The organism is Moraxella sp. 179-F 1C4 NHS (genome assembly GCF_045370505.1).
In the GTDB taxonomy this organism is placed as follows: Bacteria; Pseudomonadota; Gammaproteobacteria; order Pseudomonadales; family Moraxellaceae; genus Faucicola; species Faucicola tetraodonis.
On the sequence record NZ_JBIQEC010000001.1, the window covers coordinates 1 to 115,343 of the forward strand.

The 115,343-nt window shown below is 44.5% G+C and carries 107 protein-coding genes (1 of these 107 running past the window's edge); 46 read left to right on the forward strand and 61 right to left on the reverse strand.

Annotated elements, in window-relative coordinates; genetic code table 11:
• A partial coding sequence (locus ACH0AB_RS00005; protein ID WP_472797688.1) for an EF-Tu C-terminal domain-related protein occupies positions 1-114 on the forward strand: 114 nt, incomplete at its 5' end.
• A gap of 163 nt (positions 115-277) precedes the next feature.
• On the opposite strand, the gene ACH0AB_RS00010 is transcribed toward ACH0AB_RS00005, so the two are convergent.
• Positions 278-946: a c-type cytochrome gene (locus ACH0AB_RS00010; RefSeq protein ID WP_159771410.1), complete on the reverse strand. Its 669-nt coding sequence runs from the start codon at positions 944-946 to the stop codon at positions 278-280.
• Positions 947-1,441: 495 nt separating this feature from the next.
• Between ACH0AB_RS00010 and yihA the strand changes: the two genes are divergently transcribed.
• Positions 1,442-2,140: a ribosome biogenesis GTP-binding protein YihA/YsxC gene (gene yihA / locus ACH0AB_RS00015; protein ID WP_101964738.1), complete on the forward strand. Its 699-nt coding sequence runs from the start codon at positions 1,442-1,444 to the stop codon at positions 2,138-2,140.
• Positions 2,141-2,143: 3 nt separating this feature from the next.
• On the opposite strand, the gene ACH0AB_RS00020 is transcribed toward yihA, so the two are convergent.
• Positions 2,144-3,778, reverse strand: coding sequence for a M48 family metalloprotease (locus ACH0AB_RS00020; RefSeq protein WP_406876704.1), 1,635 nt, complete (start codon positions 3,776-3,778; stop codon positions 2,144-2,146).
• Between the two features lie 288 nt (positions 3,779-4,066).
• Here ACH0AB_RS00020 and ACH0AB_RS00025 point away from each other — a divergent pair, with 288 nt between their 5' ends.
• From ACH0AB_RS00025 to thiS, 4 genes are all read left to right on the forward strand, one after another.
• Positions 4,067-4,429, forward strand: a complete 363-nt coding sequence (locus ACH0AB_RS00025; RefSeq protein ID WP_248108630.1) for a sulfurtransferase TusA family protein — start codon at positions 4,067-4,069, stop codon at positions 4,427-4,429.
• Positions 4,430-4,503: 74 nt separating this feature from the next.
• Positions 4,504-5,685 (forward strand): RNA polymerase sigma factor RpoH, encoded by a 1,182-nt coding sequence (gene rpoH, locus ACH0AB_RS00030; protein ID WP_406876705.1) that lies wholly within the window; start codon positions 4,504-4,506, stop codon positions 5,683-5,685.
• Positions 5,686-5,690: 5 nt separating this feature from the next.
• Positions 5,691-6,059, forward strand: a complete 369-nt coding sequence (locus tag ACH0AB_RS00035; RefSeq protein WP_406876706.1) for a DUF423 domain-containing protein — start codon at positions 5,691-5,693, stop codon at positions 6,057-6,059.
• Positions 6,060-6,106: 47 nt separating this feature from the next.
• Positions 6,107-6,307, forward strand: coding sequence for a sulfur carrier protein ThiS (gene thiS / locus ACH0AB_RS00040; RefSeq protein WP_060995472.1), 201 nt, complete (start codon positions 6,107-6,109; stop codon positions 6,305-6,307).
• A 56-nt stretch (positions 6,308-6,363) separates the two neighbouring features.
• On the opposite strand, the gene ACH0AB_RS00045 is transcribed toward thiS, so the two are convergent.
• Both ACH0AB_RS00045 and ACH0AB_RS00050 read right to left on the reverse strand, forming a co-directional pair.
• Positions 6,364-7,602 carry a cation:proton antiporter gene (locus tag ACH0AB_RS00045; protein ID WP_406876709.1) on the reverse strand — a complete coding sequence of 413 codons (1,239 nt, stop codon included), beginning with the start codon at positions 7,600-7,602 and terminating at the stop codon, positions 6,364-6,366.
• A gap of 317 nt (positions 7,603-7,919) precedes the next feature.
• Positions 7,920-9,689: an RNA polymerase factor sigma-54 gene (locus ACH0AB_RS00050; protein ID WP_406876710.1), complete on the reverse strand. Its 1,770-nt coding sequence runs from the start codon at positions 9,687-9,689 to the stop codon at positions 7,920-7,922.
• A 207-nt stretch (positions 9,690-9,896) separates the two neighbouring features.
• Between ACH0AB_RS00050 and ACH0AB_RS00055 the strand changes: the two genes are divergently transcribed.
• Entirely contained in the window at positions 9,897-10,922 is a 1,026-nt protein-coding gene (locus tag ACH0AB_RS00055; RefSeq protein ID WP_257619658.1) for a nitrilase-related carbon-nitrogen hydrolase, read from the forward strand.
• 17 nt (positions 10,923-10,939) lie between these two features.
• Positions 10,940-11,398: a cyclic nucleotide-binding domain-containing protein gene (locus tag ACH0AB_RS00060; protein WP_219299023.1), complete on the forward strand. Its 459-nt coding sequence runs from the start codon at positions 10,940-10,942 to the stop codon at positions 11,396-11,398.
• Between the two features lie 77 nt (positions 11,399-11,475).
• Here ACH0AB_RS00060 and ACH0AB_RS00065 read toward each other — a convergent pair whose 3' ends face one another.
• The 4 genes from ACH0AB_RS00065 to lptM all read right to left on the reverse strand — a co-directional run bounded on the left by ACH0AB_RS00065 (position 11,476) and on the right by lptM (position 15,275).
• Positions 11,476-12,513, reverse strand: a complete 1,038-nt coding sequence (locus ACH0AB_RS00065) for a tyrosine recombinase XerC (RefSeq protein WP_406876711.1) — start codon at positions 12,511-12,513, stop codon at positions 11,476-11,478.
• Between the two features lie 24 nt (positions 12,514-12,537).
• The gene (gene dapF / locus ACH0AB_RS00070; protein WP_007115198.1) at positions 12,538-13,470 is read right to left on the reverse strand and encodes a diaminopimelate epimerase; all 933 of its coding nucleotides are present in this window, start codon (positions 13,468-13,470) and stop codon (positions 12,538-12,540) included.
• A 205-nt stretch (positions 13,471-13,675) separates the two neighbouring features.
• Positions 13,676-14,983 carry a diaminopimelate decarboxylase gene (gene lysA, locus ACH0AB_RS00075; RefSeq protein ID WP_406876712.1) on the reverse strand — a complete coding sequence of 436 codons (1,308 nt, stop codon included), beginning with the start codon at positions 14,981-14,983 and terminating at the stop codon, positions 13,676-13,678.
• Complete coding sequence (gene lptM, locus ACH0AB_RS00080; RefSeq protein ID WP_406876713.1) at positions 14,973-15,275, reverse strand: LPS translocon maturation chaperone LptM; 303 nt, start codon at positions 15,273-15,275, stop codon at positions 14,973-14,975. Before lptM ends, lysA begins: the two co-directional genes overlap by 11 nt.
• Positions 15,276-15,624: 349 nt before the next feature.
• Here lptM and ACH0AB_RS00085 point away from each other — a divergent pair, with 349 nt between their 5' ends.
• The 6 genes from ACH0AB_RS00085 to ACH0AB_RS00110 all read left to right on the forward strand — a co-directional run bounded on the left by ACH0AB_RS00085 (position 15,625) and on the right by ACH0AB_RS00110 (position 22,709).
• On the forward strand, positions 15,625-16,800 hold the full coding sequence (locus ACH0AB_RS00085) for an acetate/propionate family kinase (RefSeq protein WP_248146187.1): 1,176 nt from the start codon (positions 15,625-15,627) through the stop codon (positions 16,798-16,800).
• Between the two features lie 64 nt (positions 16,801-16,864).
• Positions 16,865-19,024: a phosphate acetyltransferase gene (gene pta / locus ACH0AB_RS00090; RefSeq protein ID WP_406876714.1), complete on the forward strand. Its 2,160-nt coding sequence runs from the start codon at positions 16,865-16,867 to the stop codon at positions 19,022-19,024.
• 292 nt (positions 19,025-19,316) lie between these two features.
• Positions 19,317-20,069, forward strand: a complete 753-nt coding sequence (nadD, locus tag ACH0AB_RS00095) for a nicotinate (nicotinamide) nucleotide adenylyltransferase (protein WP_406876716.1) — start codon at positions 19,317-19,319, stop codon at positions 20,067-20,069.
• A gap of 144 nt (positions 20,070-20,213) precedes the next feature.
• A complete protein-coding gene (gene rsfS, locus ACH0AB_RS00100; protein ID WP_076773985.1) occupies positions 20,214-20,615 on the forward strand; it encodes a ribosome silencing factor in 402 nt (133 codons plus the stop codon).
• 360 nt (positions 20,616-20,975) lie between these two features.
• Positions 20,976-21,317 (forward strand): hypothetical protein, encoded by a 342-nt coding sequence (locus ACH0AB_RS00105; protein ID WP_406876717.1) that lies wholly within the window; start codon positions 20,976-20,978, stop codon positions 21,315-21,317.
• 3 nt (positions 21,318-21,320) lie between these two features.
• Positions 21,321-22,709, forward strand: a complete 1,389-nt coding sequence (locus ACH0AB_RS00110; RefSeq protein ID WP_406876719.1) for a hypothetical protein — start codon at positions 21,321-21,323, stop codon at positions 22,707-22,709.
• A gap of 71 nt (positions 22,710-22,780) precedes the next feature.
• Here ACH0AB_RS00110 and ACH0AB_RS00115 read toward each other — a convergent pair whose 3' ends face one another.
• The 16 genes from ACH0AB_RS00115 to ACH0AB_RS00190 form a co-directional block, all read right to left on the reverse strand.
• Positions 22,781-24,580 carry an FTR1 family iron permease gene (locus ACH0AB_RS00115; protein ID WP_406876720.1) on the reverse strand — a complete coding sequence of 600 codons (1,800 nt, stop codon included), beginning with the start codon at positions 24,578-24,580 and terminating at the stop codon, positions 22,781-22,783.
• Positions 24,581-24,659: 79 nt separating this feature from the next.
• On the reverse strand, positions 24,660-26,000 hold the full coding sequence (efeB, locus tag ACH0AB_RS00120) for an iron uptake transporter deferrochelatase/peroxidase subunit (protein WP_406876721.1): 1,341 nt from the start codon (positions 25,998-26,000) through the stop codon (positions 24,660-24,662).
• Positions 26,001-26,079: 79 nt separating this feature from the next.
• Complete coding sequence (gene efeO / locus ACH0AB_RS00125) at positions 26,080-26,982, reverse strand: iron uptake system protein EfeO (protein WP_406876722.1); 903 nt, start codon at positions 26,980-26,982, stop codon at positions 26,080-26,082.
• A gap of 205 nt (positions 26,983-27,187) precedes the next feature.
• Positions 27,188-27,943: a phosphate ABC transporter ATP-binding protein PstB gene (pstB, locus tag ACH0AB_RS00130; RefSeq protein WP_060995484.1), complete on the reverse strand. Its 756-nt coding sequence runs from the start codon at positions 27,941-27,943 to the stop codon at positions 27,188-27,190.
• A 61-nt stretch (positions 27,944-28,004) separates the two neighbouring features.
• Positions 28,005-28,874, reverse strand: a complete 870-nt coding sequence (gene pstA / locus ACH0AB_RS00135) for a phosphate ABC transporter permease PstA (RefSeq protein WP_095355920.1) — start codon at positions 28,872-28,874, stop codon at positions 28,005-28,007.
• Positions 28,875-28,891: 17 nt separating this feature from the next.
• Positions 28,892-29,842, reverse strand: a complete 951-nt coding sequence (pstC, locus tag ACH0AB_RS00140) for a phosphate ABC transporter permease subunit PstC (protein WP_036593090.1) — start codon at positions 29,840-29,842, stop codon at positions 28,892-28,894.
• A gap of 140 nt (positions 29,843-29,982) precedes the next feature.
• A complete protein-coding gene (pstS, locus tag ACH0AB_RS00145) occupies positions 29,983-31,143 on the reverse strand; it encodes a phosphate ABC transporter substrate-binding protein PstS (RefSeq protein ID WP_406876723.1) in 1,161 nt (386 codons plus the stop codon).
• Between the two features lie 377 nt (positions 31,144-31,520).
• Positions 31,521-31,880 (reverse strand): fluoride efflux transporter CrcB, encoded by a 360-nt coding sequence (crcB, locus tag ACH0AB_RS00150; RefSeq protein ID WP_406876724.1) that lies wholly within the window; start codon positions 31,878-31,880, stop codon positions 31,521-31,523.
• Positions 31,881-31,900: 20 nt separating this feature from the next.
• Entirely contained in the window at positions 31,901-32,962 is a 1,062-nt protein-coding gene (gene tsaD / locus ACH0AB_RS00155; protein ID WP_406876725.1) for a tRNA (adenosine(37)-N6)-threonylcarbamoyltransferase complex transferase subunit TsaD, read from the reverse strand.
• 50 nt (positions 32,963-33,012) lie between these two features.
• Positions 33,013-33,585 carry a hypothetical protein gene (locus tag ACH0AB_RS00160; protein WP_406876726.1) on the reverse strand — a complete coding sequence of 191 codons (573 nt, stop codon included), beginning with the start codon at positions 33,583-33,585 and terminating at the stop codon, positions 33,013-33,015.
• 57 nt (positions 33,586-33,642) lie between these two features.
• Positions 33,643-34,368: an ABC transporter permease gene (locus ACH0AB_RS00165; protein ID WP_096489243.1), complete on the reverse strand. Its 726-nt coding sequence runs from the start codon at positions 34,366-34,368 to the stop codon at positions 33,643-33,645.
• A gap of 11 nt (positions 34,369-34,379) precedes the next feature.
• Positions 34,380-35,099, reverse strand: coding sequence for an ABC transporter permease (locus ACH0AB_RS00170; RefSeq protein ID WP_007117180.1), 720 nt, complete (start codon positions 35,097-35,099; stop codon positions 34,380-34,382).
• A 229-nt stretch (positions 35,100-35,328) separates the two neighbouring features.
• On the reverse strand, positions 35,329-36,249 hold the full coding sequence (locus tag ACH0AB_RS00175) for a transporter substrate-binding domain-containing protein (protein WP_007117181.1): 921 nt from the start codon (positions 36,247-36,249) through the stop codon (positions 35,329-35,331).
• Positions 36,250-36,339: 90 nt separating this feature from the next.
• A complete protein-coding gene (locus ACH0AB_RS00180; protein ID WP_138018610.1) occupies positions 36,340-37,146 on the reverse strand; it encodes an ABC transporter substrate-binding protein in 807 nt (268 codons plus the stop codon).
• A 76-nt stretch (positions 37,147-37,222) separates the two neighbouring features.
• A complete protein-coding gene (locus ACH0AB_RS00185; RefSeq protein WP_095355911.1) occupies positions 37,223-38,029 on the reverse strand; it encodes a transporter substrate-binding domain-containing protein in 807 nt (268 codons plus the stop codon).
• A gap of 255 nt (positions 38,030-38,284) precedes the next feature.
• Positions 38,285-39,079 carry an ABC transporter ATP-binding protein gene (locus ACH0AB_RS00190; protein ID WP_406876727.1) on the reverse strand — a complete coding sequence of 265 codons (795 nt, stop codon included), beginning with the start codon at positions 39,077-39,079 and terminating at the stop codon, positions 38,285-38,287.
• Between the two features lie 231 nt (positions 39,080-39,310).
• On the opposite strand from ACH0AB_RS00190, the gene ACH0AB_RS00195 reads away from it, so the two are divergent.
• Both ACH0AB_RS00195 and ACH0AB_RS00200 read left to right on the forward strand, forming a co-directional pair.
• Positions 39,311-40,606 carry a glutamate-5-semialdehyde dehydrogenase gene (locus ACH0AB_RS00195; RefSeq protein ID WP_406876728.1) on the forward strand — a complete coding sequence of 432 codons (1,296 nt, stop codon included), beginning with the start codon at positions 39,311-39,313 and terminating at the stop codon, positions 40,604-40,606.
• The gene (locus tag ACH0AB_RS00200) at positions 40,603-41,304 is read left to right on the forward strand and encodes a glutathione S-transferase family protein (RefSeq protein ID WP_406876730.1); all 702 of its coding nucleotides are present in this window, start codon (positions 40,603-40,605) and stop codon (positions 41,302-41,304) included. The genes ACH0AB_RS00195 and ACH0AB_RS00200 overlap by 4 nt, the downstream gene beginning before the upstream one ends.
• Positions 41,305-41,334: 30 nt before the next feature.
• Here the strand turns inward: ACH0AB_RS00200 and ACH0AB_RS00205 are convergent, their stop codons facing one another.
• Both ACH0AB_RS00205 and ACH0AB_RS00210 read right to left on the reverse strand, forming a co-directional pair.
• Positions 41,335-41,847 carry an META domain-containing protein gene (locus ACH0AB_RS00205; protein WP_406876731.1) on the reverse strand — a complete coding sequence of 171 codons (513 nt, stop codon included), beginning with the start codon at positions 41,845-41,847 and terminating at the stop codon, positions 41,335-41,337.
• A gap of 94 nt (positions 41,848-41,941) precedes the next feature.
• The gene (locus ACH0AB_RS00210; RefSeq protein ID WP_406876732.1) at positions 41,942-42,568 is read right to left on the reverse strand and encodes a GNAT family N-acetyltransferase; all 627 of its coding nucleotides are present in this window, start codon (positions 42,566-42,568) and stop codon (positions 41,942-41,944) included.
• A 307-nt stretch (positions 42,569-42,875) separates the two neighbouring features.
• Between ACH0AB_RS00210 and truD the strand changes: the two genes are divergently transcribed.
• Positions 42,876-43,964: a tRNA pseudouridine(13) synthase TruD gene (gene truD / locus ACH0AB_RS00215; RefSeq protein WP_406876733.1), complete on the forward strand. Its 1,089-nt coding sequence runs from the start codon at positions 42,876-42,878 to the stop codon at positions 43,962-43,964.
• Here truD and ACH0AB_RS00220 read toward each other — a convergent pair.
• From ACH0AB_RS00220 to ACH0AB_RS00230, 3 genes are all read right to left on the reverse strand, one after another.
• Positions 43,959-45,308: a GGDEF domain-containing protein gene (locus ACH0AB_RS00220; RefSeq protein ID WP_406876734.1), complete on the reverse strand. Its 1,350-nt coding sequence runs from the start codon at positions 45,306-45,308 to the stop codon at positions 43,959-43,961. The two genes, truD and ACH0AB_RS00220, sit on opposite strands and share 6 nt — an antisense overlap.
• A gap of 353 nt (positions 45,309-45,661) precedes the next feature.
• Positions 45,662-46,186, reverse strand: coding sequence for a C40 family peptidase (locus tag ACH0AB_RS00225; RefSeq protein ID WP_406876735.1), 525 nt, complete (start codon positions 46,184-46,186; stop codon positions 45,662-45,664).
• Between the two features lie 425 nt (positions 46,187-46,611).
• A complete protein-coding gene (locus ACH0AB_RS00230; protein ID WP_353551061.1) occupies positions 46,612-47,337 on the reverse strand; it encodes a YggS family pyridoxal phosphate-dependent enzyme in 726 nt (241 codons plus the stop codon).
• A 253-nt stretch (positions 47,338-47,590) separates the two neighbouring features.
• Between ACH0AB_RS00230 and ACH0AB_RS00235 the strand changes: the two genes are divergently transcribed.
• Both ACH0AB_RS00235 and ACH0AB_RS00240 read left to right on the forward strand, forming a co-directional pair.
• Positions 47,591-48,640, forward strand: a complete 1,050-nt coding sequence (locus ACH0AB_RS00235; protein WP_406876736.1) for a type IV pilus twitching motility protein PilT — start codon at positions 47,591-47,593, stop codon at positions 48,638-48,640.
• Positions 48,641-48,689: 49 nt separating this feature from the next.
• Positions 48,690-49,841, forward strand: a complete 1,152-nt coding sequence (locus ACH0AB_RS00240) for a PilT/PilU family type 4a pilus ATPase (protein WP_406876738.1) — start codon at positions 48,690-48,692, stop codon at positions 49,839-49,841.
• Positions 49,842-49,911: 70 nt separating this feature from the next.
• Here ACH0AB_RS00240 and ACH0AB_RS00245 read toward each other — a convergent pair whose 3' ends face one another.
• A complete protein-coding gene (locus tag ACH0AB_RS00245) occupies positions 49,912-50,436 on the reverse strand; it encodes a GNAT family N-acetyltransferase (protein ID WP_406876739.1) in 525 nt (174 codons plus the stop codon).
• Positions 50,437-50,561: 125 nt separating this feature from the next.
• Between ACH0AB_RS00245 and ribF the strand changes: the two genes are divergently transcribed.
• The 4 genes from ribF (at position 50,562) to fkpB (ending at position 56,423) form a co-directional block, all read left to right on the forward strand.
• Positions 50,562-51,575, forward strand: coding sequence for a riboflavin biosynthesis protein RibF (gene ribF, locus ACH0AB_RS00250; RefSeq protein WP_406876740.1), 1,014 nt, complete (start codon positions 50,562-50,564; stop codon positions 51,573-51,575).
• A gap of 459 nt (positions 51,576-52,034) precedes the next feature.
• A complete protein-coding gene (ileS, locus tag ACH0AB_RS00255) occupies positions 52,035-55,364 on the forward strand; it encodes an isoleucine--tRNA ligase, N-acetyltransferase domain-containing (RefSeq protein ID WP_406876824.1) in 3,330 nt (1,109 codons plus the stop codon).
• Positions 55,357-55,905 carry a signal peptidase II gene (lspA, locus tag ACH0AB_RS00260; RefSeq protein WP_406876741.1) on the forward strand — a complete coding sequence of 183 codons (549 nt, stop codon included), beginning with the start codon at positions 55,357-55,359 and terminating at the stop codon, positions 55,903-55,905. Before ileS ends, lspA begins: the two co-directional genes overlap by 8 nt.
• Positions 55,906-55,928: 23 nt before the next feature.
• Entirely contained in the window at positions 55,929-56,423 is a 495-nt protein-coding gene (gene fkpB / locus ACH0AB_RS00265) for an FKBP-type peptidyl-prolyl cis-trans isomerase (RefSeq protein WP_095355898.1), read from the forward strand.
• An 83-nt stretch (positions 56,424-56,506) separates the two neighbouring features.
• Here fkpB and ACH0AB_RS00270 read toward each other — a convergent pair whose 3' ends face one another.
• The 7 genes from ACH0AB_RS00270 to ACH0AB_RS00300 all read right to left on the reverse strand — a co-directional run bounded on the left by ACH0AB_RS00270 (position 56,507) and on the right by ACH0AB_RS00300 (position 62,392).
• Positions 56,507-57,184, reverse strand: coding sequence for a hypothetical protein (locus tag ACH0AB_RS00270; protein WP_406876742.1), 678 nt, complete (start codon positions 57,182-57,184; stop codon positions 56,507-56,509).
• Between the two features lie 95 nt (positions 57,185-57,279).
• Complete coding sequence (locus ACH0AB_RS00275) at positions 57,280-57,912, reverse strand: hypothetical protein (protein ID WP_076776320.1); 633 nt, start codon at positions 57,910-57,912, stop codon at positions 57,280-57,282.
• A 206-nt stretch (positions 57,913-58,118) separates the two neighbouring features.
• Positions 58,119-58,865 (reverse strand): phosphate/phosphite/phosphonate ABC transporter substrate-binding protein, encoded by a 747-nt coding sequence (locus ACH0AB_RS00280; protein ID WP_406876743.1) that lies wholly within the window; start codon positions 58,863-58,865, stop codon positions 58,119-58,121.
• Positions 58,865-59,359, reverse strand: coding sequence for a PAS domain-containing protein (locus tag ACH0AB_RS00285; RefSeq protein ID WP_036601822.1), 495 nt, complete (start codon positions 59,357-59,359; stop codon positions 58,865-58,867). The genes ACH0AB_RS00280 and ACH0AB_RS00285 overlap by 1 nt, the downstream gene beginning before the upstream one ends.
• Positions 59,360-59,447: 88 nt before the next feature.
• On the reverse strand, positions 59,448-59,810 hold the full coding sequence (locus tag ACH0AB_RS00290; RefSeq protein WP_007117205.1) for a roadblock/LC7 domain-containing protein: 363 nt from the start codon (positions 59,808-59,810) through the stop codon (positions 59,448-59,450).
• Between the two features lie 474 nt (positions 59,811-60,284).
• The gene (locus ACH0AB_RS00295) at positions 60,285-61,163 is read right to left on the reverse strand and encodes a lysophospholipid acyltransferase family protein (RefSeq protein WP_406876744.1); all 879 of its coding nucleotides are present in this window, start codon (positions 61,161-61,163) and stop codon (positions 60,285-60,287) included.
• A 230-nt stretch (positions 61,164-61,393) separates the two neighbouring features.
• Positions 61,394-62,392: a GNAT family N-acetyltransferase gene (locus ACH0AB_RS00300; RefSeq protein ID WP_312523337.1), complete on the reverse strand. Its 999-nt coding sequence runs from the start codon at positions 62,390-62,392 to the stop codon at positions 61,394-61,396.
• Between the two features lie 407 nt (positions 62,393-62,799).
• Here ACH0AB_RS00300 and hflX point away from each other — a divergent pair, with 407 nt between their 5' ends.
• The 3 genes from hflX to htpX all read left to right on the forward strand — a co-directional run bounded on the left by hflX (position 62,800) and on the right by htpX (position 66,756).
• On the forward strand, positions 62,800-64,170 hold the full coding sequence (gene hflX, locus ACH0AB_RS00305; RefSeq protein ID WP_406876745.1) for a ribosome rescue GTPase HflX: 1,371 nt from the start codon (positions 62,800-62,802) through the stop codon (positions 64,168-64,170).
• Between the two features lie 753 nt (positions 64,171-64,923).
• Complete coding sequence (locus tag ACH0AB_RS00310) at positions 64,924-65,688, forward strand: lytic transglycosylase domain-containing protein (RefSeq protein WP_406876746.1); 765 nt, start codon at positions 64,924-64,926, stop codon at positions 65,686-65,688.
• 177 nt (positions 65,689-65,865) lie between these two features.
• Positions 65,866-66,756 (forward strand): protease HtpX, encoded by an 891-nt coding sequence (htpX, locus tag ACH0AB_RS00315; protein WP_406876747.1) that lies wholly within the window; start codon positions 65,866-65,868, stop codon positions 66,754-66,756.
• A 153-nt stretch (positions 66,757-66,909) separates the two neighbouring features.
• On the opposite strand, the gene ACH0AB_RS00320 is transcribed toward htpX, so the two are convergent.
• The 4 genes from ACH0AB_RS00320 to ACH0AB_RS00335 all read right to left on the reverse strand — a co-directional run bounded on the left by ACH0AB_RS00320 (position 66,910) and on the right by ACH0AB_RS00335 (position 71,687).
• A complete protein-coding gene (locus ACH0AB_RS00320; RefSeq protein WP_188874780.1) occupies positions 66,910-67,173 on the reverse strand; it encodes a DUF2789 family protein in 264 nt (87 codons plus the stop codon).
• A 233-nt stretch (positions 67,174-67,406) separates the two neighbouring features.
• On the reverse strand, positions 67,407-68,393 hold the full coding sequence (locus ACH0AB_RS00325) for a malate dehydrogenase (RefSeq protein WP_007116966.1): 987 nt from the start codon (positions 68,391-68,393) through the stop codon (positions 67,407-67,409).
• Positions 68,394-68,620: 227 nt separating this feature from the next.
• Complete coding sequence (locus ACH0AB_RS00330; RefSeq protein ID WP_406876748.1) at positions 68,621-69,397, reverse strand: T2 family ribonuclease; 777 nt, start codon at positions 69,395-69,397, stop codon at positions 68,621-68,623.
• Between the two features lie 304 nt (positions 69,398-69,701).
• Positions 69,702-71,687, reverse strand: coding sequence for a lytic transglycosylase domain-containing protein (locus ACH0AB_RS00335; protein ID WP_406876749.1), 1,986 nt, complete (start codon positions 71,685-71,687; stop codon positions 69,702-69,704).
• Positions 71,688-71,954: 267 nt separating this feature from the next.
• Between ACH0AB_RS00335 and ACH0AB_RS00340 the strand changes: the two genes are divergently transcribed.
• The 3 genes from ACH0AB_RS00340 (at position 71,955) to ACH0AB_RS00350 (ending at position 74,575) form a co-directional block, all read left to right on the forward strand.
• Positions 71,955-72,716, forward strand: coding sequence for a class I SAM-dependent methyltransferase (locus ACH0AB_RS00340; RefSeq protein WP_406876750.1), 762 nt, complete (start codon positions 71,955-71,957; stop codon positions 72,714-72,716).
• Between the two features lie 73 nt (positions 72,717-72,789).
• Complete coding sequence (gene miaB / locus ACH0AB_RS00345) at positions 72,790-74,256, forward strand: tRNA (N6-isopentenyl adenosine(37)-C2)-methylthiotransferase MiaB (RefSeq protein WP_406876751.1); 1,467 nt, start codon at positions 72,790-72,792, stop codon at positions 74,254-74,256.
• Between the two features lie 4 nt (positions 74,257-74,260).
• A complete protein-coding gene (locus tag ACH0AB_RS00350; RefSeq protein WP_219333418.1) occupies positions 74,261-74,575 on the forward strand; it encodes a hypothetical protein in 315 nt (104 codons plus the stop codon).
• A gap of 10 nt (positions 74,576-74,585) precedes the next feature.
• On the opposite strand, the gene ACH0AB_RS00355 is transcribed toward ACH0AB_RS00350, so the two are convergent.
• From ACH0AB_RS00355 to gspE, 3 genes are read right to left on the reverse strand one after another with little or no spacing between them, the layout of a single operon-like run.
• Positions 74,586-74,786, reverse strand: a complete 201-nt coding sequence (locus tag ACH0AB_RS00355; RefSeq protein ID WP_100270391.1) for a hypothetical protein — start codon at positions 74,784-74,786, stop codon at positions 74,586-74,588.
• Positions 74,776-75,042, reverse strand: coding sequence for a BrnT family toxin (locus ACH0AB_RS00360; RefSeq protein WP_406876752.1), 267 nt, complete (start codon positions 75,040-75,042; stop codon positions 74,776-74,778). The genes ACH0AB_RS00355 and ACH0AB_RS00360 overlap by 11 nt, the downstream gene beginning before the upstream one ends.
• Before the next feature lie 45 nt (positions 75,043-75,087).
• The gene (gene gspE / locus ACH0AB_RS00365) at positions 75,088-76,593 is read right to left on the reverse strand and encodes a type II secretion system ATPase GspE (protein WP_239743025.1); all 1,506 of its coding nucleotides are present in this window, start codon (positions 76,591-76,593) and stop codon (positions 75,088-75,090) included.
• Positions 76,594-76,766: 173 nt separating this feature from the next.
• Between gspE and ACH0AB_RS00370 the strand changes: the two genes are divergently transcribed.
• Both ACH0AB_RS00370 and ACH0AB_RS00375 read left to right on the forward strand, forming a co-directional pair.
• Positions 76,767-77,618 carry a thiazole synthase gene (locus ACH0AB_RS00370; RefSeq protein ID WP_406876753.1) on the forward strand — a complete coding sequence of 284 codons (852 nt, stop codon included), beginning with the start codon at positions 76,767-76,769 and terminating at the stop codon, positions 77,616-77,618.
• A 28-nt stretch (positions 77,619-77,646) separates the two neighbouring features.
• Positions 77,647-79,005: a WS/DGAT/MGAT family O-acyltransferase gene (locus tag ACH0AB_RS00375; RefSeq protein ID WP_406876754.1), complete on the forward strand. Its 1,359-nt coding sequence runs from the start codon at positions 77,647-77,649 to the stop codon at positions 79,003-79,005.
• Between the two features lie 72 nt (positions 79,006-79,077).
• Here ACH0AB_RS00375 and ACH0AB_RS00380 read toward each other — a convergent pair whose 3' ends face one another.
• The 4 genes from ACH0AB_RS00380 to ACH0AB_RS00395 form a co-directional block, all read right to left on the reverse strand.
• The gene (locus ACH0AB_RS00380; RefSeq protein ID WP_148664909.1) at positions 79,078-79,806 is read right to left on the reverse strand and encodes an amino acid ABC transporter ATP-binding protein; all 729 of its coding nucleotides are present in this window, start codon (positions 79,804-79,806) and stop codon (positions 79,078-79,080) included.
• Positions 79,807-79,922: 116 nt separating this feature from the next.
• Positions 79,923-80,594, reverse strand: a complete 672-nt coding sequence (locus tag ACH0AB_RS00385) for an ABC transporter permease subunit (protein ID WP_095355885.1) — start codon at positions 80,592-80,594, stop codon at positions 79,923-79,925.
• A complete protein-coding gene (locus ACH0AB_RS00390) occupies positions 80,591-81,337 on the reverse strand; it encodes an amino acid ABC transporter permease (RefSeq protein WP_040404072.1) in 747 nt (248 codons plus the stop codon). The genes ACH0AB_RS00385 and ACH0AB_RS00390 overlap by 4 nt, the downstream gene beginning before the upstream one ends.
• A gap of 136 nt (positions 81,338-81,473) precedes the next feature.
• Positions 81,474-82,505: a glutamate/aspartate ABC transporter substrate-binding protein gene (locus ACH0AB_RS00395; protein WP_406876826.1), complete on the reverse strand. Its 1,032-nt coding sequence runs from the start codon at positions 82,503-82,505 to the stop codon at positions 81,474-81,476.
• A gap of 416 nt (positions 82,506-82,921) precedes the next feature.
• Between ACH0AB_RS00395 and hslO the strand changes: the two genes are divergently transcribed.
• Both hslO and ACH0AB_RS00405 read left to right on the forward strand, forming a co-directional pair.
• Complete coding sequence (gene hslO, locus ACH0AB_RS00400; RefSeq protein ID WP_406876755.1) at positions 82,922-83,857, forward strand: Hsp33 family molecular chaperone HslO; 936 nt, start codon at positions 82,922-82,924, stop codon at positions 83,855-83,857.
• Between the two features lie 233 nt (positions 83,858-84,090).
• Complete coding sequence (locus ACH0AB_RS00405) at positions 84,091-84,312, forward strand: dodecin family protein (protein WP_062331757.1); 222 nt, start codon at positions 84,091-84,093, stop codon at positions 84,310-84,312.
• Positions 84,313-84,369: 57 nt separating this feature from the next.
• Here the strand turns inward: ACH0AB_RS00405 and topA are convergent, their stop codons facing one another.
• Genes topA through ACH0AB_RS00420 form a run of 3 tightly spaced genes read right to left on the reverse strand, consistent with a single transcriptional unit; the run spans position 84,370 to position 88,438 of the window.
• Positions 84,370-87,126 (reverse strand): type I DNA topoisomerase, encoded by a 2,757-nt coding sequence (gene topA, locus ACH0AB_RS00410; protein ID WP_406876756.1) that lies wholly within the window; start codon positions 87,124-87,126, stop codon positions 84,370-84,372.
• A gap of 47 nt (positions 87,127-87,173) precedes the next feature.
• The gene (locus ACH0AB_RS00415; protein ID WP_095355881.1) at positions 87,174-87,674 is read right to left on the reverse strand and encodes a hypothetical protein; all 501 of its coding nucleotides are present in this window, start codon (positions 87,672-87,674) and stop codon (positions 87,174-87,176) included.
• An 8-nt stretch (positions 87,675-87,682) separates the two neighbouring features.
• A complete protein-coding gene (locus tag ACH0AB_RS00420) occupies positions 87,683-88,438 on the reverse strand; it encodes a ParA family protein (protein WP_406876757.1) in 756 nt (251 codons plus the stop codon).
• Positions 88,439-88,678: 240 nt separating this feature from the next.
• On the opposite strand from ACH0AB_RS00420, the gene ACH0AB_RS00425 reads away from it, so the two are divergent.
• Entirely contained in the window at positions 88,679-89,329 is a 651-nt protein-coding gene (locus tag ACH0AB_RS00425; RefSeq protein ID WP_406876758.1) for a DUF2799 domain-containing protein, read from the forward strand.
• Between the two features lie 257 nt (positions 89,330-89,586).
• On the opposite strand, the gene ttcA is transcribed toward ACH0AB_RS00425, so the two are convergent.
• Complete coding sequence (gene ttcA / locus ACH0AB_RS00430; protein ID WP_406876760.1) at positions 89,587-90,801, reverse strand: tRNA 2-thiocytidine(32) synthetase TtcA; 1,215 nt, start codon at positions 90,799-90,801, stop codon at positions 89,587-89,589.
• Between the two features lie 253 nt (positions 90,802-91,054).
• Entirely contained in the window at positions 91,055-92,281 is a 1,227-nt protein-coding gene (locus ACH0AB_RS00435; RefSeq protein ID WP_406876761.1) for an AI-2E family transporter, read from the reverse strand.
• A 315-nt stretch (positions 92,282-92,596) separates the two neighbouring features.
• Here ACH0AB_RS00435 and purM point away from each other — a divergent pair, with 315 nt between their 5' ends.
• Together purM and purN are read left to right on the forward strand one after the other, a co-directional pair.
• Positions 92,597-93,643, forward strand: coding sequence for a phosphoribosylformylglycinamidine cyclo-ligase (purM, locus tag ACH0AB_RS00440; RefSeq protein ID WP_406876762.1), 1,047 nt, complete (start codon positions 92,597-92,599; stop codon positions 93,641-93,643).
• 170 nt (positions 93,644-93,813) lie between these two features.
• Positions 93,814-94,506, forward strand: coding sequence for a phosphoribosylglycinamide formyltransferase (gene purN, locus ACH0AB_RS00445; protein ID WP_099808424.1), 693 nt, complete (start codon positions 93,814-93,816; stop codon positions 94,504-94,506).
• A gap of 69 nt (positions 94,507-94,575) precedes the next feature.
• Here the strand turns inward: purN and ubiA are convergent, their stop codons facing one another.
• The 3 genes from ubiA to ACH0AB_RS00460 all read right to left on the reverse strand — a co-directional run bounded on the left by ubiA (position 94,576) and on the right by ACH0AB_RS00460 (position 97,248).
• On the reverse strand, positions 94,576-95,487 hold the full coding sequence (gene ubiA, locus ACH0AB_RS00450; RefSeq protein WP_406876763.1) for a 4-hydroxybenzoate octaprenyltransferase: 912 nt from the start codon (positions 95,485-95,487) through the stop codon (positions 94,576-94,578).
• 110 nt (positions 95,488-95,597) lie between these two features.
• Complete coding sequence (locus tag ACH0AB_RS00455) at positions 95,598-96,416, reverse strand: methyltransferase domain-containing protein (RefSeq protein WP_406876764.1); 819 nt, start codon at positions 96,414-96,416, stop codon at positions 95,598-95,600.
• A gap of 16 nt (positions 96,417-96,432) precedes the next feature.
• Complete coding sequence (locus tag ACH0AB_RS00460; RefSeq protein ID WP_309593456.1) at positions 96,433-97,248, reverse strand: oxygen-binding di-iron domain-containing protein; 816 nt, start codon at positions 97,246-97,248, stop codon at positions 96,433-96,435.
• 335 nt (positions 97,249-97,583) lie between these two features.
• On the opposite strand from ACH0AB_RS00460, the gene tsaB reads away from it, so the two are divergent.
• From tsaB to ACH0AB_RS00475, 3 genes are all read left to right on the forward strand, one after another.
• The gene (gene tsaB, locus ACH0AB_RS00465) at positions 97,584-98,255 is read left to right on the forward strand and encodes a tRNA (adenosine(37)-N6)-threonylcarbamoyltransferase complex dimerization subunit type 1 TsaB (RefSeq protein WP_406876765.1); all 672 of its coding nucleotides are present in this window, start codon (positions 97,584-97,586) and stop codon (positions 98,253-98,255) included.
• A 113-nt stretch (positions 98,256-98,368) separates the two neighbouring features.
• Positions 98,369-99,205 (forward strand): undecaprenyl-diphosphate phosphatase, encoded by an 837-nt coding sequence (locus tag ACH0AB_RS00470; RefSeq protein WP_219333433.1) that lies wholly within the window; start codon positions 98,369-98,371, stop codon positions 99,203-99,205.
• A 6-nt stretch (positions 99,206-99,211) separates the two neighbouring features.
• Entirely contained in the window at positions 99,212-100,012 is an 801-nt protein-coding gene (locus ACH0AB_RS00475) for a class I SAM-dependent methyltransferase (protein WP_406876766.1), read from the forward strand.
• A gap of 70 nt (positions 100,013-100,082) precedes the next feature.
• On the opposite strand, the gene ACH0AB_RS00480 is transcribed toward ACH0AB_RS00475, so the two are convergent.
• Positions 100,083-100,511: a hypothetical protein gene (locus tag ACH0AB_RS00480; protein ID WP_406876768.1), complete on the reverse strand. Its 429-nt coding sequence runs from the start codon at positions 100,509-100,511 to the stop codon at positions 100,083-100,085.
• Positions 100,512-100,626: 115 nt separating this feature from the next.
• Entirely contained in the window at positions 100,627-103,437 is a 2,811-nt protein-coding gene (gene secA, locus ACH0AB_RS00485; protein WP_406876770.1) for a preprotein translocase subunit SecA, read from the reverse strand.
• A 278-nt stretch (positions 103,438-103,715) separates the two neighbouring features.
• On the opposite strand from secA, the gene ACH0AB_RS00490 reads away from it, so the two are divergent.
• From ACH0AB_RS00490 to fdxA, 3 genes are all read left to right on the forward strand, one after another.
• The gene (locus ACH0AB_RS00490) at positions 103,716-104,726 is read left to right on the forward strand and encodes an adenosine deaminase (RefSeq protein WP_406876771.1); all 1,011 of its coding nucleotides are present in this window, start codon (positions 103,716-103,718) and stop codon (positions 104,724-104,726) included.
• A 163-nt stretch (positions 104,727-104,889) separates the two neighbouring features.
• Positions 104,890-107,793 (forward strand): DNA mismatch repair protein MutS, encoded by a 2,904-nt coding sequence (gene mutS, locus ACH0AB_RS00495; protein WP_406876773.1) that lies wholly within the window; start codon positions 104,890-104,892, stop codon positions 107,791-107,793.
• A 72-nt stretch (positions 107,794-107,865) separates the two neighbouring features.
• Positions 107,866-108,189, forward strand: coding sequence for a ferredoxin FdxA (gene fdxA, locus ACH0AB_RS00500; protein ID WP_007115596.1), 324 nt, complete (start codon positions 107,866-107,868; stop codon positions 108,187-108,189).
• A 235-nt stretch (positions 108,190-108,424) separates the two neighbouring features.
• Here fdxA and ACH0AB_RS00505 read toward each other — a convergent pair whose 3' ends face one another.
• Together ACH0AB_RS00505 and ACH0AB_RS00510 are read right to left on the reverse strand one after the other, a co-directional pair.
• Entirely contained in the window at positions 108,425-109,258 is an 834-nt protein-coding gene (locus ACH0AB_RS00505) for an inositol monophosphatase family protein (RefSeq protein WP_007115595.1), read from the reverse strand.
• Positions 109,259-109,293: 35 nt separating this feature from the next.
• Positions 109,294-111,435: a 1-deoxy-D-xylulose-5-phosphate synthase gene (locus ACH0AB_RS00510; RefSeq protein ID WP_406876774.1), complete on the reverse strand. Its 2,142-nt coding sequence runs from the start codon at positions 111,433-111,435 to the stop codon at positions 109,294-109,296.
• 521 nt (positions 111,436-111,956) lie between these two features.
• On the opposite strand from ACH0AB_RS00510, the gene ribA reads away from it, so the two are divergent.
• The gene (gene ribA, locus ACH0AB_RS00515) at positions 111,957-112,598 is read left to right on the forward strand and encodes a GTP cyclohydrolase II (RefSeq protein WP_312385079.1); all 642 of its coding nucleotides are present in this window, start codon (positions 111,957-111,959) and stop codon (positions 112,596-112,598) included.
• Positions 112,599-112,639: 41 nt separating this feature from the next.
• Here the strand turns inward: ribA and ACH0AB_RS00520 are convergent, their stop codons facing one another.
• Entirely contained in the window at positions 112,640-113,452 is an 813-nt protein-coding gene (locus ACH0AB_RS00520) for a sulfite exporter TauE/SafE family protein (RefSeq protein WP_248107168.1), read from the reverse strand.
• 109 nt (positions 113,453-113,561) lie between these two features.
• On the opposite strand from ACH0AB_RS00520, the gene ACH0AB_RS00525 reads away from it, so the two are divergent.
• The 3 genes in view from ACH0AB_RS00525 to ACH0AB_RS00535 are tightly spaced (at most 53 nt apart) and all read left to right on the forward strand, a layout consistent with a single transcriptional unit that may run on beyond the window.
• A complete protein-coding gene (locus ACH0AB_RS00525) occupies positions 113,562-114,491 on the forward strand; it encodes a biotin--[acetyl-CoA-carboxylase] ligase (protein WP_406876775.1) in 930 nt (309 codons plus the stop codon).
• A gap of 26 nt (positions 114,492-114,517) precedes the next feature.
• Positions 114,518-115,258, forward strand: coding sequence for a pantothenate kinase (locus ACH0AB_RS00530; RefSeq protein WP_406876776.1), 741 nt, complete (start codon positions 114,518-114,520; stop codon positions 115,256-115,258).
• A gap of 53 nt (positions 115,259-115,311) precedes the next feature.
• A protein-coding gene (locus tag ACH0AB_RS00535) for a hypothetical protein (protein WP_406876777.1) crosses the window boundary here: on the forward strand, positions 115,312-115,343 show its start. Its footprint extends 442 nt past the window's final position; 32 of the gene's 474 nt are visible here — the first part of the coding sequence; the start codon lies at positions 115,312-115,314; the stop codon falls past the right edge of the window.

The following is a 115,343-nucleotide window of genomic DNA, read 5'->3' on the forward strand; positions in this document are numbered from 1 at the left end:
GAAATGAACGTAGAGCTAATCCACCCAATCGCAATGGACCAAGGCTTACGCTTTGCAATCCGTGAAGGTGGCCGTACGGTAGGTGCGGGTGTTGTTGCTAAAGTTAACGACTAATCGTTAGCGAGCATACAAAAGAGTCACTTCGGTGGCTCTTTTTTTATGCGTAAGCTTTTGTTAACCAGTTAATTTACCAATAAAATTCATTAGGGGTTTAGGTCATTTTAGACAATAAAAAAAGCCAAGCGCTAAGCTTGGCTAAATTATACCTCAACAGATGCTAGTGTAGACCGCTGATATAGTCAGACAATACTTTGATATCGTTATCCGATAATTTTGAGGCTACGATTTGCATCATGCCTTTATCGCCTTTCTTAGCTGCATCATTCACACGCACTTGTGATGGGTCGGTCACCTCGTCTTCACGACCTGCCGCACGGAATAGTTTTAATTGGGTCGCGATATAGGCTGAATGCTGACCCCCAATACGTGGAAAAGCGGCTAAATCGTTACCATTGGCTTTACCACCATGACAGCCTGCACAAGGAATCACACCGCGCGTGCTATTACCACCATAATACAATTTTTGTGCCACGGGAGCGTAAGCAGGATTGGCATAACCTACCCCCCAACGTGGTTGGCTTGCATAATAACCTGCCACATTCGCCAGGTCTTGGTCATTTAATTTTGCCACTTGCGCTGACATAATAGGATTGACACGCGCGCCTGATTTGAATTCGGTTAGCTGTTTATAGAGATACTTAACATTTTGTCCGCCAAGGTTAGGCTGTGCAGGAACAGTACTAACGCCATTGACGCCATGACAAGCACCACAAACTGATTCAGCAATAACCTTACCTTTGGCAATGTCATATTTTGGTACGGTAACAGCTGCAGAACCGCTTACGCTGGCAATTAAAAGGCTTGCGGCAGTGAGTATTTTTTTCATCGGTAACAATTCCTACTAAAGCGTGTTGGTTATGACTCACAATGAGCTAGCGACAAAGGCATTACTTACAATATCAAAGCAACACCCAGTTATCATCATACATATTTATTGCTTTAACACGGGTGAATGTATCTACTAAGTTACAATATTATAGCAAGACAACCATGCGCTTGTCTGCAAAATTTGTAGGCTACCCCACTAATAATGAACACTAATCATGTGGCTAATACGACATTTAAGTTAGCTAAATGATTTTAAAACACCGAGGGTTTTGTCGATTACAGGGATGGCGATGATTAAAACCATAATCGAATAATTGATATGGCTGATTATTATGCCACAACTCGATAATCATGTAAAAGTCATTTGCAAGTTGGCAAGCGGGTTTCACCGCAAAAAATATCTCACAAATCAGCACTAGCAAGTGCGCAAAATTTTGGGTTATGGGTATTTGCTGATACAATAGCGCTTTAACATTAAGATTATGTGCCGATAATGGATTCTACTAACACCCTTGCGCCAACTGCGATTACTGACGATAGTGATGCGGCAAAACGCTGGTTGCATCAAACCCAATTTATGCTGTCTGCCCCTACCTTTAAACTGTGTCCTGCCGATACGGGTCGCGAAGTGGCCTTTGCTGGCCGCTCAAATGCAGGCAAGTCCTCTTGCATTAATGCATTGACCCAGCAGCGTCAGTTAGCCCGTTCCTCCAAAACCCCAGGTCGTACCCAAATGATTAACTTTTTTAATATGGGCAATTTGGATCAGCGGTTGGTGGATTTGCCAGGTTATGGCTATGCCGCCGTGCCCGAGGCGATGAAAAAAGAATGGCAGTCAGAGCTTGAAAAATACCTAATTTCGCGTAAAAGTCTCGCCGGTTTAGTGCTGCTCACAGACATTCGCCATCCATTAAAATTCTTTGATGAGCAAATGCTACACTGGGCAAAAGACGGTGAGCTTGAGGTTCATGTGCTATTAACCAAAGCCGATAAGCTCAAATACGGCGCTGCCAAAAACACGCTACAGCAAACCCGCAATCAGCTTAATAAATTAAAACTGCCGTTTAGTATTCAATTATTTTCTGCCCAAGATAGAATTGGGCTTGAAGAGCTGTCATTAAAACTTGGCAATTGGCTGGCGCTACCCGAGCAGGATGAGCCAACGGATAATGAACCTACGTTAGCCGTCTAATGGTTAAGAGGGTTTAAACCGATTGGCGTCTTGTACTTGGTTGATTTGCTGGTTCAGCAGTGCCAGCAAAGATTGGTTACTAGGTAGCTGCTTTGCTAATGATTTGGCTTGAGTGAGTGATGTCACCGCGTCTTTTAGCTCATTGCGCCATAACTCGCCATACGCGCGATAGCGTAATGTATTGATGCGATGAATCAGTTGTTCATTGCCGCTACCATGTTTTGCCAGTAGTTGGCTGGCTTGCTGCAATCGACCCCAAACCATGACGTCACGGGGATTTTGCTTGGATAAGGGTTGAAGCAGCGCTAATACTTTTTGACCACTTTCTGCAGTAGGTCGATATTTTAAATAAATGTCACTCAGATAACGTGGCACATCTGTGCGCTCAGGATACACAGCGGCGAGTTGTTGCAATTTAGCGATTGCCACATCGGCATTGCCTTGCTGCGCCGCTAACTGACTAAATGTGACGACTGCTAGCGGATTGGCGAGTGTTTTGATGTCCTTGTCAAAATCCTGCATTAAGCTTTGTGCCGCTTTGGGTTGTCCGTTATCGATATAATAATTAATCAGCGCAAGCTTGGCAGCTTTACTGGTTTTTGCCCCTTGTTCTAAATCGGCTTTGTTGACTAGATAGCCATAGTAGCGAGCACGCCACTGGATTTGTTCAAACAGTTGCGCGCGCTGCTGTTGGATAGATTGATAACGGTTTGACGCCATATTAGCCTGGCTATCACGCTTGTAAGTGGCGACTCGCGCCCTTGCTTCACTGATTCTATCTGCGGTGAGCGGATGGCTTAAAATAAAACTGGGAATCAAGGTGTTGCTTTTGACAGGGTTTTGTTGATCTAAGGTGGCAAAGAAACTGGGCATGGCATTGACATCATAGCCCGCTTGGTTCATGATTTGCATGCCAATACGATCGGCTTCTCGCTCTTGACCGCGGCTATAGGAAGCAGCAGCGTTGGCTGACATCGCCTGAGAGCCTAACATGACAGCGGCAGCGGCATCACCATCGCCGATTTTGGATGCTGCCACGCCCGCCAAAAGACCGCCTGCCTGCATCAGTAGCTGTTTGGTCTTTTCATCATTGCGATGTTGATAATGACGCTGGCTGACATGGGCAATCTCATGCGCGACGACGCTCACTATTTCATCCAGACTTTTGGCTTTATCCAACAAACCGACATTGATGCCGATAAGTCCAGAGGGTACTGCAAAGGCATTGATTTGCTTGTCATTGATAATCACCAGCCCCATGGGTGCGTTGAGACCTGCCACCGCATTGATTTGCCACACAATTTGTTCAAGCGATTGCTGCAACCAAGGGTCTTTTATCAGCGCTGCATTGCCGTTGATTTGTCGAAGCGCCCACTCACCGACTTGGCGATTTTGCTCGGTATCGATGAGCGCTTGCCCATTGTCCATAGCGGCTAATTGGCCATTGACTTGGGTAGGCTCAGCCCTTGCCATCATCACTGGATTAAAAGCAGGCGCACTTTGATAGGAAAAGTTATCGACAGCAAGCACGCCCGTTGATAGGGTACTTAATACAGCCACTACAGGCGTTTTTCTAAATAAATAGCTAGCAAATAAATATCTAGCAAATAAATAGCTAGCAAGTGGATTGATGGGCATGCGCGACCTTTGACAGCGAATTAGCTTAGAATGAGGTTTAAAAAAATGGTGTTTAAAAAAAGGTAAATGCTACATAATACTGCTCAATATACAAATTTCAGCAGCTTTAAAAAGCCAAATTTTGTAATGATATCTTGCTACAATCTATTGGCTACTAAGTACAGGGTAAAGGTTAGATTTTCAAAAATATAATGCTAACTTTGATTTATCTCAATCATCTACACTTGTAATTTAGCCTATAATAACCATCTAACACACTTGCAATTTTCGACTAGCGATTTTATTACCATGACCGATTCTTCTCAGATTATGCTAAATCCTGCCTTACTCTCAGATGACGCCTTTTGCCAAGATTGGGGGTTATTTCGCTCAGGCGAACATAACAATCTCAGCATCAATGCTCAAATTGGGCACTATGTGGATGGCAAAGGACTCGCCTGCCCGATGCCGCTGCTTAAACTTAAAATGGCACTAAAAAAGACCGCATTGGGTCATGCAGTATATGTGACTGCAACCGATCCTAACAGCAAGCGTGACATCGCAGCTTTTTGTCAGCATGCTGGGTATACCCTGGTGCAGCAGACATCAATCACAGCGTCTGAAAATACAACAGACACAATCTTTCACTCGATCATAACCAAAAATTGCTAAACGCCTCTTACAAAAAAGCTGGCTTTAAGGCATACTAAATAACAGAAACTAAAAGACAATTGACAGGCTATTTCATGGCTACAAAGACCAAAACAACGACAATAAAAAAGACTGCCAACGCAAAAAAATCGACCAAGCTTGACGCTAAGCTGGGTGACGACCCACACGCTGCCTTTAATGACATCGACGATGACGAACTCGATGAATTTGACGAGACAGACTTTGATAGCTTAGGTGACGACGATATTGACGTTGCACAGCTCCCTAATAGTTATGATGACTATGAGGAGTTGGTGGACGAGGCTGATGACGACTATGATGATGAGTTTGCTAAAAAACCACGAAAAACTGCGTCGCGAACCCGTCAAAAGAGAGCCATGACCAATGCCCTTGTGCCTACCATGCCCACTGCGTTATCTGCCCCTGGGGTAAATCTAGGCGCGTATATCAACGCGGTTCATCAAATTCCTATTTTGACAGCAGAGCAAGAAGAGGAGCTAGCACATCGTTATACCGATGAAGGGGATGTGGAAGCAGCCCGGCTGCTGGTTATGTCACATCTGCGATTTGTGATTCACATTGCGCGCAGTTACTCTGGCTATGGCTTGCCACAAGGCGATTTGATTCAAGAAGGCAATGTCGGCTTGATGAAAGCGGTGAAACGTTTTGACCCAAATAAAGGCGTACGTTTGGTGTCTTTTGCCGTGCATTGGATCAAAGCTGAAATCCATGAATTTGTGATTCGTAACTGGCGTATCGTCAAAGTGGCGACCACCAAAGCGCACCGCAAGCTGTTTTTTAACTTGCGCTCACTGAAAAAAACCAACAACCAGTTAACGCTCGAAGAAGCCGAAGCGATTGCCAAAGACTTAAATGTTACCGTCAAACAAGTGCTAGAGATGGAAAGCCGTCTGACTTCGTATGATGCATCGTTTGAAGCACAAAGTGATGATGAAGACGAAGGCCGCTATGCACCGCAGTATTTTTTGGAAGATGCGGCTGACCCAGCCGATATGGTAGAAGATGCTGATTGGGAAGAAAATAACAATTCAGCCTTGATGGAGGCGATGGAAGACTTAGACGATCGTTCGCGGGATATCGTACAGCAGCGCTGGCTCAATGAGCAAAAAGCGACCTTGCACGAGTTGGCGGCAGAGTACAATATATCAGCGGAACGGGTTCGCCAAATTGAAAAAAATGCCATGGATAAAATCAAAGAAGCCATGTTAGCCAATACCCATTTGCAGTTGGATTAACTGTCATGAATTGGCTAAGTATTGGCGCGATAAATATGGCAGTGGCGGTCGCCTGTGGGGCGTTCGCGGCACATGGGCTTAAACCGCGTTTATCAGCCGAGCAGATGGCTTGGTGGCAGACGGGTACGCAGTACTTTTTTTATCACGCGCTTGGGTTGTTGATTGTTGGTATGTTATTGCGTATAAACCTCGCATCGCCTACTATCGCGTGGGTGATGCAACTGGGTATTGTGCTTTTTACAGGTTCACTATATTTGATGGCTTTGGGTATGCCGCGCTGGTTAGGCGCCATTACCCCGATTGGCGGCACGCTGTTTATTATTGCATGGGTTTGGCTTGCGATCAGTGTTGCTAAGCACACTTCATCAGTTTAACCCTATTTAACCATCACAGAAAGCGTAACAAAACAGGAAGCGAAATAATGCCACAAGTGACTTTAAATGGTGACGTCAAACAAACGTTACATCAAAATCTTTTACAACTATTGGATGAAATGGGGCAAACCCAAGGTCGTTTTGCTGTTGAAATCAACGGTGAATTGATTCCAAAAAGCCAATTGGCAAATGTCACCTTGCAAGATGGTATGAACATTGAAGTGGTGCAAGCGGTGGGTGGTGGCTAATCATATCAGCGTAAAAAAAGCGGGTAACTTACCCGCTTTTTTATTTTTGCATTACGCTAATTTTTGGTCATGGCTAATAAACGATTGGCGGTTAGCCCATGTAAAAACACCGACATTGCAATCGTTACCACACAAATCACCCAAATTTTTAGCGCTTCATCACTGGTAAATACGCCTTTATTCATCGCATAGGCGATATAATACAATGTACCAATCCCGCGAATGCCCAGTCCTGCCGTTACCCAGCGTTCATTGCGACTCATCCCCAGTTTACCTAGACTAAAATAACCCACGATGGGACGTATCAAAAATATAAACGCCAAACATACCACATACACTTGCCAGCTAAGGGTAACATCACTCGCTAATGCTTGACCCACTAGCAGTCCCAAAAATACCATCACAAGCGACATCAACAAACCTTCAATTTGCTCAGCAAAATCATGCAAGCCTTGATGATATTCATGTTCACATTCCGAGCGCCGAAGGGTTAACGCGGCGACAAATACGGCAATAAAACCATAACCATGCACGAACTCAGTGATGCTATAAGACACTAACATCAAGGCTAATACCATATAACTTTGCTCGACTTTATCGGGATATGCCTTAGTAAATAGCCAGTTTGCCAAAAACTTACCGACACAGTAACCCGCCGCCACCCCTGCAATGATTCGCCATAACACATCATAGCCCAACCAATGCAGCCAATCCTCTGCACCAAAACCCTGATTGAGTGAGGCAGCCGTAGCAATGGCTATCGCTAAATACACGAACGGAAATGCCAGTCCATCATTGAGACCCGCCTCAGAGGTGAGGGTAAATCGGGTCACATCTTCCTGTCGTTCGGAGTTGGGTGGACCGACTTGGATGCTTGCCGCTAATACAGGGTCGGTTGGCGCTAGCACCGCACCGAGCAAAATAGCCGCCGCCATACTGAGTCCAAAAATGTAATGCCCCATCAATGCCATCGCGGCGATACCCACTGGCATCACAATCACCAACAGCCTTAAGGTCGGTTGCCAAGTTTTCCAATTGAGCGGAGTATCGAGCTTGATACCACAACCAACCAATGAAATCAGCACCACCACTTCTGTAACTTTCTCGATAGGAACGCCATAATTAAGCGGATTAATTCTAGGCAGCCCCATAAAAAAATACCCTAGCAGTGCGCCAAAGGTAATTTGTAGCATAGGCAAGGATATCGAAAGCTTGCGTGGTAGCACAGGAAAGAATGCCCCGATTAAAAACGCCAACCCTAAAAAAAGTAAAATCAAATTATAGTGTTCAAGCATACCGGTGTACCAAGATAAGTTGCCAAAAAAGTCTCGCAACTTGGTTTATATCATTTTGGTTTATATCACTTCAAATAACTGGGATTAATAATAGTTGCTATTGAGCAATTATTGCTAAGCCACGTTACTGCGTAAAAGGTTTATCCCCTATAAATCCATTATGCAAAAAGGTGGGCATGCCATCAACCATTGGTTTTTAGCAAAATATCAAGAGATTTGTTAACAGTTCGAGAGTTGAGTTATATTTGACGACTTAGTTAAATTTGAGAATTCAGCTAGAAAAGATTTTGACTGACTATCTAAGCCCAACATTGCGGTCAAAACCGCACTTTACGCTGCGTAGAAGAACCGATGTTCATACCTTCTCGGTATTTGGTCACGGTACGACGGGCAATATCAATACCTTTATCTTGCAGGTGCTTCATAATACTACTATCAGATAGCGGTTTTTTGGGGTCTTCTGCCTCAATCATTTGCTTGATCATCGCGCTGATAGCGGTTGAAGAAACGCCTTCACCCTCATCACTACTGACTTGACTTGAAAAGAAATATTTTAAGCTAAATAGCCCTTTGGGGGTAACGATGGTTTTGCTGGTAGTGATGCGAGAAACGGTTGACTCATGTAGGCCCACTTCATCTGCCACATCTTTGAGTACCATCGGCTGCATGGCCATGACGCCTTGCTCAAAAAAAGCCTGCTGACGTTTGACGATACAGGTTGCAACTTTTAGTAGATTTTGATTACGCTCTTCGATACTACGGATAAACAGCCGCGCATCATACAGCTGCTCTTTTAGATAGACGCCTTGCTCGCTGTTGTCATTGCGACTGACAAGTTTGGCATACACTTGGTTAATACGCAGTTTTGGCAAAGTCTCTGGGTTTAGGCTGACTTCCCAATGCTGTCCACGCTGCACCACAATGACATCAGGAATGTCGTAGCTTTCAATGCCTTTATCTAGCTGGCGCTGTGATTTCTCATAAGACAGTGCAGGATTGGGGTTTAATGTGCGCAATAAGGCAAGCGCAGGCTGAATCTCAGAGACGTCGAGATTGGATGATTTAAGCAGTGCATTGATGTTATTGTTGGCAAAAAACTCTGAATGCATCAAAATTTGCTTGGCTGCTTGCCAAGCGGGGGTATCACTCGGTAATTTATTGAGCTGAATCAGCAAGCATTCTGCCAAATTTCTCGCGCCAACGCCCAGTGGCTCGCAGTTTTGTATTTGCTTAACCACAAGCTCAATGTCTTCTAGCGCCAAGTCCACGTTTTCAACTTGATAAAATGACAACATGGTATCAAAACTTTGAAATAGCTCATCATTTGATAACGTGATAAAACCGCGCTCGTCCATGCTATCAATCAGATACTCCGCCATCAGCATATCGATGGTGGAAAGCCGTCTTAAATTCAGCTGCCAACGGACATAATCTTGAATATTTCCTTGCGTGGCAAGCTTATAATCATCCTGACTGTCTTCACTATCAATGCCCGTGGTTGCCGAAGATTCATAGCTATAAATATCATCCCACTGTGCATCCACCGGCATATCGATTTGCTGGCTGCTAAGATGCTCGCTACTATCAATGCCGTCTAAGCCAAATTCCTCATCATAGCGATAATCGCTGTCTGCATAACTGTCACTATAACTATCACTTGCATACTCATGCACTGCCGAGGGTTCACTGTGCTCGGGATAATCTTGGCTAGCAGAAGCAGCATAAAAATCATCCGACGCTAGATAATCTTCCAACACCTCAGTTTCATGACGGGTATAGTCCTCCAAATCAACTTCAGACAACTCAACACCTTCTACTTGATAGTCATCATCGTCATCGTCATAGTCATAGTCATAGTCGTCATTTGTATCGTGTTCTGGATAGTTTTCGCCATCGGGTAGGTTATCGGCGTCGTCATAAGACGTCTCCCACTCTTCTTCACGCTCAAGCAGGGGGTTGCTATCGAGTTTAAGCTGCACTTCTTGTTCAAGCTCAAGACTCGATAATTGCAGCAAGCGAATTGCCTGCTGCATTTGCGGGGTGAGTGTCATCCCCGTCGTTAGCTTTGCCCCAATACCAATTTTCATAACGCGTTTTTTTAAGCCTTACTCTAATGAGGTTAGTTTAGATGGTGTGTCCATGCTCTGCTAGGTTGCTAGTTTAGTATTGTTTCAACAAGATATGCTAGTATTTTTTGACATTCAGCCGTATATTAATTATCTGCACTTAGCTTAACTATGCTTAGCTGCAGCATCCACAAATTTTCCTAAATTTTTTGCTTACGAAATCACACCATGACAAAACTGAAAAAATTTGCGATTGTTGAACTCAATAGCCAGACCGATATCTTAGCAAATCTTCAATCTATTGAATTAGGTATTAAAATTGCCAGTGAACGCGGCACCCGCATGGTGATTCTACCAGAAAACGCTTTTTGTTTTGGCAAACAGGGTTTTGCCAGTCAATATTTTGATGCCTTAAAAGCTTGGTCGGCACAGGCTGCCCGCCACTATGGTGTGTATCTACTGGCAGGTACCTTGCCCTGCCCGTATCGACCTGACGGTACGCCTGTCGCTGACGGCAAACTTCGGCAAAGCTCACTATTATTTGACCCTGCTGGCGACTGCTTAGCGCGCTATGACAAAATTCATTTGTTCAAAGCCACCGTCAATGATAGCACAGGCAACTATGATGAAGGTAGAACCTTCGAAGCCGGTAATGAGCTCATTGTGGCGGATACCGAGTTTGGCAAAGTCGGCATGATGGTATGTTTTGATATTCGTTTCCCCACCCTTGCGGTCAAACTACGCGAACTAGGCGCAGATATATTGACAGCGCCTTCGGCGTTTACTTACCAAACAGGTAAAGCACATTGGCATGCCCTACTCACCGCAAGGGCGCTCGATAGTCAATGCATGGTCATTGGCGCAGGTCAGACGGGTGACCATGTCGTCAATCCCTCAGCGCCTAGCAATGTTCGCAGCACTTGGGGGCATAGCGAATTTATCAGCAGTGATGGCGAGAACGTTTTCACACAAAAAATCAATGCAGCAAACAAAACAGCAAACCATGCAGCAAATCTAGATTTTGACATCACTAACAATTTAGCGCATTTACCTTTATCTGCCAAAGCAGCAAGCTGGCTGCCTAAGCCAGATGGTCGCCCAGAGCTTGACCAAACTGCTGATAAGACAACCTTTTACCAAAAAGCCCCGAGCGTGATTTTTGCCGACTTTGATGCGGATGCGCAGCAAATAACTCGGCAGAATATTGCGTTGCTCGAATGTCAAAAATTGACTATCATAGCAAATAATATCTAACGACCTTTAAGCGAAAAATGGATAATCCACTTTTTGAATATTTAAAGAATAGCCCAATTTTTAGTCGTCTTGATCCTTATATGTTTCAAGTGGTCGAAAACTCATTGCATTTTAGACAGTTGAGTCCGCAAGAAGTATTATTTACGGAAGGCGAGCATGGCGATTTTATGGCGTTTTTGCTGATTGGTGAGTTATCAGTTATTAAATACAGCCCTTCAGGGGCAGAAATTAAAGTCGGGGAGATTCGGGCGGGCGAAAGTACCGGTGAAATGGCGCTGTTAGATTTGCTATCTCGCTCCGCCACCATTAAAGCCGCTAGCCTTTGTGCGCTTGTCACCTTGTCACGAGCCGACTTTGAGCGAATTTTATCAGATTATCCTCGTATTGGTGTTGAGATGCTGCGTGGATTAGCGATTATCTTGAGTCTTAATCTTCGCCGTACTTCTGAGCATTTGACGCACGCGGTTAATGTTTAATATGGCTAAGACTGATGTGGCTAGGCTTAAGCTTAATATTTTTTTCATGTTTAATATTACTTGCTTAACCTCCCCCATTATCGTCGTGAGCGGGGATGCGCTTTGTCATACACTTGCGATAAATGCCCAAAATCCAAATGGGTATAAATCTGTGTAGTACTGATATCACTGTGTCCTAGCAGTTCTTGAACGCCACGTAAATCACCACTATCACTTAAAATATGTGAGGCAAAACAGTGTCTCAGCAAATGCGGGTATAAGTCTTGTGCGATGCCTGCCCGCTTGGCTTGTAGCTTGATACGTAGCTGCACGGTGCGCGTTGAGATACGCGTCCCATAACGCTCACTGACAAATACCGCAGGGTCTTGCTCTTCCACCCATAGCGAGCGATGCGGCAAATAGTTGATGAGTGCCTGCCATGCTTTTTCGCCAATCGGTACGATGCGCGTTTTTCCACCTTTACCCAGTACTCGCAACAGCCGCTGTGATTTGTCGATATCAGACATATTAAGTCCTACTAGCTCGCCGACCCGTAAACCACTGCCATACAGCAATTCTAGCATGGCTTTATCGCGAATCCATAGCCGCGCTTCATGGCTATCTTCTGGCGCAGCTTGGTCTAATAACTGGGATAATACGTCTATATCAAGTAACGTGGGCAAGGGTCTCGGGGCGCGTTTAAGACGTATGGTTGTGGTGGGATTTAGTGTCATCAGCTGCTGAGCAATCAACCATTTATAAAGTTGACGCAACACGGTTAGTTCATATTGACTACTGGATTTGGATATTTTATCAACATCAAATCGTTGAATTAGGAAGTCTGATAATTGCTGACGGGTGATGTGACAAAGCTCGGTATGTTGCTCATAGCAATACGCCAAAAAAGGCTGTAGCGCTTGGCAGTAACTTTTGATGGTCGCTGCGCTATAACGCTTACTGCTTAGCTCAGCAAGCCAGCGATCTACTAAAGCTTGGTCATCGGTGTTGAGCATAGCTTCTGCCGCATGCGGCGTTAAGTGGGTGGGCAAATCATCGTTTGCTGATTTGCCTACACGGCTGCGCTGATTTTTCCCTTGACTATTTTTGCCTTGACTTAGGCTACGGCTAGTTGGCATAGTGTCGGTTAACGAGGTTGGGTGCTATTCATGGTAAGGATGTCCCTCGTCTGAGCGATGTTCCTCACTTGATTGTGCTGGCGCAAATTTCAGCCCCGCACCTGCCATCAAACCCTCAGGACTAAACACCCCTTCGTACACAAAGGTCGCAGGACCGGTCATATACACAGGATAGCCTTCTTGCCAACGAATCGCCAAACTGCCACCATACAACTGGGCTCGAATATCCACGCCTTCATCTAGCCAGCCTTCACGCACCCCAGTCGCAACGGCAGCGCACGCGCCCGTACCACAAGCTTGCGTTTCGCCCACGCCACGCTCATAGACGCGTAGCCTGATATGGCGATTATTCATTACCTGCATAAACCCCACATTGACACGCTCAGGAAATGCAGGGTGGCTCTCAATGGCTTTACCGAGTTTTTCCACCTCGGCGGTCAACACATCATCCACTTTGATGACGGCATGGGGATTGCCCATATTCGCCACATAGAGTGTCACAGGCGTACCATCCACATTGAGCCGATATGAGTTTTGAACTTTAGTAATGGTTTTGGGGGTAAAAGGAATCTCATCAGGCTCAAATTTTGGTTTACCCATATCCACTTTTACCCAGCCATAATCATCGGTGCTAAGGGTGATAATACCGCTGGCGGTTTCTACTCGAATACGTTGTTTAAATGACAATTTACGCGCCTGCACAAAGCGGGCAAAACATCTAGCGCCATTGCCGCATTGCTGCACTTCACTGCCATCTTTGTTAAAAATACGATAGCGAAAATCGACATCAGGGCGGCTTGGCGGCTCAACAATCAGCAACTGGTCAAAGCCAATGCCTAAGTGTCTATCCCCTAACAACGCTACCAACTCTTTGGTCAAGTGAAGCCGCTGTGTGACCAGGTCAATGACCATAAAGTCATTCCCCAGTCCATGCATTTTGGTAAATTCAATTAACATTGTTATTCCTTAAAATTATTTTGATTTATGCACGCTATCTTATCATGATAGCTGATTTTTTATAAGGTAATTGGGGAACAAAAAAACCTTAGCAAGTCAAGCAAATTTGGGCTCGGTTGCTAAGGTTTTGGTTTCAGTTGCTAAGGTTTTGGGCTCAGAGGGATGAATAAGGCTTAGCATTACCAGCAAACCTTACAGGATAGATTTAATCTACCAATTTTTCGTTTTGCCAAAGGCTCTCAACCGTTTCACGCTCGCGAATGACATGGGCGTGACCATCTTTGACTAAAACTTCACAAGCACGGGGGCGGCTATTGTAATTGCTCGACATGACAAACCCATACGCCCCTGCGCCTGTGATGGCTAGAATATCATTGTCAGCCAACGCTAACACACGGTTTTTTGCCAAAAAATCGCCCGTCTCACAAATCGCCCCAACCATATCCCATACTTTGGCTTCAACCGGTGAGTTCAACTGTGTGGGGATGACCGCCATCTCTGACTGATAAAGTGCCGGACGAATCAAATCATTCATCGCCGCATCGACAATGGCAAAATTTTTGTGTTCGGTAGGTTTTAAAATATCTACGCGGGTCAATAATACGCCTGCATTGGCAACGATGCTACGACCTGGCTCTAAATAGAGGGTTAAGCCTAAAGTTTTCAGTTTTGGTAAGAGTAACTGCGCAAACTGTTGAATACTTGCAACGTCTTCGTCAATATACTGCACACCCAAGCCACCGCCCAAATCAATATGCTCAAGCGCAATACCTTGCTTGGCAAGTGCGTGAATCATCTCAATGACTTTATCCAATGCATCCATAAAGGGCTGAACTTGGGTCAACTGCGAGCCAATATGGCAATCAATACCGACGACTTTTAGATGCGGTAAGTCATGGGCAATTTGGTAGATACGGGGCGCATCTTCATGGGTGATGCCGAATTTATTTTCTTTGAGCCCTGTGGAGATATACGGATGGGTTTGCGCGTCGACATTGGGGTTGACGCGTAGCGAAATTGGCGCTTGCTGCTGTAGTTTGCCTGCCACTGCATTGATACGGTACAGCTCAGCTTCTGATTCGACATTAAAGCAAGCAATCCCTACTTCAAGGGCACTGCGGATATCTTCGGCGGTTTTGCCAAGCCCTGAAAATACGATTTTTTTGGGGTCACCGCCCGCAGCCAAAACCCGCGCAAGCTCGCCCCCTGTGACGATATCAAACCCTGACCCTGCTTTGGCAAGTTGGTTTAATACAGCAAGGTTACTATTGGCTTTTACCGCATAACAAATCTGATGCTCAATTTCAGCAAAACTATTATCATAAGCTTTATAAGCTGCCAAAATCGCCTGCTGACTATACACATAGGTCGGTGTGCCGAATGTCTTTGCGATATCTGCAAGACTGACGCCATCCATCATCAAGGTATTGCCATCATAACTCAGACAGTTGCTTGATTTGACGTGTTCGGTCGGATTGATCGCTAAGCCTGCGGCTGCATCATTAGTAATCATTTTTACCTCCAACCGATCGCACCGATGGCGTAGTCGCTGAGTGAGGCGCTGAATGCGATGTTGGGGTTACATTATTGTCAATCATGATGTTGGGGTCTTGGGTATTGACATCGACTTTGGTATCAGAGGCATTGGCAGTGGTGCTGGTAGGTTTGGCGGCAGCATCGACTACTTGTTGGCTATTGTTGCTGGGTAGGTACAATGCGCCTTTTTGCCCACATCCTGTCAGCACATGGGTTGCCAACATCACCATCAGCACGGCGATTGTTGGGGATAGTTTTGAAATTTGCATGAATGCCCTTAATTTTAAGAATAAAAGTAAGTATAAAAATAAAATTTGCGATGGGGTTATTGTAGCTGTTTTTGCGTTTTATAAGCAATTATCTCACCTTATTTCTCACCTTATTAAAGATGAGCGTTAAATCGATGATTTTTGTTAATTTTCATTTTGTTGACACCCTCATTGTTGTGGTATGCTTTTTCGCTATAGGGGTGACAACAAAAATTTGGCAAAAAATTACCACAATACAATTTTTTTAATCTACAATAAATTACTGAAGGCAAGGATAGCTTAAAATTTAATCCAGTTAGGAAGGCGCTTGATGCAAGGAATGCACAAGATCTTGTCTAAAGGAACAGCCATGCAAAATCCGATATTAGTACTTAATTGTGGGTCTTCGTCAATCAAATACGCGTTATTAAGCAATGACAGCAGCGAGCGCGTTGCCGGTCTTGCGGAAAACTTGGGCTTAGATACGGCACGTATCAAACACACCGACCTCAATGGAGAAAAAGTCGAAATCTCTTTGGCAGGCGCCAATCACCAATGGGCGCTGCAAAAAATATTAGGTTTATTAGCCGCTTACAAACCGGTTGCCGTGGGTCACCGTGTGGTGCATGGGGGACGCGAGTTTTCTCATGCTGAAAAAGTCAATGACCATGTCTTGGCGGAAGTCAAACGGCTAAAAGTATTGGCACCTCTACACAACCCCGCCCATGCCTTAGGTATTGAAGCGGTGGAAAGAATCTACCCAGATTTGCCGCAAGTGGTCGTGTTTGATACCGCCTTTCACCAAACCATGCCCGCCAAAGCCTACCGGTATGCCATTCCAAAAGATTTGTACAATGAGCATTATATCCGTCGCTATGGCTTTCATGGTAGCTCGCACGCCTATGTCAGCCACCGCGCTGACAGCCTAGTCCCTCACAACCAAGCCAATGGTTGGATTACCGTGCATTTGGGCAATGGTTGCTCGTTAACCGCCGTGTATGATGGCAAAAGCTTGGACACCAGCATGGGTCTGACCCCGCTGGAAGGCGTGGTCATGGGTACGCGCAGTGGTGATGTTGACCCAAGTTTGCATATTCATTTACACCGTATTTTGGGCTATAGCCTTGACCAAATTGATACGATTTTGAATAAACAAAGCGGGTTGCTGGGCATTTCAGGTATCTCAAGTGATATGCGCACGGTGGAGCAAGCCGCCAACGAAGGCAACGAAGATGCCAAACTCGCCATCGAAATTTTCTGTTATAAAGCCGCTCGTTATATCGCCTCACTCAGCTGTGCGTTACCGACCTTCACTGGCTTGGTATTTACCGGCGGTATCGGTGAAAACAGCGCCTCAATTCGCCAAAAAATCTTACAAAACTTGCCGCATTTTGGCATCAAAGCGAACCTTGACAAAAATGCCGAACTCTCTCGCGGCGTAGAAGGCAGTTTCCACCAAGCCGACAGCCAACTGCAATTGTGGGTGATTCCGACCGATGAAGAATACCAAATCGCCAAAGAAACCAAAGAAGTCTTGGGTTTATAGACCCTCTCACTCTGATGACCCATCAGGGTTTTTAGTTTGAATAAAACAACAAATAGGAACTATCATGCAAACGATTTTATTTGTGCCTACCAGTAGCGGCATTGGCTTGACCTCAGCTTGTTTGGGTTTTATCCGTGCGCTCGATTATATCGGGCTAAAAGCAGGATTTTTAAAACCTTTTAGCCAAAATATCACTGCCAATCATGAGAGTGATGACAGCTCAAATGTGCTTGTAAAACATGCCTTTAACTTAAACCCGCCACCCTCCATTGACCGTAGCCGCTTAGAGCGCATGATTGGGGATGGTCAGTTAGATGACTTGATGGAAGAAGTGGTTGCCATGCACCAAACATTGGCTGACCAATATGACGTTATCGTCTGTGAAGGTCTGGCTGCTGACAATGATTCAAGTTATGCAGAATTGGTGAATTTAGCCATCGTCAACGCGCTAGATGCCAAAGTCATCTTGGTCAGTAGTGGCGATATTGCAAATCCTGATAGTTTGGCAGATAAGCTAGATATTTTTGCCCGTGATTTTGGCGGCATGGCAAGCGAGCGCACGTTAGGCACGATTTTGATGCGCGTCAAAAACGTGGACAACCACTATGATGAAGCACCCGTCGCCCCGGGTAAAGCCAAAGTTGATTTGGCAGCTGAGCAGTTACAGGCGATTAAATCCCACTCCCCTTATTTTGACTCCGATAAATTTCGCTTGATTGGCGTGGTGCCTTTTAGCAATGCCTTAAGTGTCCCCCGTACCTGGGACGTGGCTCGTGAGCTTGACGCCAAATGGCTCAATGAAGGTGACGCCAAAAACCGCCGTGTGCTCAAGACTTTACTGGTTGCGCGTACCGTTGCCAATATTGGAGATTCTTTTACCCGTGGCAACTTACTGGTGACCGCAGGCGACCGTGATGATTTGATTTTGGCGACTGCGCTTAGCACCATGAATGGTGTGCCGCTAGCAGGTCTTATTCTGACAGGCGGCATCATGCCAAACCAAAAAATTATCAATCTGTGTCGCCCCGCGCTAAAAACGGGGATTCCTGTGATGCTGGTTGACACTGACAGCTTTGATACTGTCATCAAACTTAACCACATCAGCCATGAAATCCCCGCAGATGATACCACTCGCGCCAGTGAAGTCGCCGATTTTGTCGCCGCGCATTTGGATTTGGACTGGATCAAAGCCACTTTTAGTCAAGGTAACAACAACCGCAAACTCTCCCCTGCGGCTTTTCGCTATACCTTGGTCAAAAAAGCCCAAGCTGCCAAAAAAACCATCGTACTGCCTGAAGGCACTGAGCCCCGTACCGTTGAAGCGGCGGTCATCTGTCAAAATCGTGGTATTGCCCATTGTATCTTACTTGCCAAACGCAGTGAGGTCGAAGAGGTTGCCAAGAACTTGGGGCTCACCCTACCTGAAGGCCTGCAGATTCTTGACCCAGAGAATTTGATTGACAAGTACGTCAAACCTATGGTTGAGCGCCGTAAAGGCAAGCTCGATGAACTGCAAGCCCATGAACAACTCAAAGACACCGTCGTGCTGGGTACCATGATGCTGTACTTGGGTGAGGTCGATGGTCTGGTATCTGGCGCCGTGCATACCACCGCCAATACTGTGCGCCCGGCGTTTCAGTTAATTAAAACAGCACCTCAGTACTCGCTGGTATCGTCGATTTTCTTTATGCTATTGCCTGAGCAAGTGGTGGTGTATGGGGACTGTGCCATCAACCCAGACCCTACCGCGGAGCAGCTGGCTGAAATCGCCCTACAATCCGCCCAATCTGCCAAAGCGTTTGGTATCGAACCCAAAGTTGCCATGATTAGTTACTCGACGGGTTCATCAGGTGAAGGCGCAGACGTGGATAAAGTGCGTCAAGCCACCGAAATCGCCAAAGCCAAAGCGGCTGAGATGGGCATGGCTGGTTTACTTATTGACGGTCCGTTACAATATGACGCAGCCAGTGTCGCAAGCGTGGCAAAATCCAAAGCGCCAAATTCTCCAGTGGCAGGTCAAGCCAATGTATTTATCTTCCCAGATTTGAACACAGGTAATACTACCTATAAAGCGGTGCAGCGCTCTGCCAACGTGGTGAGCATCGGTCCTATATTGCAAGGCTTAAATAAGCCTGTGAATGACTTGTCGCGTGGCGCCTTGGTTGAAGATATTGTCTATACCATTGCGGTCACAGCCGTGCAAGCCGCTAGCAGTGAGTTTTAAGCGTTCATGTTTAAAAAAAGGTGAGTGTGACACTCGCCTTTTTGTTGTCTATCGCCATTGCCTGTCACACAGGATATCGGCTTAAATAGCAATGTAAGGCTACTGTTCCACCACTAGGCTAGTGCGCCACAATCTGTTATGCCCAAAAATTGCTTTATGGTAAAATTCTGCACAAAGTGATTTTTGTGCGCAATGTACCAACCGATGAACCGGCAAACCAACCGTAAGATGTGTCAGTGATGATGAAGGATTTTAGTTTTCTTTACCCCAACTTTAAATTAGGCATTTGATTATGACAATGCCTCGCTGTATTCGTGTCTGGTTGGGTGGCTCATTTGATCCGATACATTTGGCGCATTTACAGATGATTGCGCATGTGTACCATGAGCTCATGCGCGCCTTCCCCAACGTTGATATCATCGCCAAATTATTGCCTACCGCAGGTTCGCCCTTAAAAACCAAGCCAACTTCCAACCAGCAGCGCCTTGAAATGCTTGCGCTTGCGATTGACGATGTGCCTTTTTTGTCGATTGATGAAACTGAGCTGCAGTGTCAGCCGCCTGTGTATAGCTTTCATACCTTGAGTGAATTTAAACAGTGTTACCCCAATGACCTACTAATTTTTGTCCTCGGACAAGACAGTGTTGAACAACTTGATAAATGGTATCGCGGCTTTGATCTACTTTCGCTGACCAATCTATGGGTGCTACCCCGTCCTGCCTTGGGCAGCCTTAGCCACAATTTAAGCCACACTTTACACCAAAACTTAAACCAAAATGCTTTGGCCAATACGGATAAACCCCCTAATATAAATATTGATAATCGGCTAGTGCCTTTTATCATTCATTCGCCAAAAGACTTGATAAATCAAACCACTAACCATATTTATATTGATAAGTTTGTCGTGCCTGATATCGCCAGTAGTGATATCAGAGCTTGGCTATACAGCGTAGAAGCTCGGCAACGACAGCAAGCGCGGCTAAGTTTACCGAGGAAAGTTTATCGGTATATTGTTGAGCATCAGTTATATGCCCCAGACGTTTAGCCTGATATTGATTTACATTTTTTGATAACCTGTGCGTTAGATTTTTGTTAAAATAGCGCACTTTTTTTAGGATTGTCATGATCCTATTTTAAGCTACCCTTATAACCCAATCATTATGACCCAATCCATGGAACCCACGCATTTATGACCGATACCCAATTTGCTAGTTTAGTCAATCAACACCCTGCCCACCAACAGTTAACCACCTGCCTTGACATCGTTCAAGATGCCTTGGATGATTTAAAAGCCAAAAACATTACCGTACTCGATGTTGCTGATATGACTGAAGTCATGGAGCGTATCGTGATTGCCGAAGGGACATCTACCCGCCACCTTAAAGCGGTTGCCGACCATGTCGCGATGAAAGCGAAGCAAGCAGGATTTAATCCGATTGGTGTGGAAGGTCAAGGCACCAGTGATTGGACCTTGATTGATTTGGGCGCTGTGGTGGTGCATGTGATGATGCCACAAGCCCGCACGTTTTATGACCTAGAAGGCTTATGGCAAGGTCAATCGCAGCGCGAGCGTATCGAGAAAACCGCTTAATTTCTAATTCAAATTTAGCCAAAATTAAGCTCAAAGGTTCTAGCATGGTTCAATGTTAGAACCTTTTTTGCTTAAACTAAGTAGAAATATCTATACAGATTTTTTATCTAATTTTTTAAGCCATTTTTTCCTAATGATTCAAACTCCTTGTTTGTACGCCCCGAATTTTAATAAAATTTTGTCCTAGAATTACGCCTTATCTTAAGTTATTGCATTTAAATTCAGCAGTGTAAAATTCGCTAAAATCAAATTAATTTATCAACCATAGTTCTATTTTATCTACAATAATCGATTAATATTCTGTATAATGGGATTTAAACCAATCATTTAGAGACAATTATCGTGTATTGGAATGTTTAAATGGCACATATCTTTGATTTATCACATTACGACATTTATCGACTGCAATCCATTGATCCCATTTTTAGCGATGACTGGCGTCAAAATCTCTGTGATATTTTTCCTAAACTTGATAAGGAAAGTCAAAATAGCGTTTTTCGACAACTATTGGTACCCCGCGGTATCATGTATGATAAAACCAGCAAGAAATTTTTAGCCCAGCGTCCAATCTCATTATCTGATACCTTAGCCCTCACGTCCTCTAGCAATGATAAAGTCATGATGATGGCGAATCATATGCTCAAATTCCTAAAAGCAACGACCCAAGGTGTTAGCATCTTAGAGCTTGCAGATAAAATATAAGCGATGCTCGATCATTTTGACAGCATTGAACTATATGATGCCAAAAATGAGCATCACCTTGCCAAAAAAATTCGCCAAGCATTTTTGTATGATTTATCGCATTGGATTGACAATATTGAAATATCGCTGGCGCCAGGGCTACGCAACTTGACTCCCGATATGATTCGCGCTTATTTTAAATCAGTATTTTTAAAGCATCAGATTCAAGGCTGGGAGTTTCGAAGCTGGGATGGTCAAGATATGCAAGAATTATCTTCTGAGCGCTTCCCTGTTTTTTTACAGCAAGAGGCGGTAGTGCGGCGTTATGTGGTGGTTGAAACGCCAAAGTATTGGTTCCTGATCGGCCCAACACGCTTAGCCAATCAAAATCCTTTTTCATTCCGCCGTTTTTTATTCGAAGACAGTGATGTTTCGGGTCAGTATATCTACTTAACCCATTTCGTCGTCGAGCGTGAGGAGGTTAATCTGCCTGCCAATAAAGCTAATATACTGATGCAATTGTCGCGTATGTATACACTCGAGCGAAGCGTCAATGAAGCAGTAAAAATCTTTATCAATAGTTCTAAAGATTTGTTAATTCGCTATATTTATCCATTAATTCGTAAACCGTTAGCTACCGATGGACGTCCGATTGAAGCTATTATTGAAGAGCGGATGCAAAACTTTGAAAAACAATTTTCTATATTAATTTTAAATAAACTACCGCGTATTTTTGATATAGCGCTCAAAGACATCAATGACCTTGAGTTTTTTTACTATCACTTAGATTGGTTAATTGCCAACGTGACCAACTGCTTACGGGATTTTTGTCTACAGCCGCTTGCTAGCTTTTCATTGGTTGCAAAACGTACCACATTAAGATTGGTATCGATGCGTATGCTCACCCATCGGATCCGAAATTATCTCAATGATGTGACCATTGAGGCCGAGCAAAAACAAAAATTGTTTATGGCACCGATGCAGTATCTGGATAAACAGCTTACAGAAGTAGAAGAAGAACAATCGACCATTGATATTTTGACAGAGGAAGTACTGTACTATCAAAAACAAGTTGAAACGTCGGGCTTTTTACGTAGGCTGATTACACCAAAAGCGCCCAAATATAGCTTGGAAGAACTCACCCAATATCGTCATCAACTCAATGAAAACTTCTTTATGTCAATTATTCGTTTGGCTAAGGATCAAAAACAGCTGATTGTTTATCCAGAGTTCGAGTGTAATATTATCATTGACGAAAATTTCCGCCACTATGCCTTTATTGATGGTGAGCTTGGACTAACACGTTTACCTAAGCTACTTTGTCTGCCAGAAAAACGTGACAGCTTTGATTTTCAAACGGTACGTCAACAAATCAATGCCGATGTGTTCCGCACAAATCAAGAATGGGGCTAATCATCCACATATCTATCCTCTTATCGATTGGTAAAACAACAAAAGCTAGCAAATTTGCTAGCTTTTGTTGTTTAGGCTAACGTAGCCGTTTGCTGACGTTGATGGTTTTTCATCCAAAGATTGATACCGATAAGGATAACAATATAGCCGATTTGTGCCAAAAATGTCTGTAGCGTTGGGTAAAATCCCAACGATTCAATCGCTGGCAAGCCGCTCATGGCGGTCATCGGTAGATACCCTGTCAATTGCAGCGCGTGCAAACTAACGCCTAAAATCTTAAAGCCCAGTAGGTAAATCACCCAAGTTAAGACTTTAAACAACTGTGGAATCGGTAATTTAACCGAGGTTTTTAGCATCACCCAAGCCACTGCTGCCAGTGCTACAAGCGCCAAACCAATCCCGGTTAAAAAATTACTCATGCTGATATTGGGTAATATACCGACATAAAACAATATGGTCTCTGCGCCTTCTCGAAATACGGATAAAAAGCTCAATCCAAATAACGACACAAAGCTACCTGCCGTCATGGCTTGTCCCATATGGCGCTTGATATAAGCGTTCCATGATTGGACGGATGATTTGCTATGCAGCCACGCCCCGATGCCGATCATCATAATGACCGCAACGATGCCGATGACGCCTTCAAACATCTCACGATTGGCGGCAGAAGTCACCGCAGGGAATAATAGCTGTAATGCCATCGCGCCTGCGATACTGGCAAGTAAGCCAAAAGCGACACCAGCATACACCCATTTTTTGGCTTTGACTTGTTTGGCAGCGGTTAAAGCCGATAATAGCGAGATGACAATCAATAAGGCTTCCAACCCTTCTCGAAGCAATATCAGCATCGAGTCAACCGCGGTGTATTGGGCTGTTGGATTGATTGCCGCCAATTCATTGATAATCGATTGCAATGTTTGCTGCTGTTTAAGGTCTTGCCCCTTCGCCATGGCTAGCGGAATTTGACTTTCCACTCGATTATATAAACTGGGGTTACGCGTGCTGACATCGCCTTCCACCATTGGCCAAATACTAATAAACTCGCCTAACTTGGCTTGACCAGTCGCTTCATCGTTTGTTTTAAACGCCTGTAAACCATCGCGCAGTAACTGGATACTATCCGCCAAGGTGACAGTTTGTGTGGTTTGTACAGCAGCTACGTCACCCTTGTTATAACTGTCAATGGCATCTTTTAGGGCGGCAGATTGGGTTTTGATTTGCGCCATATTGATGGGTTGGGTTTCAATTGCCACTCGCATCAGCGCCATGGATGTTTCGATTTTGCCGTAGTGCCCCATACTGGTATTGCGTACGACCCGCTCATTACCTAGCCAAACTGCATTAAACTGGTTGTAAGCCGCCCGTAACGCTTCGACATCTGTCGCTGCTGCCCGTTGTATGACTTGATTAAGATTGTCATACGCCGGTACCATTTTTTTGGCAAACTCTTTTCGCTTCGCGGTGTAATCTACAGGATTTTGTTCTTTTTCAAAGGCATATAACGCATTTGACACGGCTGATAAATTGGCTTCTGTGGGATTGCTGATTGCTTGTTCAATCGCTTGGCTTGTCTGTTGCCCAAGCGTGGAATTTTTTGCCGCTGCATCTATGGCATCAAAGGCTGTTTGAATTTGCGCAAGGGTATCCTTGGCTTTTGGGATATCATTGGCTTTAATTGCCGCCATCGCGTCTGATAGGTTGATAAAAATAGGGCTTAAATTCAGCTTTTTGCTGGCTGATTGACTGGCTTGTTGCGTCGCTATCTGGGCGCTTGCAGGCGTTGGTTGCTGCGCTTGTAAGCCTTGAGTGGTGATGAGCAGCGAACTTGCTAGGCCAAAACTTAGCAAGGTTTTTTGGGTGATGTTTATCATGAGTAACTTTTTAACCGTCTATTTTTAAGCTTGTGTTTTGAATCGTCTATTTTTAACTGATGCAGGTTGCATTTTAACTTTAAGCTTCAAATAATGCTTGTCCAATGTAGCCACCTTGCGGGATACCACCGAAGCAAGCAAATAGCCCACTGCCAATGTGGGTGGCGTATTCATTCATTTTATCAAGACGACCTAGGGCATTTTGGATGATGATAAATTGCTCGGGCGATTTTTGGAATGAAATAAACAGCAGCCCTGAATCAAACTGCCCCGTGGCTGGGTTAATGCCGCTACTGTAAGAATACGAACGGCGTAGCATCTCCACGCCTGTGCGTTTTGCCAGTCCCATGTGGGAAATTTCAGGTATCACTGCTTTACCCTGCGCGTCTTTGGCATGCACATCAAAGGTGTCAAATTCGCCTTTTTGTCCAATCGCCGCGCCGCTATCACGATGTCGACCAAAGGTATCTTCTTGACCTTTAAGCGAGGTGCGATCCCAAGTTTCAAGATGCATCTGAATGACGCGGGTGACCAAATAAGTGCCGCCTTTCATCCAATCAGGCGCGTCCGCCCATAAGTTTTTGTCCGCAGCTTTGATGGTGCTTTGGTTGGCAGTGCCGTCTTTAAAACCGAATAAATTACGGGGAGTATGGTTGCCGGTATCAAACCCAACAAAACCTGACTGACTCCAACGCATGGTAATATTAGAACGCGCTTGGCGAACCAGTTGCCGTACCGCGTGGAACGCCACTTGGGCATCTTCGGCGCAGGCTTGAATACAGATATCACCCCCCGTCAAATTTTCTCGTAATTGATCGCGCGGGAACTTGGGCAAGTCTTGGAATTCTTTGGGCTGCTTATGGGTAAGTCCCATTTTTTTTAGAAAACTTGGGCTAATCCCAAAGGTCAACGTCAATCCGTACGCGCCCATACTGTCTGCTTCGCCTGTGTCGGTTGGGGGCACAAACGGGTTTTTTTCGTACGCTTTGATGTTTTTACCTTGCGTCAAATTGGCTGCATACGTTGTCCAGTCTTTGAACATCTGTTTGACATCGTCGAGCTTGTCGGTATGTAAATCCATCACCAAAAAATAAATATTACGCTGTGACGGCGTGGTAATGCCTGCTTGGTGTTCGCCATAAAAATCATATTTGACATCCGCAAAACTATTTTTGGTAGTATTGGCATCACTACCGGCATGTTTAGGATTTTCGTTTTTATCGCTATCTTTGGACTGATTACTATCCAAAGCTTGCAAGTTAGGTAAGTTTTCACTTGGTTTTTGCTGACAGGCTGATACAGCTAAACCTGCGCCTGCGACACTGAGCGCACCAAATTGGCGTAAAAAACTGCGACGATTGGACGTTTTTAATCCCACCCCTGTTTCTTGCGCTTGCTTATCTAATTTACTATGTTTCATACTGCCCCTAACACCGTACTGACCTTTTTATGCCACCCTAAAACTGTAAAGTGAAGCAATTTTTTGCTTCACCTTTGACTTATTGCAATACAATGCCCATCTGCGCTAAGGGTTCACCGAGTTTATTCACCGCTTCGGCTAGCGCTTTGGTATCTGCAGGCGTTAACTCTTTATAGGATTTATAGTCTTGTTGCCCGACTTGGTGTTTGGCAAGTAGTTGGTTGACTGCGCCAAATTTTTGCTCAAGCTCCGTGACTAACGCTGGGTTTTTGGCTTGGATTTTTGGTTTTAAAATGGCAAATATTTTCTCGGCGCCTTCAATATTGGCTTTAAAATCATACAAGTCTGTATGCGAAAAAATTTCTTCTTCTCCGGTGATTTTGCTCGTTGACACTTCATTGAGCAAATCTACTGAACCTTGCACCATCAAGTCGCCTGTCACCTCTGCCGTCGGAATTTTGGCATGCAATTCTTTGACATCTGCAATCAGTTGCTTGCCCAGTTGTTCGGTGCCTTTGGTGGTGTTTTGTGTCCACAAGATTTTTTCAATCGCATGGAACCCTGTCCATACTTCATTGGGCTCAAGATCGGCTTCACGGTTATCGATACGCGGGTCAAGGTCGCCAAAACTTTCAGCAATCGGCTCTGAGCGCTCAAAATACATGCGCGCTTTTGGATATAATGCCTTCGCCTCTTCTAATTTACCCGCTTCAAGCAGTGCAACAAATTTTTGGGTATCGACAAGCAAGCTATCAATTTGGGTTTGTACCCAAGCTTTGTATTCCGCCGTTTCTTTACTCATATCCACTGAGCTCTGCGCTGACGCTGTGACTGCAGAAGCATTGCTCGTTGCAGGCGCTGTTGCGGCACTACTTGCAGCAGGTGCTACGTCGGTTTTTTGCTCGGTTTTTTGGCAAGCCGTCAAGATTAATGCAGATATCGTCAGGGGTAATATTGATAAAGTAAAAGTACGGCTCAACATAAAACATCCTTAAAAGTAAACACGAATAAATAATAAAAAAAATAATGACAATTTGCGAATTATAGTGTAAATGAGAATCGTTATCAATATTTATTTTACTTTGATTGTGCTTAGAAGTTTAGGCAAAAAAATACCCCGCAGCAGCAAAGTAGCGAGGTATTGTGATTGACTAAATGACGCGCAGATCGCCTAATAACAAAATAACCTAGCCGAATTTACCCGTGATGTATTCTTCAGTTTCTTTACGGTCTGGGTTTGTGAACATTTTATCAGTATCCCCCATTTCCATCATTTCGCCCAAGTACATAAACGCGGTATAGTCAGACACCCGTGCCGCTTGCTGCATGTTGTGAGTGACGATGGCGATGGTGTAATCATTTTTTAAATCTGAAATCAAATCTTCAATTGAGCCTGTTGAGATAGGGTCAAGTGCCGAGGTGGGTTCGTCTAGTAGCAATACTTCAGGACGGGTTGCCACACCGCGGGCGATACACAGACGCTGCTGCTGACCACCCGACAATGACAGACCCGATGCTTTAAGTTTATCTTTGACTTCAGTCCACAGTGCCGATTTTTTGAGCGCCCATTCAACGCGCTCGTCTAGTTCAGCGCGGCTTAAGCTTTCGTACAGACGCACACCGAATGCCACGTTGTCATAAATTGACATCGGAAATGGCGTTGGTTTTTGGAACACCATACCCACGCGAGCGCGCAGCAAGTTGACGTCCACGGATTTATCCAAGATGTTTTGTCCATCTAGGTTGATTTCGCCCGTGGCACTCATGCCTGGGTATAGGTCATACATACGGTTGAAAGTACGCAGTAACGTTGATTTACCACAGCCTGAAGGTCCGATAAACGCGGTAACTTTTTTGTCAGCGATATCGATGTTGATATTTTTAAGGGCTAAAAATTTACCGTAATAAAACTCTAGATTACGAATTTGCATTTTTGCGGTCATGATGAATACCTTAATAAAATTTGTTTAATACTAGCAAATAGCTCTAATCTTCTATTGATCATCAATGTGATGATTGCTCTTTACCACTGAGCGCACGTGCCAAAATATTCAACGTTAATACTGCCAGAGTGATAAGTAACGCACCTGCCCAAGCCAATTGGTTTGAAATAGGGTATGGCTGGCTGGCGTATTGATAAATCACGTTTGGTAAGTTGGCAATGGGTTGACCCATATCGGTACTAAAGAATTGGTTATTGAGCGCGGTAAATAGTAACGGCGCGGTCTCACCCGAGATACGCGCAAATGCCAGTAAGATACCTGTTAATACCCCAGTTTTGGCAGCACGTAAAGTAACCGATGTTACCAGTTTCCATTTTGGCGTCCCTAACGCATAAGCCGCTTCACGCAATGTATTGGGGATTAGACGCAGCATATTTTCAGTGGTACGTACCACCACAGGAATAACCAATAGCGCTAAAGCCATTGCACCTGCCCAACCTGAGAAGTTACGGCCTTGTACCATCAACGCAAAAATAAATAGACCAATCACAATGGAGGGTGCGGATAGCAAAATGTCGTTCATAAAACGGGTGACTTTACCAAGCCAGCTGTTTTCGGCAAATTCAGCAAGATAAATACCTGCCATCACACCAATCGGTGTGCCGACTACAAGCCCTAATCCTGTCACCATGATTGAGCCGATAATCGCATTGCGAAGACCGCCAATTTCGTTTGGCGATGGGGTGTCTTGAGTAAAAATGGGCATGGTCAATAACGCATGCGAGCCTGATAAAAACAATTTGAATAAAATTAAACCTAAGAAGGTCAAGCCAAATACAATGGACAAACCGGCAAATATCAGTCCTAAAGCATTGCTTAGACGGCGGCGTTTGTAAATGGCGTTATTACGATTCATGTTGATAGTAGTCATAGTATTTCCCAGCGTCCTTATTTCGTACCCGCATTTTTATCCATACGACTGAGCATCAATTTTGAAATCACCAGTACAATAAAGGTAATGATAAATAGTAAGAAACCTAAATGTAATAGCGATGATTGGTGCAAGCCTTCAGACTCTGCAAATTCATTTGCCAATGCCGAAGTGATTGACACCCCTGACTGGAACAAACTTGGACTGACGTTATAAGCGTTACCAATAACAAAGGTGACTGCCATCGTTTCACCCAATGCGCGACCCAATCCCAAAATGATACCGCCCATCACACCGGCTTTGGTATAAGGCAACACCACGTATCGCATCACTTCCCAAGTGGTTGAACCCAAACCATAGGCAGATTCTTTAAGCATTTTTGGCGTAATGGAGAAAACATCACGCATGACCGATGCAATAAACGGGATAATCATGACTGCCAAAATCAAACTTGCGGTGAACAGACCAATACCCATCGGTGCACCTTGGAATAAACGACCCACATAAGGCACATCACCCAAATGGTCAATCAGCCAAGGCTGGATATGTTCTGAAAACCAAGGCGCAAATACGAAAAATCCCCACATACCATAGATAATTGAAGGGATACCTGCTAACAACTCAATGGCAATACCCAAAGGACGTTTTAAAAAATTGGGGCAAAGCTCTGTCAAAAACATGGCAATACCAAAACTTACAGGAACCGCAATCAAAATGGCAATGACAGAAGTCACCAACGTACCATAAATTGGTGCCAGTGCGCCGTATACATCCATCCCTGTATCCCAGTCTTTACTGGTATAAAAGTTAATGCCAAACGCTTTCATACTTGGCAATGCGCCAAGAAATAATGAGATTAAGATACCACCTAACAACAAAAGCACGATAAACGCAAAAAGACGAGTCGCGTTGACAAACAACCAGTCTAATTGTTTTTGCTTTGCGAGTTTTGCGTGTAAATCCGACATAAGAACCCAGCCATCAAAAAATAGTTTTAGTTTACTAATTCTAGAAATTTGAAAAAAAAACGTAGAGCATTAACTAGTTTATTGCTCTACGTATCGTTTGACATGCCTAACCCTGTTAACTGTTAACCATCATCATGAGATTATTTTGCCGCTGACGCAGTTGCCGTGGCAGCATCTGAGCTAAATAGTGGCTTACCATCAGCCCCTACAACTTTTTTCCACTCTTCGCGGAAGATAGCTTTGCTTTCTGCTGAGAATGGTACAAAGTCCAATGATTTTGCTAGTTCATCACCGCTTGAATACGCCCAGTCAAAGAATTTAAGGGTATTTTTGACGTTTTCTGGGTTGGTTGGTTTAGTATGGACTAAGATGAAGGTTGCCGCAGAGATTGGCCAGGCATTTGGGTCTGCTTGGTTAGTCAATACGATGTTAAAGCCTGGTGTACCTTTCCAATCTGCATTACCTGCAGCGGCAAAGCTTTCAGCCGATGGTTGTACAAAGTTGCCCGCCGCGTTTTTAAGCTGTGTATGCGACATTTTGTTTTGTTTTGCGTAAGCGTACTCAACATAACCGATTGAGTTTTTGGCACGAGCGACGTTACTTGCCACGCCTTCGTTACCTTTACCACCTGCACCTGTCGCAGCGGTTGGCCATTTAATGGATTTATCTACACCTGGACCTGCTTTCCATTCTGGTGATACAGCGGCTAAGTAGCTTGCAAAGTTAAAGGTTGTACCTGAACCGTCAGAACGGAAAATCGTGGTGATTGGCGCATCTGGTAGGGTCACACCTGCATTTAATGCGGTAATCGCTGGGTCATTCCATTTAGTGATTTTACCCAAGTAGATATTGGCAAGGGTGGCACCGTCTAGTTTTAATTGACCGGGTGCAACACCATCGATGTTAACAACCGGTACAACACCACCGATAACGGTTGGGAACTGGATTAAACCGCTTTTATCCAACTCTTCTTTGCTTAAAGGCGCATCCGACGCACCAAAGTCAACGGTATTGGCTTGGATTTGTTTGATACCACCTGATGAACCGATTGATTGGTAATTTACTTGACCGCCAGTGGCGTTTTTGAACTCACCTGCCCATTTAGCATAGATAGGTTGTGGGAAAGATGCGCCTGCACCTGTGATGGTAAATACGGCGTTTTTGTTGCTACCTGTAGCGCCTGTAGTCGCAGTGCTTGACGTTGCTGAGGCACCCGCTGCTTGATTGTCTGCTTGTTTGTTACCACAAGCGGTTAATGCTAAGGTCGATGCTACGACAATACTTAATAATGAATAACGCATGGATAGCTCCTAAAAACCTTTTCTGAGTTTACAATGAAACTGCCTTTATGAAAAAATGTCACCAACGGTACGATTTAACTTTTTTGGTTATTTTCACTAGGATAGCTCAAAGCTGATATAGCTCAATGCTGACCGATTTAACTGTCATGATAGTAACCATAATTCGGTTTGTATAAAAATTGTGTATATGATTACAAAGAAATGTGACAGTATCATGACAATTTGATGACTGACCGATTGCGCACGTTATAAGTAGATTAGATAAGTGCATTTAACTCACTTATCAATTCGCAAAGCCTTTAAAAGCTTTGCGACTTTTAGCGGTGCATGGGAAAGAAGCGATTAACCATTTAACAGCTTCCTAACTTAACAGCTTCTTAACTTAGTAGCTTAAGACTATAAAAACCAATGGCAGTCGCAACCAAGGTTAAAAGCACATGGATGCCAATCAAGGCGACACCTTGCCATACCTTGCCGGTATTCAACAAAGTAAACACTTCGGCACTAAAGGTACTAAACGTTGTCAGTCCCCCCAAAAACCCGGTGGTGATAAACAGTCGTAAATTTGGGTGCATCTTTTGGGTGAGTATCAAGGCAAATCCCATCAACAGCCCGCCTAGTACATTGGCAAATAGTGTGCCATAGGGCAACCAAGGATGTCCGCTATTGATTCTCGATAACCACCAGCGCAGCATTGCCCCCAATGCCGCCCCCAGTCCTATCCACAGCCATGGCATCTTCAAGTCCTTGTAGATGATTATGGGTTAGCTGGATTGACAGCAGGCAGCGTTGTCATATCCCAACGCGGCAAGCAGCTAACCGCTAGCTCATCCTGTTGACCGGCATTCAAGCGCTGCCAACCAGCGAAAGCAATCATGGCGCCATTGTCAGTACACAAGGCAGGCGGTGCATAATGCACAGTGGCATTGATTTTGGCTAATGCCTCAGCTAGCGATTCTCGTAGTTGTTGATTGGCACTCACCCCACCTGCTATCACCAAACGTTTCATGCCCGTTTGCTGCAAGGCTTTGACGCATTTTTTCACCAACGTATCGACCATCGCATATTGAAAACTCGCTGCAATATCGGCGCGCGTCTGGGCATGCTCAGGATTATGGCTATCGGTTGGATGGTCTTTAATCAAATTATGCACGGCGGTTTTCATACCACTAAAAGAAAAATCCAATCCTTTGCCCAACATCGGGCGCGGTAATTCATAGGCTAATGGATTGCCTGTTTGTGCCAAGCGTGCGATATTAGGTCCACCAGGATAAGGTAACTCTAGCATTTTAGCGGCTTTATCAAAGCATTCGCCCGCGGCATCATCAATCGACTCACCCAATATTTCATATTGCCCGATGCCTTTGACGGCTACCAACATGGTATGTCCACCCGACACGAGCAACGCGACAAACGGAAAATCGGGCGGATTGGCGCCCAATAGCGGCGCAAGTAAGTGTCCTTCCATGTGATGTACGCCAATCGCAGGAATATCAAGCGCCATCGCCAAACTGCGCCCAAATAATGCCCCAGTCATCAACGCGCCCACCAGTCCAGGACCTTTGGTAAAGGCAATTGCATCGATATCGGTTTTTTTGAGTTGGCAGTCATCCAGGAGTTGCTGCAACAAGGGCACTAATTTACGGATGTGATCGCGGCTTGCAAGTTCAGGGACTACCCCGCCATACGTCGCATGTAGCGCGATTTGACTGTATAGCACTTGCCCGACCAAACCTTGATTGGGTTGGTGACGTTGGTCACTATCAAAAATGGCTAATCCCGTTTCATCGCAGGATGTTTCCAGTCCTAGCACACGCATGGTATTTCCTTAAACGATAAATAAACGTCAACATACCGATGGCAACTTAGTTATTTTTTGCCATCATTGATGATTTTGACAGGAATGGTTAACCCTTTGGCAAAGGGCTCGGCAAAGACGTAAGTGTATTGGCTCGGAGCAATTTGCTGGGTGGTATGGATGACAAACGCGCTGTTTTTACCAGCTGTGAGTTCATGTGACACATACGCAGTACCCAGCTGGTCGAGCACTTTGGATAAGACTTCATTGACTGCCATACCCACCGTTAAGTTGTAGCGGGAGGTTTCATTATCCACATGATACATTTCGGCATACGCTTTGACAGGCTCGCTATCGAGCTCAAAGGGATATTTAAAGCTAGCCTTATCGACTGGCTTAACGCCCGAATCCACCAATGCCCAGTTAATTTGTTTGGGCGCACCGTTTTGGGCGGTTTGGGGAGATACGGTACTGGCGACAGCTACACTGGCAACGTGATGCGGACTTTGAACGCTAGCCACTGTGGCGCTTACTGTGGCACTTGCTGTGCTGTTTTGCTCTGGCTTGTTATCACTGGCAGGTTGACAAGCCGAGAGTAACACCCCACCCATCAGCAAACTTGATATTATAACTGCTTGTTTCATTGGCACGCCTCCAATACATCCAAACTCTTTATTTAGCTTAGCCTAACTTAGCCTAACTTAGGCAGTGACGCCCCCATCACTGATGGGCTGATAAGAAAGATGACGATTGATGCGTTTTTCTGCCAATCGAAACATCCCAATCAATAGCCAAGACAATAACAAATAAATGATACCTGAGGCAAAGAACAACTCAAAAACGGTATAAGTTTTTGACATAATCGTCGTTGCCACACCGGTGATATCCATCAAAGTGATGGTCGATGCCAGCGCACTGCCTTTGAGCATAAAAATCACTTCATTGCCATACGCCGGCAGCATGATGCCAAAGGCACGAGGAAAAATAATTCGGCGCAATTTTTGGCTATACGACATGCCAATGGCGTCGGCAGCTTCATTCTCGCCTTTGGGGATGGACTTGATAGCACCGCGGATGATTTCTGCGGTATAAGCTGCGGTATTGAGGGTAAAAGCGATGATAGCGCACCAAAATGGACTCGCTAACACACCCGATTTCCACAGCACAGACTCGGTCACCCATTTAAATTGTGACAAGCCATAATAAATCAAAAAGATTTGCACCAGTAGCGGCGTACCACGAAAAAAGAAAATATATGCAAACGGCAATGCCTGCACCCAAGGTTTTTTCGACAGCCTAGCCAGTGCTAGCGGCACTGCCAACATAAACCCCAATAAACCCGACAACACCACAAGCTCAATGGTGATAATACTGCCTTGCAGCAGTTTTGGGATACTATCAATAATAATTTGCCAATTCCAGTTCATTGATGAATCCCCTATTTTGCCATGCCGATTTTTTGCAGGCGTTTTGCATAACGCTCTGCTGGGTTATTGACCCATTCTAGCCACATAATCACACCGGTGATGATGACGGTCAGACTCAAGTACAACAAGGCTGCTGCCATATAAAAAGTAAACGGGCTTTGCGTGGAAGTCGCTGCCGTTTTGGCGTGGCGCATGATATCTTCAAGCCCGACCACAGAAACCAACGCAGTATCTTTGAGCAGTACCAAAAACAAATTACCCAGTCCTGGCAGTGCAATACGCCACACTTGTGGCAACGTCACTCGCCAAAGGATTTGAAATTTTTTCATGCCAATCGCTTGCGCTGCTTCGGCTTGACCTTTTGGAATCTCTTGAAATGCCATACGAAAAGTTTCGGTCGCATACGCACCAAATGCTACAGAAAGCGCCGTAACCCCCGCCCAGAACGGACTGACATCCACATATCCCGTATTGCCAAATTGCGATAGAATGAGCCCCATCAACATCGAGCCGCCAAAGTAAATAAACATGACTGACAGCAGTTCTGGAATACCACGGATAATCGTGGTGTAAGCGGTGGCGATGGCGTTGAGCACTTTAAACCGTGACATCTTAGCGGTCGCGCCCAATAATCCCAAAATCAGCCCAATAACCAAACTAGTCAATGCCAGTTTGATGGTGACCCAAGCGCCACTTAATAATAGCTGCCCAAAACCTTGTAGATCTAACACAATATCGATACCCTGTCTTTTTAACTCTGTTTGTTGACCTATTACCCAAAAAATGCTTAAAACGCAGTTTTACCGTCGCATAGACAAAAGGTGATAACAGATATAACCTTTCGCTTTGTTTTTTGCAGGGTGCAATTTTACGTGATTGCCCTATCAAAAACCATCAAAAAAACAAAAAACTGAGTGACTTTTCACCCAGTTTTTGACTGAACCCAAGCGCTTGGTTAAGTTATTTGCTAGTACTTGCCACAGTCGTCGTGGTCGTTGTAGTACTAGAGACCGTGACTGCCACGCTGCTTGCCGCCGCTGTTGTGGTGGTTGCACTGCCAAAATATTGGTTATAGATTTTGTCATACGTGCCATTTGATTTTAACGTGGCAATCGCTTTGTTAAATTCTAAACGCAGTGGGTCACCTTTACGGACGATGATACCCATTTTGTCATTAACATCAATCTCTTTACCTTTGATTTCAAACCCTTTACCTTCTGGCGTGGTCAGCCAATAAGCGGCCGGGGCTTTATCCGAAATCATCAGATCCGAACGCCCTGCTGCCAAGTCCATAAAAGCATTGTCCAAACCTTCATACAGGTTTAGCTGGGCTTTTGGGTGATTTTTTTCCATCCACTGGGTCGATAGCGTTGAACGCTGCGCCGCAACTGTATGGCTGTCAATTTGGGCAGGGTCATCCGGATTGATAGGACTACCTTGTTTGGTCAAAAATACCAATGTATTGGTAAAATAGGGGTCGGTAAAATCGACCTGCGCTTGACGCTCTGGGGTGATAGACATGGCATCAATTACCACGTCATATTTTTTTGCCATCAAGCCTGGTAATAAACCATCCCAATCTTGTGGCTTGATTTCACAGTTGGCTTTCATTTCTGCACATAAGGCCCGAATAAAATCCACATCAAAACCTGTCAAACTGCCATCCGCTTTGGTGATGCTAAAGGGTTTATAGGTGCCTTCGGTGGCGATGCGAATGGTTTTGCCTGCCATACTGCTCGATGTCTCAGTGCTGCTACTGGCCGTTGTAGAAGCGGCTGTGCTACCCGTTGTTGCCGCCGTTTTTTCTGCAGGTTTTTGACAACCCACTAGCGCTAGACCTGCCACTGCCAAGCTACCCAATAATGAAATATTTGCTTTCACCTGATACTCCTAATTTTTAACGTCTAACACATGACAAAATTTTACTTGTGAGTTGTAAGAAAACGAACACTTAATCAGTTATTTAACGGCTTATTTCGGCAAATCTGCAAAATATTTTTGGCTGATTTTATCGTAAGTACCATTGGCTTTTAGCGCCGCCAGTGCGGTGTTGAATTTGCCAATCAATGGATCATTTTGACGAAGGGCAATGGCAATTTTGTCATCAATATTGATTGGTTGACCTTTGACTTCAAAGCTTTGACCTTTGGCGGTTTTTAACCATGATAAGGCTGGGGCACTGTCAGAAATCATCAAATCCGTACGACCCGATTCTAGGTCAAGATAGGCATTATCTTGGGTGTCATACAGTTTTGGGGTGGCTTTTGGGAAGTTTTTGGCTAAGTACTCAGCTGCGGTCGTTGAACGCTGCGCACCCACTGATTTGCCTGCTAGGTCATCAGCACCTTTGTCTACCCCTTTTTTGCCAATCACAACGAGGTTATTGGTAAAGTATGGGTCGCTAAATGCCACCACTTGGCGACGCTCTGCGGTGTCTGACATCCCCGCCATGATGGCATGGTATTTTTGTGCTTGTAGTCCTGGAATGAGACCATCCCAATCTTGGGAAATCACTTCACATTTTAGTTTGGCTTCACTACATAACGCATCTGCCAAATCAATCTCAAAGCCGATTAATTTGCCATTGGCATCTTTATAACTAAAGGGGACAAAGCTTGATTCGGTAGCGATACGAATCTGTGGCATATCTGCGTTTGCTGCCGTGGTAGCGTTACTTGCTGCTGCCGTGTCTGCCGGTTTTTCCGCAGGTTTTTGACAGGCAGTTACCCCCATCAAAATGGCTAACGACGATACACCCAAAACCGATAACTGTTTCATAACAACACCTTTTGTCAAAATTTGAGGGTCACCCACATCTATTGTGTAAATTTTAAAACGATCGATACAACGTCAATTAATTACCAAAATGTTGCTTTTGTAATTTTGCCAACTCGCCATTACTTTGTAGTGCATCTAAGGCTTTATCAAATTCTGCTTTTAGTGGATCGCCTTTACGAATGGCCATTGCGATGTTGTCACCATTATCCATCTCACTGCCTACGAGTTGGTAGTTGCTGTTTTGTTTTAGCCATTCGCTAGCGGTTACTTTCTCAGACAGCACTGAATCGATACGACCTGATTTTAGGTCAATATAGGCGTTGTCATAGTTGTCATACAATTTGATTTCGTTGGTTTTGCTCAGTTTATCTTGAAGGTACTGTGCCATGGTGGTTGAGCGTTGACCGCCGATTTTTAGCCCTGAAATCGCTTGTGGGTTGAATTTGCCACCTTTGGCAGCGACCCAAACCATGGTGTTTTTAAAATAAGGCGTGGTGAAATCCACTTGCGCTGAACGCTCTGGGGTAATTGACATACCCGCGGCAACCGCGTCGTATTTTCTCGCCATCAAGCCTGGCAAAATACCGTCCCAATCTTGCGCTACGATTTCGCAGTCGAGTTTCGCTTGGGCACACACGGCTTTGGCAACATCCACGTCATAACCGCCTAATGTGCCATCGGCATTGGTGTAGTTAAATGGTTTGTAGGCGCCTTCAGTGGCAATACGAATTTTTTTGCCTGTGCTGGCACTGGCAGCGGGTTGGCTGGCGGCTGCACCTTCTGTTTTTTCAGCAGGTTTTTGACAGGCGGTTAATCCCATGCTAACTGCACATACCGTTGCCAAGGCGAGTTTTGAGTAGGTTGAATTCAAGGTTGATTGCATGGATGTTCCTTACAAATGAAATTTTTGAGTAAAAAGCGATTTAATATCAGGTTTCGCTTTCAGCGATTTCAATATTTAAAATCAATGCGACTAAAATAAATGCGAGTTTACAATTTAGTTAAAATTAACATAAATTAACATTTTTGCAAGTGAAAAACGTTTGCAGCAACAATTAAATCAAATAAATTTTTTCTGATGCCTAAAACTACAAAACCGCCAATCGCATTGCGATTGACGGCTGATAGGCTGATTGGATTATTTTTGATGGCTTGCCATGAAGTCTTTCACCCGCGCTGATTTCGGATTGTCAAACACCTGCTCGGGTGTGCCTATTTCTTCGATACGTCCCTCATGCAAGAACACCACTTGGCTTGATACATCGCGCGCAAAACGCATTTCATGGGTGACAATCAGCATGGTTCGACCTTCTTCAGCAAGCGATTTCATCACCGCTAATACTTCATTGACCAATTCTGGGTCGAGGGCAGAGGTTGGCTCATCAAATAGCAATACTTGGGGCTTCATCGCTAGCGCACGAGCGATGGCGATACGCTGGCGTTGCCCACCCGATAAGTTTTCTGGGTAAGCATCTTTTTTATCCAGTAGTCCTACGCGTTTTAGTAGCACTTCAGCTTCACTGATGGCTTGGTCTTTGGCGATTTTTAGGACTTGGGTCGGCCCCTCAATGATGTTTTGCAAAATAGTCCGGTGTGGCCATAGGTTAAAGTTTTGGAACACAAAACCCATTTTTGAGCGAAACTGCTCAAGCTGACGCTGATTGGCGGCAACCAAATCCCCTGATTTATTCGGTTTTAGTACCAATGCTTCACTGCCCAGGAAAACCTCCCCTTGCGAGGGGTTTTCAAGCAAATTTATACAGCGTAGCAAGGTGGATTTACCCGAACCGCTCGAGCCAAGAATTGAGATGACATCGCCATCATAAGCGGTCAACGATACACCTTTTAGTACTTCAAGCGATCCAAAGTTCTTGTGGATATTGTTAAGTTGCAAGGCTACAGGACGCTGTAAGTTTGGCATAGCATCTGACATGATATTCGATCCAAAATTTGACGATAGGTGGAAAAAAACTGTCTATTTTCGCTTAAAACGCTACTAAAACGCAACTTTTTCTCTTATTTAACTTTATTTCATGGCGCCGGTCTTTAGCACTGGTTTTTAGATTGAGTCATAACCATTAATTTTTGTCTGTCAAAACTTTCTAAATTCCATTTTTGGATTGAAGTTGTTATGATGAAGCGATGATTATATTAGGGACTGACTATGCAAACCATGACTGATACCAAACATTATATGCAAACCGTGGGACGGCAAGCGCGCGCTGCTTCAGCAATTTTGGCAAAAGCAGACACCGCGCTCAAAAATAGCGCCCTACTCGCTATCTATGACGCCCTGCAACAAGCCAAATCACACGTGTTGGCGGCCAATGCCACCGATATGCAAAACGGTCAACAAAAAGGACTGGATGACGCACTACTTGACCGATTAGCGCTCACCGATGCGCGTTTTGAAGGCATGTTACAAGGGCTAAAAGATGTCGCCATGTTACCTGACCCAATTGGCGAGGTCACGGATATGACCTTTCGTCCATCGGGCATTCAGCTGGGTAAAATGCGCGTACCGCTGGGTGTGGTCGGGATGATTTATGAATCTCGCCCCAATGTGACGATTGAAGCTGCGTCTTTGGCATTAAAATCTGGCAATGCGATTATCCTACGTGGGGGGTCAGAAGCGTTTTATTCTAACCAAGCATTGGCTGCGTGTGTCAAACAAGGTTTACAAGCAGTTGGTTTGCCAGAGGCGGCAGTGCAAGTGGTCGAAACCACCGACCGCGCGGCAGTGGGAGAACTCATTACCATGAATCGCTATGTCGATGTGATTGTACCGCGAGGTGGTAAAAGCCTGATTGAGCGTATCAGTAATGAAGCGCGCGTCCCTGTCATCAAGCATCTAGATGGTAACTGCCATACCTTTGTCGATCGCGATGCAAACTTGACTATGGCAACCGATATTTGCGTCAATGCCAAAACTCACCGCTACGGGACTTGTAATACCATGGAAACGCTGCTGATTGATAGCCAAATCGCTGCGCAAGCCCTTCCGCCAATCGCCAGCGCCATTGTCGCGGCAGACAGTGCCATGCAATTACGTGGCTGCCCAAAAACCTTAGCCATCTTGAGCGATACCGCTGAATTAACCGCTCATCTGTCAGCGGCGAGTGAAGCAGACTGGGATACCGAATATTTGGCGCCAATTTTGGCGATTAAAGTAGTCGCCGATATCGACGAAGCCATTGCCCATATCAATACCCATGGCTCACACCATACCGATGCGATTATCACCGAAAACTACTCAAAATCGTTAACATTTATGCGTGAAGTCGACTCTAGTAGCGTGATGGTCAATGCATCAACCCGCTTTGCCGATGGTTTTGAATATGGTTTGGGTGCAGAGATTGGTATCTCTACCGATAAAATCCATGCGCGCGGCCCTGTGGGTCTTGAAGGTTTAACATCGCAAAAATGGATTGTGTTTGGGCATGGGGAAATCAGACAGTGACAGCTAAAACTTTTGGTAATCCAATTAATTGTTTTCAAAAACCCACTTTAATTATTGGTAATAAAAACTACTCTACTTGGTCTTTGCGCGCATGGCTTATGCTGCATGCCTTCGGTGTAGCCTTCGATGAAATGCCAATTAAGCTATTTCATCCGAGTAATCAAGAGATTTTGACGACCTATACGCCACTGGGTCAAGTGCCTGTACTGTTACATGAAGATAAAACGATTTGGGACAGTGTCGGCATTGCTTTATATGCGGAAAAATACTTAATTACGCAAAACATCTGGGGTAACCATCCGCATTTAGCCATGAGTTTGCTGGGGGAAATGCACAGTGGATTTTCTGCACTGCGCAATGAAATGCCAATGAATATTCGAGCTAGGCGCCACATTGTACCTTCCGCACCCTGTTTAAGCGACTTGGCGCGGTTTGAAGCCATCGTCACCGAAGGCTTTAAACAAAACGGCTCTGAAGGTTATTTGCTAGGCGAATTTAGTGTCGCTGATGTATTTTTTGCCCCGATTATTTTTCGCCTCATCACTTACGCAAAAGCCTCCGATATAGAGTTACGACCCATGACTTTAATCTATATACAAAAAATGCTTGCTCATCCAAGCATGCAGACTTGGCAACAACAGGCGTTGACAGAAACCGATATAGTCATTGAAGATGAAGCAGGCACAGAGGTTGTTTGAGGTTACTAAGCTTTAATTCAATGAAAAACCTTATTTGGCAATCGCTTTAAACAGGCTGATTTGGTTGTTATCGGTTACCGTCAACATCGGTTCGCCTTTGCTATTTTGGGTCAGTTTAAATTGTCCATTAAGCGTGGATGGTGCAGCCGTATCAAATGCCATGCGCGATTCTGGCATACACATCATGCGCGTGGAAACGATATTTTTTATCAATACATTGTCATGGGTCAAGCTATAATTGCCCCACATACGATTGCAGGTGTTGTCAAAGCTGACACGACCTTTATCAAAGCTGACCAATAGCGGTTTGGCTTGGTTAAACAATTCAAGTTTAGTGGGTTTACCCGCCAAATCAGTCACCGAGACCAATTGCCAGCGATAATTTTGCAACGTGGCATCGGCTAACGGTAAGGTGACGGCTTGGGTCGGGTTAGACATCCCTGACTTACTATCCGCTATAGTTTGACAGCCTGTCATTGCCAGCGTTCCTGCTATCAAGCAACTTAGCGCTAGTGAATAGGTTTTGGCACATTTTTTCATCATGATTTCCTTTTGTTTAAAATTATTGTGTAAAAAATTATTGCAATCATTATATAAAATACCCTTAAGACTTTATTGCTAAGCACGACAATTATTGTTATTCGATTGTATTACTAGATTTGATGGACGCTTTATTTGCTTGAATGGGTTTTTGCAAAAACTCTAAAAATACATCATCGCGCTTGGGGTCGCCATTGTTGCCGTCCCTTGGAAATGCCATCTTCTCCCCTGTCAGTAAATAACCTCGGCGCTGATAATAACTTAACAGCTCTGGTCGATGACTTAAAATCGACATGGACAAATGGGTTAAAGGTAAATAGGTTAAGTTTTTGGCGTGGGCGTGTCTGATAGCAAACGTTTCTACCGCAGACAACATCGTATCGCCAATGCCTCTACCTTGCACAGCAGGATGAACCGCAAAAGTGCCAATATACGCCGCTGGCTGATGATTAATGGGTGAGAAATCCACAGAAATACACCCGAGCAAATCATCGCTATCGTGCGGATTTTCAAACACGAACAGATAAATGTTGGGATTGTCTATCAGGGCTGTCATTTCCTTGTGCGTGGTACGAATCCCACCAATTAAAGCAGCTTCATTGGTCCAGCCTTCATCTGAGCGGTAACAGCGATTGAGCAAAGTTACCAAATTTTCGACGTCTTGTTGCGTGGCAACACGTAATTGCACGGCGTTTTTATCGATATTGCTATCAGGGTCTTTCATGTTTTTTCTCTTTTTATACTCACATTGGCTAAACATAGGATGCGTTAAACATTTTGCCAAGTCAGCTGACCGATTTTGCCACCCAATGCTCCCAACCCACCTAACTTAGCAAGCACTACTTTATTGTCTATTACTTTGGCATTCAAGCCGTATTTGACGTCATTGTTGTTGCCGTCATATTTTTAACCTATTAGCTTAAGACAATAAAGCATGGTTATAATAAAGCGCTGCTGTAATCGAATCCGTAATCGAGATGGTTTATCAATCATCCGTTTGTTAAAATAAACCTTTTACAAGTAATACTAGCATGCCAAAACTGCCTTCACCCTATACCCCTACGATTCAATCGGCGATTTATAAACAACAACCCACTGATTTTATTGTCCATGAAAAACTTGGCATTGAATGCAGCCATACAGGCGAACATCTTTGGCTTCATATTCAAAAAACCCGTATGAATACCAATTTTGTGGCAAAGTTGCTGTCACAATGGGCAGGCATCCCACTCAAGGATGTGGGATACTCGGGGCTCAAAGATCGTCATGCGCTGACGACGCAGTGGTTTAGTCTTCGCTTGCCAAAAAAAATTGCCCCTGAACAAAACTTTGAGCAATTTGTCCAGACCAAATCAGCTAGCGATGAAACGCTAGAAATACTGGCACAGCATTGGCATCACAAAAAACTGGGTCGCGGTACTCATCAGGCCAATCAGTTTATCATCACCTTACGCAATGTGGTGGGTGAGAAAGCCGCCATCGAGCAACAACTTGCGACCATCAAAACCCAAGGTGTTCCCAATTATTTTGGCGAGCAGCGCTTTGGGCAAGATGCCAATAATATTGATGCCGCTATCGAACTATTTACCCATCATACTATTCAAGGCAAAAAAATTCATCGCAAATTTGACCAAGATAAAATCAGTCTGTATCTGTCGGCAGCGCGTAGCGAATTATTCAATGCCATCTTGGCAAAACGTATCGCATTGGGCATTTGGAACCAACCGCTTGATGGTGATGTGATGAATTTGGCGGGTTCAAACAGTATCTTTGTGGCACAGCATATAGATGAAACCATGCTATCAAGGCTACAAAGTGGTGATATCCATTTGACTGCACCGATGTGGGGCGCAGGTGAGTTAAAAAGCAGTGGTAAGGTTAACGCATTAGAACTATCCGTCATCACTGACAATCCCATTTATCAGCAGCTAAGTCAAGGTCTGATTGAGTTTGGTTTAAAGCAGCAGCGCCGCCCCCTGCGTATGCTGCCCAGTAACTTACAATGGGTTTGGCAAGACGGTGAGACATTGGTGTTAGATTTTGAATTACCGGCAGGCAGTTTTGCAACGACGATGATTGATACGCTTGTTGCAAGCTCGGTACTCACCACTGAGTTATGAAGGCTGATTGCTTTGCGTCATCAATAAATAACATTGACCTTTGACCACACAGTTGCGACCATTGGCTTTGGCTTGCTGCATTGCCAAATCGGAGAATTTGATAATGCGCTCAAGGGCAGGCGGCAGTGCAGGCATGGTTGGTAAACTATGCATATACTCGCGCATATATTCGATAAAACCGCGATTATCAAGCGTGTGGTCGCTATCTCTCCCATGATTTTGATAAAGGCTGGCAATACCTAAGCTTGCGGTAAATTGAATTTCTGTATCAAAAATCCCATATCTCACCACTTGCTTTTCAAAAGCCTGGCGCAGCTGCTCTGCCATATCGTAGGCTTGCTCAATCCCCATATTAGGCAAGATGATGCAAAATTCTTCCCCACCCACGCGTCCAAACATCGTCCCTGTCGGTAAGAAGTTTTTTAAGGTATTCGCGGTACAAATCAACGTCGCATCACCCGCATCATGACCATATTTGTCATTGATATGTTTAAATTTGTCCAAATCAATATAAATCACACTAAGCGTATTCCAATCGCTTTTACGTTGCCATAAATAACTCAAAAAACTATAAATGGTACGCCGATTGGCAATATTGGTGAGCGCATCAGCTTCTAGCAAATCATAAATCTTGCGGCGCTGAAAGTTCATGACTTTCATGCCCTGCAAAATACAATACAGCGTGACTGTTGCCTTGGCGGTTACCAAAAAGCTAAAAGACAATCCCCAAAGCCAATGACTACGCGCTGCTAAACTTGGATACAACCTAGGCAGCAATTGCCACCAATTCATGCTATTACTCATATTAAAAATAAATAACGCAACAATACAACTGACAAACGACACCCAGACCAGTCGCCATCTTAATAGCACCATCCCAAGACCGGTGGCGCTAATCAGCATTACCCCTTCAAGCGCACTGTTGTTGCCAATCCAGACGATAAAAAGATTTTCATAAATCAAATAGATGATTACAAAAAAGATTTGGTACTCCCGCCAAAGTCTTGACTGTTCAGGAATGCGGGTAATGACCCATAGTGAATACCCGCAAAACAACACCATCGCCAGTCCCAAATAGGTGATATTTATCATCAAGCTGCGATTAAAGATTTGATTGAACGTCTGAGCAAAGGGAAAGATATCTAGGGGCGATGTGATGACAAGAACTGTCGCATACCAAATTAAATGAAAAAATGTCTCAACCAACGCCAATATAATAAACAGCATGAATTTATTGGTATCGTTGACTCTTGGCGAATTGATATATAGCGAAGGTTTAAAGCTAAAAAATTTTAGCGTTTGCTGCAATTGTTCTTTAAAGCTTGGCAAGGCGGTTTGGGTCATAGGATTATTGCAAAATCAATAAATCTATTAAAAAAGGGCGTCACGCATTAAACAGATCAAGACGGTTATGTCAGTCATTGTCGTTCATTGATTAGTTTTAGTCGTTTGCATTTAACTTACCCTAAAGATTATATAAGGTATTATTGCTTCATTCTAATACTTTATTAATAACCAATGGGTAAATGTTTAATTTTTTTTAATTATTCTTGACTTATCTATTTGTATCAAAATTTCCTCGACAAAATAAAAAAGGTAAGCATAAGCTTACCTTAATCTACAGTTTACAGCATTTTAACTTGATTGGTTGATTTAACCTGATTGTTTAACATTCATCGTGACGTTGCCAATTGAACTTAAGCGTCCAAGACACGGCGCGCTGTCACGAATTTGTTTGCCCAATAGCCAGAATCTAAACTTGTAATAGAAATGCTTTTGCCGGTTGATGGGGAATGAATAAAACGACCTTCACCGATGTACATGCCCACATGAGAGATACGACCACCACCCTGAGAGAAAAACACCATATCGCCTGGCTTTAACTCACTACGGCTAATACGTTCACCCACTTGTGCCATGCTGCCTGAGGTACGTGGTAGATTGATGTTGGCGGTTTGTTTATAAACATATTGCATAAAGCCGCTACAATCAAAACCACTCGTTGGGCTCGTTCCACCCCAGCGGTAAGGTAAGCCGATAAAATTTTTGGCTTTTGCAATGAGACTATCTACTTTTGAGCTACCCTCTGGATTTTCAGAAACGCTTGAGTTAAAGCTACTGAAATATTCTGTGATACCATTGTCGGCATTGGCAGCGGTTGGGGCTAGGCTGAACAAGACACAAGGTAGAGCGGTCAATAAAGTTTTTTGAAGAAAGTTCATAGGGCTTTAATCCGTTCAGAACTTTTATCCGTATATGGGCTATATCAAAATTGATTACTAGAAGCTAAAAAGTTGATATACGGATAAAAATTACATAACTATTGTATTGGTTACATTCTGTAAAACAACGCCATCATACCAATAAAGTTTTTTGAATGTGGATATCTTTTTTCCATAAAATGTTAAAAAATATTACAATGTAAGCTAATTTGCTTACAGAAAGCTTATAGAAAGCGTACAGCAATAATTGGGTAATAAAATCGTTAATTTAAGACAACATTGGGTTAAATAACGGCCTATTACCCGGTATTTATTTTGGTGTAATGTAAAAAAAGCAGGGTCAATATGTAACTGACCCTGCTTAATAATTGAGCAAAAACGGCTAAAAATTGTCAAATTGCTGTCTTTTTACCCCATCATTCGCACTAATCTCTCGCCCCAAAAATGGCGGTGCCAATACGAACGATGGTGGCACCCGCGGCAATGGCTTGTTCAATATCGCCGCTCATGCCCATTGACAAAGTATCCCACTGCTCAGGATGCGCATGATAGCGCTTGTTTTGCTCAAATAATTGCTGGGTTTTGACAAAGGCAGCGGCTGAATTTTTGGCAGGGATAATCATCAGTCCGCGTAATTGCAAGTTGGGTAATTGGCTAATCTCTGTCACCAATTCGGGTAACTGGTTTGGCTGGCAGCCTGATTTACTGGCTTCATCGTCAATATTGACTTCGATACAGATATTGAGTGGCGGAAGGTGTTCACCCCTTTGCCCATTGAGACGCTGGGCAATAATTAAGCGATCGACCCCATGCACCCAATCAAAATGCGCCGCCAACTCTTTGGTCTTGTTACGCTGGATATGACCGATATAATGCCACACCAATGGCTGCTCGTTGGCAGTAACGTCTTTGAGTGCGGCGATTTTTGCCACCGCTTCTTGCACATAGTTTTCACCAAAATCTTGCTGACCTTGCTGCGCTAAGGTGCGAATCATCCAGTTGGGTTTGGTTTTGGATACCGCAAGCAGTTTGACAGTTGGATTGAGCCTAGCAACGTCAGTTTTCACCTGTTGCCAACGCGCTATCAAGGCTTGGTTTTCAGCATCTGTTGCGCTTGTCGCCAATGGCTGCTGTGCGTCGAATGTTTGCATGGTTAACTTTTCCTGTTGATAGTGGACTGGCTTGATGGCTACCGGGTTAAGGTAACGTTTTTTTTGCACTTGTGTGCCCAATTTTCCAATTGAGTTTAACATAAGCTAAAATCAACAAAAAACTATGACCCCTAGTCAGTTTTTTCTGTTTTTTTTGTGGACGGATGATTATAGTATAGCTATCTTTTTTTCCCGCGGCTTTTTTCTATTGCTGCTTTTGTATTTTCATTACCCACCTGTAGGATTCGCTATCATGGCAAAGGAATTATCGATTGACGATTTGTTGCGTTTTGCATTCAAAAATAAAGCCTCTGACTTACACATTTCAGCAGGCTTACCGCCGATGATTCGGGTAGATGGTGAAATTACCAAAATCAACATGCCACCGCTTGATCACCAAAAAGTGCATAGTTTGATTTATGACATCATGAACGACAAACAACGTGCCGATTATGAAGAGTTTTTTGAAACCGATTTTTCTTTTGAAATTCCCCATGTGGCGCGCTTTCGTGTCAATGCCTTTAACCAAAACCGGGGCGCAGGTGCGGTATTTCGTACTATTCCATCTGAGGTATTGACGATGGAACAGCTGGGTATGGGACCGATTTTTGAGAAAATCTCTAACTACAAACGCGGCGTGGTACTGGTCACAGGTCCAACAGGTTCGGGTAAGTCAACAACCCTTGCGGCGATGATTAACTATATCAATGAAACCCGTAAAGAACATATCTTAACCATCGAAGACCCGATTGAATTTGTGCATCAATCAAAAAAATCCCTCATCAACCAACGGGAAGTCCACCGTGATACCTTAAGCTTTGATGCTGCGCTGCGCTCTGCCCTACGTGAAGACCCCGATGTTATTCTTGTCGGTGAGATGCGTGACCTTGAGACCATCCGCTTGGCATTGACGGCTGCTGAAACAGGACACTTGGTATTTGGGACATTGCATACCTCATCTGCTGCCAAAACCATTGACCGTGTGGTCGACGTGTTCCCCGCCGCCGAAAAAGACATGATTCGTGCGATGTTATCTGAGTCGCTGCAAGCGGTTATCTCGCAGTCGCTACTCAAACGCCAAACAGGTGGTCGTGTCGCCGCGCATGAAATTATGATTGGTACGCCTGCGATTCGTAACTTGATTCGTGAAAACAAAGTCGCCCAAATGTACTCTGCCATCCAAACCAGTGCAGGCGATGGTATGACCACACTCGATCAAAGCCTTCGCGAGTTGGTCAATAAAGGCGTGATTAGCAAAGAATCGGCGCGCCAATATGCCAAACAACCTGAAAATTTTATGTGATAACTGTTTGATAGAAACAATCTTATAAAAACAATGCGAGAGACGCGTTATGGATCTTGATAAATTACTGCAGCTAATGATACAAAAAAACGGCTCCGACCTTTTTATCACCGCCGATGCGCCCATATCAATGAAAGTCAATGGTACTATCGCGCCAGTCACCAAGTCAGCGCTGACCCCAGAGCAATCGATGACGCTGGTCAAAAGCGTGATGACGCCTGCTCAAAGCAAAGAATTTGACGACACCCTAGAATGCCAGTTTGCCATTATTGACAAAAACCAAACCGCACGCTTTCGTGTTTCCGCCTTTGTCCAAAAAGACTGTGCGGGCATGGTGCTACGTAAAATTGAAACCAAAATCCCCACGGTAGAGCAACTCAATCTACCACCGATTTTGAATGAAATTGCCATGAAAAAACGCGGCATCGTGCTACTGGTCGGTGCGACAGGTACAGGTAAATCTACCACACTGGCAGCTATGATGGGGTATCGCAACGAAAATTCGCGCGGCCATATTATCACCATCGAAGACCCGATTGAATACCTGCATGAACATAAAGGCTGTATCATCACCCAACGCGAAGTAGGCATTGATACCAAGTCATTTGAAGCAGGATTAAAAAACGCCCTACGTCAAGCACCTGATGTGATTTTGATTGGCGAGATTCGTACCCGCGAAACCATGGATTATGCCATTCAATATGCTGAAACAGGACACTTGGTGTTTGCCACCCTACACGCCACCAATGCCAACCAAGCGCTTGAGCGTATTATTCACTTCTTTGAAGCAAAACATCACGAGCAGATTTTGATGGATTTATCATTGAACCTTCGAGCCATTGTGGCGCAGCAATTGATTGCTACCCCTGATGGCAAAGGTCGCCGCCCTGCGATTGAAATTTTGCTCAATTCGCAACTGATTGGTGATTACATCCGTAAAGGGGAAATCCACGAAATTAAGCCTGTCATGAAACGTTCCCGTGAAATTGGGATGCAAACCTTTGACCAAGCGTTGTTTGATTTGTATGAAAATGGCGACATCACTTACCGCGATGCCATCCAACACGCTGATTCACCCAACGATTTACGCCTACTTATTAAGCTGGAAAGTAAATCAGCCAATAAAATTGATGAAAATGAACTAAATTTCTCCCTGCAATCTGATGATAATAGCCCCGCAAATGAGAACACAATGTTCTAACAACAGGCTATTGTCCAATAATCATAGTAACTATGTAACACAAAAAAGGCTCATATTGAGCCTTTTTTATCTAATCTACACTTTTTCCCAAAATCACCACATCAGCAATAAATCCGTTCATATCGCAAACTTGCTTAAACTTGCCCCATGGCTCAAATCCTAGCTTCTCAAACATCACAAGGCTCGGTGTATTATGCGCAAAAATTAGCGCAACCACTTGCTGCACGCCACAACTTGGCGCAACTTGGATTAAATAATTGACCAACGCCTTGCCCACACCTTGCCCTTTGGCTTCATCTGCCACATAGATACTGATTTCAGTACTGATATGATAGGCAGGACGCGCATATAAATCAGATAAACTGCCCCAACCGATGATTTCACCTAAGCTATTTTCGGAGCTAGTTTGGGCAACCACCAACGGACGGTTGCCCGTATGAGCGTCAAACCACGCTTGCCTATCTGCCACGCTCACAGGCTGTAAATCTGCCGTGGCTTGCTTACCTGCGATACTTTGGTTATAAATTTCAACGATGCGCGGTAAATCATCAATCGCAGCTAGGCGAATACAAAGGTTGTGATGCGCTGCAGACATAGCGACTCCAAAATTAAACCAAAAAATGCGGCTAAAATTTGCCGAAAAATCTTATTAGCGCGTATGTTAGCAACATTTTTACTTTATAATAAGCGATTTCATAAAATTGATAGTTTGCGATGCTCATGAACGTGATTGATTTATCTGACTGGCTAAAAAGTCCAACCCTATTACCTGATTCGGTACTGACGATTGGTAATTTTGATGGGGTACATTTGGGTCACCAAGCGATGCTGGATAAAGCCAAATCTTTGGCAAAATCTCAGCAACTTGCCAGTATGGTGATGATATTTGAACCACAGCCGCGTGAGTTTTTTAGCCCCCAAACCGCCCCCGCAAGGCTCACCAATTTGGCAGAAAAAACCCAATTGATTGCTGAACATCGTATCGATAGCTTGATTGTGGCAAATTTTGATAATGACTTTCGGAATTTATCGGCACACGATTTTGCCAAAATGTTGGTCAAGTTAAACGTGAAGCATCTGGTATTGGGGGATGATTTTCGCTTTGGGCATGACCGCACTGGCGATAGTGAGTTTTTGCGTGTGTTTGGCTTGCCTGTGCAAATTTTGCATACCGTGACCGACCATGCGCATCAAGATGAGCGTGTCAGCTCAACCCGCATTCGAGACTGTTTGCAACAAGGGGACTTGGCAACGGCAAAGCATCTGCTAGGGCGAGATTATGCGATTACTGGCATGGTGGAACATGGCGATAAAATCGGCCGCACACTTGATTTTCCCACCGCCAATATTGCGCTAAACCGCATCAAGCCTGCCCTACATGGGATTTTTGCGGTATCGGTGACCGCTACCGATGGCACAGATTTATCAACACTGGGGAGAAACAGTCAAACTGGCGTGCAAGGACTTACTAAAGGCAGTTTATTTGGCGCTTGCAATGTGGGTACTCGTCCTGCGCTAAAAAATAAGTATGGGGTAGAATGGCGACTGGAAGTCAATTTTCCGAAGTTTGATGGAGATTTGTACGGCAAAGAACTGACGGTGACGTTTTTGCATTTTTTACATGGGGAAAAAAATTATGCTGGGCTTGACGCATTAAAACAAGGCATTGCCCAAGACGTGGTGGATTTACTTAACTGGCGCGAGCAGCAAGCTTTTGCGAAATCAATCCCTTAATGACTTTGGCGTGTCAGCCTCCACCCTGCTACTCCTAAGCAACATACTAGACTTACCCAAGCTAGCCAAATTCTTTGAGTCGGTAGGGTTAAAAATAACCTGCCTATACTTCCTTATACGCTGCGCTGCCATTTGGCATTGACTGTAAATGCTTTAACCCTTGTAAGCTAGTGGAAAATTGTATCCTTCCCCAACTATCTTTAGCGTTTTCAACTATTTTCAGCATTTTATAGGTATTTTGGTGAGTGAGATTTTTTTGTGACAAACTTACCAAAATTAAGAGTGAGATAAGCCAAACCACGCTTTGTCAATCTGCCAATTTTAACATATAATACCCTGTTATCAATTTTTTACCTTTTGCACTTTTTATAGAATACCGAGAGTTACATGACCGACAACACTGACAATCAGTCAATCGACTATAAAGACACCCTAAACCTTGCCGATACCGTATTTCCCATGCGTGGCGACCTTGCCAAACGCGAACCTAAATGGCTAGAACAATGGTTTGCCGACGATGTGTATGCCCAAATTCGTCGCGCTCGTCAAGGTCGTGAAAAATATGTATTGCATGATGGCCCTCCCTATGCCAACGGTCAGATTCACTTGGGTCACGTGGTGAATAAAGTGCTTAAAGACATGATTGTCAAATACAAGACGCTTGACGGTTATGACGCGCCGTATGTACCGGGTTGGGATTGTCATGGATTGCCGATTGAGCAAAAGGTAGAAGGCATTATCGGTAAAGTGGGTCAACCCCATAAAGACAAAAGTAAAAACGGTGCCATCGTGACGTCAACCGAGTTTCGCGGCGCTTGCCGTGACTATGCCAAAAGCCAAATTGACCTGCAAATGGTTGACTTTAAACGCTTGGGCGTACTGGGTGACTGGGAAAATCCTTATCTGACCATGAACTTCAAGCAAGAAGCTGATACTGTCCGTGCATTGGCAGAAATCTACAAAAACGGTCATATCACTCGCGGTATGAAGCCGGTGAATTGGTGTTTGGATTGTGGTTCGGCGCTCGCGGAAGCGGAAGTGGAATATGAAGATAAAAAATCCGATGCGATTTATGTCGGTTTTGATATCGTCAACCGTGAAGCATTAGCGGCGACTAAAGCGATTGATGGCGCTTTACAGGCGGTGATTTGGACTACCACGCCTTGGACGTTGCCTGCCAATCAGGCGATTACCGCAAGCTCTGAGCTAGAGTACTCCGTGGTAAAAGTCACGTTTAACAAACAAGCGTTTGCTATTCCTACCACGCTTGACACGCCTAATTATTTACTTCGCCGTTTAACCAAAGACGATAAAATCGCTTTACAGGCAAGTGCATCTGACCCTTTGATTTGGGAATCGTTACCGGAAAAACGCCACGAACCTGCCGTATTTGAGCCGTATTTCAAAAAAGCCCTTGAGCAAAAAGCCTTTGCGATTGTCGATAAAAAAACCAATAACATTATTGGCACGACCCGTTTTTATGATGATAATGCTGAAGAAAATTCAATTGCCATTGGCTACACCTTTTTAACCCGTGAGTATTGGGGGTCAGGGGCGAATGCTGAAATTAAATCGGCGATGCTAAGTCACGCCCAACCGCAGCGAGAAACGATTTGGTTTCATGTTGCCCCCGATAATCAGCGTTCGGCTAAAGCGTTAGAAAAAATTGGCGCAACTTATCACAAAACCGCTGACAATGGTTTAGGCGAGCGCTTGTTTTATCAAATGGCAGGCGAAAAACCACAGGCGAAAATCAGCCATTTGATTGTCGCTTACAATTTAGTTCCGCATTTAATGAGTGTGTTTAACGCCAAAGAATATAGCGTTGTTGCCACCGTGAAAGGCGATGCATTAACTGTACTTAAAGCCCAGCATCCACTGATTGCTGAGCGTCAGGTGCCGATTATCACAGGCGACCACGTGACGGCAGATAGCGGTACGGGTTTGGTACACACTGCGCCCTCGCACGGTGTCGATGACTATGTGGTCGGGCAAAAATTTCACTTGCCCACCGAAAACCCAGTCGCAGGTAACGGCGTGTATTTGCCTGAAGCCAAAGTTTTTGTCGGCGAGCATATTTATAAAGCGCAACCAAAAATCATCGAAACGCTCAAAGCCAGTGGCCATTTGCTCAAGCATGACGTGATTACTCACAGCTATCCGCATTGCTGGCGACACAAAACGCCGATTATTTTCCGTTCAACGCCACAATGGTTTATCAACATGGAAAGCCAAGGTCTGCGTGAGCAAGCGTTGACCGATATTCCAAAGGTGGTATGGACGCCAAGTTGGGGACAAAATCGCATCGAATCGATGATGCATGGTCGCCCAGATTGGTGTATCAGCCGCCAACGTACTTGGGGCGTGCCGATTGCCTTTTTCATCCATAAAGACACGGGCAATTTGCACCCAAATACGGCTGAGCTGATGGAAAAAGTCGCGCAAGTGATTGAGCAAGGTGGTGTGGAAGCATGGTTTGATGCCGCGGCTGAAGACTTTATCGGGGATGATGCTAAAGAATATCAAAAATCGACCGATACGCTAGATGTCTGGTTTGACTCAGGGTCAACCAATTTTGCCGTGCTCGCCAATCGTCCTGACTTAGCCAATCCTGCGGATTTATACCTTGAAGGCTCTGACCAACATCGGGGTTGGTTCCAGTCGTCGCTTTTGGTGAGTGAAGCGATTTATGGTCGTCCACCGTACAAGCAAGTGTTGACGCACGGGTTTACCGTAGATGCCAAAGGCTATAAATTATCAAAATCCAAAGGCAATACCAAAGGCTTTGAGCCGCAAGAACTTGCCAATAAATATGGCATTGATATCGTGCGCCTATGGGTCGGCTCAAGTGATTACCGTTACGAGATGGCGGTATCGACTGAAGGCTTTGCGCGCACCACGGATATGTATCGCCGTATTCGTAACACCATTCGTTTTTTACTGGCGAATACAGATGACTTTGACCCAGCGACCGACTTGGTAGATGCTAGCAATTTGGTCAGCCTTGACAAGTACATTTTAAAACGCGCTGAGGCGGTACAAGCTGACATTCGCCAATCTTATACCAACATGGATTTTCACCAAGTGTGTCAAGCGGTGGTGGGTTTTTGTTCACAAGATTTGGGCGGTTTTTATTTAGACATCATCAAAGATCGTCAATATACCACCAAAGCCAATGGTGAAGCGCGCCGCTCAGCACAAACCGCGATTTATCATATTGCCCATGCGTTACTGCGCTGGATTGCACCGATTTTGTCGTTTACCGCACAAGAAGCCTGGGAAATCTTAAAAGGTCATCACACAAGCAATGGTAATGGCTACATCTTTACCGAGGAATGGTATGAATTCCCACCCGTGGTATTGGATGACGTGAGCGAATCGGATTGGCAAGCGATTTTGAATGTCAAAGAAACCGTCAACAAAGCCTATGAAATTGCGCGCACTGATAAAGTGATTAACGCCAATTTATCGGCTAATGTCACCGTGTATGCACCAGATACTACCATGGCGTCACTCAATCGATTAGGCGATGAACTCAAATTTGTGTTTATCTCAAGTCAAGCAAGCGTAAAACCATTCGCTGAAAAACCAAGCGATGTGACCTTTACCGATGAAGCCACTGATTCAAATAACCAAGTTGCGGTAGTGGTCAAGCCTGCCTCGGGTGAAAAATGTATCCGCTGTTGGCATATTCGCGAGGATATCGGCATCAATCCTGCCCATCCAGAAATCTGTGGTCGCTGCGTCGAGAACGTCGAAGGTCAAGGCGAGGTACGTCATTATGCCTAATACACAGGTAACGACTGCTGCCACTCATTCATCCACTACCCTACCCATCAACGGCAACAAAGCCATGATGTGGTATGCTATTGCGGTTTTGGTAATGATTATTGACCAACTCACCAAGTTGTACTTTGAGCACAACTACCAGCTGTACCAAACCACGGCGATTATTGAGCCGATTTTTAACTTTACCCTTGCCCACAACTATGGCGCGGCGTTTAGTTTTTTGGCAGATAAAGGCGGCTGGCAAAAATGGCTGTTTAGTGGACTGGCACTGGCTGTTTCCTTTGGTATCATGGCGTATCTACGCAAAATACCCCAACAAGCTAAATTATTGGCTTTGGGCTTATCATTGGTGCTGGCGGGCGCTTTGGGCAATTTGATTGATCGGGTACGTTTGGGCTATGTGATTGACTTCTTGCATGTGCACTATGGCAATGCGTGGCATTTCCCAATTTTTAATATAGCTGATGTGGCGATTAATATTGGCGTTGCGTTGATTTTAATCGATGCGTTTTTATTAGAATCCAAACGTAACACCCTTTAATTTTTAGATGGATGAACAACCGCATGAATCATGACATTATTACGCCAAACGAACAAACCCGCATCACTCAAGACTCAACCGTTGATTTGCATTTTGAGGTCAGCTTAGAAAATGGCACCGTCATCGACTCAACCTTTGAGCGTGGCGAACCTGTTCGCTTGGTGGTGGGTGATGGCAGTCTGCTTGAAGGGTTTGAGAAGGTACTCATCAACTTGACAGCGGGTGACACGCGCACTGCATCGCTGTCGCCTGAGGAAGCATTTGGTGAATGGAACCCTGATAACGTACAGACTTTTAGTCATGCGCAGTTTGCCGTGACGGGCAATCTGCCTGAAGTCGGTACCATGATGGAATTTGAAGATAAAGGCAAAACCACGCTCGTGGGTGTGGTCAGTGACGTCACTGAAGACGCCATCAAAGTGGATTTTAATCATCCATTGGCAGGTCAAAATATACTGTTTAAAGTGCAGATTTTTAGAGTGACCCCTAAAGACAGTAAAGGTATCACACTAAGCTGACCTTAAGCTAAATGGAAGTTTTCAATAAACAATCACTGACAATAAAAATCGCTGATTAACTCTCAGCGGTTTTTTATTGTCTATCAATTAACCGTTTGGGTATCATCGTCTGCCGCATCACCTTGTTTAGCGTCTGATTGTTCTGCCAGTGTTGCGCGCTGCTCAAAACGTTCACCCGTCGCTTTAATGCCCCACACCAATTCCACAAAAGCGCGGTTATTGATGAGCGGCTCATCTTCAATAATCAAGAAATAGCCCGTTTTGTTGATCCATAAAAACACAATACTGGTATTGGGCATCAACATATCAATACTGGTAAAAAATGACACCCCATAGCCATGCACCGCCCAACCGCGTTGCTGTTGGCGTTCTAAAAAGCCATAAAAATCGGCGGCGGCTACCGACAGCGTATCTGCTTCTTGCTGAGTAAAGCCCATTTTTGCTAGACAAAAGCCTTCATCGGATGCAATTGCGACTCGGCGACTACCCGATAGACTCGCTGCTACATATTTTAAGAAATTATCTAGCTGCACGTGCGGAGCGACCACCCGCTTTTCAAGGGTCTCAATCCAACCTTCTTCGATAAACATATCTAGCCAAGTGTCACTATAATGCTCACCCCATTCCCGCGCCGTCATACTTTCTTCAGGGGCGAGCACCGCTTGCAAGGCTAGTTGCTGCTCTGAGGGATTGGCGCTTGAAAAACTATGCAATACCCCGGCAGGCGTTAAAATTATATAAGTGTCGTTTTGTTCTGGCATGCTGCTTTCCTTAAATTTTGATAGACGGCAAAGGTCATGTTGTCAATCACTGTGATAGGCTTGGTAAATTCAAAAGCTAATTCATTCGGCTATAATTAAGCGGCTTGCTTGGCAAAATATTCTTTGGTTTCAAGCCATTTGTCATTAAAATCCCATTTGTTTTTTGACATTTCCCACCAAACCATACTAAATGCCAATCGGTCATGACAAACAACACAATGGTTAAAGAACTCTTCCTCGATTTCGGCAATTTGCTCGGCTTGATCTTCTGGATCGTCTTCTTCTTCCATAATATCTAATAGCGAAGCAATCGTCATTTGTGCCACTACTTTTGAGTCATCAGTGGACACACGTAGTTGGTGTTGATAAGTGTTCATTGAAGGCGATACCAATACGCTCCAGCGTGTGGCAAGATGGCTTACTTTAAACACATAGTCACCATGATTGATGCATTGGTCAAACCCTTGTAGCAGTGTTGGCGTTAGTTTTTCTCTGACTTGGTTGAGGATACGGTCACCAAAATAGGGCACGTCAAACCAACAACCATAAAACATATCGGCTAACGCACCTTGTAAGGGCTCTTTTTCATCAAGCTCCATCGCTGCCATGATGCGGCTGGTATGGATATCCATATTCATCGGTTGGTCAATCACTTGTCGACTATAGAGACGAAAATTAAGCCAATGTTTTTGAAATTTTCTACGATTACGATTCGACAATGAATACATGCTGATTCCTCAAAAAATTAGCCTAATTATATAAAAAGTTATGTGACAAGGGTGAGGTATTAATGACTAGCGCTGTGAAAAACTGCCGCATTTCTCCCCTACTATACTATTAAACCCGATTGCAATCAAAACGCTTCAGCATAAAAAAAGCGCAACTCCATCTAAACATGAATTGCGCTGTTGGGCAAGATGATAAGCTTGACCGATTAATCCAATAAGGTATCCATTAAATCAATCATAAACTCACCGTCTTCTTGGGTCATCGGCTCAAAACCGTCACTCATCCCCAGTTCTTGTAAGACTTGTTCACCCTCTGCGGTGTCTTTTAAGCTTAATAAAGCATCGATAAATGGCTCACTGTCGGTAAAACTCTCTTTAACCAGTAGCACATGGCTGATATCGCTCAAATCACTTTCAATCAATACCTGCATCTGCGATAAGGTCAAGCGTGACAAGCTATGATAAACTTCAGATAAAAAGAATGCCGCATCGGCTTCGCCTTTAATCAAATTACGCGCAGCGGCTTGGTAAGTCTCGGTAACTTTCCAAGTAATGTCCGTTTCTAACAAATCCACGGCTTCTAGCAGACGAAGCCCAATTAATTTGACATCACGGTTGTCTGCCATGGCAATGGTGCAGCCTGCTTTTAAATCCTCAAGTGCTACAATGCCGCTGTCGGCTTTTGCGGCAATCACCATTTCATCAGATTTGCCCAGTGGACGCGCCACCGCGCGATAACCCTGCTCCCGAATCATTGTCGCTGCGTCAAAGGGATTGTCATAGATAATATCCACGTTTTGCGCTTGGATTAAGTCGTTTTGTTCATGTGCAGACGCCGGTGTCAGTAAGTGAATGTGAATGCCGGATTTTTTTTGTAGCAGTGTATTTAGCATATGCCAGCCGGCAAAACGCTCAGGCGCGAAGTCAGGCGCAATGAGTAAATTAATTGTCATTAGGCTTGCTCCTCTAGCATTTTGCGATACAGTGCTTCAGCTTGCGCGATTTTGCTGCGTGATGGTTTGCGTCGTACCGAGGTGTAGCCAACCGTTTCGCCATGGCGGATATTGGGCACAGCCGTTGCATACACCCAGTAGTAGCTGCCATCTTTGCACAAGTTTTTGACATAGCCATGCCATTTTTTACCCGCTTCGACTGTTTGCCACAAGTCTTTAAAGGCGGCTTTGGGCATTTGTGGATGTCGCAAAATATGATGCGGCGCGCCAATTAATTCATCACGGCTATAGCCACTGATATCCACGAAGGCGTCATTGGCGTGGGTGATAATGCCATCTAAATCCACGCGTGAAACGATAAGTTTGCCATCTGGGTAAGGTAGCTCGTTTTCGGTGGTATAAACGACACGACTTAAGCCATCTGAGTAAGTCAGACGATGCGCTGTGGCATCGCCCGCCGGTTTGTCCATATCGGGTAATTGTACAGATTTCATTACCTCTCCTTATAAATTTTTGATTGAGTCACGGTTGCTAATATTAGTGATTGGCTGAAAAGGGGAAACTTTTTAATGTTTATAAGTTTTAGATAAGTTTTGATAAGGCTTCAGCCGCACGCTTCATATCCAAGAACACCAGACCCAATTTGGCATTTGGTTTGGTCAAAATGGTCAATACCGCTTCTGTACCCGATGCCGACATAATCACATAGCCTTTTTCGCCTTGCACCATAACGCGCTCGATACTGCCACGCGCTAGTTCTCGACCTGCACGGTCACCGAGTGATAGCAGCGCGGCTGACATCGCACCGACACGGTCTTCATCAATGCCCGCTGGCAATGCTGACGCAATCATCAGACCATCGGTTGAAATCAACGCCGAGGCTTCTACGTCTGCTGAAGAGCTGTTTAGGTCATTTAAGATTTGTTGGAACATATCGGTACGCATATCAAGAACCTTTTTAGTAAACAAATTTAGAGGGTTAGTGAAAAAATTTAGGGGTTGGTGAAAAAATTTACCGGTCAAAATAACCACAAGCTTGCACTCATCTAATCGGTATTAAACTCATTCATCATTGTGGTGGGCAAAGTGTAAAAATAACGGTGCAAAAATAATCGTATAAAAACAACCGTGCTCAAATAGATGACAAACGTTGTCAAGTGATGGTTTGATTAAGCATGGCTCATGGGTAATTGATGCAGGTTAATGGTTCAGCCGCTGTAGCGACCATTTAATCGCAAGTGATTGTCACATAACGTTTTGTTGCGCATATGATAACAGATTTGATGAAATTTTTACATTTTATTACAATACAATGAGACTGAAAAATTTTAGTGAACGTTTATGATATTCATATAATAAAAAAAAGCCAAGACAATAACCGCTTGACTTTAATAATTAACTAAAAGAAAACCGTAACTATTAAGGCTGTTTAGCGTGAACCACTTGTTGGTGCAAACGCGCCAATCCATCCACCATGCGCTGTTGCAAGATGGTGGTAATTTCATTTCGGGTTTTACCCGCAGGGTCAATGGCTGCTAACGGCAACACATACGCTTTGGTAGGACGATTATCAAGGACACGTTTGACGCTATCTATCAACCCAATATCGCCATAATACGGAATGTTTTGGTCAAGCTCGCCATCTTGGTTGACATAGCAAATCACAATCGGTTGAATGAGCACTTGGCTGTCCATCGCAGACTGCAACAAGTTACCATATATACGTTTAATCGCTGTGCCGTCTGTGGTCGTCGCTTCTGGGAAGAAAACCACGGGTGAGCCTTGCGATAAAAACTCACTCATTTGCTCACTGATTTTACTGGTATCGCCCGAACCGCGCTTGATAAATAAGGTATTGGCGGTGGACGCCATCCAGCCAATCACCGGCCAATGCGCAATTTCGGCTTTGGACAAAAAGAAAGTCGGTACAATACTACCCACCACAGGGATATCGAGCCAAGAGATATGGTTGCTCGCCCATAGCGCGTGATGTGTCGGTATTGGCTCAAGTGCAGTCACCTCAATGCCTAACGATTTGAGCGATTTTTTACAGAATTTTTGAATCAATTGGATGATTTGCTGATTATCGGGATTTGGTGTGCGGCTAATTTGCCAAGCATAGCCAATACCTGTTTGAATCGCAGCCATTAAGCTCACAACGCGCTTGCTGCGTTGCCACTGGGTCGCCAAATTCTTTTTACTGTAGGTAGCAGGTTGTCGCAGTTGTTTTGCCGTTTCGCTTAGTAGGTTGTTAATCGTCAGCACAGATGGGGCGAGGTTAGAGTCAGATTTTTGCATAAGGTAAATATTTGAGTGAAAAATTGTGAATGTAGTATAACAAATTATTAGGCACACGGCTTACTAGGTCTGTTTGAGTTTTAGCAATAACCCAATAGCAATCACTAAGTAACAATACCTAAGTATCAATAACCGAGTAATAATAACTAAGTATCAATCACTCAATAACAGTAACCAAACCCAGTTTATTCTGATTAAGATTATCACCTTTGTCTTTATCAATAAACAAGTTAGTGCAAATAGTGCTGATAGCGCGGTTTGACCTGTTCAAACGGCAACCAAACAAACACATCAGCACAATCAAACTCAGGGTCATAACAAGCCGCTGCGCCCAGACTACAGCCCATTTTGACATACATTTTTAACAGCGCTGGCAAGGCAAAATTTTGCGGATTCGCCAAGTCCACATCAGCCACTTGCGCCAAGTCGATAGCGGATAATTTGTCTTCTGGCAATTTACGGGTCACTTTGACATCTAGCTTGGTACTATCAAGCTGATGATCTAACCAGTTTTGCACATTGCCCTCTTCCATCGGAACTGAGGCACAGCCCATAAACGCATTGACATTGTAAGCTTTGGCGACTGCCGCGATAGATTCCCACAAATGATTAATCGTGGTAATACCTCGGTAATCTGGGTGAACACAGGTGCGACCGATTTCTAGCACATTATAGGGGTAATCATCGAGCAAGCGACCTAATCTAAACTCATGCTCGCTATAAAATTGCCCAGCTTTTATCGCGCCGTTTTTATCCAATAATCGGGTGGTTGCCACCGCAAGTGGTTGCCCAAAGCTATCTTTTTTGGTTTCGTCATACACCACCACATGGGTGCAATAATTATCAAAATCGTCCCGATCTAGCGGCTGCTCCGAGCTTGGATGAAATCCCGCAAAACTTACAGAAAACGCTTGGGTAAAGGTCAAAGTACGTAGGCGCTGGGCATTGAGTAAATGCTGCTGGGTTTGTAGCGAAAACTTATCCTCACTCACGTTAATAATCACTGACTTAAATAACGGGCGATGACGCGCACTTGGGCGGCTAAGCGTTGGCTTCACCAGCGGGGCTAGGGTCTCTACCACTGCCATATCAGCAAAATTATGTTCCAGCAACTGCGCAATCAACTGGGTATTAAAAAGACTATCAACAGGATAAGTGGCGATATCTTCGTATAATTTGGCGCCGTTATTTTGTTCTACAAAATTAGTTTGTTCTACAAAATCAGTCATCTTACTGTTACCTATGGTGATTTTTGCTATGGCATTGGCCAGCTGCTGAGCGAAAAATGCCTTAGCTTGTCATTGACTCATTGTCAAAGCTACAAAGCCCCCATCATCCGATTTGATGGTCAGTCTGCATAAGCTCAGTATGCGTGACACCAGTGTCGTTTCAATGACGTTTTCATGGCAAAACCATGACCAAACCTGCGCCTTTACCCCCGTTTTAAGTTACTAATTGTAAATTTGACTAAAAGTTCTGCAAAAAAACCTTATATTGATATATATAACCCATCTATCATGTCTAGCGCTTTTCTAACGCGGCTATCGACTATTTAAGCGAATGTTTAACCTAATAGACTTAGATAATACATTTAGATATAGACACATTTTTACACTCACAACGAAAGGATAAATCATTGGAGTATTTTGAGCGTTATGAAGGTGGTGAAAAAGCCATCTTAGTCCATTTAAACATTACCCATCTCAATGACCCAGACGATTTGGAAGAATTTGAATTGCTGGTGGATTCGGCAGGGGCGCAAAAACAAGCCTTGGTCACAGGTACGCGGTCTAAGCCTGACGCTAAATACTTTGTGGGTACGGGTAAAGCCGAAGAAATCGGGGAACTTGTCAAGCAATACGAGGCAGATATTGTCATTTTTAACCATAGTTTGACCCCATCGCAGGAACGCAATATTGAGCGCTTGGTACAGTGCCGTGTACTTGATAGAACGGGTCTTATCTTGGATATTTTTGCCCAGCGTGCTCGAACCTACGAAGGTAAACTGCAAGTTGAGCTTGCCCAGCTCAATCACTTAGCGACTCGCTTAGTACGCGGCTGGATGCACTTGGAACGCCAAAAAGGCGGTATTGGTCTGCGCGGCCCAGGCGAAACCCAGCTTGAAACCGATAGACGCTTGTTACAAGTGCGTGTCGGGCAGCTCAAAGCCAAGCTTGATAAGGTCAAACAAACCCGCGCGCAAGGTCGTGCCAAACGCCAAAAATCATCAGTACCGACAATTTCATTGGTGGGTTATACCAATGCGGGTAAATCTACCTTGTTCAATACCCTGACCCATGAAAACACCTATGCCGCCAATCAGCTATTTGCGACGCTTGATCCGACGTTACGGAGTGTGTCATGGTCAGGCGTGGGTAAGGTGGTACTTGTCGACACGGTCGGTTTTGTTCGTCATTTGCCGCATGAGCTAGTGGAAGCCTTCCATGCCACGCTAGAAGAAACCTTAGAGGCAGATTTGTTACTGCATGTCATTGATAGTCACCGTGAAGACATGCATGAGCAAATCGCCGCGGTACAATCCGTGTTAGCGGAAATTGATAATCAAGTGCCTGTGCTAAATGTGTTTAATAAAATTGATCTCACAGGTGAGCCGCCGCACATCGGTTATAGTGATAAAGCCAAGCCCAATCGGGTGTATGTCTCTGCCCATGAGCAATTAGGTATCGAGCAACTCACCCTTGCCGTGCAGCAGTTATTGGTAGGTCAATTACAGCGGTTTGAATTAACCTTACCCGCCAATTTTGGACAATTGCAACACGAACTGCATAAGTTAGAAGTGATTGAAGACCTCAGCTACGATGAAACAGGTCAAACCAAACTGACTGCCATGATGTCGGTGGACAAGCTTAAGCAGTTGTTGGGTGAATTTGGTATCGCCCCTGAGGAAGTGTTGTCGCAAGAACAAGCCAAACTGCTTGCGCCAGTGCTTGAGCCATTTGAACAATTGCTACAGCAGCAACCATTGGATACTGCCGACGAGACATAATTTTATAGCCATTGGCACCATTAGACCTGCATCAATCTTAAGTCGGTGCAGGTTTTTTTGGTTTAATAAACGACCTTACGACTCGATAAAATAAGCTGACGGGCTATGCGTTAATTAAATCTTAAAAATATATTCAACACTTTGTCATTTTTTTGTCATGTAGCAAATGGGCTGTGAGATTTTTTTCGGTTTTATTGGTGTTTATTTTGTTTTATTTGTTATAAATATCAATTATTTAGGTCATTTTCCCCAATTTATGTGGATAACCATGTGGATAACTTATGACTTGACAACAATAACCCGCATATCACTATAGGCTATCTCTAAATTGGTTATTTTTTAACCAATTATTTTCTTAATATAAATCAAATAGTTATGGTTTTTTGCAAAGTGCAAGCAAAAAATTTTACTTTTTTTTTTAGATTTTGGCCTTGAAAATTTGATAGTTAATTTGGCTAAAAATTCCAACTCATATATTGTTGAGTCCATGGCATGAAACCCAACAGGTTGACAAGTTTTTTGGCCATTTTTCCTCTTTTTCCCCCTTATCTGATTTTTTGTAAACTTTAACCAGTTTTTGATAGATTTATGGTATATTTCCTGCCAATTCTTTTATAATACTGTTATCAAATGTCATTGAAACATAACGAATTTTATCTTTTTATGTCGGTTTAAAGCATTACGCTAACTTCAAATTTTATAGTCATGTGCTTTACAGTCACGTATTGTCAAAAATTTAACATAGGTATATTTATGGTATTGTTTGCAAAGAAACCTCGCCTACCTTATTGGCTAGCGGCTTCTCTATTGTCATTGGGCAGTTTGGCAAATATGCATGCAGCGAACGCTGGCAATATGTATGTGTTTAAAGACAGTAATGGTCAAGTGCTGTTGACCAATGTAGTCAGCAACAACCGCCCTGCAGGGAATAACTTCCAAAATTTTACCAAAAAAGTCAAAGTAACTTATTACGCGGATACCAATGTGCATAGTTATAGCAATTGGGGCGCCAATGAAGCTGCAGTACCTGCCAGTGCGCGTGGCAACAAAAATAGCTACGATAGCATGATTGTGGCTTCGGCGCTGCGTCATGGGGTCGATCCTGCATTGATGAAAGCCATGATGCATACTGAATCAGGTTTTAATCCCAATGCGCGCTCACCTGTTGGGGCACAGGGGTTAATGCAATTAATGCCTGCGACAGCTAGACGGTTCGGTGTGTATAACGCTTGGAACCCTGCCGAAAACATCGAGGGCGCAGCCAAATATTTGAAATTTTTACAAAGCCGTTTTGGTAATATCCAGCATGTGATAGCGAGCTACAATGCGGGTGAAGGCAACGTCATAAAGTATGGCGGTATTCCCCCATTTCGTGAAACCCGTGACTACGTACAACGTGTGTTAAGCCGCTACAACAACCTATATCGCAATGATCCCAACCTGCGCTCTAGCACTAGCAGCAATGGTTTGCAAAATGTTAGCTACAATTCATCAAATGCTTATACGATTGTCCGCTAACAACCATATCTATAAGCCAGAAGCCCAAAGCCAGTGTAATACTGGCTTTTTTTATGTTACAAATTTATGCCACTTTTCCCTTTAATTTGTTGCATTAAACGTTATTATACTAATCATCATCGTCAACTTATTGTTGATAAGTATATTTTATCGTTTGATTGTCTTTAGGAAACCGTCATGTTACGAATTGGCTTATTTCTTTTAACTAACCTAGCGGTAATGGTGGTGTTTGGTATCGTCATGAACATCATTGCGCCAATGCTAGGGTTCAATTTGGGCGGCACAGGCACGACTAGCCTGCTGGTGATGTGTTTCATCTACGGTATGATAGGGTCTTTTGTATCGCTGTTGATGTCAAAATGGTTGGCAAAGCGCTCTACAGGTACGCAAGTTATTGAACAGCCTGCTACCCAGTTGGAAGTTTGGCTGGTCGAAACGGTTCGCCGTTTAGCGCAAAACGTCAATATTGATATGCCAGAAGTGGGTATCTTTGATAATCCGTCACCCAATGCCTTTGCCACAGGTTGGAATAAAAACAAAGCTTTGGTTGCGGTATCGACTGGGTTACTACAATCGATGAACCGAGAAGAAGTGGAAGCGGTACTTGCTCATGAGATTGGTCACGTTGCCAATGGTGATATGGTAACCTTAGCGCTTGTTCAAGGGGTGGTTAATAGCTTTGTGATGTTCTTTGCCCGCATTGTGGGTTTATTTGTTGATCAGGCGGTATTTAAAAACGAGAGCAACGCGCCTGGCATGGGCTATTACATTACCAGTATGGTGTTAGATATTGTGTTTGGTATTGCCGCACAAGCAGTGGTCATGTGGTTCTCTCGTTACCGTGAATACCGTGCAGATGAAGCAGGCGCGCGTTTGGCGGGTAAATACAACATGATTGCTGCGCTTGAAGCATTAAAACCTGCCAGCCAGCATCCCGACTATATGCCACAAGGCATGAAAGCCTTTGCGATTAATGAAGGTAAAGGGGGATTTAGTTTTGCCCAGTTATTTGCCAGCCATCCCTCCCTTGATGACCGTATTGCCCATTTACAAAAATTGGCTCAGTAATTATTTTGACCACTTGTTTTAGCTATATGTTTTAACTATTTTTCTTTTTTAGCAATGTAAAAAACCCAATCACTGATTGGGTTTTTTAGTTATTGTTTAATACACTCAGATAATATCCTCAAAAGTATTAAAACTCAACAGTATTAAAATGACTTATTTGGTCAGTTTTTGTGCATCCATGGCATCTTTGTGCAGACGGGTGTTGAGCTCATCGATGATTTCAATCCAACCCGCATCTGCACGGTATTCGTCTTTTAAAAATTTACGTTGGTTGTCGCTCCAAAAAGGCGCATCGCTCAGCTGGACTGATTGCGCCAATTGATTTTCTTGAATAAATTGTTCAACCGCGGCATCATCGCCATCCATACCCATTTGCTCAAACAACATATTAATGTTTCTTTCGCCATCTGTCATCATTGTGGTTCTCCTAGTACTCTAAAAAGTATCAATGGTTATTGTAATATCATTATTTTTAGCACTCGTTTTATTTAAAAACCATCAAAAAAGTGCCACAGGTTATTTATACCGTCAGACCATTGTAGTCAAAACTGGGTAAAAAAAATGTGATTTGATTGTATAGTGTGGTTATTTCATGTAAAAAAACCAGCCTAATGAAGCTGGTTTTTTTCGGTTAAAATATTCTAACCTAATTAGTTAGGAAGTAAGTGACTTACTGCATCACGCTCTTCAGCCAATTCAGTTTCAGTGGCTTTCATTTTTTCTTGTGAGAAAGCCGATGAAACGTCTAGCCCTTCAACAATTTTCCAGTCGCCATTTTGGCAAGTACATGGGAATGAGTAGATAAGACCTTTTTGGATACCGTATTCACCATTTGAGTAAACACCCATAGATACCCAATCATTCTCATCGGTGCCTAGTGCCCATGAACGAATGTGCGCAATCGCAGCGTTTGCAGCAGATGCCGCTGATGAGGCACCACGTGCTTTAATGATGGCAGCACCACGTTGTTGTACGTTAGGGATATAAGTACCTTCGTACCAATCACGTTGTACTTGCTCTAGGGCAGGTTGACCTTTTACAGTAGTGAAAGTCAAATCTGGGTACTGGGTTGAAGAGTGGTTACCCCAAATGATCATTTTTTTGATGTCATTCACGGTGGTTTCAGTTTCTTCAGCCAGTTGCGCCATACCACGGTTGTGGTCAAGACGTGTCATCGCTGTAAAGTTACGTGGGTCTAGGTCTGGGGCATTGCGCTGTGCGATTAAGGCATTGGTGTTAGCGGGGTTACCCACAACCAATACTTTGACATTACGGCTAGCGTTGTCATTTAACGCTTTACCTTGTGCAGAGAAGATGGCGGCGTTGGCTTCGAGCAAATCTTTACGCTCCATGCCAGGACCACGAGGACGGGCACCTACCAGTAGGGCATAGTCCGCATCTTTGAACGCAACATTAGCGTCGTCAGTTTGTACGACGCCCGCTAGCAATGGGAATGCACAATCTTCAAGTTCCATTACCACACCTTTTAAAGCTTCTAAGGCTGGCGTGATTTCTAATAATTGTAAAATGACAGGTTGGTCTTTACCTAACATATCACCCGATGCGATACGAAATAATAATGAATAACTGATTTGACCAGCAGCACCAGTCACCGCAACACGAACAGGCTGTTTCATTGAAAGCTCCTATTATGATAAGTACAAGATCCTTTGCAAAAGCAAGGCAGTGAAAAAAGCAGAAAAAGTTGTCTAAAAAAGCTTGCCTAGTTTATCACTTGTCACCATCAAAGACCATAAATTTATGGGATCAATTGTCGGGTGAGTTTGACAATTATGGGTTCAAGACCGTCAAACACCAAGATAGAAAATACTGAAAACTAGGCAAAAACTGATACCGCCATCCCTCAATAATTGCCATCAATCAAAAACTGACTGGGACAGGCGTAAGAGCGGGTGGCACATTGGGCAAAACGTCCATTGTTGTCATAGCACACGTTGATATAGGTCAATACAGATTGACCTGCACTATTTTTTTGACAGAAAAAATTAAACGAGTTTGGCTTCATGCCGGGGTTTAAAGATAACAATTGGCGGCTAAAACCACTGGACGCGAATCGATAACTGCGACCGCTACTGAGTTCTTTTGGGAGTTTTAATTGACTGGCAAGCGAGTTAATGGTACGAAAATAATTAGGGGTACTTAAACCACTACAGCGGCCATACTGCTGCCAGATATTTTTGCGAATATTACCATCTGGAATGACTTTTGAGGTGATCTTTTCTTGCAGTGGCGACATGCTGTAACGGCTATTACTACAAAACTGGTTCGCCACCCGATAAAAATTCACCGTCATCGGGTTGCCTTCGATACATTGGCGAAGATTACCCATGTATGGGTTGAGCTTGCAGACAGCAGGGGATAATTCCACCCCTAAAACACTGTCTGCATGGGCAGCTGGGGTTGCTATAGTACCCATCACCGCCAAGCAGCTGAGTGACAAATAGCCGCTAAACCTTGCGATTTTTTGATGACTTGAGTTGATAACTAAACTAGCTAAATTTGCCGCCGCCTTATCATCTTTAAACTGTAATGGAAACTGTAACGATGCCCATTTGACGGCGTGTGATGCCGCGTGCAAGTTGGTAAAATCGAGTAACGTTTTTAGACAAGATGACAGCATAACAATTAAACCAAATAGTTGGTGATTAAAAACAAGCAGGTTGTTTTAACGTTTACAGTGAGCTTTTAAAATAGAAGGGATAAAAGTGGTCATTGACTTATCAATTTTTTGCTTGAAATAACTAAATATTTGCCAAACGAAACTAATATTTATGAGTCATGCCAATTTTTTGAAATCATACTGATTAGGTCAGAATTTGTAAACCCTGTATATACTAAAAAACAACAGTAATTTATTGACTGTTATCAATCAATTAGCTGTTGTTTTTTAGCGGATTTAGCAGGTTTATTTAATTCAGATTAATTTAATATTTAGCAGCAATGGTACCCATACGCTGACTAATCGGTTGGTTGCTGCCGCCAAGGAGCACATCATAATTGGTCGCATTTTCCATCACGGCTTTGACATAATTGCGCGTTTCTGCATAAGGAATAGTCTCAACATACTGATCGGCCGCTAGGCTACCGTTCTCAGGTTGCCAAGTTTTGGCCTTACCTGGTCCTGCATTGTAGCCCGCGGTGGCTAGTACAGGCTGACCGCCCAATTTATTTAAAATATCGCCCATATAATACGTACCATAGCGGATATTGGTATCACCCCCTGCGACGCGAGATGGTTCATACGGTTCGCCCAATTTACGTGCGATATAGCGCGCGGTGTCTGGCATGATTTGCATTAACCCCCCTGCTCCGACACCCGAACGCGCGCCGATATTAAAACGGCTTTCTTGACGCATGATGCCATACGCCCACGCAGGATCGATTCCCGCTTGGCGGCTGTATTGCACGACACTAGACTGATGGGGCATTGGGAATGCCAGTGCCGAATTTGGAATCGTTTTGGTGGATTCCAATGCGTAGATAGCACGGTCGTACCATCCCATGTCCGATGCGGTTTGCGCTGCTGCCAAAATCATCGTCTCATCACCACGGTCACGTGCTTTTTTTACTGCCCAGTTCCATTCACGGTTGGTATAGCTGGGATTAGCGGCAAGTTTATAGAGGGTAAATGCGCGATTAAAGAAACTATCGTTTGCGAGGCGTGAGTAATCACTATTACTCACCGGTGGATTGGTCGGCAATCGGTCAAAACGCTGCCCCAGTTGGTCTTTGGCAAGCAGTCCATAATAGTCATTGGTTTGCGCCAATTGACTAAATAGCTGATTGGCTTGTTGACGCTGCTGGTTAGTGCCGCCCAATTTGTAGGCTTTGGCAAGCCAATATTGCCATATCGGTTGCTGCTGATTTTTATAGTCCATTGCGCCAATCGCTTGTGCCAAATCTGACCATCGGCTATAGCGTATCGCTGCTTGGGCATAGTTTTCGGCTTCTTCATTGTTAAATGGTACGCCCAGACTTTTTTGCATCCAATCAACCGCGTCACTACTAAACCCTTGATCGGTATTGACGCCCATCCTTGCCACACCCAAGGTACGGTAGGCATATTGACGAGTTTTGGCATCAAAAAACTGCGGGTTTCGCCCCACATCATAGTTGAGCTGCATCGCCGCTTCACTGACAGATTTTTTGGCAAGTTGCCCTAAGCCATATAAATATAAATACCGATTGCTGGCGGTCGCTGGCATACTTCCGAGTTGTGAAAAAAACGCATTAGGACTGCTACTGATGCTCATGAGCTGATTGTAGCTCAGCTGCACGCCCAATCGGCTGGCAAGCTGCACGATATCACCATTGTTGCCCGTGCGTAGCATACGGTACAGTCGCTGCTCACGGTCATCATTGCTAACCATGCGATTGCCATTGAGCTCTGTCGCCAACTGTTGGCAAAGCTGTGGCAATTTTTTATCAGTATTGAGCCAAACATTACCTTTTTCGGTATAAGCGCGCATGCTATCGCCACCATGATTGAAGCCTAACGCAATGGCACAAGCTTCACTGGCATCAGGATTGGTTACATAGCTCGCCACTTGTCTAACCGCATCATAATCACCCATCCGCGCTTTGGTTTCCGCATAATCCGCTGCCAATTTTTCTGCCATCGCTGTTTGTGGATAACGGTTGGCAAAACTCACAATCGCTGATGCCGGCTGAGCGTCTAAGTCTTTATTAAGCTGCCAATATTCTGGATACATGTCTAGACTGCCACCCGCCATCATTTGCTGATAGTTGCCCATTTGCGATAAGTTGCCACGGCTAGCTTCACGTTCGGCTTGGTTAAAATAACTATCCGCCGTGCTAGGCGTCCCTACAGAATAGCTACTTGCACAAGCAGACTCTGCAAAAACAGCAATCACACCGCATGAAATCATCGAAAGCTTGAGATTTTTCATAATATATTGGTAAGACCTTTAATAAGAAATAAGATAAATAGGCAAAAAATGACAAAAGTAATGTAAAAATTGGTTAACCTTGCTGAAGCGATTATAACGATTGTCGACTAAAAAAAATTTACTCAAATCTCAACTAATTGTATAAAAATGTTGCAGTGTATTTTATATAACAAATAGTTTTTTAATTTTAAATTTAATTAACTATAAATTATCAATTATTTGGCTTATGATAAGCCTATTATTAGCCACCAATAAATGCGATAAGCCATGACCCATACCCAACACGCCCTAAATATTCAACAATACCAAGACAAATCCCACAATTACCTCAATAGCCCTGTTCATGCACAAGGTGCTGAGTTTGACAAAATAAAGCAGTTGATTGAGGCGCACAAGCTTGCGCATGTATTAGATTTGGGCTGTGGTGGTGGGCACGTCAGTTATCAGGTGGCGCCTGTTGCCACATCAGTGATTGCTTATGACATTACCCCTACGATGACGGAAGTGGTCGCCCGCCAAGCCAAAACACGCGGGCTAACCAATATCACCACGCAAATCGGTACGGCAGAAAAATTACCCTTTGCCGACCAACAATTTGATGCCATTATCACGCGCTATTCTGCGCACCATTGGCAGAATGTACCACAAGCGCTGTTTGAGATGCATCGCGCCCTAGCTGACGGTGGCAAAGTGGTGATTGTCGATGTGTTGGGCAATAGCAACCCTGTGCTCAATAATTTTTTACAGACCATTGAAACCATCCGCGATCCCAGTCATGTCAAAGATTATAGTCTTGCCGAGTGGTTGTATTTTGCAGAAATCACCGGCTTTAGCGTGGCGACTGTCGAGATGCAAAAACTGGCGTTAAATTTTGACAGTTGGGTCGCCCGTATGCATACCCCTGATACCAGCATACAAGTGATTCGAGCCTTACAAAAAAATTGTGCCGCGCCTGTTAAACAATATTTTGAGATAGATGATGCTGGCAATTTTAGTACCGATGTTATTTATTTAGTACTGTCAAAATAATCACTACCGCATCTTACCAAAAAAATCTGTTATAATTGAGGGTTTATTTTAGGCGAAACATTTAGGTGTAGTCATGACAGTTGCTACTTTTGACCCAAAAGCACAGATTTCCAAAACTCAAAATTTGGTAACGCCAACGCTAGTGGCGAGTGTTGAACCCACCATGCCACCAGCGGATACTCGTGTCAAACGCGTGTTTATCGAGACCCAAGGCTGTCAGATGAATGTGTACGACTCTGAAAAAATGGCAGATGTGTTAGGCGACTCCCATGGCATGGTGCTGACGGACAATCCTGAAGAAGCCGATGTGCTTCTGATGAATACCTGCTCGATTCGTGAAAAAGCGCAAGAAAAAGTATTTTCTGAACTCGGACGCTGGAAAAAGCTTAAAGAGAAAAACCCGAATTTGGTTATCGGTGTGGGTGGCTGCGTGGCGTCACAAGAAGGTGATAAAATCCAAAGCCGTGCCCCGCATGTCGATATGGTGTTTGGACCGCAAACCCTGCATCGCCTGCCAGAACTGTATGACCAATCCACCAAACAGCTGGATGTCAAACCCAAAAACCGTATCGGCGTCGTCGATGTGTCTTTCCCAAGCATTGAAAAATTTGACTTTTTACCCGAGCCCAAAGTGGAAGGGTTTAAGGCGTTTGTATCTATCATGGAAGGCTGCTCAAAATACTGCTCATTTTGTGTGGTGCCTTACACCCGCGGCGAAGAAATCTCGCGCCCCCTCGATGATGTACTTGCTGAGATTGACAGCCTTGCCAGCCAAGGGGTACGTGAAGTAACGCTATTGGGGCAAAACGTCAATGGCTACCGCGGCGAAAAACACGATGGCACGATTTGCCGTTTTAGTGAGTTATTACATTATGTGGCACACGTTGACGGCATTGAGCGCATTCGCTATACCACCAGCCATCCACTGGAATTTAGCGATGATATCATTGAAGCGTATGCCAAAATACCAAAACTGGTATCTCACCTGCATCTACCTGTGCAAAGTGGCTCCAACGCTATCCTAGCCGCCATGAAACGTAACCACACCATTGATATCTACATTGAGCAAATCCGCAAACTGCGCGCGGTGCGCCCTGATATGTATTTATCAAGCGATTTTATTATCGGTTTTCCCAATGAAACTGACCAAGATTTCCAAGACACACTCAATCTTGCCAAAGATTTGGATTTTGACCATTCATATAGCTTTATTTACTCTAAGCGTCCAGGCACCCCTGCGTCAGACTTGCCCGACAATATCGATATAGCAACCAAAAAAGCCCGTTTGGCTGAGTTTCAAAAGGTGATTGTCGATTCGACTTGGGCAAAAACCCAAGGCATGGTGGGTCAAACCGTGCGTGTGCTGGTGGAGCAACATGGCGACCGCAATCCTGAATTTTTGATGGGAACGGCAGATAATACGCGAACGGTATTGTTCAAAGGCGATGACGCGTTGATTGGTAAACTGGTGATGGTAAAAGTCACGCGAGCCATGAGTCCGCATTTGGTGGAAGGTGAGTTGGTGGAGGTTTTAGGTTAAGATAATGGCATTTGACATGTGGTTTGATTGTGACAATGAGAAAATTAATTGTCAAATTTCGCATGAGGACGAACGTATTTTACGTTTAGCCGAAGGTAACACTAACTTTTCAACGCTTACTTGGCTATTGGATAACTTTTATAATGACCCAGTCATTTATCCGAATGTTGCTAAATCACTGGTCGTTGAATTAAATAATTTGGCAGACTATTTTGCGAAAAATAACCATAAGCAATCTATCACTCACTGTCAGAAAATCGAAAACTTTATCCGTTTGTCAATTGAAAAAATGCAAGTTATTCATTGCATCAGTGATTAAAACACATAATTCAAACAGTAGATTGTGTGTGAATTTTAATTGCCATGACTTGGCGAATCATTTCACTGATATGTTTTTTAGTATCATCATCTTGGGTTACAAGCCAATCACTCACATCTTTATCCAGCAAATGCTGTTGTTCTCGCAACCGATTAAGATGGGAAATTTGTGTCGCTCTTTGCGCATTTGAGAAATCGTATTCAGTTTGCATATTGGTTTTCCTCGTTTTTGGTTGCTTTTCTGGCAGATATTAACCGAATCATATCATCATTATCCACATAACAATAGACAACAACTAACAAGCGATTTGCCATGCCTAATAATACAAATCTTGGTTCATCGTGGTCAACATCTTCACGTACTAGCGCATTCGGGTCAAGTAATGCAATTTTTGCTTCATCAAAACTTACACCATGTTTGATTTTATTACTCTCAGCTTTATTTTGGTCAAAAGTTATTTGTATCAATTTAGCGACCTACATTCATTTTTTCATTCACACTAGAAAAATATATCACATCTCTTTTTCTTTAGTGACACGTAATACTTCTTCTAGTGTGGTTTTGCCTGCCAATACTTTTTTGAGTCCATCGGCGCGAATGGATGGTGTTTTGCTACGGGCATACGCTTCTAACTCAAATTCGGCTGTTTGACTATGAATCAGTTGTCGCAGTTTGTCATCAACAGGCACCACTTCATAAATCGCAGTACGTCCCCGAAATCCTGATTGATTGCACTTCTCGCAGCCCACGGGTTTTGGCAGTTTAATCTCTCCGACTTCGTCTATTTCAGTAAAAATCTGCGTTTGATAGGCATCGGCAAGTGCCCATGTATGGCAATGCGGACACAAAGTACGCACTAGTCGCTGTGCCACCACGCCAATGAGGCTCGATGACAACAAAAACGGCTCAACCCCCATATCTTGTAGTCGCGTCACCGCACCAATCGCGGTGTTGGTATGCAGGGTCGAGAGCACCAAGTGACCTGTGAGTGACGCTTGCACTGCAATTTCTGCGGTCTCTAAATCGCGAATCTCCCCCACCATCACCACATCAGGGTCTTGGCGTAGCATGGCTCGCAAACTACGCGCAAAGGTCATATCCACTTTATTATTGACTTGGGTTTGCCCAATACCATCTAGCTGAAATTCAATCGGGTCTTCAGCGGTCAAAATATTACGGGTGTTATCGTTCAAATCCGTTAAAGCCGCGTATAGCGTCGTGGTTTTGCCCGAACCTGTCGGACCTGTGACAAGAATAATGCCATGCGGGCGATGGATTAAGCGTTTAAGCTCGCTATAATCATTGTCTGACAAACCCAAATAGGTCATATTTAATCGACCCGCCTGTTTATCCAACAGCCGCATCACCACACGCTCACCAAAATTTGATGGCAAGGTCGATACCCGCACATCCACTTCTCGCCCAGCCAGACGTAGTGAGATTCGTCCATCTTGCGGTACCCGTTTTTCAGCGATATCGAGTTTTGCCATCACCTTGATACGCGACACCAGTAGCGGTGACAGTTCCCGTTTTGGACTGACGATTTCTTTAAGCACCCCATCCACCCGAAAGCGCACCGATAGGCGTTTTTCAAAGGTTTCGATGTGAATATCTGAGGCGTTTAGGCGGATGGCTTCAGACAGTAGCGCATTGATTAGTCGAATAATCGGTGCGTCATCTTCTTGGTCCATCAAGTCTTCCGTTTCAGGGACACTGTCAGCAAGACTCATCAAGTCGGGATGGTCTTCAAGCCCAGCGGCAATATGCTGAGATTCCCCTGTGTTGCCTGCATAGACAGCGGCTAACTGCTTTTCAAAATCGTCACTTTGCGCCATAGCAAAATTCAATGGCAGTGGCACTCCTGCTTGACTGGCAAAACGGTTGGCTTCGTTGATGGCTTCCATAGGGGTATCAGCCGTCATCAACAACGTCGGCGGGGCAGTCAAATCTTGCGAGTATTGCAACAGCAGTTGATGACGTTTGGCAAAACTATAGGGCAAGGCAATCGGATTTAGCATAGGGATTATCGAATGAAATAAGCCAAGAAAAGATGCGTTCCATTGTAGCTTATCAACAAGACAAATCCTACCAAGGCGCACAAAAAGACCCTGAGACAAGCTATATTTTGTTATACTAAAGCATTTTTTACTGATTGATAACCATGACAATCAAAATCTAAAAAGGGATGACAATGACCCAAACCACTTTAACTCAAAATCCTGCGACCAAAAATTCTTCAAGCCAAAATACGCTGATAACCGCAAACGACCCCCTACACATTGGTTCGCGCACGTTTACCTCTCGTTTGCTCGTCGGTACTGGCAAATATACAGATTTGGCACAAACAGGCGAAGCCATCGCTGCCAGCGGCGCGCAAATCGTCACTGTCGCCATTCGACGCGTGAATATCGGGCAGAAAAAAGATGAACCCAATCTACTCGATGTGATTTCTCCCGAAAAATACACCATTTTACCTAACACCGCGGGCTGTTTTGATGCTGATACTGCTGTGCGTACCTGTCAATTAGCGCGTGAATTGTTGGATGGGCACAACCTTGTCAAACTTGAAGTATTGGGCGATGAAAAAAACTTGTATCCCAATGTCATCGAAACCGTGAAAGCGGCTAAGACGCTAATTGATGATGGCTTTGATGTAATGGTGTATACCTCAGATGACCCGATTGTTGCCAAAGAATTAGAGAGCATGGGCTGTGTGGCGATTATGCCATTGGGCAGTTTGATTGGCTCAGGTTTAGGATTGCTCAATCGCCATACCTTAAGTCTCATCATCGAGCAAACCCAAGTGCCGGTCTTGGTGGATGCAGGCGTGGGTACGGCCAGTGATGCCGCCATTGCCTTGGAATTAGGCTGTGATGGCGTACTGATGAACACCGCGATTGCCCATGCGCAAAACCCTGTATTGATGGCCTCTGCCATGAAACATGCGGTGATGGCTGGACGCGAAGCCTTCTTGGCGGGTCGTATGCCAGCACGCTATATGGCACAAGCTAGCTCGCCACAGACTGGCTATTTTTTCCGCTAATTTATTATTTCACACTTAAGGACATCGCATGCGTCTGCTCACCGCCATTGACCAGTTATTTATCTTACTTGAAAATCGCAATCAGCCGATGCACATTGGTGGGCTGTTCTTGTTTGAGATTCCCGATGGCGCAAGCGATACCTTTGTCAGTGATTTGGTGCAGCAGATGGTTACGCAAAAGACGCCGCCGAGTTTTCCGTTTAACCAAGTGTTATATCATCTAGCATGGTGGAAAACCGATGAAAACTTTGAAGTCGACCATCATTTTCGCCATATCGCCCTGCCCAAACCGGCACGCATCCGTGAGCTATTGACTTATGTGTCCCAAGAGCACAGCAAATTACTCAACCGTGCCAAACCGATGTGGGAATGTCACATCATCGAGGGGATTGAAGGCAATCGTTTTGCGTTGTATTTTAAGATTCATCATTCTATGGTCGATGGGATAGCGGCGATTCGTTTGGTCAAAAAATCGCTATCAGAATCGCCAACCGAGCGCATTAGCTTGCCAATTTGGTCGCTAATGACCCGTCATCGTCACCAACTCGATGCTTTGATACCAGAAGATAAATCCCTTCTGCGTGTCGTCAAAGAGCAAGCGCTGGCTATCCCACCCGCCATCAAAGCCTTATGTAAAAATGTGGTAGAGCGATTTGACAAGGACTATATTACCACCACCCAAGCGCCAGATAGCCCCCTCAACCAACCGGTATCAAGCTCACGGCGTATCTCTGCCCAATCTTATGAGCTTATTCGTTTTCAAACCATCGCCAAACATTACGCGGTGACCGTCAATGATGTGATTTTGGCGATTTGTTCGGGCGCGTTACGCCGTTATTTGCTCGATATCAATGGCTTACCCAAAAAACCCTTGATTGCTTTTGTACCCTTATCCCTGCGCGATGACAACGATAGCACAAGCCAACACGTTGGCAATCAAATTACCTTTATTTTAGCCAATCTTGCTACTCACCTTGCCGACCCTGTTGCCCGGTTAAAGACGATTAATGGCAGCACCAAAAATAGTAAAAAACGCTTTTCACGGATGAAGCAAGCCTCGTCGATTATTTATAGTGGGGTTGCTTATAGCCGTTCAGGATTGCAGGTACTTACCGGTCTGTTTCCCGATTATCGCGGTTTTAACTTGATTATCTCAAATGTACCAGGTTCTCATCAGCCATTGTATTGGCAAGGGGCAAAACTGCAGGCGCTGTATCCTGCCTCGATCGTGCTCAATGACCAAGCGATGAATATCACCTTGTGTACTTACGTGGATAAAATCGAGTTTTGTATCGTCACCTGTAGCCAAATATTGCCCCATAGCCAACGATTACTCACCTATATGGAAGAGGAACTCAAAGAATTTGAATCACTCATGAGCAATTAGGCTAATGCAAACTTTGACAATAAAAAACGGCAGTGACTGCCGTTTTTTAATGAAATAAACTTTATCTTATATTTAGTGATTTAAGATTTTTGACAAGAAATCTTTCGCACGCTCGCTACGCGCACCGGCAAAGAATTCTTCACGGCTACAGTTTTCAACGATATGACCTTGATCCATAAAGATGATACGGCTGGCGACTTGGCGCGCAAAGCCCATTTCGTGGGTCACACACATCATGGTCATGCCCTCATTAGCAAGCTCAATCATCACCTCAAGTACCTCTTGAATCATCTCAGGGTCAAGCGCGGAAGTTGGCTCATCAAACAGCATTGCAATCGGGTCCATACTAAGCGCGCGTGCAATTGCTACCCGTTGCTGCTGACCGCCTGACAACTCGGCAGGGTATTTTTTGGCATGCGCTGACAAGCCCACGCGGTCAAGATAACCCAAGCCTTTTTTCTGCGCTTCAGACTGACTACGACCCAATACTTTGATTTGTGCCAAGGTCAAGTTTTCTAAGATGGATAAATGTGGAAACAGTTCAAAATGCTGAAATACCATCCCTACCCGGCTTCGTAGTTTTGGCAAGTCAGTTTCTTTGGCGCCGACCGACATGCCATCAATCAAGATTTCACCTTGTTGAAAGGCTTCAAGCCCATTGACGGTTTTAATTAAAGTTGATTTGCCGCTACCTGATGGACCACAGATGACGGTCACATCGCCTTTGTGCACATGCGCGGTACAGTCCGTCAATACTTGAAAGTCGCCATACCATTTACTGATTTTGTTGACATTAATCATGATATCGGGACTGGCGTGTCCACTGTTTGATACCAAGCCACCAAATTCGTTGAGCCAGGTGGTTTCATCAATTTTAGTAACTACTGACATGTTATTATTCCTTTATTCAATATTGATTAAGCCATGCGAAAGCGTTTGCGTAGGTGGTTGACAGCGGTCGATGCGGTTAGACTGACCACAAAATAAAACGCCCCTGCCAGCAAGATATAGGGGGTTAGTAGCCCCATCAAGTCACCGCGCACGTATGAGGCTCGGAAGAAATCCACCAAGCCAATCGCAAACACCAAGGTGGTATCTTGGAACAAAATAATCGACTGCTGTAGAAGTAGCGGAAACATCTTGCGAAACGCTTGTGGCAAAATAATAAAACGCATGGTCTGACCATAAGTCATACCCAAGGCTTTAGCGGCATTGACCTGTCCTTTGCCAATTGACTGGATACCCGCACGGACAATCTCAGAAAAATACGCGGCTTCAAACACCATAAATGCCACCACGCACGAAGTGAACGCGGTATCCAACGTCAAATACGTGCCCGTCACCAAGTTATACACCATCGGTACAGCAAAATAAAACCAAAGCAATACCAACAGCAGCGGCACTGAACGGAAAAAGTTGACATACAGCTTGGCAGGCACGGCTAAAATTCGAATGCCCGACAACCGCATCAAGGCTAGAATCGTACCCAGTGTCAAACCGCCAATGATAGCTAAAAACAACACTTTGAAGGTGATCCATAACCCACCCATCAACCCTGGCATTGCGGCTTGTAATTCCATCATATTCATGCGCCACCCCCATCGATTTGACCTTTGATGCGTAATTTTTTCTCAAGCCAAGTCATAAAATAAATCAACACCAAATTAAACAATAAATAAATAATCGTGGTAAAGGTATATACTTCGATATTGTTTTGGGTATATTCACTGATAGTTTTGGTTTGGCTAATCAGCTCAGTAACCCCGACCAATGAAGCGACCGAGGCATTCTTAAAACAGTTGGTAAGCTCAGAGCTCATCGGTGGTAAAATCACCCGAAACGCCTGTGGCAAGACGATATGACGATACGTCTGTGGTAAGGTGAACCCAAGCGCATAGGCAGCATTGGTCTGCCCTTTTGGCAATGATTCAATGCCCGTACGCACTTGCTCTACAATACGCGCCGCAGTAAATAACCCAAGACCAATACTTGCTGAAATCACCGCCGAGGTATTTGGGTCTAACTCCTGAAACCACCATTTTTGTAACGCAGGTGTCAGCCAAGTAGGTGCCACATAAAACCAGAAGAATAACTGTATTAATAGCGGAATGTTACGAAAAAAACTCACATAAGCCGTACCAATCGCTCTGGCAGTTTTGTTTGGTAAAGTACGCATAATACCTAAAATCGTACCGATAATTAAGGCAATCAGCCAGCCACTCCCACCAATGACCAACAGCCATTTAAAGCCTGTCAATAGCCACTGCCAGTAGACTTCGTTACCTACACCTGTTGGTTGCAGCAACACGCCCCAATTCCAACTATAATTCATTGCCACCCCCAAAATCCTGTCTAGCAAATTGATTTACCCAAAAACTAAAACTGACGTAACCACAATTGATAGGTGATGACGTCAGTTTTATGTTGGATAGTAACCTTCCTAACCTAGTTTGTTGTTATCCCATCAACTAAGGTTTTGTTGCACTTGCAATTGCATTGCTTGCAGATGCCACAGCGGTTGCCACATTACTCGCGCCCGTTGCTACGGCATTGACGGTAGCAGATGCGGCTGCATTAGCGACGTCTTTTGGTTGCGCGCCGTCATGCGGATTGGCTAATAAGCTTTTTAAGTTGTCAGACATTTGGAAGTTCATGTTGATGTTTTTTGGTGGAATCGGTGACATGAACCATTTTCTGTAGATGTCGTTGATTTCACCTGATGAATAAGTCGCAACCAACGCATCATCGACTACTTTTTTGAATTCACTATCGTCTTTACGCATCATACAGCCATAAATTTCATACGATTGTGGGGTACCAACAATGACCCATTTGTTTGGATCTTTGGCTTTGGCTTTTTCACCCGCAAGCAGTACATCATCCATCATGAAGGCTGCCGCACGACCGCTTTCTAACATCAAGAAAGATTCGCCGTGGTCTTTGGCAGAAACGATGTTAATACCCATTTTTTTGTCATCGTTGAGTTTTTTGATAAAACGCTCAGAAGTAGTACCTGCGGTAGTCACTAAGGTTTTGCCTTTTAAATCCGCAAAATCTTTGATACCTGAATCTTTAGCCGTTAATAAGCGAGTACCAATCTCAAAGAAACCGTTTGAGAAAGCCACTTGTTTTTGGCGCTCTTCATTGTTAGTGGTCGAACCACACTCTAAGTCAACCGTACCATTTTGTACCAATGGGATACGGGTCTGTGAGGTTACTAGGTTGTAACGCACTTTGAGGTCTGGCATATTCAATTGTTTTTTGACTGCATCAACAATTTTTAATTGTAGGTCATGGGCATAACCCACAGGTTGGTTGGGCGTACCTGCGATATAAGAAAATGGAATTGAGGAATCACGGTAACCCAGCACGATTTCCCCTGATTTTTTAATTTTATCGAGCGTTTTTTCACCGGTAGCCGCTGCCGCTGGTTGGCTACCTTCAGTCCCTGCCGCTTTGTTGTCGCTGGCTTTGTTACAACCTGCAACACCTAATGCCATAATAGCAACGGTTGCTAAGGCGATTGGCTTTTTAGAGATTAAAATCATCCTATGATCCTTGTCGTATGATACGTTCTTAGTTAATCTTTTCGCTGTGTGGCTGTCAATGCCAAATCAAGTAAAAAGACTCCCCCCATCTCTTGATGTTTATCCTTCCCTGTCCTTCATCATCCCTCATCGCACCCGTTAAAATCTGGCAAAACCTTGCACAATGACTGATAAAAAATAGTTTAGGATACTCAAAAGATTTCAAATGTGTGTTTATAGTAATTTACTTTTCTGTGTTGTGACAATAGATTTACAAAAAATATTTTTTTCATCATCGACAATTTTTTTACCATTTTTTTGCTATTTTCTATTTTATCCCCATTTATAGCTCAATAAATTGATTAAAACTCACTTAACATAGGTTATTTATGACAACAGCGACTCAAGTACTTCACGATTTTGATATGCGCCAACGTTTTTATTTTGAGCAAAGCCCCGTACGCGGTGACGTGGTACGCATCAACGACAGCCTGCAGACGATATTGCAGCAAAAAGATTACCCAGTTGCCCTGCAAAAACTACTTGGGGAAATGTTGGTTGCGGCAAGCTTGCTGATTGGTACCTTAAAAATCGAAGGTCGTCTATCCATTCAATTGCAAAATTCAGGTGCAGCCACTGACCCTGAACAAGACAGCTTAACTTGGGCGATGGCAGAGTGCGACCACCAAGGTCACATTCGCGGTCTTGCAGAGTGGACAGGCGCGTGGCAATCCGCACAAACGGCAAATGATGCCTTTGCCAAACTTGGTAAAGTCGGTGAAGGGGTGTTATTTATTAATATCCAACCTGATGCCACGTATGGCACACAAGCAGAAGGTTATCAAGGCATTGTTGAGCGTGTGGCAGATAACTTGGCGGATTGTTTGGCACATTACCAACAGCAATCCGTACAGATTCCTACCTTAATCAACTTGGCTTGTGATGGTGAGCAAGCGGGCGGTATCGTGCTGCAGTTGCTACCACGTACCACAGAAGAAGAGTATGAGACGGTGGACAATGACTTGTTCCCCCGCTTAAAAATCTTAACCAAAACGCTAAAAGCTGAAGAGTTAACCACCTTGCCAGCTGATGAGATTTTATATCGCTTGTATCATGAAGAAGACGTGGTGACGGCTGAGCCTATGCCGTTGACCTTTGCTTGTACCTGCTCACAGCAGAAAAGTGAATCGGCAATTTTTCAGTTGGGCAAACCCGCTGCATTAGAAATTGCTAATGAGCATGGAGGCGCGGTGGCGTTAGATTGTGGTTTCTGCGGGCATGTTTACCGTTTTGATCACAAAGATATTGAAATGATTTTTGCTTAATTTAATGGATTGCCTAGCTACTTTTACATCATTTAAAATTGCGCAATATTGGTTACGCTTCTAGTTGATGTGATAGCCAAAACTAATACCAAAGTTACAAGTTAACTTTGGTATTTTTTTGCATATTTGATAAGTTATAAGCATCAAGTTTGCGATAACTTAAGTTAAGCTTGATAAGTATTATATTAAAAATTAATTAGGAAAATAATACAATAGAAAATAAGGATATTGTTATGTCAGTGGCAAAAAATATTGAAATTAGCAGCAGCTCAACGGTAAGTTTTGAAGATGCGATCAAAAAAGGCATTGCACAAGTCAACAAAACGGTTAATAACGTGGAAGGTGCTTGGATTAAAGAGCAAAAAGTACGCATTAGCGATGGTAATATTACTAGCTATAACGTGATGATGATTGTTAGCTTTGTAATTGAAGATGACAGCACTGATTTAAAATAAAGATTTTATTTATCCATAAAAACCCTAGCATAAGCTAGGGTTTTTTGTTGGTTGCCATTACTCTTCAACCCACTGTCCTTTACGATAAACCAAGGCAAATTTAGTCGCTTTGCCGTCTTTTTCTGAGCCGATATATTGCTCTGCATTTTTACGGCTCCAACGCAAAATCGTAGGATTGCCCTCATTATCGGTATCTGGCGCGGTAAATAAATACTGGAATTTATCTTCCAACTGATCTTGTATCGCGCGTAATTCTGACAGTTTTGGTGGGCGCGTCTCTCGCACTTTAGGAAATTTTGACGCTGCCAAGAATAACCCTGCTGCCCCTTCACGCAAAATATAATGGTCATCAAATTTTTGTGACTTGAGTTCTGGCATAGGAATTGCGGTCATGCGTGGTGGCGCTGCATCGCCATTTTTGAGTACTTTACGGGTATTATCGCACTGCTGACAGGCAAAATAGGCACCAAAACGCCCAGTTTTAAGCACCATTTGCCCATCGCATTTATCACAGGGTATGGTAGGCACATCGTCATTGCCTGCGGTTTCAAAGACGCCTTTTTCTAATAGATAGCCATCACAGTCAGGATTGTTACCACAGACATGGAGTTTTAACCCGCCATCGACGATATACCCATCCATCGCGGTATGGCATTTCGGGCAACGTTTTTTCTCAAGTAACGCTTGTATCTCGTCGTTGTTGTCCGCGTCGTCCTCACCGAGATTTTGGCTCTCTTTACTGGTTTGGCTATGGAAGGCTTCCACAGGCATCAAATTTTTGGTGCCTTTACAACGCTCTTTGGGGGGTAAATTATAGCCGGTACAACCCAAAAACACCCCTGTTGAACCGGTACGGATCTGCATTGGGCGCTGACATAAATCACAATGAATATCTGGGACATCGGTTGGGTTATTGGGCTTCATGCCGTCTTCGTCTTTGGCACGCTCTAACTTGCCTTTAAAATCGCCATAAAAATCATCCAGCACTTTTTTCCAGTTTTGCTGACCTTCAGCGACTTCATCTAGGTTTTCTTCAAGCCCTGCGGTAAAAGCATAATCCATCAAATGCGGAAAGCTGTTGACCAGTCTGTCAGTGACGATATCACCCATTTTTTCGGCGAATAAACGTTTGTTTTCTACCTTGACATACCCACGTTCTTGAATGGTTGAGATAATAGCGGCATACGTGGACGGACGACCAATCCCACGTTTTTCCAATTCTTTGACTAAGCTTGCTTCAGTATAGCGAGCCGTTGGCTTGGTAAAATGTTGGGTAGGCTCGATACTATCGACCACCAATTTTTCCCCGATTTTTACATCAGGTAATAGATTGTCTTCATTTTTGGCCGGGGGCTGTACTTTGGTATACCCATCAAAGGTCATCACGCGACCTTTGGCTCTCAGCTCAATCTCGCCAGCGTTGACAATCAACGTCATGGATTGGTACTGCGCAGGTGGCATCTGACACGCCACAAACTGGCGCCAAATCAGCTCATATAAGCGCTGGGCATCGCGCTCCATATCTTTTAGCGAGGCAGATTGCACCAAAACTTCTGAGGGGCGAATCGCTTCGTGCGCCTCTTGGGCGTTTTGCTTGTTACCATACACATTGGGCGATTTTGGGACATATTTTGCGCCGTATTGTTTGTCGATAAAACCGCGTACACTGGTGAGTGCATCCGCTGACAAAAAAGTACTGTCGGTTCGCATATAGGTGATATGACCTGCTTCATACAGGCGCTGAGCCAGCATCATGGTTTTTTTAACCGGAAAACCAAGGCGGGTACTTGCGGCTTGTTGCAGTGTCGAGGTAATAAAAGGTGCAGCGGGTTTTGACTGGGTGGGTTTTTCTTCCCGATCCGCCACGATAAAATTGGATGTTTCAAGCAATGCAACAACGGCATGGGTCTGCGCTTCGTTTTCTAGCGACAGGGGTTTGCCCGCTTTTTTTACCGCTTCTAGGCGAATGGTCTCTTGTTTGGCTTGCTGGCTGTGGGTATTGCTGTGGATTTCCCAATATTCCACTGGGGTAAAAGCGCGAATTTCACGTTCACGCTCCACCACTAGACGCGTGGCGACAGATTGTACTCGCCCTGCCGACAGTCCGCGCGCTACTTTTTGCCATAGCAATGGCGATACCATGAAACCAACGACACGGTCTAAAAATCGTCTGGCTTGCTGCGCGTTGACACGGTCATAGTTTAGCTTGGTGGGGCTTTTAAAGGCATTTTGAATCGCGTTTTTGGTGATTTCGTTAAATACCACGCGGCTGTATTTGTCATCACTGCCACCGATGACTTCTTTGAGATGCCAAGCAATCGCTTCCCCTTCTCTATCCAAGTCGGTTGCAAGATAAATTTCTTTGGCGTCTTTGGCAAGGGATTTTAATTCTTTAATGACTTTAACTTTACTGGGTAGAATTTCATAATGTGCTACCCAGTCGTGCTCGGGGTCAATGCCCATGCGCCGTACCAAGGCTTGCTGCGCTTTTTGCTCTTTGGTGAGCTTGGTATCCGACTTATCGTCGGTTTTTGCTGCGCCAGAACCCGACACAGGTAAATCACGCACGTGCCCCACACTAGAGCGGACGATAAAATCATTTCCCAGATACTTATTGATGGTTTTGGCTTTGGCAGGGGATTCTACAATCACCAAGGCTTTGCCTTGCCCCGAAGTTTTAGGCGCTGTTTTTGATGCTTTTGATGTGGCTGTTGATTTGGGCGCGGCGGCTCTTTCGGCCGACTGGGTGTCTGCTTTTGTATCAGCCGTATCCGTGGTTTTGGTTGACTTTCTCGCTGTCGGTGTTTTACTCATGTTGGGTTCACAAAATCATTAAAAAGGGTAAGTTAAAATACGAAAAGTTAGTTATTCTGCACCAATTTGGCATAATCATGCAATTTACTTTTTAACATGATTAGGTCTTTTTCGGTGGTTTCAAGTTCTGATTTCATGCCCAGTTGGCTATTTTCTTGCCAATAAATACACACAAAATTGGCTTTACAGCTTAAACCTTTAACAGTTGTTGCGATGGAGGCCGGTAAATCCACCTCCCGATTATCAAGCGCAAAATTAGCGGGATAATGCCCGGTAAAGGGGCGCCATTTGCCCTCAATCACCTGATAATCACAGGGGCGCATCTTCGCGTCTTCAATCACCACGCCGTATTGCGCCATCATGCCTTTACCGCGTTCGCCTGTATCGCCGATAATCCAATCAGGGCATGCGACCAGTTTTGGCTGCACGCCCACGCGTCTGGCCGCCATACGCAGATTATCACGCATGGTCTCACGTGCAGATGGTTTTAACCCCATGATACTACCGACAATAAACACCCCGATGGCGATGGCTATCCATATTCCCATTGATTATATTACTCGTACCAGCTGCTATTTTTGGATTTTTTAGATGACGTTTTTGCTTCAGTTTTGGTGTCAGCTTTGTTTTCGGCTTTGGCGTCAACTTTACCAGTCGGCTGCGGCTCGGAAGCTAGCATATCCATAATCGGCTGCCACTGGGCTTGAATGTCTCGATACGGTTTTTGGCTTTTATCAAAAATCGTCAAGCCGCGCTCTGCCAAGGCTTGATAAATACTACGCTCAGATAGCCAAGCCAGGGGTTGCTGCCCAATATCAGCAAAATACGCCATCAGTTTTTCGGTCGGTTCATTGTCCTGCATCAATTGACTACGCACGCGATTGGCAACCAGATAAATATCGACTTTGCCTTTGCGAATACGTTTGATGTCTTCTAGGCTTTTTAAAAAGCGTTTGGTACTGTCAATATCAAAAAAAGCGGGCAAAACAGGAATTAAAATCGCCTTGCATTCGGCAATCAGCTGTTCGGCTTTATTGCCTGATAACGCACCTGGGGCATCAATAATCAGCCAGTCATTTTTACCCAAGGTTTTTGGGATATCACCTATATCATTGCTATCGCGCCAGTCAATACCGATAATGGCAGGTACGTCCGCTGGGCGCATTTTTAGCCACTGTAGGCTTGATTTTTGGGGGTCTGCATCTGCCAATGCCACTGTTTTGCCTTGGTTTGCCAATGCCGCCGCTAGACTCACCGCAATCGAGGTTTTACCACATCCCCCTTTTTGATTGGCGATTAAAATTTTTTGCATGACCCTCACCCTGTTGATAAAAAATTAATGCAATATCACCACATTAACCCAAAATTTAACCCTGTTAATTTGACGCTATTCATTTGGTTGTATTAAGTAGCCTAACAAAATTTTAACCATTGATAAATGCTTTTATATAAATAATCTGTTAAATTAAAAAATATCAATTCATTAACGGTTTGATCGGTTTAGCCAGTTTTTGACTGGCTGATGGCGACTGTAAACTTCAAAGGTGCCACCATGACGATGCTTTCATTCATAGAGACCTATCACCCAGCAACCACCTCAAAAAAAATGCTTGGACTGTTTGCTGTCACTGCCTCGATGACAGGTTGTGCTACCTTGGGCGGCGGATTAACACCCACTCAGTGCCAACAAAGCAATTGGCAAACCATTGGTTATCAAGATGGTTTACTGGGTCGCAGTCAAGATTATATTCAAAAGCATATCAAGCAATGCGCTAAAGCCAATGCTGTGCCTGACCAGCAACAGTGGCGACAAGGTCGTGAAGAAGGATTAAAACGTTATTGCACACCGCTACGCGCTTACCAGTTGGGACGTGAAGGCTATGACTACAATGATGTATGCCCACAATCGATGACGCTTGGTTTGTTAAAAGCGCATGACGAAGGTTATCTCAACTACCAACGTGAGCAAAGGCTAAATCAACTGTGGTACAACACCGACCCATTTTGGGGCTCACCCTTCTACGGTAGTCGTTTTGGTGGTTGGGGCGGTTTAGATAGAAGGTCACGCCCGTATTATCCACGGAGTGTACCTAACAACCGCCACCCAAAATACACTGATACCCATCAGCCTACATCAAGCCAACCTGTAGCGCCTCGCCCCGTTACATCTAGCAATGATGCAACCATAGGTTCAAAAAAATAATCGCAGCTAAGATAGAAAATAACACGACGAATTTATTGTGAAATTTTGTTTTGAAATCTCGTTGCGCAATCTCGTTTAGCGATACGGCTCGTTGCGTGATGGCAACAATTTACAAATTAAAACTAAAAAAGAAGTTCGGGTTTATTTAATCGAACTTTCTTATTAAACCAGTAGCTTATCGAATCAACCGCTTATCACCTCAATAGCTTAACCCATTACAGTAACCAAAATAGCCGTGTGCTTGACCCGCTTGGTTATCAAATCAAAGGATTGATTGTCGGTATTTTTTGGCTCTCAGCGTTTTGGCTGGCGTTGGATGTTTGAGGCGCTTTGTTTTTTTGATATTTGGTGGGGTCAAAGCTTTGCACAGCAGGTGCAGTTGGCACCCCTTTTTGCTGAAGCTGCTCATCAATCTGCCCCGCTTGGATGTTTTCCCCTTCAAATACACGGATATGCTCATCACGCTTTAACTGCAAATTTTCAAAGTCAAACAACTCACGGTCAGCGAGCTGTGATGGTGCGACATTTTGCATCGCGCCAAATATCGAATCCAAGCGATTCGGGTATTGCTGATCCCATGTGCGTAACATGTCATTAATCATCGCCCGTTGTAGATTTTCTTGGCTGCCGCACAGGTTACAAGGAATAATCGGAAACTGCTTGTAATTGGCATATTTGATAATGTCTTTTTCTTCCACATACGCAAGCGGACGAATCAAGATATTTTGCCCATCATCCGATAGCAGTTTTGGTGGCATCGCTTTGAGACTACCGCCGTGAAATAAATTTAAGAAAAATGTCGCCATGATATCATCACGGTGATGACCGAGTGCCACTTTGGTTGCACCGATTTGTTTGGCAAATCCATATAACGAACCACGGCGCAGACGTGAACACGCAGAACAGTAAGTTTTACCTTCTGGTACGATTTGCTTGACCACGCTATAGGTGTCTTTTTCTAAAATATAATACGGAATGCCATGCTTGGTCAGATAGTTGGGCAAAATATCTTCAGGATAGTCAGGTTGCTTTTGGTCAAGATTGACGGCAATCACATCAAACTGAATCGGTGCTATTTTCTTTAAGAACAATAAAATATCCAGTAAGGTAAAACTGTCTTTACCGCCTGAGATACACACCATGACCACATCACCGTCTTCAATCATGTTGTAGTCACGAATCGCCCAAGAGACCAGCTTACGTAATTTTTTTTGTAGCTTGCGAAAACGCGCAGATTTGATGTCATCGCCTTTGCTGTCACCTTTGGCATCGCCCAAGATTTGCTGCGCTTCATTGTTTAACGCTTCATTCAAAGCTTCATTGTCTAAAGTATCATTGTTTGACGCCTCATCATCCCAATCATTATCATCAAGCCCATCTATGTCACTCTCTAATAGTTGGGCTGATAATTGGGGTTTTAATTCAGCGGCAGACATGGTTGCTGCTGGGCTTACAGAATTGTTTGATTGCATAAGATACCTAACTGATGATAAACCAATAAATAAACCTATGATGACGCTATCGGCTATCAACGACGCATTATTTATTGGGAAAATTGCAAATAAAAAAAGCATTTAGCGTAAGGCGGACTAAAATACCACCCACAATAAATGCTTGATTGAGCGTATCTATAACCGCCTATCAGATAGAAAACGCCTATCACATAGTCGGCTATTATACGGCAAAATTACGCGGTTGTAGCCATTTGAATGACATCTTGCTGTTTTAGAAGATATTTTTTATCCGCGTCATCCAACTGGTATTGGCTTTTTCAATTTTTTCGGTAATTTCCTTTTGTTGCTGTTCAAGCTTGATATCCATCAGATTTTTTTCTTTAAATAAACCATATTGGGCATCGCCTTTATAAAACTCAGTTTCACGGTAACTGTCATACGCATGTTTGAAAAGCACATTGAGCACAGCGGCGAGCGGCAAAGCAATCAGCATACCTGCAATGCCTGCCAGTGCCGCCCCGGCAAGTACCGCAAATATCACCCACAATGGTGATAAACCAATTTTATCACCCAACAATAACGGCTGCAAAACATAACCTTCCACCGCCTGCCCTACCATAAAGGCACCGACAATTAGCACTAAATGTACCCAGTCCACGCCAAATTGAAATAGCCCTGCAATAATCGCCGCAATAAAGCCAAGGGTAAAGCCAAGATACGGCACAAAACTTGCGATACCCGCCATCATACCGATGATAAGACCGACTTTAAGTCCAATGAGTTGCAATTGCACCGCGTACACCATACCGAGCAACACCATCACTAGTAGCTGACCTTTGATAAATGACATCAACGCTTCATCACTTTCTTTGGCGATACGATAGACCGATGGAATATAACGGTTGGGAATCATATGACGCATTTTTACCAAGCGCTCATCCCAATTATATAAAAAATAAAACATCAAAATCGGCACCAGTACCACAATGCCCGCCACGTTGATTATATTCATGCCCGATAACATTAAATTGGTAAAAAATGAACGCGCATCAGTGATATTGTAGTTTTCTTTGAGATAATCGACCAAGCCTTTGGACATATCACGTACTTGCATGGCAGGTAAACGTATGGGTGTGTGAGAACGCACCCAGCCTCGAAGCGTATTGTTATAATAGTCAATCGCTGTCGGTACATACTTCCATGCCGATTGTAACTGCTCCCACACCAGTGGAATGAGCCACCAGAGTATCAATCCAATCATCAGCCCAGTGGACAAATATACCAGCAAAATCGCCACCCAGCGGCGAATGTGTGCCTTGTCCTGTAATTTTTGAACCAACGGATTAATTGCATACGATAAAATAAATGCTACCAAAAATGGCAAAATTACCGATTGTAATTGATAAATGATATAGCCTATTGCAACCAAAAATAGCGATATAAATACCCGTTTGAAAAACACATCTTTCGTAAATCGATAAGGGAATGGGTTGTACATAGGTTCCTCAAAAAAGCCAAATACGCCAAAAATATAAGGGTAATGTCAAATAAAAGACGGTCACTGCCATCGTTGTATTTTCGACTAATTTTAGGTAATTTGACAAAAATAGATAGCGCAAACTGCACAACTCATACAAATATTCAAAGCTATGTTATAAAGCCCTATCACATTTGTGGGGCTTGAAAGCGTTATGAACGATAAACAGCCTAATATTAGCCAAGTAGCAAAGCGATGGATTATTTTTCTTTTTGATGGGAATTTGGGTATAATGCGCGTATTACTTTTCCCAATGATTCTGGCGATAGGAAGACCATGACTACACAACCCACTTCGTTAAGTTATAAAGATGCTGGCGTCGATATCGATGCTGGCGAAGCGTTAGTTCAGCGCATTAAATCAGTTGCCAAAGCAACTAGCCGCTCTGAAGTAGTCGGTGGTTTGGGTGGATTTGGCGCCTTGTGCCGTATTCCACAAGGCTATAAATCCCCTTTATTGGTCTCAGGGACTGATGGTGTCGGTACCAAACTCAAACTGGCTTTACAACTGCAGCAGCACGACACCATTGGTCAAGACTTGGTAGCGATGTGTGTCAATGACCTGCTTGTATGTGGCGCCGAGCCGTTATTTTTCTTGGATTATTATGCCACAGGAAAACTAGACGTCGATACCGCAGCAACGGTTATCAGCGGTATCGGTGACGGCTGTAAATTGGCAAATTGCGCGCTCATCGGTGGCGAGACGGCTGAAATGCCAGGTATGTACCAAGATGACGACTATGATTTGGCGGGTTTTTGTGTGGGCGTCGTCGAAGAGTCGGAAGTGATCACGGGTAAAAACGTTGCCAACAGTGATGTGTTAATTGGTATCGCCTCTAGCGGCGTGCATTCAAATGGTTACTCATTGGTGCGTAAAGTCATTGAAGTCAGCGGTGCCGATCTTGCCACTGAACAATTAGACGGCAAAGCATTAAAAGACGTGTTGATGGCACCGACAAAAATCTATGTCAAAGCCATTGGACAACTGCAAAAAACCTTGGGCAACGCAAACTTGCATGCGATGGCGCACATTACGGGTGGCGGCTTGACGGAGAACCTACCACGCGTATTGCCCGACCATTTGGCGGCGCAAATTGATGTGAGTTCTTGGACATTCCCGCCTGTGTTCCAATGGCTTCAGCAAAAAGGTCATATCGAGCAGATGGAAATGTACCGCACTTTTAACTGCGGCGTGGGTTTTGTCGTCGTGGTACCGGCAGATAAAGCAGACCAAGCCATTGAATTACTCAATGAACAAGGCGAAACCGCATGGAAATTGGGTGAAATCGTTGAAAGAACAGGCGATGCGGTAACCTATCGCTAATGTTATCCGCGACTCAATCGGTTACTTTACTATTGGGCTATTTTACCCTTAATTTACCCTTAAGCTAATTTATCCTTGAGCTAGTTTATCCTTGAGTTAATTTAAAAGGTGCGTTTTTACGCACCTTAGTTTTTCCAACCTATTGCTTTGCTATCTTTATGAAGTTGAACATGACAAACCCTACCCCGTTAAAAATTGCCGTCCTCGTCTCTGGCAGTGGCAGTAACCTGCAAGTATTAATTGATAAGCAGCTGCAGCAATTATTAAACATTCAAATCGTGGGCGTGATTAGTAATAAAGCCGATGCCTATGCACTTGAGCGCATCCGCCTTGCCAATGAGCAGCAAGCTAATATTGCAACCGCAGTGATTGCGCGTGACGATAATGGCAAAAAATATACCCGTGTCGGTTTTGAACAACGGGCACTGCAAGAATTGCGCGCGTGGCAACCTGATTTGGTGGTGTTGGCAGGATTTATGCGGATTTTAACGCCGCTGTTTATTGATGGTGTCACCAGCAAGGATGGATTAAACGTGCCCATGATAAATCTGCACCCGTCACTGCTACCCAATTATAAAGGCTTAGATACCCATACCCGTGTGCTACAATCTGGCGAGCGCTATCATGGTTGCAGCGTGCATTTGGTAACGAGCGAACTCGATGCGGGGGAAGTCATCGCCCAAGCGGTGACCTGCGTCAACGCGGCTGAAAATGCTAGCCAATTACAGCAGCGCGTTCATGCGATGGAACACCAACTGCTGCCTATGGTGGTGGGGTTATTTGCTGAGCGGATTGTTTCGCTTAACAATAACCAACTCACCAACCGCCTTGGACTCAATTTGCCTATCAAGTTATGGTTATAGTTAAATTATGGCTATTATCAAAAAAAACGCCTACAATCAAATTTAGGCGTTTTTTATGTTTATCACAGTTTATCCTCGAAGTGCCGATACACTCAGTATCACGATTAGCAAAAATACATAGCGCCCTACCCACACGTTATCTAAAAATGCGTTAAAGCAAAGCTTACGATCGTAGGTCAGACATTGTTTATTTTGTCGGTAAAACATGGCAACGATAGGTAGCAGCGCCAATACTGAAAGCGCGCCAAAATAATGCCAAAACACGCCCGCCAAACTGAGCAAAAACACCCCTTGAAGTAGGCTAATTATCAACACATCGTGTTTACCAAATAAAATCGCGGTGGATTTGACCCCAATTTTTAAATCATCCTCACGATCTGCCATTGCATATTGGGTATCATACGCCACCGTCCAGCACATATAGCCGAAAAACAGCAGCCAACACCAAATATCAACCTCGGTCTGCCCCGTTAATACTTGCGATACCGCAACATACGCCATCGGAATCGCCCAGCCGAAAGCCGCCGCCAAAAACACTTGCGGCAAATGGGTAAAGCGTTTCATAAACGGATAGATAAACGCCAACGCCACCGCACCAAATGACCAAATAAAAACCTGCACAGGCAAAAATATTAATAGCGATGCACTCACCCAAGATAAAATTAAAAACGTCCAAACCGCTTCTTTACCCGTCAAGCGACCATCCGCCAGCGGTCTACCTTTGGTTCGCGACACATGCCCATCGACTTTTCTATCAGCAAAGTCATTGATGGCACAGCCTGCCGCTCGCATCAACACCGCACCCGTCGCAAAGATTGCCACCACATGCCAAGGGGGCAATTGCTCAAACCCTTTTGCCGCCAAAAACACCGCCCATAAAGTCGACCAAAACACCAACTCAATGCCCACAGGCTTATCAAAGCGGGTCAGGTGAATATAGGCTTGTAGCTTATCTTTAAAAGACAGAGTGTGTGTAGCCATAGCATGTTTAATTAAACTAATCAAAAAGGAATAGAAGGTTGATGCTAGCGTAGCGCTAGGCAATAGTGTAGCGCTAAATGTTAGCCAAATCGTCGATAAATTTGTTACCCTTACAGCTGTAAGCCAATCATCAGCAGTTGGTAATCCAGCCCAATCGGTGATTGGTCTTGCAGATAGCGTCTAAATGTCGCCGTATCGATGCTGTCTTTGCCAGAGACGGCGCCGCCCATTTGCTTGAGATTTTTTAACAGACTTTTTAAATTGTCATAAGAGACAGCAAACGCTTGCTCGGTGTGATACATTAGCGTGCCTTGACGCTGTTGTTGCAAAGTGTGTATCGCCGCTAGCCAAGCGTGACTGGGTAAAAAATCAAACACAGGCAACTTGGGAAAGCGCTGACGGACTTGATGAAAAGAACCTGCCACCGGAATCGCCAAATGCAGCTGACCTTTGGTTTTGACGATGCGCCCAAGCTCTGCGATAACGCTTGGCGATGTCCAATGAAGGGCAAAACTACTCATCACCAAATCGGCTGATTGATTCGCCAATGCCATATCTGCCATATTGGCGCAAAGCGCTTGGCTGTGCAGCGTCATTGGAGAAGTTGGTGAGGATGAGGTAGATGACAGCGGCATCGACAAAAGATGCGCGACTCGCTGTTGCCAAATTGCAAGCATACTGGCAGCAGTATCGACGCCATATAACTGAGCGGAAGCTAACGCTGCATTTTGTAAAAACTTTGACATCACCGCCTGCGTCAATTTTCCTGTGCCACAGCCCACATCAACCACGCAGATATCGGTTACGCCGGTATGGTAACGCACAATGAGCTGCGCCAAATGCTCTGCCACCTGCGATTGAATCGGCGTGGCGGCATCGTATGAGGTGGCAAATTGTTCAAAAACAGGGGTAACAGTACAGGACATCATCGACTAAAACAACAAATCAGTCAACTTTAACACTATTAATCAGCCTTGCATAGTCATAATCGTCTTGTGTGAGCAAATCAACCCCACAAGGCAAATTGCCTATCCAATCCAAAAAGCGATTAATCATGGCTTTGCCAACAAAAGATTTGCCATGCTGCGGCACAATCATCTCGACATCTAACTGCCGAACCGCATCTGCCCAAAAACGGGTGACTTTATTACTGACCATGTAGCGCTGATGAAACCCTCGCATGGTCGGAATATGCGCGTCAAAATCTTCCACTGGCACATTCGCATCACCGAGCAACGAAGCCCCCATATCGCCTGAAAATAAAATTTTGCTGATGGGGTCATAAAACTGAAAATTACCTTCTGAATGCAGAAAGTGCGCAGGCAAAGCAAATAACTGGGTTTTCCCCAAAGGTAACACCGCGCCTTCATCTGGCAGCGCAATCAAGCGCTTAAGATACCCTTCTTGCAGACGGTCAGTGGTAAACGCGGAGTTAAGATGCGGTAAAAAACGCTCCCACAATCTTGAGATGACGATATTGGCTTGGGTATGCAATAGCCAACGCGGCAATGACGCAATGATATCAGGGTCTTGGTGTGAGCCAATCACATAGCGGATATGCCTTATATCAGTATGTTTGAGCAGTGCAAGGGTGAGCGGCGTATAGGTCAAATCCCCACCTGGGTCAATAACCGCGCCGACAGTTTCCTCATCTGAGTGCAAAATTAAAAATTGATTGGACTGAATACCGTCACCTTTTACCAAATCACTAAACATAATGCACTGATGCTTGCCATTATCAAAAATTATTTTACCGCTCATAACCTATCTACCCATTTAACCGACAAATAAAACTTAACACGCTAATAAAAAACGCTATCACACACGCTATAAAATTGTGCAGCAAAGTGACTTTGAATGACTTTGCAAACCATTGTTAACCGTTTGTTATTTGCCTCAATAAACTGCCCTTAAACCCTTAAAAATAGTAAGGATTATAGCATTTTATTGACGGGATTGAGGGCATTTTTGCCCAAATCCCTGTTAACTAAATTATGCTCAAATTTGTTTTTAGTGGTATTATACCAAGCAATTTTTTAGGCAAAATTTGTGTGCTTTAAGCGCATGATTACTGCAAACGGTAAAGGCAATTTGTTATGATTTTGGCACTTGAAAGTGTATTTGACCAATGCTCAGTGGCATTCGTGGATTTAGCAGGTAATGTCATCGCTGAACAGACCCTGACGGGAAATCGTCTACAAACCCAGCAAATTTTGCCGATGATACATGCGCTGATGACGGCATCATCGATTGATTGGTCACAACTGACTGCGATTGCTTTTAATCGAGGTCCCGGGGCTTTTAGTGGCATACGCATTAATACGGCGGTAGCGCAAGCCATCGCTTTTGCCCATGATGTGCCATGTTTGCCTATATCAAGCCTGCAAGCTATCGCCCAAGCGGCATTTGAACGACACCAAAGCCCCCACGTATTGGCGCTGACAGATGCGCGCATGAACCAAGTGTACGCCGGTGAATACGCCGTGAGCGATGGTATCATGCAGCTTGTGGCAGGCGCTACTGAGCATTTGCTTGATTATGACAGCGTGATAGACAAAGACTTAGCCTTAGTAGGCAATGGCGCAACCTTGGTCAATGCGCAGCTAGGTCAGTCCATCTTTGCCGATATTCGCCCCTCAGCGGTTATCATTGCCAAACTTGGGCTAACCTTGTATCAGCAGCACCAATCCGTCCCTGCTGAGCTGGCGTTGCCGGTTTATTTAAGAAATAATGCGTGGAAAACCCTAGCCGAACAACAAAAGGCTTAATTTATCGGCTGATTGCTCAGATTGTCTTAAGTTTGACTCGCTACCCTTTACCTTGTTATAAGCGCAAAAATTGTTAGCTTTGACTGTTAATAACTAACATTGTTGGATACGTTATGGATCTTATTTTGATTTTTAAAGCCATCATCATGGGCATGGTTGAGGGCATTACCGAATTTTTACCGATTTCAAGTACCGGGCATTTAATTCTTGCCGACTCCTTGTTAAATTTTTGGACCAAAGACAAAGCCGACTTGTTTATCGTTGTCATTCAGCTGGGTGCGATTTCAGCGGTAATTTATTTGTACTGGGGACGGCTATGGCGTGCCTTGATGGGACTTATTACGGGTAAAGACCCTGAGCGTAAAAACCCGCGTCAATTGGGCATCTCGCTGATTATTTCCACCATCCCGATTATGCTGATAGGTTTGATGTTTGATAAAGCGTTAAAAGCGGCATTATTTAACCCAACCGTGGTGGCAATCTCATTGATTGTCGGTGGTTTGATTATCTTTTGGGCGGAGCGCCAACAACACAAACATACGGTCAAATATGCCGAAGCGGAAGATATTGATATTAAAACAGCGATTATCATTGGTTTGATTCAATGTCTTGCCTTGATTCCTGGTACTTCTCGCTCAGGTTCTACGATTATCGGTTCCCTATTTTTGGGGGTATCACGTAAAGCGTCTGCGGAGTATTCTTTCTTTTTAGGGATTCCTGTATTAGTAGGTGCTGGACTATTAGATCTGACCAAAAACCATCATATTTTAACCAGCGCTGAAGACTGGACCATCATGGCAGTGGGTGTGGTGGTCTCATTTATTTTTGCTATGATTTTCATCAAATGGTTGGTTAACTGGGTCAGTACCCGTGATTTTACGATTTTTGCGTGGTGGCGCATCGTGGTAGGCATACTGGTACTCATCGCTGGTATGCTGGGCTATATTTAAATCCCTATGCTATCTCATCAATCAATCCAACTGTATTATGTTGACACTTTGCCAAGCGAGCAACGTTTGGCAAACGTCGAAACCATACTCACTCCTTTATCCGTCAATTTACAACTACAAAAGATTACTAGCAAAGTAACTCAAAAATGGCTGAAATCAGTCGATGATAACAGTGTGCTGATTGATGAGGTAGGTGATGTTTTTGTCATCGCAGCGGGCATGAAAGTCAGCCCAAATTGGCAAAACCTACAACAGCGGGTGGTCAAAGCGGGCAAAAAAACTGAACTGCTACTCAAAGCCATGCAGCTACAAGCCAGCATGACTGTCATTGATGCAACCGCAGGGTTTGGGCATGATAGCTTAATCTTGGCAAGTACCGGTGCCAGTGTGACTTTGCTTGAACAGCAGCCACTCATGTTTTTGCTACTGCAACTAGAACAGCGAAAAATGGCGCAGCATCGCAACTGGCAAAAATTGATGAGTCGATTAACGATTTATCATGGCGATGCGATAGAGTTGCTGGCTAGATTGCCAAAAGTCGACCGTGTCTATCTAGATCCGATGTTTCCCGCTGATAGCTACAAATCAGCGGTTAATAAACATATGCAGATGTTGCATACTGTGACGACCCCACCGTCGATTGCGCAATCACAACAATTATTGTGGGCGGCGTTGGCACAAATAACCCCACAGGGTGTGGTAGTAGTTAAAAGACCTAAATCAGCGCCTTTTCTTGCAGACAAATCGCCCAACCTAAGCCTATCAAATGATATCGTGCGTTTTGATAATTATTTGAACCGCATTTAGTTTGAATAGCGTCTAGTTGCCATGTTAAAAAAAAGCTGATGAGTATCAGCTTTTTTTGTGGGTCTGGTTATTATTGACCAACCTTTTGGTTACCGACGGCAGGCGCTGCATCATCGCTGGCTTTTGGTGCGTTGGGCGAGGCAGGCGCATTATCAATCACGGTATCATTTTCCGTAATCTTATCCATGTCTGAATTATCCGCGCCGCCGTCATCTGCAGCCTCTACCTCATCGCTACTCGCTGGCATCGCATCAACAGGGGTCGCTGCTGTGCCACTGGCGCTGGTAGCGTCAGGACCGGCATCTACGGTGGCATTGGCTTCGGTCACAGCGGCGCTATTTTTTTCATCGGCAGGCGCAGCTGACATTGGTACGGCTTGTGATTCTGCCGCTGATGCTGCCGCGGCATTGTCTGTGCTGTCTGTCTTTTTATCACAAGCTGTCAACGTAAGCGCCGATACTAAACTCAGCATGGTGATTTTTGCTAGTGTGTTTTGCATGGGTAATCCTCTACTATCAATAAATCGCTCAACCCGACAACGTACTTGATAGTCTATATAGTAAAAATTGCTCAATCAACAAGGTTGCTAATTCAAAGATGATAATGATATCACCTTAAATTTTGCCATGGCATTGCTTGTATTTTAAACCCGAACCACATGGACAAGGGGCATTTCGGCTAATTGCTAAGTTGGCATAAGGATTGTCACCATTTTCAGCCATCTCTGGACTCGCGGTTGCCGCTGCTGAGCCGCTTAGACCAAATGAATACGTGGCTCGCGTGCGTTGCTGGCTGTTACGCGCAATCATGTCTTCATCGTCACTTAGCTCACCGGTCACGCCATTCATTTCTTGGTGCTCAAAATGCAGACGCATCATCTCGGCTTGTTCACGTTGCTGGCGCTCAAGCTCAGCGATTTCTTCTGGCGTTGGGATATGAACACGCGCTAAATCTTGCACGGTTTCAGACTTGATAGCACCGAGCATACTTTGGAACAATGAGAAAGATTCAGATTTATATTCTTGCTCAGGATTTTTTTGCGCATAGCCTCGCAGATGGATACCTTTACGCAGTTGATCCATTTGGTTTAGATGTTCTTTCCAATGCTTATCTAGGCTAGATAGCATAAAGTGACGCTCAAGTTGGGCGGCATTTTCCTCGCCCATTTGCTCACGGCGAGCGCGGTAGTTGAGTAACGCAGCCTCAATGATTTTTTGACGCAAACCTTCTTCATCCAAACGACGATCGGCATCTAGCCAGTCATTGATTGGCATATGAATACGAAACTCACTTTCAAGCTCGTCTTCAAGCCCATCAATGTCCCATTGGTCATCAATCGAACCGGGTGGCACGAATTGGTCAATCAAGGCATTGTATACATCGTAGTGCATCGCTTCGATACCTGCTTGTAGATTACTTTGGGCAAGCAGTTCATCGCGCTGTTTATAGATAACCTTACGTTGTTCGTTGGCAACGTCATCGTATTTGAGTAGGCTCTTACGGGCATCAAAGTCGCGGTTTTCCACTTTCCTTTGGGCGTTTTCAATCGAGCGTGACACCATTTTGTGCTCAATGGCTTCGTCTTCTTTTAACCCCATGGCGCGCATCATATTGACCACGCGATCGCCAGCGAAAATCCGCATCAAGTCATCTTCAAGCGACAAGAAAAAGCGTGACTCCCCCGGGTCACCTTGACGACCCGCGCGACCGCGCAATTGGTTATCAATACGGCGTGATTCGTGACGCTCAGAACCGATGATATGTAAACCACCCGCTTCTAGCACTTGTTGGTTTCGCACTTGCCATTCGGCATGGGCTTGCTGTTTCATTTCAGGGGTGACGTTGTCGATTTTGGCGAGCTCTGCTTGCCAGTTACCCCCCAAGATAATATCAGTACCGCGACCTGCCATGTTGGTGGCAATAGTGACCGCATTGGGTCTACCTGCTTGCGCGATAATATCGGCTTCACGCTCGTGCTGTTTGGCATTGAGGACGTTATGTTGAATGCCTTCTTGCGTCAGTAACTCTGAAAGCACTTCACTGGCTTCAATGGTTGCCGTCCCCACCAAAATCGGTGCCTGTTTTTCTTGAATGCGTTTGATTTCGCGAATGATGCCTTGATATTTGCCCATTTTACTTAGGAAAATTTGGTCATCAAGGTCAATACGCTGAATCGGTTTGTGGGTGGGGATAATCACCACATCTAAATCGTAAGTTTGTTTAAATTCCGCAGCTTCGGTATCGGCTGTACCTGTCATGCCTGAGAGTTTGTCATACAGACGGAAATAATTTTGGAATGTCGTGGTGGCAAGCGTTTGGTTTTCGGCTTGGATTTCAACTTGTTCTTTGGCTTCAACCGCTTGGTGCAAACCTTCTGACCAGCGGCGACCGGGCATGGTACGCCCTGTGTTTTCATCGACAATGATGACTTCGCCTTCATGCACGATATAGTGAATGTTTTTAACAAATAAATGGTGCGCACGAATCGCGGCTTGAACGTGGGCTAGTAGTGGCAAGCGCGTTGGGCTATATAGGCTCTCATTTTCGCCAAGCTCGCCTTTTTCTACCAAGAATTTTTCGATTTTCTCGTAGCCTTTTTCGCTGATTTCGATTTGACGATTTTTTTCATCAATCCAAAAATCCTGCTCACGGTTTTCGCGGTTGCCTTCTTCGGTTTCTGAGCGTTTGAGGCGCGGGATGATGGTGTCAATCAGCCTGTACATGGCGGATGAGTCTTCGGCTTGACCCGAGATAATCAGCGGCGTACGCGCTTCATCAATCAAAATCGAGTCAATCTCATCGATGATACAATAGTTGAGTCCGCGCTGTTTTTTCTCATCTAGGCGAAATACCATATTGTCACGCAGGTAGTCAAAGCCGTATTCGTTGTTGGTACCGTAGGTAATATCTGCGGCATAGGCCTCAAATTTTTCCATCGGGTCTTGCTGTGAGTAAATCACGCCGACAGTTAAGCCCAAAAAGTCAAACAACGGGCGGTTTAATTCGGCATCACGGCTTGCCAAGTAGTCATTGACGGTGACGACATGCACGCCTTTACCGCTAATCGCGTTGAGATAAATCGCAAGCGTTGCCATCAAGGTTTTCCCTTCACCCGTGCGCATCTCGGCGATTTTACCTTCGTGCAGGGTGATACCCCCGATAAGCTGTACATCGTAGTGACGCATGCCAAGGACACGGCTTGAGGCTTCACGACAGACCGCAAAGGCTTCAGGTAAAATGGTATCTAGGCTAGTACCCTGCTCAAACTGGGTTTTAAATTCCGCAGTTTTTTGTTTTAATGCTTCGTCAGAGAGGGGCTGGATTTTGGGTTCTAAGGCGTTGATTTTGTCGACCAACTTACGCATTCGCTTAAGCTCACGGTCGTTTTTGGTGCCAATAACCTTGCCTATCATTTTGCCTAACATACGAGGATTTTCCTAAAGTGCTCAAATCAATAAGTGCGATGACTTTTAATACGATGACGGTTAATAAAGGTGTTCAAAATAAATTTTGCTATTATATATGGGTTTGCTTTTTTTAGATACAAGGTTATAACAGCCTGTAAGTTTGAACCGCTTGACTCTATTACCTTTATCTTTATGAATCCATCCCCATAATTGAACTTTATTTTCGAGATTTTCATTGTTGAAATTTTCTTGGAAGATTTTAACGCCATCTTTGCCATTATGCTATCGAGTTTGCCATGACTGCCCCATTGACGCCACAACAACTGATTCATCAATTACCCAAAGCCGAATTACACGTACATATCGAAGGCACGTTTGAACCGGAGCTGATGTTTGCCATCGCTAAACGCAACCAAATTGATATACCCTACCAAACCATTGAAGACGTCAAAAATGCCTACAATTTTCATAATTTACAATCGTTTTTGGATATCTACTATGCCGGCGCAAACGTTTTGGTCAAACAGCAGGATTTTTATGATTTAGCGTGGGCGTATTTTGAAAAATGCCAGGTTGATAATGTGGTGCATACGGAGATTTTTTTTGACCCACAGACCCATACTGAGCGGGGGGTGGATTTTGCCACCTGTTTTCAAGGGCTTTATCAAGCCAGCTTAGATGCCAAAGCAAAAATGGGTATCACCTCGCATTGGATTTTGTGTTTTTTGCGTCATTTGAGCGAAGACAGCGCGTTTGCCACCCTTGAGCACGCCTTGCCATTTAAAGATACTATCATTGGCGTGGGGCTTGACTCTAGCGAAGTGGGTAATCCGCCCGCTAAGTTTGAACGGGTATTTGCCAAAGCGCGAGCGCTTGGGTTTTTGACGGTTGCGCATGCTGGCGAAGAAGGCGATCCCGCGTATGTCTGGCAAGCGTTGGATTTGTTAAAGGTCAATCGTATCGATCACGGTGTGCGCTCGGCAGAAGATGATAAACTCATGCAACGCTTGATAGCGGAGCAAATGCCGTTGACGGTGTGTCCGCTAAGTAACCTTAAACTAAAAGTGGTGCAAGACATGGGCGAGCACAATATCAAAACCATGCTGCACCAAGGCGTGTGCGTGACAGTGAACTCAGATGACCCGGCGTACTTTGGTGGCTATATGAATGACAACTTTGTCGCCATTGAGCAAGCGCTAGCGCTATCAAATGACGATATCAAACAATTGGCGATCAACAGCTTTAACGCGTCTTTTATAGATGATGATGTAAAACAGCATTGGATCTCAAAAATCGCATCGCTTTAAGCTTTTCAATAAGCTTTTAAATAAGCTGGAAGAAACAAACTCAGAAAAATAGGCTGGAAGAAATAAGCTACAAGTAACGTGCATGCCAGCCTTAACCAACCTCACCCACTCAACATGGTGCGACAAACGTACCTGTTGCTTAATTTCATAACGTTTAACTATTATGCCCCAGACCATGCCTCACAATCTTGACCATCACACCCCCATGATGCAGCAATATCTCACGCTAAAAGCGGATTATCCGCATGCCTTGGTGCTGTACCGGATGGGCGATTTCTATGAGCTGTTTTTCGATGATGCCAAGCTTGCTGCCGATATTTTGGGCATCACCTTGACCCGACGTGGCAAAGATAAACAGGGCAATACCATCCCGATGGCAGGCGTGCCGTTTCATTCGGCAGACGGCTATATTGCTCGGCTGATTAATGCCGGGCAAACCGTGGTGGTCTGTGAACAAGTCGAAGAAGAAAAGCCAGAACACAACCTTGAAGACAGCTTTGTAGCAAAAGACTCTGCAGCCAATAGCACAGCAAAAAACACGGCAAAAAAAACCAGCAAAACAAAAGCCAATGCCGCTAAGATTATGGAACGTAAAGTCGTCCGTACCTTGACCGCAGGGACGCTGACCGATGATAACCTCATAACCCAAGGGCAGACGCCAACGGTCGTCGCGATCAGCTTTGCTAAACAGCAAATGTCGGTGGGATTGGCGCAGCTGGATTTGGCGCAAGGGCAAATCCGTGTCACTGAGCTTAACTGCGATAGCCATACTGCGCTACAAAGCGAGCTTGCTAACGCGCTCGCCCGCTTTGATCCCAGTGAAGTGCTGATAGATGAACAGCTGTCTGAGGCATGGCAACATTTTTTGCAGGATTGTCTGAGCGCAAATAGTCCAACAGCTACCCTACCGCCGATTTTGTCACAGCCGCACAGTTATTTTCTGCCCAATAACGCGCTTGAACATCTGACCCAGCATCTTGGCGTCACCACGCTGGCAGGGTTTGGCATTGAGCAAAAACCGCTTGCCATCTCATCGGCATCGGTTGTGCTACATTACGGCAAACAGACCCAGCAAGCTGATTTACGCCATATTCGTAGCCTGCAACTCGAGCATAACGGCGATTTTTTGCAGCTTGATACCATCAGTCAGCAAAATTTGGAAATTTTTAAACCCGTGTTGGCATCGGGTATTTCGCTGTTATCGGTGATTGATCATTGCCAAACGCCGATGGGCAAACGCGCTTTAGTGCATCATTTGCGCCGACCGCTACGCAATGTCACCCTGATTAACCGCAGGCTTGATGCGGTTGAACAACTGATGACATTACCGCTAGAAGCGTTTGAATTGCTTAAACAAACCTTAAGCGAAATCAGCGATATCGAACGCATTGGGGGACGCATTGGCTTGGGTTCAGCAAAACCAACTGATTTGCTCAAATTGCGTCTGAGTCTGGCGCAAGCGTTAGCGTTGTCAAAGCAGTTGCAGCAACATTTTGATTTTACCACCATAACGACGCTAACTGCCGAGACGCCTTTGCTTGCCATGCTTAGCAAACAGCTACCTGACTTAGCCTTAACTGATAGCTTTGCCAATATCTATGCCTTGCTAGAGCAAGCGATTGTCGATGAGCCGCCCGCCCACATCCGTGATGGCGGCATGATAAAAAAGGGCTATGACCCACAGCTTGACGAATGGCAAAATCTGCATGGCAATATCGAGCAAACTTTGGAAGCATTGGCGGCGCAAGAGCGGCAAAAAAACAACCTGCCCATGCTTAAAGTGGGCTTTAATAAAGTGAGCGGATTTTATTTTGAACTTAGCGCCCTACAAGCCAAGAACGCACCTGAGTATTTTACTCGCCGTCAAACGCTCAAAAATGCCGAACGCTTTATCACGCCAGCACTCAAAACCATTGAAGAATCCTATTTATCAGCGCAAGGGCAAGCGTTGACCCTTGAGAAGCGTATCTATGAAAACCTGCTGGGTCAGCTCAAATCACAGCTTGGCGATGTGCAGCGCCTTGCCAAAGCGATTGGGTATTTAGACGTACTTGCCAACTGGGTCAGCCTAACGCGTTTGCAGAATCGCTCTCATCATAGTAAAAACTGGTGCCGCCCGTTGTTTAATACCACGGATGATACCGCAAGCCTCCATATCCAAGGCGGACGCCATATCGTGGTTGAAGCAGGTCAACAGCGCCAAGCTCACCATCAGACGGCATCGCTTGACCCATTTGTCGCCAATGACTGTGTCATGGGAACAGCCACCCAACTTGAACGATTAATGCTCATCACCGGGCCCAATATGGGCGGTAAGTCGACTTACATGCGTCAAACCGCCCTCATCGTGCTACTTGCTTGTTGTGGCGCATATGTCCCTGCGCAGTCGGTGACGCTCGGTCGTATTGAGCGGATTTTTACCCGCATTGGCTCGGCAGATGACTTGGCAAGTGGTAAATCAACCTTTATGGTCGAGATGATCGAAACCGCCAATATCATGAACCAAGCCAATGCCAACTCGTTGGTACTCATGGATGAAGTCGGTCGTGGCACCAGCACCCAAGATGGTCTAGCGATTGCGCATGCGTGCGTAAATTATTTAGCAGAAAAAATCGGCTGTTTGACCCTATTTGCTACCCATTATTTTGAGCTCACTGAACTGGCTGAGCGCCACCCCAAAATGTTTAATCAACACCTTGTCACCCAGGAAATCAACGGGCAGTTACTACTACTGCATAAAATCGCACCCGGGGCGACGCATCGCAGTTTTGGATTGCATGTCGCCAAAATGGCAGGTTTACCGCAAGCCTTATTAGCCCAAGCACAACACTATTTGGATAACCAAAGCGAACAAAAAAGCTTGCCAAACCATCCTTTAGCCTATCCACCAAAAGACGAGAAACAAATGGGTCTGGATTTGCAAAGTGCAGCGGCTGACTATCAAACGTTGAAGACTGATGAATATAAACTTAACCAACAACTAAACGCCCTAAACCCTGACGAGCTGACGCCGAAACAGGCGTTAGAATTTATTTATTCATTAAAGGAATTGTTAAAAAAAGCGTAACGCGCTAAAATAATACGATTGTATTTTTTATGCTTTTAACATTTGTGCAACTAAAAAAAGGTAGCCACCGCCATGACTTTCGTCGTTACTGATAACTGTGTTCGTTGTAAATATACTGACTGCGTTGAAGTCTGTCCTGTGGACTGTTTCTATGAAGGTCCGAATTTTTTGGTCATCCATCCTGATGAATGTATTGACTGTGCGCTGTGTGAGCCAGAATGCCCTGCCAATGCGATTTTTTCTGAAGATGAAGTACCAAAGGGTCAAGAAATATACATCGAACTGAACGCAGAACTCGCCGAAAAATGGCCAAACATCTCAGCCATGCATGACCCACTACCCGATGCCAAAGAATGGGATGGCGTACCCAATAAATTACAGTATATTGAAAGATAGCCTCTCTAACATACGCCGTTTCGGTGAATTTTAGCAAGATGCTATAAAACAGCATATACAACGCGGACGGCAATCAGTGAATATTGATTGCCGTTTTTATATTGTCATCTCTTATTATGCCAACGTTGTTGTCTATCTGCTTAACTTAACCTCTTTAACTTAGCCTATTTTTTTACGAATTGATTATGAAAAAAAACGCGCTATGGATTAGCGCGTTTTTAGTGTCACAGTAACATCAGCCTTTAACGGCACTGCCCCAAACTGGCACCACGGTTTGCATCAATGGTTTTAATAGTTTGATATTTGCCGCAAAGATAGAACCTGTTTGCATTGCATTGTGTGCGCCTGTATGGTCAACCACAGTACCGCGCGCTTCAGTGACAATCAATTCACCAGCGCAGATATCCCAAGGTTTGATAGACATTTCAAAATAACCATCAAACCGTCCCGCTGCTACATATGCCAAATCTAACGCGGCTGAACCAACACGGCGCACTTGACCGCCTTGCTCGCAGATTTTTTGTAAGCTTTCAAAATGCTCTTTGGCATACGATACTTTACCTTCCGCGCGGTTGCGCTCAAGCGGATGACCTGTGGTAAAAAAGCCGCCATCAATGGTTTTATGCTCACTGACGCTGATACGGCGTTGGTTGAGGCGCGCGCCTTTACCACGACTGGCTGAGAACATCTCATCACGCACTGGGTCATAGATGATGCCATGTTCGGTGACGCCGTTTTTTTGCACCCCGATTGAGACACAAAAATGCGGTAAGCCATGAATAAAGTTGTGGGTACCGTCTAATGGATCAATAACCCAGCACCAGTCTTTATCATTGCCCTTGCCTTCTTGTAGCCCAAATTCTTCGCCCAAAAATGAGTGGGTTGGGTAGCTTTCTTTGAGCATCGCGATCAATAATTCTTCGCTGTAACGGTCGATTTGGGTCACCAAACCATCTAAGCCTTTGCTTTCAATCGTGAACTCTAGCTTGTGGCGATTGTTGTGTGCATTTAAAATCTCTTGACCTACTTTTTGTGCAGCGCGGGCTGCCATGACGACCATCGGTTCCATAATTGACCTTTTGTTGAAGGATAAAAATCTAAAATTTATGACAAAATCGTTTGCATCTGTTTGACCACACCCGCGACATCTAGCCCACAATCGGCTAATTGCTGCTCAGGGCTGCCATGCGCGATATATTTATCGGGGATACCGATGTTGATTAGCGTTGGCAAGGCTTGGCTGGTTTTTGCTGCTTGGGCAACTAGGTATTCATTGACCGCACTACCGGCACCGCCCATGACTTGGTGTTCTTCAAGGGTAACAATGGAGCAGTTTTGCGCCAATAGAGTATCCAGTAATTCGCTGTCTAACGGTTTAACAAACCGCATATTATAAACAAAAAACGTCGTCATTGGGTAAGTTTCGGCTAAGTTTTGACACGCCGTGACCGCTGTCTTTACCATGGTACCAAAAGCAAGCACCGCAACTTTTTTCGCCACGTTGCTCGTACCTGCAGCAGTGGCATCAATAGTCTGCTCAAGCGCTGCCTTACCGATTGGATAAATCGCTTGGTTTTTATCAATCTCTGCCCCAATGCCATTACCACGTGGATAACGCACCGCAGAGGGTCCAATATGCTCATAACAGGTATTGAGTAAGTTATAGCACTCATTCTCATCTTTTGGACAAGCAATCACCATATTAGGCACAGTTCGCATAAAAGCGATATCAAACACCCCCGCATGGGTCGCACCGTCTTCACCGACCAGACCCGCACGGTCAATGGCGAACATCACGTTGAGATTTTGCAAAGCCACGTCGTGAATCAGTTGGTCATAGCCACGTTGTAAAAATGTGGAGTAAATCGCGACAATCGGTTTGACACCTTGGGTTGCCATGCCACCCGCTAGGGTCACTGCATGTTGCTCGGCAATCGCCACATCAAAGAATTGGTTGGCAAAGCGCTTGGCAAATTCGGTCATGCCTGAGCCTTCAGCCATCGCAGGGGTGATTGCCATCAGTTGTTTGTCTGTGGCGGCTTTATCGCAGATAAACTCACCAAACACTTGCGAGTATTTTTTGGCAGGAGTAGGCACTGGCTTTTGGCTGTCAACTGGCACAGATTTTTCTTGCGCTGGGTTGATTTTTTTAAGTTTGGTAATGGCATGATAAGTAATCGGGTCACATTCTGCCGGTAAAAAGCCTTTGCCTTTGACCGTATGCACATGGACAAGTACCGCACCTTGTAACTGCTTGACCCGTTCAAATATTTGAGTCAATTTGGCAACATCATGCCCATCAAATGGTCCAAAATACTGAAAACCGATGGCTTTAAATAAGTTTTCGGGAAACACTTCATCAATGAGTTTATTGGCGATTTTCTCAGGTAATGTCTCTAACTGAGAGGGTTTAGGAATACCTTTTTCTGCCAATTTTTCGACAATTTTATTGGGCAGGCGCGAGGTCCAATCATCTAAGGCTTCGTTTGCCATGTGCAAATAATGACGAATACGGCGGTCTTCACTAGAGATGACGCGCTTGGTAAAAATAGCATCACCGTTTTTATCGATATCGACTGCCAAACCACGCTGCCAGAGGGTGGCTAAATGTTTAGAAAATCCGCCCGTTGCCTGTGAGATTGACATGTCATTATCGTTGAGCACCACAATCAAATCGGCATTTTGCTGCACCGCGTCATTCATCGCTTCAAACGCCATGCCGCCTGTCATAGCACCATCACCGACGATGCTAACCACTTTGTCACGTTTGCCTAAATAGCGCATAGCAAGCGACATGCCTAGCCCTGCAGAAATCGCCGTCGATGAATGCCCAACGCCAAAGGTATCATACTCAGACTCATGACGCTCAGGGAAAGCAGTTAGCCCATGTTGACTACGAATGGTGGTAAGCTTGTCACGGCGACCCGTTAAAATTTTGTGGGGATAGGCTTGGTGCCCTACGTCCCAGACAATTTGGTCTTTGGGTGAATTAAAGACATAATGCAGTGCAATGGTGAGCTCAACGACGCCAAGGTTAGAACCAAAATGCCCGCCACTGACGCCCGTTGCATACAGCAAAAACTCGCGCAGTTCATCGGCTAATTGCTGCAATTGCGCGGTACTGAATTTTTTTAGGTCATCAGGACTGTCCACCCCATCGAGCAGCGGCGTATGCGGCTTTAGCATAGGGATGGTATCAAAGGTTTTCAATCGGTATTTTTGGTTAGCTATTTTAGTTTTTGACATATCTTGGCTGACACTTTTCATTGCTTACAGGCACTCGATGAGTCCTGTTGACACAGGTGAAAAAAATAAATAGTTAAAACGCACAATGACTATTAACACCTTATTGCTGGCACAAAATTGGCACAAAATACGGGCACAAAATTGACAGGCTGCCAAAGCGTTGAACGCTTGAAAATCTAGGTGGCTAAGCTGGCATTAACAGCTTTGAATTGCCAATGTGGCGCATGAATGTGGCATAATAGCATTTTTTTGTTGATTAAACATCAAACCTCGCTATTTTAGATTGTATCTTATAGCTTCTATAAAGTTTAGCTTAGCGCCTTGAATTTTTGATAAATTTTGACAAAAAATTTGCGTCATATAGCATACCAACCTAGCTTGCGGCTTATTGATAAGATGCTTAATGACGCTATCCTTCTTGATATTTTAATCAATGCCTTCATGTAAAGGGCACTTTTATTTTTGGGTTTACCGACTTGGTTCAGTTGTTTGGGTCAGTGGGTCATTTTTTGGAGTAGTGGGTGTCGTATCAATTTATCACGCAAGCAACCTTACCAACAGCGCATGGGCTATTTGATATTCATGTGTTTGAAGATACGGACGACACGGCACGCGATGCGCTTGGCAATCGCAAACATGAACACGTCATGCTGACGGTTGGCTTGCCCACGGCTGATAAATCCAAAATCCCATTGGTACGCATTCATAGCGAATGTTTGACAGGGGATGCCTTTAGCTCGCTTAAATGCGACTGTGGCCCCCAGCTCAATGCCACCATGCAGATGATTCAAGCTTATGCTAAAGATGGCGGCTGCGGGGCGATTTTATATTTGCGCCAAGAAGGGCGCGGGATTGGACTGACCAACAAAATCCGAGCTTACGCATTGCAAGACCAAGGACATGATACGCTTGATGCCAATTTGCTGCTCGATTTACCTGCCGATGCTCGCACCTATGAAATGTGCAAGCCGATGCTTGAGCATGTCGGTGTGGATAAGGTAAAGCTGATAACCAACAACCCCAACAAAATTGACTATCTCAATGAGATTGGTATTGAGGTGATAGCGCGCGTACCGCTGTTGGTGGGTGTCAACCCGCACAATGAGGCCTATCTCAACACCAAAAAAGAGCGCATGGGGCATATGATTGAGAATGAGTTATAAAATTCACGCTCATGACATAACACAAAACCCATTGTTTATTTTTACCATAAATTAATCCCAAGCGCGCCTAGCATCATTTTTGCCCCCACAATCAGCAGCAGACCACCAAACATGCGCTTTAAGGTGTTGGCAGGCAATTGGTGCGCCAATTTTGCCCCCACTTTGGCAAATAAATAACTCATCACTGAAATACACAAAAACGCAGTGATATGCACAAAGCCAATCGCCTCAGCCGGCAAGCCCTGTACATCTTTGCCAAAAAACATAAACCCGAGCGCCCCTGCAATGGCAATCGGTAAGCCACAGGCTGCTGACGTACCCACCGCTTGTTGCATGGTCAAACCAAAACGGCTCAAAAACGGCACGGTAAAACTGCCACCGCCAATACCAAAAATCGCCGATGCTGCGCCAATCAAGCCCCCGACCCCTGTTTGCACAGGCGCAGATGGCAAGTGAGTGGTCGCGACAACTTCCGATTTTTTAGCCAGAAGCATTTTTAGCCCCATAAACAGCGCCATGCCAGCAATCAAAAATGCCAAGACCTTACCATGCAATAAATCTGCGATATAAGCACCAACAAAACTACCAACCACCAAGCCAATCGACATATTGCGCCATACATCCCAGCGCACGCCACCTCGCTTATTGTGCGATTGCATGGAGCTTATGGAGGTCACCACAATCGTGGCAAGCGATGTCCCTACCGCCAAATGGGTAATGACATCGCTTGGATAGCCATACGCTTTAAAAATCGCCATCAGCACGGGTACGATAATCAATCCGCCACCGACACCAAATAGCCCAGCACAAATACCAGCAAATGCCCCCGCCAGCAAAAACCACAGATACATCATTTTTTGCATTTCCTTTGATTAAAAATAGCGTTAGTATAGCAAACTTATCTTTTTGTCGTTTGTAACATTGTGCCTAAGCTTATGAACCCAACCCTATGTAACCATCCCCATGAGAATTGATTCGCTTTGCCATACCCATTTATCGTCAACCCACTCAACCAACAGCCAGCTGATTGAGTGGATGGTGCTCAGCTATCAAGACCAGTCGCCCACCGACCATAACCGACCGCATTTTAGCCGACCCCATTTACTCACTGCCGATAGCCAATCAGGCGGACGTGGTCAACATGGCAGAACATGGCAATCACCGCTAGGCAATGTTTATTTATCGCTGTATGTGCCGACACAAGCCTATGCATTACCGCAAAATCTTTGCTTATCTTATCGATTAGATGGTCGCTTGTCACTGTGCGTGGGTTATCAGCTCAGTCAAATCCCTATCATAGAAGCCATCAATCAAACAAGATTGGCAAAGCATTTGCCCACCATTGGCGTCAAATGGGTGAACGATGTGGGTTTTTATCAACCACAAGACAACGTACCTGACCAATTTCAAAAACTCTCGGGTATTTTGATAGAGCCTGTCAATGTCGCAGGTCACATGATAGGGGTTGTCATCGGTGTGGGAGTCAATATTGCCCATGCCCCTGTGCTGACCGAGCAAACCCAAGAAGGCTTAAACTACCAAGCGGTAAGCCTGCAAGATTTGACAGCGCAGCGCTTACAGCCCAGTGAGTTTTATCAGCCTGTTACCGATGCCATAGCTAGTGCGATTGGGCAATTTAATCAGCTGCAAGCGGCTGAAGCAAGTCAACAATTTATCCATGATTTTTCCCAAAAAGACGTATTAAACAACAAGCATTTGCAAATTTATAACGCCTTATCTGAGCAATCAATAACAGGCATTGCAGTAGGTATCGATGCGCAAGGCTGTCTACTCATTGAGCAAGCAGATGGCAGCACACAAACGATTTGGACAGGCACCATTCAAGTTTTGGATTCAGCCGTTTCATCGTTGCAGGCAAATAAACACAAATAAAGCATCCCTCTCAAAGGTTCTCACTTATGACAAAACTTTGGCTAGACTTGGGTAATACCCGCTTAAAATATTGGCTCACGGACGATAGCGGTCAAGTGCTCGATCATGCGGCTGAGCAGCATTTGCAAGCCCCTGCCGAATTGCTCAAAGGGTTGACCTTTCGGCTTGAACGACTCAATCCTGACTTTATCGGGGTATCATCCGTGCTTGGACAAGCCGTCAATAATCACGTCGCAGAAAGCCTAGAGCGATTGCAAAAACCGTTTGAATTTGCCCAAGTCCATGCCAAGCATGCGCTGATGTCGAGCGACTATAATCCCGCCCAACTTGGCGTTGACCGCTGGTTACAAATGCTCGGTATCATCGAGCCTAGCAAAAAACAATGCGTGATTGGCTGCGGCACTGCCGTTACCATTGATTTGGTCGATCAGGGTCATCACTTGGGAGGCTATATTTTTCCCAGTATCTATTTGCAGCGCGAGTCGCTATTCTCAGGAACGCGCCAGATTAGTATTATTGATGGCACTTTTGATAGTATAGATTCAGGCACCAATACCCAAGACGCAGTGCATCATGGTATTATGTTATCTATTGTCGGGGCCATTAATGAAACAATTCATCGCTACCCTCAATTTGAAATCACCATGACAGGCGGTGATGCCCATACTTTTGAGCCGCACCTATCAGCCAGCGTGGAAATTCGGCAAGACTTGGTATTGGCGGGACTACAGCGTTTTTTTGCCGCTAAAAATAACACTAAAAACTAAAAACTAAAAATCAGAAATAAAATTAACCGTTAAGAAAAAAAAGGAAATCACCGATGAAAAAAATCATTCAAACCACAAGCATCGC

Coding starts and splice junctions, on each gene's coding strand:
- ACH0AB_RS00010 (WP_159771410.1), bottom strand. CDS start 946: ATGAAAAAAATACTCACTGCCGCAAGCCTTTTAATTGCCAGCGTAAGC.
- yihA (WP_101964738.1), top strand. CDS start 1,442: ATGGATTCTACTAACACCCTTGCGCCAACTGCGATTACTGACGATAGT.
- ACH0AB_RS00020 (WP_406876704.1), bottom strand. CDS start 3,778: ATGCCCATCAATCCACTTGCTAGCTATTTATTTGCTAGATATTTATTT.
- ACH0AB_RS00025 (WP_248108630.1), top strand. CDS start 4,067: ATGACCGATTCTTCTCAGATTATGCTAAATCCTGCCTTACTCTCAGAT.
- rpoH (WP_406876705.1), top strand. CDS start 4,504: ATGGCTACAAAGACCAAAACAACGACAATAAAAAAGACTGCCAACGCA.
- ACH0AB_RS00035 (WP_406876706.1), top strand. CDS start 5,691: ATGAATTGGCTAAGTATTGGCGCGATAAATATGGCAGTGGCGGTCGCC.
- thiS (WP_060995472.1), top strand. CDS start 6,107: ATGCCACAAGTGACTTTAAATGGTGACGTCAAACAAACGTTACATCAA.
- ACH0AB_RS00045 (WP_406876709.1), bottom strand. CDS start 7,602: ATGCTTGAACACTATAATTTGATTTTACTTTTTTTAGGGTTGGCGTTT.
- ACH0AB_RS00050 (WP_406876710.1), bottom strand. CDS start 9,689: ATGAAAATTGGTATTGGGGCAAAGCTAACGACGGGGATGACACTCACC.
- ACH0AB_RS00055 (WP_257619658.1), top strand. CDS start 9,897: ATGACAAAACTGAAAAAATTTGCGATTGTTGAACTCAATAGCCAGACC.
- ACH0AB_RS00060 (WP_219299023.1), top strand. CDS start 10,940: ATGGATAATCCACTTTTTGAATATTTAAAGAATAGCCCAATTTTTAGT.
- ACH0AB_RS00065 (WP_406876711.1), bottom strand. CDS start 12,513: ATGCCAACTAGCCGTAGCCTAAGTCAAGGCAAAAATAGTCAAGGGAAA.
- dapF (WP_007115198.1), bottom strand. CDS start 13,470: ATGTTAATTGAATTTACCAAAATGCATGGACTGGGGAATGACTTTATG.
- lysA (WP_406876712.1), bottom strand. CDS start 14,983: ATGATTACTAATGATGCAGCCGCAGGCTTAGCGATCAATCCGACCGAA.
- lptM (WP_406876713.1), bottom strand. CDS start 15,275: ATGCAAATTTCAAAACTATCCCCAACAATCGCCGTGCTGATGGTGATG.
- ACH0AB_RS00085 (WP_248146187.1), top strand. CDS start 15,625: ATGCAAAATCCGATATTAGTACTTAATTGTGGGTCTTCGTCAATCAAA.
- pta (WP_406876714.1), top strand. CDS start 16,865: ATGCAAACGATTTTATTTGTGCCTACCAGTAGCGGCATTGGCTTGACC.
- nadD (WP_406876716.1), top strand. CDS start 19,317: ATGACAATGCCTCGCTGTATTCGTGTCTGGTTGGGTGGCTCATTTGAT.
- rsfS (WP_076773985.1), top strand. CDS start 20,214: ATGACCGATACCCAATTTGCTAGTTTAGTCAATCAACACCCTGCCCAC.
- ACH0AB_RS00105 (WP_406876717.1), top strand. CDS start 20,976: ATGGCACATATCTTTGATTTATCACATTACGACATTTATCGACTGCAA.
- ACH0AB_RS00110 (WP_406876719.1), top strand. CDS start 21,321: ATGCTCGATCATTTTGACAGCATTGAACTATATGATGCCAAAAATGAG.
- ACH0AB_RS00115 (WP_406876720.1), bottom strand. CDS start 24,580: ATGATAAACATCACCCAAAAAACCTTGCTAAGTTTTGGCCTAGCAAGT.
- efeB (WP_406876721.1), bottom strand. CDS start 26,000: ATGAAACATAGTAAATTAGATAAGCAAGCGCAAGAAACAGGGGTGGGA.
- efeO (WP_406876722.1), bottom strand. CDS start 26,982: ATGTTGAGCCGTACTTTTACTTTATCAATATTACCCCTGACGATATCT.
- pstB (WP_060995484.1), bottom strand. CDS start 27,943: ATGACCGCAAAAATGCAAATTCGTAATCTAGAGTTTTATTACGGTAAA.
- pstA (WP_095355920.1), bottom strand. CDS start 28,874: ATGACTACTATCAACATGAATCGTAATAACGCCATTTACAAACGCCGC.
- pstC (WP_036593090.1), bottom strand. CDS start 29,842: ATGTCGGATTTACACGCAAAACTCGCAAAGCAAAAACAATTAGACTGG.
- pstS (WP_406876723.1), bottom strand. CDS start 31,143: ATGCGTTATTCATTATTAAGTATTGTCGTAGCATCGACCTTAGCATTA.
- crcB (WP_406876724.1), bottom strand. CDS start 31,880: ATGCCATGGCTGTGGATAGGACTGGGGGCGGCATTGGGGGCAATGCTG.
- tsaD (WP_406876725.1), bottom strand. CDS start 32,962: ATGCGTGTGCTAGGACTGGAAACATCCTGCGATGAAACGGGATTAGCC.
- ACH0AB_RS00160 (WP_406876726.1), bottom strand. CDS start 33,585: ATGAAACAAGCAGTTATAATATCAAGTTTGCTGATGGGTGGGGTGTTA.
- ACH0AB_RS00165 (WP_096489243.1), bottom strand. CDS start 34,368: ATGAACTGGAATTGGCAAATTATTATTGATAGTATCCCAAAACTGCTG.
- ACH0AB_RS00180 (WP_138018610.1), bottom strand. CDS start 37,146: ATGAAACAGTTATCGGTTTTGGGTGTATCGTCGTTAGCCATTTTGATG.
- ACH0AB_RS00185 (WP_095355911.1), bottom strand. CDS start 38,029: ATGCAATCAACCTTGAATTCAACCTACTCAAAACTCGCCTTGGCAACG.
- ACH0AB_RS00190 (WP_406876727.1), bottom strand. CDS start 39,079: ATGTCAGATGCTATGCCAAACTTACAGCGTCCTGTAGCCTTGCAACTT.
- ACH0AB_RS00195 (WP_406876728.1), top strand. CDS start 39,311: ATGCAAACCATGACTGATACCAAACATTATATGCAAACCGTGGGACGG.
- ACH0AB_RS00205 (WP_406876731.1), bottom strand. CDS start 41,847: ATGATGAAAAAATGTGCCAAAACCTATTCACTAGCGCTAAGTTGCTTG.
- ACH0AB_RS00210 (WP_406876732.1), bottom strand. CDS start 42,568: ATGAAAGACCCTGATAGCAATATCGATAAAAACGCCGTGCAATTACGT.
- truD (WP_406876733.1), top strand. CDS start 42,876: ATGCCAAAACTGCCTTCACCCTATACCCCTACGATTCAATCGGCGATT.
- ACH0AB_RS00220 (WP_406876734.1), bottom strand. CDS start 45,308: ATGACCCAAACCGCCTTGCCAAGCTTTAAAGAACAATTGCAGCAAACG.
- ACH0AB_RS00225 (WP_406876735.1), bottom strand. CDS start 46,186: ATGAACTTTCTTCAAAAAACTTTATTGACCGCTCTACCTTGTGTCTTG.
- ACH0AB_RS00230 (WP_353551061.1), bottom strand. CDS start 47,337: ATGCAAACATTCGACGCACAGCAGCCATTGGCGACAAGCGCAACAGAT.
- ACH0AB_RS00235 (WP_406876736.1), top strand. CDS start 47,591: ATGGCAAAGGAATTATCGATTGACGATTTGTTGCGTTTTGCATTCAAA.
- ACH0AB_RS00240 (WP_406876738.1), top strand. CDS start 48,690: ATGGATCTTGATAAATTACTGCAGCTAATGATACAAAAAAACGGCTCC.
- ACH0AB_RS00245 (WP_406876739.1), bottom strand. CDS start 50,436: ATGTCTGCAGCGCATCACAACCTTTGTATTCGCCTAGCTGCGATTGAT.
- ribF (WP_406876740.1), top strand. CDS start 50,562: ATGAACGTGATTGATTTATCTGACTGGCTAAAAAGTCCAACCCTATTA.
- ileS (WP_406876824.1), top strand. CDS start 52,035: ATGCGTGGCGACCTTGCCAAACGCGAACCTAAATGGCTAGAACAATGG.
- lspA (WP_406876741.1), top strand. CDS start 55,357: ATGCCTAATACACAGGTAACGACTGCTGCCACTCATTCATCCACTACC.
- fkpB (WP_095355898.1), top strand. CDS start 55,929: ATGAATCATGACATTATTACGCCAAACGAACAAACCCGCATCACTCAA.
- ACH0AB_RS00270 (WP_406876742.1), bottom strand. CDS start 57,184: ATGCCAGAACAAAACGACACTTATATAATTTTAACGCCTGCCGGGGTA.
- ACH0AB_RS00275 (WP_076776320.1), bottom strand. CDS start 57,912: ATGTATTCATTGTCGAATCGTAATCGTAGAAAATTTCAAAAACATTGG.
- ACH0AB_RS00280 (WP_406876743.1), bottom strand. CDS start 58,865: ATGACAATTAATTTACTCATTGCGCCTGACTTCGCGCCTGAGCGTTTT.
- ACH0AB_RS00285 (WP_036601822.1), bottom strand. CDS start 59,359: ATGAAATCTGTACAATTACCCGATATGGACAAACCGGCGGGCGATGCC.
- ACH0AB_RS00290 (WP_007117205.1), bottom strand. CDS start 59,810: ATGCGTACCGATATGTTCCAACAAATCTTAAATGACCTAAACAGCTCT.
- ACH0AB_RS00295 (WP_406876744.1), bottom strand. CDS start 61,163: ATGCAAAAATCTGACTCTAACCTCGCCCCATCTGTGCTGACGATTAAC.
- ACH0AB_RS00300 (WP_312523337.1), bottom strand. CDS start 62,392: ATGACTGATTTTGTAGAACAAACTAATTTTGTAGAACAAAATAACGGC.
- ACH0AB_RS00310 (WP_406876746.1), top strand. CDS start 64,924: ATGGTATTGTTTGCAAAGAAACCTCGCCTACCTTATTGGCTAGCGGCT.
- htpX (WP_406876747.1), top strand. CDS start 65,866: ATGTTACGAATTGGCTTATTTCTTTTAACTAACCTAGCGGTAATGGTG.
- ACH0AB_RS00320 (WP_188874780.1), bottom strand. CDS start 67,173: ATGATGACAGATGGCGAAAGAAACATTAATATGTTGTTTGAGCAAATG.
- ACH0AB_RS00325 (WP_007116966.1), bottom strand. CDS start 68,393: ATGAAACAGCCTGTTCGTGTTGCGGTGACTGGTGCTGCTGGTCAAATC.
- ACH0AB_RS00330 (WP_406876748.1), bottom strand. CDS start 69,397: ATGCTGTCATCTTGTCTAAAAACGTTACTCGATTTTACCAACTTGCAC.
- ACH0AB_RS00335 (WP_406876749.1), bottom strand. CDS start 71,687: ATGAAAAATCTCAAGCTTTCGATGATTTCATGCGGTGTGATTGCTGTT.
- ACH0AB_RS00340 (WP_406876750.1), top strand. CDS start 71,955: ATGACCCATACCCAACACGCCCTAAATATTCAACAATACCAAGACAAA.
- miaB (WP_406876751.1), top strand. CDS start 72,790: ATGACAGTTGCTACTTTTGACCCAAAAGCACAGATTTCCAAAACTCAA.
- ACH0AB_RS00350 (WP_219333418.1), top strand. CDS start 74,261: ATGGCATTTGACATGTGGTTTGATTGTGACAATGAGAAAATTAATTGT.
- ACH0AB_RS00355 (WP_100270391.1), bottom strand. CDS start 74,786: ATGCAAACTGAATACGATTTCTCAAATGCGCAAAGAGCGACACAAATT.
- gspE (WP_239743025.1), bottom strand. CDS start 76,593: ATGCTAAATCCGATTGCCTTGCCCTATAGTTTTGCCAAACGTCATCAA.
- ACH0AB_RS00370 (WP_406876753.1), top strand. CDS start 76,767: ATGACCCAAACCACTTTAACTCAAAATCCTGCGACCAAAAATTCTTCA.
- ACH0AB_RS00375 (WP_406876754.1), top strand. CDS start 77,647: ATGCGTCTGCTCACCGCCATTGACCAGTTATTTATCTTACTTGAAAAT.
- ACH0AB_RS00380 (WP_148664909.1), bottom strand. CDS start 79,806: ATGATTAATGTCAACAAAATCAGTAAATGGTATGGCGACTTTCAAGTA.
- ACH0AB_RS00385 (WP_095355885.1), bottom strand. CDS start 80,594: ATGAATATGATGGAATTACAAGCCGCAATGCCAGGGTTGATGGGTGGG.
- ACH0AB_RS00390 (WP_040404072.1), bottom strand. CDS start 81,337: ATGAATTATAGTTGGAATTGGGGCGTGTTGCTGCAACCAACAGGTGTA.
- ACH0AB_RS00395 (WP_406876826.1), bottom strand. CDS start 82,505: ATGGCATTAGGTGTTGCAGGTTGTAACAAAGCCAGCGACAACAAAGCG.
- hslO (WP_406876755.1), top strand. CDS start 82,922: ATGACAACAGCGACTCAAGTACTTCACGATTTTGATATGCGCCAACGT.
- ACH0AB_RS00405 (WP_062331757.1), top strand. CDS start 84,091: ATGTCAGTGGCAAAAAATATTGAAATTAGCAGCAGCTCAACGGTAAGT.
- topA (WP_406876756.1), bottom strand. CDS start 87,126: ATGAGTAAAACACCGACAGCGAGAAAGTCAACCAAAACCACGGATACG.
- ACH0AB_RS00415 (WP_095355881.1), bottom strand. CDS start 87,674: ATGGGAATATGGATAGCCATCGCCATCGGGGTGTTTATTGTCGGTAGT.
- ACH0AB_RS00420 (WP_406876757.1), bottom strand. CDS start 88,438: ATGCAAAAAATTTTAATCGCCAATCAAAAAGGGGGATGTGGTAAAACC.
- ACH0AB_RS00425 (WP_406876758.1), top strand. CDS start 88,679: ATGACGATGCTTTCATTCATAGAGACCTATCACCCAGCAACCACCTCA.
- ttcA (WP_406876760.1), bottom strand. CDS start 90,801: ATGCAATCAAACAATTCTGTAAGCCCAGCAGCAACCATGTCTGCCGCT.
- ACH0AB_RS00435 (WP_406876761.1), bottom strand. CDS start 92,281: ATGTACAACCCATTCCCTTATCGATTTACGAAAGATGTGTTTTTCAAA.
- purM (WP_406876762.1), top strand. CDS start 92,597: ATGACTACACAACCCACTTCGTTAAGTTATAAAGATGCTGGCGTCGAT.
- purN (WP_099808424.1), top strand. CDS start 93,814: ATGACAAACCCTACCCCGTTAAAAATTGCCGTCCTCGTCTCTGGCAGT.
- ubiA (WP_406876763.1), bottom strand. CDS start 95,487: ATGGCTACACACACTCTGTCTTTTAAAGATAAGCTACAAGCCTATATT.
- ACH0AB_RS00455 (WP_406876764.1), bottom strand. CDS start 96,416: ATGATGTCCTGTACTGTTACCCCTGTTTTTGAACAATTTGCCACCTCA.
- ACH0AB_RS00460 (WP_309593456.1), bottom strand. CDS start 97,248: ATGAGCGGTAAAATAATTTTTGATAATGGCAAGCATCAGTGCATTATG.
- tsaB (WP_406876765.1), top strand. CDS start 97,584: ATGATTTTGGCACTTGAAAGTGTATTTGACCAATGCTCAGTGGCATTC.
- ACH0AB_RS00470 (WP_219333433.1), top strand. CDS start 98,369: ATGGATCTTATTTTGATTTTTAAAGCCATCATCATGGGCATGGTTGAG.
- ACH0AB_RS00475 (WP_406876766.1), top strand. CDS start 99,212: ATGCTATCTCATCAATCAATCCAACTGTATTATGTTGACACTTTGCCA.
- ACH0AB_RS00480 (WP_406876768.1), bottom strand. CDS start 100,511: ATGCAAAACACACTAGCAAAAATCACCATGCTGAGTTTAGTATCGGCG.
- secA (WP_406876770.1), bottom strand. CDS start 103,437: ATGTTAGGCAAAATGATAGGCAAGGTTATTGGCACCAAAAACGACCGT.
- ACH0AB_RS00490 (WP_406876771.1), top strand. CDS start 103,716: ATGACTGCCCCATTGACGCCACAACAACTGATTCATCAATTACCCAAA.
- mutS (WP_406876773.1), top strand. CDS start 104,890: ATGCCCCAGACCATGCCTCACAATCTTGACCATCACACCCCCATGATG.
- fdxA (WP_007115596.1), top strand. CDS start 107,866: ATGACTTTCGTCGTTACTGATAACTGTGTTCGTTGTAAATATACTGAC.
- ACH0AB_RS00505 (WP_007115595.1), bottom strand. CDS start 109,258: ATGGAACCGATGGTCGTCATGGCAGCCCGCGCTGCACAAAAAGTAGGT.
- ACH0AB_RS00510 (WP_406876774.1), bottom strand. CDS start 111,435: ATGTCAAAAACTAAAATAGCTAACCAAAAATACCGATTGAAAACCTTT.
- ACH0AB_RS00520 (WP_248107168.1), bottom strand. CDS start 113,452: ATGATGTATCTGTGGTTTTTGCTGGCGGGGGCATTTGCTGGTATTTGT.
- ACH0AB_RS00525 (WP_406876775.1), top strand. CDS start 113,562: ATGAGAATTGATTCGCTTTGCCATACCCATTTATCGTCAACCCACTCA.
- ACH0AB_RS00530 (WP_406876776.1), top strand. CDS start 114,518: ATGACAAAACTTTGGCTAGACTTGGGTAATACCCGCTTAAAATATTGG.